Annotated in this window: 113 protein-coding genes and 1 tRNA gene (2 of these 114 cut by a window edge); 91 read left to right on the plus strand and 23 right to left on the minus strand. The window is 32.9% G+C overall.

The features are described 5' to 3' along the window. From QWY90_RS05050 to QWY90_RS05150, 21 genes are all read left to right on the plus strand, one after another. On the plus strand, positions 1-847 hold the 3' portion of the coding sequence (locus tag QWY90_RS05050) for a polysaccharide (de)acetylase (protein WP_290284781.1). Its footprint begins 251 nt before the window's first position; the window shows 847 of its 1,098 coding nt (coding positions 252-1,098); its start codon lies beyond the left edge, outside the window; its stop codon occupies positions 845-847. After that, positions 844-1,974 (plus strand): CapA family protein, encoded by a 1,131-nt coding sequence (locus QWY90_RS05055; RefSeq protein ID WP_290284782.1) that lies wholly within the window; start codon positions 844-846, stop codon positions 1,972-1,974. Before QWY90_RS05050 ends, QWY90_RS05055 begins: the two co-directional genes overlap by 4 nt. Position 1,975: 1 nt before the next feature. After that, on the plus strand, positions 1,976-3,868 hold the full coding sequence (gene asnB, locus QWY90_RS05060) for an asparagine synthase (glutamine-hydrolyzing) (RefSeq protein ID WP_290284783.1): 1,893 nt from the start codon (positions 1,976-1,978) through the stop codon (positions 3,866-3,868). 3 nt (positions 3,869-3,871) lie between these two features. Continuing rightward, entirely contained in the window at positions 3,872-4,882 is a 1,011-nt protein-coding gene (locus QWY90_RS05065; RefSeq protein WP_290284784.1) for an ATP-grasp domain-containing protein, read from the plus strand. 228 nt (positions 4,883-5,110) lie between these two features. Continuing rightward, positions 5,111-6,202 carry a glycosyltransferase gene (locus QWY90_RS05070; RefSeq protein WP_290284785.1) on the plus strand — a complete coding sequence of 364 codons (1,092 nt, stop codon included), beginning with the start codon at positions 5,111-5,113 and terminating at the stop codon, positions 6,200-6,202. A 62-nt stretch (positions 6,203-6,264) separates the two neighbouring features. Next, the gene (locus tag QWY90_RS05075; RefSeq protein ID WP_290284786.1) at positions 6,265-7,437 is read left to right on the plus strand and encodes a glycosyltransferase family 4 protein; all 1,173 of its coding nucleotides are present in this window, start codon (positions 6,265-6,267) and stop codon (positions 7,435-7,437) included. After that, positions 7,424-8,629, plus strand: coding sequence for a glycosyltransferase family protein (locus tag QWY90_RS05080; RefSeq protein WP_290284787.1), 1,206 nt, complete (start codon positions 7,424-7,426; stop codon positions 8,627-8,629). The genes QWY90_RS05075 and QWY90_RS05080 overlap by 14 nt, the downstream gene beginning before the upstream one ends. A gap of 67 nt (positions 8,630-8,696) precedes the next feature. Then, positions 8,697-9,290 (plus strand): sugar transferase, encoded by a 594-nt coding sequence (locus QWY90_RS05085; protein WP_290284788.1) that lies wholly within the window; start codon positions 8,697-8,699, stop codon positions 9,288-9,290. 3 nt (positions 9,291-9,293) lie between these two features. Then, on the plus strand, positions 9,294-10,241 hold the full coding sequence (locus tag QWY90_RS05090; protein ID WP_290284789.1) for a GNAT family N-acetyltransferase: 948 nt from the start codon (positions 9,294-9,296) through the stop codon (positions 10,239-10,241). A gap of 10 nt (positions 10,242-10,251) precedes the next feature. After that, positions 10,252-10,917: a PIG-L deacetylase family protein gene (locus tag QWY90_RS05095; RefSeq protein ID WP_290284790.1), complete on the plus strand. Its 666-nt coding sequence runs from the start codon at positions 10,252-10,254 to the stop codon at positions 10,915-10,917. 106 nt (positions 10,918-11,023) lie between these two features. Then, positions 11,024-11,629 (plus strand): sugar transferase, encoded by a 606-nt coding sequence (locus tag QWY90_RS05100; RefSeq protein WP_290284791.1) that lies wholly within the window; start codon positions 11,024-11,026, stop codon positions 11,627-11,629. 4 nt (positions 11,630-11,633) lie between these two features. Beyond that, a complete protein-coding gene (locus QWY90_RS05105; protein WP_290284792.1) occupies positions 11,634-12,272 on the plus strand; it encodes an acetyltransferase in 639 nt (212 codons plus the stop codon). Between the two features lie 7 nt (positions 12,273-12,279). Continuing rightward, the gene (locus tag QWY90_RS05110; RefSeq protein ID WP_290284793.1) at positions 12,280-13,353 is read left to right on the plus strand and encodes a ketoacyl-ACP synthase III; all 1,074 of its coding nucleotides are present in this window, start codon (positions 12,280-12,282) and stop codon (positions 13,351-13,353) included. A gap of 5 nt (positions 13,354-13,358) precedes the next feature. After that, positions 13,359-13,583 (plus strand): acyl carrier protein, encoded by a 225-nt coding sequence (locus QWY90_RS05115; protein ID WP_290284794.1) that lies wholly within the window; start codon positions 13,359-13,361, stop codon positions 13,581-13,583. Between the two features lie 12 nt (positions 13,584-13,595). Further along, positions 13,596-14,654, plus strand: a complete 1,059-nt coding sequence (locus QWY90_RS05120) for a 3-oxoacyl-ACP synthase III family protein (protein ID WP_290284795.1) — start codon at positions 13,596-13,598, stop codon at positions 14,652-14,654. Beyond that, positions 14,654-15,400, plus strand: a complete 747-nt coding sequence (locus QWY90_RS05125) for an SDR family NAD(P)-dependent oxidoreductase (protein ID WP_290284796.1) — start codon at positions 14,654-14,656, stop codon at positions 15,398-15,400. The genes QWY90_RS05120 and QWY90_RS05125 overlap by 1 nt, the downstream gene beginning before the upstream one ends. 136 nt (positions 15,401-15,536) lie before the next feature. Then, positions 15,537-16,151, plus strand: a complete 615-nt coding sequence (locus QWY90_RS05130) for a sugar transferase (protein ID WP_290284797.1) — start codon at positions 15,537-15,539, stop codon at positions 16,149-16,151. A gap of 15 nt (positions 16,152-16,166) precedes the next feature. Continuing rightward, complete coding sequence (locus QWY90_RS05135; RefSeq protein ID WP_290284798.1) at positions 16,167-17,303, plus strand: DegT/DnrJ/EryC1/StrS family aminotransferase; 1,137 nt, start codon at positions 16,167-16,169, stop codon at positions 17,301-17,303. Positions 17,304-17,370: 67 nt separating this feature from the next. Continuing rightward, a complete protein-coding gene (locus tag QWY90_RS05140) occupies positions 17,371-19,323 on the plus strand; it encodes a polysaccharide biosynthesis protein (RefSeq protein WP_290284799.1) in 1,953 nt (650 codons plus the stop codon). Between the two features lie 144 nt (positions 19,324-19,467). Further along, a complete protein-coding gene (locus tag QWY90_RS05145; protein ID WP_290284800.1) occupies positions 19,468-20,226 on the plus strand; it encodes a polysaccharide biosynthesis/export family protein in 759 nt (252 codons plus the stop codon). Positions 20,227-20,232: 6 nt separating this feature from the next. Further along, positions 20,233-22,641, plus strand: a complete 2,409-nt coding sequence (locus QWY90_RS05150; RefSeq protein WP_290284801.1) for an exopolysaccharide transport family protein — start codon at positions 20,233-20,235, stop codon at positions 22,639-22,641. Between the two features lie 2 nt (positions 22,642-22,643). Here the strand turns inward: QWY90_RS05150 and QWY90_RS05155 are convergent, their stop codons facing one another. Further along, positions 22,644-23,381 carry a tyrosine-protein phosphatase gene (locus tag QWY90_RS05155; protein WP_290284802.1) on the minus strand — a complete coding sequence of 246 codons (738 nt, stop codon included), beginning with the start codon at positions 23,379-23,381 and terminating at the stop codon, positions 22,644-22,646. 150 nt (positions 23,382-23,531) lie between these two features. Between QWY90_RS05155 and QWY90_RS05160 the strand changes: the two genes are divergently transcribed. From QWY90_RS05160 to QWY90_RS05330, 35 genes are all read left to right on the plus strand, one after another. Next, a complete protein-coding gene (locus QWY90_RS05160) occupies positions 23,532-24,386 on the plus strand; it encodes an ABC transporter permease (RefSeq protein WP_290284803.1) in 855 nt (284 codons plus the stop codon). A gap of 16 nt (positions 24,387-24,402) precedes the next feature. Then, positions 24,403-25,677 (plus strand): ABC transporter ATP-binding protein, encoded by a 1,275-nt coding sequence (locus QWY90_RS05165; protein WP_290284804.1) that lies wholly within the window; start codon positions 24,403-24,405, stop codon positions 25,675-25,677. Positions 25,678-25,715: 38 nt separating this feature from the next. After that, on the plus strand, positions 25,716-26,456 hold the full coding sequence (locus QWY90_RS05170) for a class I SAM-dependent methyltransferase (RefSeq protein WP_290284805.1): 741 nt from the start codon (positions 25,716-25,718) through the stop codon (positions 26,454-26,456). Between the two features lie 18 nt (positions 26,457-26,474). Continuing rightward, positions 26,475-27,704, plus strand: coding sequence for a glycosyltransferase family 4 protein (locus tag QWY90_RS05175; RefSeq protein WP_290284806.1), 1,230 nt, complete (start codon positions 26,475-26,477; stop codon positions 27,702-27,704). After that, positions 27,701-28,777 (plus strand): DegT/DnrJ/EryC1/StrS family aminotransferase, encoded by a 1,077-nt coding sequence (locus QWY90_RS05180; RefSeq protein WP_290284807.1) that lies wholly within the window; start codon positions 27,701-27,703, stop codon positions 28,775-28,777. Before QWY90_RS05175 ends, QWY90_RS05180 begins: the two co-directional genes overlap by 4 nt. Further along, positions 28,771-29,418 (plus strand): acetyltransferase, encoded by a 648-nt coding sequence (locus tag QWY90_RS05185; protein ID WP_290284808.1) that lies wholly within the window; start codon positions 28,771-28,773, stop codon positions 29,416-29,418. The genes QWY90_RS05180 and QWY90_RS05185 overlap by 7 nt, the downstream gene beginning before the upstream one ends. Before the next feature lies 1 nt (position 29,419). Continuing rightward, positions 29,420-30,340, plus strand: a complete 921-nt coding sequence (locus tag QWY90_RS05190) for a glycosyltransferase family 2 protein (RefSeq protein ID WP_290284809.1) — start codon at positions 29,420-29,422, stop codon at positions 30,338-30,340. Further along, entirely contained in the window at positions 30,337-31,179 is an 843-nt protein-coding gene (locus QWY90_RS05195) for a glycosyltransferase family 2 protein (RefSeq protein ID WP_290284810.1), read from the plus strand. Before QWY90_RS05190 ends, QWY90_RS05195 begins: the two co-directional genes overlap by 4 nt. Further along, complete coding sequence (locus QWY90_RS05200; RefSeq protein WP_290284811.1) at positions 31,176-32,102, plus strand: glycosyltransferase family 2 protein; 927 nt, start codon at positions 31,176-31,178, stop codon at positions 32,100-32,102. The genes QWY90_RS05195 and QWY90_RS05200 overlap by 4 nt, the downstream gene beginning before the upstream one ends. Positions 32,103-32,112: 10 nt before the next feature. Further along, on the plus strand, positions 32,113-33,066 hold the full coding sequence (locus QWY90_RS05205) for an NAD-dependent epimerase/dehydratase family protein (protein ID WP_290284812.1): 954 nt from the start codon (positions 32,113-32,115) through the stop codon (positions 33,064-33,066). An 11-nt stretch (positions 33,067-33,077) separates the two neighbouring features. Continuing rightward, positions 33,078-34,328 carry a glycosyltransferase family protein gene (locus tag QWY90_RS05210; RefSeq protein ID WP_290284813.1) on the plus strand — a complete coding sequence of 417 codons (1,251 nt, stop codon included), beginning with the start codon at positions 33,078-33,080 and terminating at the stop codon, positions 34,326-34,328. Further along, entirely contained in the window at positions 34,325-35,230 is a 906-nt protein-coding gene (locus QWY90_RS05215; protein ID WP_290284814.1) for a glycosyltransferase family 2 protein, read from the plus strand. The genes QWY90_RS05210 and QWY90_RS05215 overlap by 4 nt, the downstream gene beginning before the upstream one ends. Before the next feature lie 30 nt (positions 35,231-35,260). Next, a complete protein-coding gene (locus QWY90_RS05220) occupies positions 35,261-36,268 on the plus strand; it encodes an N-acetylneuraminate synthase family protein (protein WP_290284815.1) in 1,008 nt (335 codons plus the stop codon). After that, complete coding sequence (gene neuC, locus QWY90_RS05225) at positions 36,265-37,425, plus strand: UDP-N-acetylglucosamine 2-epimerase (protein ID WP_290284816.1); 1,161 nt, start codon at positions 36,265-36,267, stop codon at positions 37,423-37,425. Before QWY90_RS05220 ends, neuC begins: the two co-directional genes overlap by 4 nt. A gap of 30 nt (positions 37,426-37,455) precedes the next feature. After that, entirely contained in the window at positions 37,456-38,331 is an 876-nt protein-coding gene (locus QWY90_RS05230; protein WP_290284817.1) for an FkbM family methyltransferase, read from the plus strand. A gap of 56 nt (positions 38,332-38,387) precedes the next feature. Then, positions 38,388-39,194, plus strand: a complete 807-nt coding sequence (locus tag QWY90_RS05235) for a glycosyltransferase family 2 protein (protein ID WP_290284818.1) — start codon at positions 38,388-38,390, stop codon at positions 39,192-39,194. Between the two features lie 5 nt (positions 39,195-39,199). Next, on the plus strand, positions 39,200-39,898 hold the full coding sequence (locus tag QWY90_RS05240; RefSeq protein WP_336622152.1) for an acylneuraminate cytidylyltransferase family protein: 699 nt from the start codon (positions 39,200-39,202) through the stop codon (positions 39,896-39,898). Between the two features lie 7 nt (positions 39,899-39,905). Next, positions 39,906-40,556 (plus strand): hypothetical protein, encoded by a 651-nt coding sequence (locus QWY90_RS05245; protein ID WP_290284819.1) that lies wholly within the window; start codon positions 39,906-39,908, stop codon positions 40,554-40,556. Positions 40,557-40,575: 19 nt separating this feature from the next. Beyond that, positions 40,576-42,270, plus strand: coding sequence for an asparagine synthase (glutamine-hydrolyzing) (gene asnB / locus QWY90_RS05250; protein ID WP_290284820.1), 1,695 nt, complete (start codon positions 40,576-40,578; stop codon positions 42,268-42,270). A gap of 362 nt (positions 42,271-42,632) precedes the next feature. After that, entirely contained in the window at positions 42,633-43,556 is a 924-nt protein-coding gene (locus tag QWY90_RS05255) for a polysaccharide deacetylase family protein (RefSeq protein WP_290284821.1), read from the plus strand. Next, positions 43,556-44,389, plus strand: a complete 834-nt coding sequence (locus tag QWY90_RS05260) for a GNAT family N-acetyltransferase (protein ID WP_290284822.1) — start codon at positions 43,556-43,558, stop codon at positions 44,387-44,389. The genes QWY90_RS05255 and QWY90_RS05260 overlap by 1 nt, the downstream gene beginning before the upstream one ends. 4 nt (positions 44,390-44,393) lie before the next feature. Next, positions 44,394-45,791, plus strand: coding sequence for a glycosyltransferase family protein (locus QWY90_RS05265; protein ID WP_290284824.1), 1,398 nt, complete (start codon positions 44,394-44,396; stop codon positions 45,789-45,791). A gap of 2 nt (positions 45,792-45,793) precedes the next feature. Further along, entirely contained in the window at positions 45,794-46,357 is a 564-nt protein-coding gene (locus tag QWY90_RS05270; RefSeq protein WP_290284825.1) for a serine O-acetyltransferase, read from the plus strand. A 25-nt stretch (positions 46,358-46,382) separates the two neighbouring features. Further along, the gene (locus QWY90_RS05275; RefSeq protein WP_290284826.1) at positions 46,383-47,366 is read left to right on the plus strand and encodes a class I SAM-dependent methyltransferase; all 984 of its coding nucleotides are present in this window, start codon (positions 46,383-46,385) and stop codon (positions 47,364-47,366) included. A 4-nt stretch (positions 47,367-47,370) separates the two neighbouring features. Next, complete coding sequence (locus tag QWY90_RS05280; RefSeq protein WP_290284827.1) at positions 47,371-48,525, plus strand: glycosyltransferase family 4 protein; 1,155 nt, start codon at positions 47,371-47,373, stop codon at positions 48,523-48,525. Next, complete coding sequence (locus QWY90_RS05285; RefSeq protein ID WP_290284828.1) at positions 48,522-50,063, plus strand: glycosyltransferase family 2 protein; 1,542 nt, start codon at positions 48,522-48,524, stop codon at positions 50,061-50,063. Before QWY90_RS05280 ends, QWY90_RS05285 begins: the two co-directional genes overlap by 4 nt. Beyond that, positions 50,060-51,055, plus strand: a complete 996-nt coding sequence (locus QWY90_RS05290) for a glycosyltransferase family 2 protein (RefSeq protein ID WP_290284829.1) — start codon at positions 50,060-50,062, stop codon at positions 51,053-51,055. Before QWY90_RS05285 ends, QWY90_RS05290 begins: the two co-directional genes overlap by 4 nt. 14 nt (positions 51,056-51,069) lie before the next feature. Further along, positions 51,070-51,918, plus strand: a complete 849-nt coding sequence (locus QWY90_RS05295) for a class I SAM-dependent methyltransferase (protein ID WP_290284830.1) — start codon at positions 51,070-51,072, stop codon at positions 51,916-51,918. A gap of 4 nt (positions 51,919-51,922) precedes the next feature. Next, a complete protein-coding gene (locus QWY90_RS05300; RefSeq protein WP_290284831.1) occupies positions 51,923-53,020 on the plus strand; it encodes a glycosyltransferase family 4 protein in 1,098 nt (365 codons plus the stop codon). A 108-nt stretch (positions 53,021-53,128) separates the two neighbouring features. Next, positions 53,129-53,944, plus strand: a complete 816-nt coding sequence (locus QWY90_RS05305) for a class I SAM-dependent methyltransferase (protein ID WP_290284832.1) — start codon at positions 53,129-53,131, stop codon at positions 53,942-53,944. Between the two features lie 6 nt (positions 53,945-53,950). Next, a complete protein-coding gene (locus tag QWY90_RS05310; protein ID WP_290284833.1) occupies positions 53,951-55,069 on the plus strand; it encodes a glycosyltransferase family 4 protein in 1,119 nt (372 codons plus the stop codon). Beyond that, a complete protein-coding gene (locus QWY90_RS05315; protein ID WP_290284834.1) occupies positions 55,066-56,139 on the plus strand; it encodes a glycosyltransferase in 1,074 nt (357 codons plus the stop codon). The genes QWY90_RS05310 and QWY90_RS05315 overlap by 4 nt, the downstream gene beginning before the upstream one ends. A gap of 2 nt (positions 56,140-56,141) precedes the next feature. Continuing rightward, positions 56,142-57,482, plus strand: a complete 1,341-nt coding sequence (locus QWY90_RS05320) for an O-antigen ligase family protein (RefSeq protein WP_290284835.1) — start codon at positions 56,142-56,144, stop codon at positions 57,480-57,482. Positions 57,483-57,594: 112 nt separating this feature from the next. Beyond that, positions 57,595-58,464: a glycosyltransferase family 4 protein gene (locus tag QWY90_RS05325; RefSeq protein ID WP_290284836.1), complete on the plus strand. Its 870-nt coding sequence runs from the start codon at positions 57,595-57,597 to the stop codon at positions 58,462-58,464. A 48-nt stretch (positions 58,465-58,512) separates the two neighbouring features. Further along, positions 58,513-59,907, plus strand: a complete 1,395-nt coding sequence (locus QWY90_RS05330; RefSeq protein WP_290284837.1) for an exopolysaccharide biosynthesis polyprenyl glycosylphosphotransferase — start codon at positions 58,513-58,515, stop codon at positions 59,905-59,907. Here QWY90_RS05330 and QWY90_RS05335 read toward each other — a convergent pair. Together QWY90_RS05335 and QWY90_RS05340 are read right to left on the minus strand one after the other, a co-directional pair. Further along, complete coding sequence (locus tag QWY90_RS05335) at positions 59,887-61,005, minus strand: lipoprotein N-acyltransferase Lnb domain-containing protein (RefSeq protein ID WP_290284838.1); 1,119 nt, start codon at positions 61,003-61,005, stop codon at positions 59,887-59,889. The genes QWY90_RS05330 and QWY90_RS05335 overlap by 21 nt on opposite strands. 5 nt (positions 61,006-61,010) lie before the next feature. Then, positions 61,011-62,081: a putative type IX sorting system protein PorV2 gene (locus tag QWY90_RS05340; RefSeq protein WP_446685056.1), complete on the minus strand. Its 1,071-nt coding sequence runs from the start codon at positions 62,079-62,081 to the stop codon at positions 61,011-61,013. Positions 62,082-62,193: 112 nt separating this feature from the next. On the opposite strand from QWY90_RS05340, the gene QWY90_RS05345 reads away from it, so the two are divergent. Then, entirely contained in the window at positions 62,194-62,940 is a 747-nt protein-coding gene (locus QWY90_RS05345; protein WP_290284839.1) for a CDP-alcohol phosphatidyltransferase family protein, read from the plus strand. A 107-nt stretch (positions 62,941-63,047) separates the two neighbouring features. Here the strand turns inward: QWY90_RS05345 and lptB are convergent, their stop codons facing one another. The 4 genes from lptB to QWY90_RS05365 all read right to left on the minus strand — a co-directional run bounded on the left by lptB (position 63,048) and on the right by QWY90_RS05365 (position 65,944). Beyond that, complete coding sequence (gene lptB, locus QWY90_RS05350; RefSeq protein ID WP_290284840.1) at positions 63,048-63,791, minus strand: LPS export ABC transporter ATP-binding protein; 744 nt, start codon at positions 63,789-63,791, stop codon at positions 63,048-63,050. 74 nt (positions 63,792-63,865) lie between these two features. Continuing rightward, complete coding sequence (locus QWY90_RS05355) at positions 63,866-64,216, minus strand: carboxymuconolactone decarboxylase family protein (RefSeq protein WP_290284841.1); 351 nt, start codon at positions 64,214-64,216, stop codon at positions 63,866-63,868. Continuing rightward, positions 64,200-65,021: a twin-arginine translocase subunit TatC gene (tatC, locus tag QWY90_RS05360; protein ID WP_290284842.1), complete on the minus strand. Its 822-nt coding sequence runs from the start codon at positions 65,019-65,021 to the stop codon at positions 64,200-64,202. The genes QWY90_RS05355 and tatC overlap by 17 nt, the downstream gene beginning before the upstream one ends. Beyond that, positions 65,021-65,944: a KpsF/GutQ family sugar-phosphate isomerase gene (locus tag QWY90_RS05365; RefSeq protein ID WP_439108576.1), complete on the minus strand. Its 924-nt coding sequence runs from the start codon at positions 65,942-65,944 to the stop codon at positions 65,021-65,023. The genes tatC and QWY90_RS05365 overlap by 1 nt, the downstream gene beginning before the upstream one ends. Positions 65,945-66,072: 128 nt before the next feature. Here QWY90_RS05365 and recQ point away from each other — a divergent pair, with 128 nt between their 5' ends. Both recQ and QWY90_RS05375 read left to right on the plus strand, forming a co-directional pair. Next, a complete protein-coding gene (gene recQ, locus QWY90_RS05370; RefSeq protein WP_290284844.1) occupies positions 66,073-68,268 on the plus strand; it encodes a DNA helicase RecQ in 2,196 nt (731 codons plus the stop codon). A 130-nt stretch (positions 68,269-68,398) separates the two neighbouring features. Beyond that, entirely contained in the window at positions 68,399-69,142 is a 744-nt protein-coding gene (locus QWY90_RS05375; protein WP_290284845.1) for a hypothetical protein, read from the plus strand. Positions 69,143-69,268: 126 nt separating this feature from the next. On the opposite strand, the gene QWY90_RS05380 is transcribed toward QWY90_RS05375, so the two are convergent. Together QWY90_RS05380 and QWY90_RS05385 are read right to left on the minus strand one after the other, a co-directional pair. Further along, a complete protein-coding gene (locus QWY90_RS05380) occupies positions 69,269-69,502 on the minus strand; it encodes a hypothetical protein (protein WP_290284846.1) in 234 nt (77 codons plus the stop codon). After that, positions 69,502-71,559 carry a choice-of-anchor L domain-containing protein gene (locus QWY90_RS05385; protein ID WP_290284847.1) on the minus strand — a complete coding sequence of 686 codons (2,058 nt, stop codon included), beginning with the start codon at positions 71,557-71,559 and terminating at the stop codon, positions 69,502-69,504. Before QWY90_RS05385 ends, QWY90_RS05380 begins: the two co-directional genes overlap by 1 nt. Positions 71,560-71,700: 141 nt before the next feature. Here QWY90_RS05385 and QWY90_RS05390 point away from each other — a divergent pair, with 141 nt between their 5' ends. Together QWY90_RS05390 and QWY90_RS05395 are read left to right on the plus strand one after the other, a co-directional pair. Then, a complete protein-coding gene (locus QWY90_RS05390) occupies positions 71,701-73,260 on the plus strand; it encodes an NAD(P)/FAD-dependent oxidoreductase (RefSeq protein WP_290284848.1) in 1,560 nt (519 codons plus the stop codon). A 99-nt stretch (positions 73,261-73,359) separates the two neighbouring features. Next, the gene (locus tag QWY90_RS05395; RefSeq protein ID WP_290284849.1) at positions 73,360-74,940 is read left to right on the plus strand and encodes an NADP-dependent glyceraldehyde-3-phosphate dehydrogenase; all 1,581 of its coding nucleotides are present in this window, start codon (positions 73,360-73,362) and stop codon (positions 74,938-74,940) included. Between the two features lie 38 nt (positions 74,941-74,978). Here QWY90_RS05395 and QWY90_RS05400 read toward each other — a convergent pair whose 3' ends face one another. The 7 genes from QWY90_RS05400 to rsfS all read right to left on the minus strand — a co-directional run bounded on the left by QWY90_RS05400 (position 74,979) and on the right by rsfS (position 80,541). Further along, entirely contained in the window at positions 74,979-75,755 is a 777-nt protein-coding gene (locus QWY90_RS05400) for a superoxide dismutase (RefSeq protein ID WP_290284850.1), read from the minus strand. A 4-nt stretch (positions 75,756-75,759) separates the two neighbouring features. Next, positions 75,760-76,035 (minus strand): acyl-CoA-binding protein, encoded by a 276-nt coding sequence (locus QWY90_RS05405; RefSeq protein WP_290284851.1) that lies wholly within the window; start codon positions 76,033-76,035, stop codon positions 75,760-75,762. A 5-nt stretch (positions 76,036-76,040) separates the two neighbouring features. Then, on the minus strand, positions 76,041-76,694 hold the full coding sequence (locus tag QWY90_RS05410) for a phosphatidylserine decarboxylase family protein (RefSeq protein WP_290284852.1): 654 nt from the start codon (positions 76,692-76,694) through the stop codon (positions 76,041-76,043). Beyond that, positions 76,684-77,508: a phosphatidate cytidylyltransferase gene (locus QWY90_RS05415; RefSeq protein WP_290284853.1), complete on the minus strand. Its 825-nt coding sequence runs from the start codon at positions 77,506-77,508 to the stop codon at positions 76,684-76,686. The genes QWY90_RS05410 and QWY90_RS05415 overlap by 11 nt, the downstream gene beginning before the upstream one ends. 1 nt (position 77,509) lies before the next feature. Next, entirely contained in the window at positions 77,510-78,115 is a 606-nt protein-coding gene (locus QWY90_RS05420) for a lactate utilization protein B/C (protein WP_290284854.1), read from the minus strand. A gap of 115 nt (positions 78,116-78,230) precedes the next feature. Further along, positions 78,231-80,153 (minus strand): ATP-dependent zinc metalloprotease FtsH, encoded by a 1,923-nt coding sequence (gene ftsH / locus QWY90_RS05425; RefSeq protein WP_290284855.1) that lies wholly within the window; start codon positions 80,151-80,153, stop codon positions 78,231-78,233. A 16-nt stretch (positions 80,154-80,169) separates the two neighbouring features. After that, entirely contained in the window at positions 80,170-80,541 is a 372-nt protein-coding gene (rsfS, locus tag QWY90_RS05430; RefSeq protein ID WP_290284856.1) for a ribosome silencing factor, read from the minus strand. A gap of 92 nt (positions 80,542-80,633) precedes the next feature. Here rsfS and QWY90_RS05435 point away from each other — a divergent pair, with 92 nt between their 5' ends. From QWY90_RS05435 to QWY90_RS05460, 6 genes are all read left to right on the plus strand, one after another. Beyond that, a complete protein-coding gene (locus tag QWY90_RS05435; RefSeq protein ID WP_290284857.1) occupies positions 80,634-81,362 on the plus strand; it encodes a biotin--[acetyl-CoA-carboxylase] ligase in 729 nt (242 codons plus the stop codon). A gap of 136 nt (positions 81,363-81,498) precedes the next feature. After that, positions 81,499-82,692, plus strand: coding sequence for an ADP-forming succinate--CoA ligase subunit beta (sucC, locus tag QWY90_RS05440; protein WP_290284858.1), 1,194 nt, complete (start codon positions 81,499-81,501; stop codon positions 82,690-82,692). Between the two features lie 88 nt (positions 82,693-82,780). Then, positions 82,781-84,142 carry a phospholipid carrier-dependent glycosyltransferase gene (locus QWY90_RS05445; protein ID WP_290284859.1) on the plus strand — a complete coding sequence of 454 codons (1,362 nt, stop codon included), beginning with the start codon at positions 82,781-82,783 and terminating at the stop codon, positions 84,140-84,142. Further along, positions 84,142-85,098, plus strand: a complete 957-nt coding sequence (locus QWY90_RS05450) for a glycosyltransferase family 2 protein (protein WP_290284860.1) — start codon at positions 84,142-84,144, stop codon at positions 85,096-85,098. The genes QWY90_RS05445 and QWY90_RS05450 overlap by 1 nt, the downstream gene beginning before the upstream one ends. A 144-nt stretch (positions 85,099-85,242) precedes the next feature. Beyond that, positions 85,243-85,389 (plus strand): hypothetical protein, encoded by a 147-nt coding sequence (locus QWY90_RS05455; protein WP_290286935.1) that lies wholly within the window; start codon positions 85,243-85,245, stop codon positions 85,387-85,389. Positions 85,390-85,751: 362 nt separating this feature from the next. Next, the gene (locus tag QWY90_RS05460; protein WP_290284861.1) at positions 85,752-87,035 is read left to right on the plus strand and encodes a citrate synthase; all 1,284 of its coding nucleotides are present in this window, start codon (positions 85,752-85,754) and stop codon (positions 87,033-87,035) included. A gap of 54 nt (positions 87,036-87,089) precedes the next feature. Here QWY90_RS05460 and QWY90_RS05465 read toward each other — a convergent pair whose 3' ends face one another. Next, positions 87,090-88,202: a bifunctional methionine sulfoxide reductase B/A protein gene (locus QWY90_RS05465; protein WP_290283889.1), complete on the minus strand. Its 1,113-nt coding sequence runs from the start codon at positions 88,200-88,202 to the stop codon at positions 87,090-87,092. A 163-nt stretch (positions 88,203-88,365) separates the two neighbouring features. Between QWY90_RS05465 and idi the strand changes: the two genes are divergently transcribed. The 10 genes from idi to QWY90_RS05515 all read left to right on the plus strand — a co-directional run bounded on the left by idi (position 88,366) and on the right by QWY90_RS05515 (position 96,105). After that, entirely contained in the window at positions 88,366-88,893 is a 528-nt protein-coding gene (gene idi, locus QWY90_RS05470; protein ID WP_290283875.1) for an isopentenyl-diphosphate Delta-isomerase, read from the plus strand. Positions 88,894-88,895: 2 nt separating this feature from the next. After that, a complete protein-coding gene (locus tag QWY90_RS05475; RefSeq protein ID WP_290283877.1) occupies positions 88,896-89,306 on the plus strand; it encodes a 6-pyruvoyl trahydropterin synthase family protein in 411 nt (136 codons plus the stop codon). After that, complete coding sequence (locus QWY90_RS05480; protein WP_290283878.1) at positions 89,306-89,755, plus strand: peroxiredoxin; 450 nt, start codon at positions 89,306-89,308, stop codon at positions 89,753-89,755. The genes QWY90_RS05475 and QWY90_RS05480 overlap by 1 nt, the downstream gene beginning before the upstream one ends. Positions 89,756-89,776: 21 nt before the next feature. Beyond that, positions 89,777-90,739 carry a type I phosphomannose isomerase catalytic subunit gene (locus tag QWY90_RS05485; RefSeq protein ID WP_290283879.1) on the plus strand — a complete coding sequence of 321 codons (963 nt, stop codon included), beginning with the start codon at positions 89,777-89,779 and terminating at the stop codon, positions 90,737-90,739. Between the two features lie 54 nt (positions 90,740-90,793). Then, positions 90,794-91,060: a hypothetical protein gene (locus QWY90_RS05490; RefSeq protein ID WP_290283881.1), complete on the plus strand. Its 267-nt coding sequence runs from the start codon at positions 90,794-90,796 to the stop codon at positions 91,058-91,060. Between the two features lie 67 nt (positions 91,061-91,127). After that, a tRNA-Thr gene (locus QWY90_RS05495) sits at positions 91,128-91,204 on the plus strand. Positions 91,205-91,433: 229 nt separating this feature from the next. After that, entirely contained in the window at positions 91,434-91,913 is a 480-nt protein-coding gene (locus QWY90_RS05500; RefSeq protein ID WP_290283882.1) for a nucleoside deaminase, read from the plus strand. A 16-nt stretch (positions 91,914-91,929) separates the two neighbouring features. Further along, entirely contained in the window at positions 91,930-93,333 is a 1,404-nt protein-coding gene (locus tag QWY90_RS05505) for an FAD binding domain-containing protein (RefSeq protein ID WP_290283883.1), read from the plus strand. Further along, entirely contained in the window at positions 93,330-95,576 is a 2,247-nt protein-coding gene (locus QWY90_RS05510) for a xanthine dehydrogenase molybdopterin binding subunit (protein ID WP_290283884.1), read from the plus strand. The genes QWY90_RS05505 and QWY90_RS05510 overlap by 4 nt, the downstream gene beginning before the upstream one ends. A gap of 4 nt (positions 95,577-95,580) precedes the next feature. Further along, positions 95,581-96,105 (plus strand): GNAT family N-acetyltransferase, encoded by a 525-nt coding sequence (locus tag QWY90_RS05515; protein WP_290283885.1) that lies wholly within the window; start codon positions 95,581-95,583, stop codon positions 96,103-96,105. 259 nt (positions 96,106-96,364) lie between these two features. Here QWY90_RS05515 and QWY90_RS05520 read toward each other — a convergent pair whose 3' ends face one another. Genes QWY90_RS05520 through allB form a run of 5 tightly spaced genes read right to left on the minus strand, consistent with a single transcriptional unit; the run spans position 96,365 to position 102,354 of the window. Further along, positions 96,365-97,699: a DUF6986 family protein gene (locus QWY90_RS05520; RefSeq protein ID WP_290283886.1), complete on the minus strand. Its 1,335-nt coding sequence runs from the start codon at positions 97,697-97,699 to the stop codon at positions 96,365-96,367. Between the two features lie 57 nt (positions 97,700-97,756). Beyond that, entirely contained in the window at positions 97,757-98,599 is an 843-nt protein-coding gene (gene uraD / locus QWY90_RS05525) for a 2-oxo-4-hydroxy-4-carboxy-5-ureidoimidazoline decarboxylase (RefSeq protein ID WP_290284862.1), read from the minus strand. A gap of 7 nt (positions 98,600-98,606) precedes the next feature. Further along, on the minus strand, positions 98,607-100,025 hold the full coding sequence (locus QWY90_RS05530) for a urate hydroxylase PuuD (protein WP_290284864.1): 1,419 nt from the start codon (positions 100,023-100,025) through the stop codon (positions 98,607-98,609). Next, on the minus strand, positions 100,025-101,047 hold the full coding sequence (alc, locus tag QWY90_RS05535; RefSeq protein ID WP_290284865.1) for an allantoicase: 1,023 nt from the start codon (positions 101,045-101,047) through the stop codon (positions 100,025-100,027). Before alc ends, QWY90_RS05530 begins: the two co-directional genes overlap by 1 nt. Beyond that, positions 101,029-102,354, minus strand: coding sequence for an allantoinase AllB (gene allB / locus QWY90_RS05540; RefSeq protein ID WP_290284866.1), 1,326 nt, complete (start codon positions 102,352-102,354; stop codon positions 101,029-101,031). The genes alc and allB overlap by 19 nt, the downstream gene beginning before the upstream one ends. A 337-nt stretch (positions 102,355-102,691) precedes the next feature. On the opposite strand from allB, the gene QWY90_RS05545 reads away from it, so the two are divergent. The 14 genes from QWY90_RS05545 (at position 102,692) to QWY90_RS05610 (ending at position 114,928) form a co-directional block, all read left to right on the plus strand. Then, positions 102,692-103,600, plus strand: a complete 909-nt coding sequence (locus QWY90_RS05545; RefSeq protein WP_290284867.1) for an XdhC family protein — start codon at positions 102,692-102,694, stop codon at positions 103,598-103,600. Continuing rightward, positions 103,597-104,766: a molybdopterin molybdotransferase MoeA gene (locus QWY90_RS05550; RefSeq protein WP_290284868.1), complete on the plus strand. Its 1,170-nt coding sequence runs from the start codon at positions 103,597-103,599 to the stop codon at positions 104,764-104,766. Before QWY90_RS05545 ends, QWY90_RS05550 begins: the two co-directional genes overlap by 4 nt. 44 nt (positions 104,767-104,810) lie before the next feature. After that, a complete protein-coding gene (locus tag QWY90_RS05555; RefSeq protein ID WP_290284869.1) occupies positions 104,811-105,557 on the plus strand; it encodes a sulfite exporter TauE/SafE family protein in 747 nt (248 codons plus the stop codon). Positions 105,558-105,563: 6 nt separating this feature from the next. Then, positions 105,564-105,806, plus strand: coding sequence for a MoaD/ThiS family protein (locus QWY90_RS05560; RefSeq protein WP_290284870.1), 243 nt, complete (start codon positions 105,564-105,566; stop codon positions 105,804-105,806). A gap of 12 nt (positions 105,807-105,818) precedes the next feature. Next, on the plus strand, positions 105,819-106,847 hold the full coding sequence (locus QWY90_RS05565) for a HesA/MoeB/ThiF family protein (RefSeq protein WP_290284871.1): 1,029 nt from the start codon (positions 105,819-105,821) through the stop codon (positions 106,845-106,847). Then, positions 106,834-107,280, plus strand: coding sequence for a molybdenum cofactor biosynthesis protein MoaE (locus tag QWY90_RS05570; protein WP_290284872.1), 447 nt, complete (start codon positions 106,834-106,836; stop codon positions 107,278-107,280). The genes QWY90_RS05565 and QWY90_RS05570 overlap by 14 nt, the downstream gene beginning before the upstream one ends. Position 107,281: 1 nt before the next feature. Next, the gene (gene moaCB / locus QWY90_RS05575) at positions 107,282-108,196 is read left to right on the plus strand and encodes a bifunctional molybdenum cofactor biosynthesis protein MoaC/MoaB (RefSeq protein ID WP_290284873.1); all 915 of its coding nucleotides are present in this window, start codon (positions 107,282-107,284) and stop codon (positions 108,194-108,196) included. Next, complete coding sequence (moaA, locus tag QWY90_RS05580) at positions 108,183-109,190, plus strand: GTP 3',8-cyclase MoaA (RefSeq protein WP_290286936.1); 1,008 nt, start codon at positions 108,183-108,185, stop codon at positions 109,188-109,190. Before moaCB ends, moaA begins: the two co-directional genes overlap by 14 nt. A gap of 259 nt (positions 109,191-109,449) precedes the next feature. Continuing rightward, positions 109,450-110,157 (plus strand): aquaporin Z, encoded by a 708-nt coding sequence (gene aqpZ / locus QWY90_RS05585; protein WP_290284874.1) that lies wholly within the window; start codon positions 109,450-109,452, stop codon positions 110,155-110,157. A 75-nt stretch (positions 110,158-110,232) separates the two neighbouring features. Further along, complete coding sequence (locus tag QWY90_RS05590; protein ID WP_290284875.1) at positions 110,233-110,835, plus strand: alpha-ketoglutarate-dependent dioxygenase AlkB family protein; 603 nt, start codon at positions 110,233-110,235, stop codon at positions 110,833-110,835. 35 nt (positions 110,836-110,870) lie between these two features. Next, entirely contained in the window at positions 110,871-111,701 is an 831-nt protein-coding gene (locus QWY90_RS05595) for a sterol desaturase family protein (protein WP_290284876.1), read from the plus strand. A gap of 100 nt (positions 111,702-111,801) precedes the next feature. Next, a complete protein-coding gene (locus tag QWY90_RS05600) occupies positions 111,802-112,074 on the plus strand; it encodes a TIGR03643 family protein (RefSeq protein WP_290284877.1) in 273 nt (90 codons plus the stop codon). 144 nt (positions 112,075-112,218) lie between these two features. Beyond that, positions 112,219-114,129, plus strand: a complete 1,911-nt coding sequence (locus QWY90_RS05605; RefSeq protein WP_290284878.1) for a M61 family metallopeptidase — start codon at positions 112,219-112,221, stop codon at positions 114,127-114,129. Between the two features lie 82 nt (positions 114,130-114,211). Further along, complete coding sequence (locus QWY90_RS05610) at positions 114,212-114,928, plus strand: DUF4369 domain-containing protein (protein WP_290284879.1); 717 nt, start codon at positions 114,212-114,214, stop codon at positions 114,926-114,928. Positions 114,929-114,936: 8 nt separating this feature from the next. Here the strand turns inward: QWY90_RS05610 and QWY90_RS05615 are convergent, their stop codons facing one another. Further along, positions 114,937-115,343, minus strand: the 3' portion of a protein-coding gene (locus QWY90_RS05615; protein WP_290284880.1) for an SRPBCC family protein. Its footprint extends 97 nt past the window's final position; 407 of the gene's 504 nt are visible here — the last part of the coding sequence; its start codon lies beyond the right edge, outside the window; the stop codon is at positions 114,937-114,939.

Here is a 115,343-nt window from a genome sequence, read left to right on the forward strand (position 1 = left end):
CGGGAAACCTGCAGTTATTACCGCCAACAGTATCATGGCTAATCCCGATTTTGAAAAAATTAAAGCACATGATTTTCAACATTATTTTTGGGAACCCTTTACAGCCACATTTAAACGTTATCCAAAGCATCAGAACAATTTTCAATTATGGAAAGAAGGAATTTCCGCTAGTGTTTTTCATCCTCAGTTTCATGGCAGAGAACATCTCAGTGTTAAACGTTGGATGGCTGCTTTGCAGTCAAAAAATCAAGCAATACTAACGTCTTTTGAACAGCAAACCACTTATTCCGGAAAGAAGGATTACAGCTTTATGGAAGCCTTTGATTGGGATAGTCCAGAGGAAATTCAACAGCATCAGACGATAATTGCAGATGGGTTGCAGGTTTTTGAACAACATTTTGGTTATAAATCAAAAAGTTTTATTGCTCCCTGTTACAATTGGGATACCAAACTAGAACCATTTTTAGCCGAACAAGGGATTGAATGGATGCAAGGTATTCGCCCACAGTTGCAACCAACAGGCGTTTTTGATAATTATGAAACCGTCCGCCATTATTTTGGACAACAACAAAATGGACTGCGTTTTAACACACGAAATTGTTTTTTTGAGCCAAGTATGTTAGCTCAAAAGGATTGGGTAAATAGCTGTTTAGCTGAAATTCAATCTGCTTTTTTGTTTTCAAAACCTGCTGTAATTTGTTCTCATCGAATTAATTTTATTGGCTATATCAACCCAAAAAATAGAGAAAGAGGATTACGCGATTTAAATCAGTTATTGAAAGCCATAGTTAAAAAATGGCCAGATGTACGTTTCATAACCACAGATGAATTATCTAATTATATATGATAAAAATAGGATTTACAGGAGATTTTTGTCCATGGCGTCGTGTTGAAAAAGAATTTCAAACCGATAACTGGCAACCTTTATTTGAAGAAACCAAACCTTTTTTCGAATCAAATGATTTGAATGTTATCGATTTAGAATGTCCATTAACTACGAGCAGTAACGCAATTAGTAAAACAGGTCCACATATAAAATCACATCCACAAACCGCCTCAATACTAAACTATTTAAATTGTAAATTAGTAGCAACGGCTAACAATCATTTCAAAGATTATGGCTGGGAAGGAATGCAAGAGACTTATGAAGCACTAAATAAACACCATATTTCGTGGTTAGGAAGTGGAGCTAATTTTGAAGAAGCGTCTAAAACGTTTTATTGGAAAAAAGAGGATGTTACCATAGCGTTTATAAATGCAGCCGAAAACGAATGGACTACTACTTTTGGAGCAGAACCTGGATGTCATCCAATAGATTTAGCAAATGTTTTTAATCAAATACAAGAAGCCAAAAAAACAGCTGATTTTGTTGTGATTGTTGCACATGGCGGACATGAACACTACGAATTACCAAGTCCAAGAATAAAAAAATGGTATCGGTTTTTTGTTGATGCTGGAGCTAATGCGGTCATTGCACATCATACCCATATTATTTCGGGTTATGAAGTGTATAAGGAAGCTCCAATTTTCTACAGTCTAGGAAATTTTTGTTTTGATTGGGAAGGATTGCAAAATTTACCATGGAATAAAGGAATGTTAGTTCGTTTAGGATTTGAAAAAAACAAACCAATAACTTTTGAAACAGAATTTGTTTATCAAAATAGTGAGCAAGTTGGTCTTTCTTTATTGAATGAAACCGACAAAAAAGTCCTGCAAGAACATTTACAGAAATTGAATACTATAATCGCAGATGATACACTTTTGGAAAGTGAATTCAATAAGTATGTGGCAACTTGGAAGGCTCTTATGAATACGTGGATTCAACCTTACAAGGGAAAAATAATGGCAGGATTATACAAACGCGGATTTTTACCGTCTATTATTACTAAAAGAAAAAAATTGCTTTATACCAATCTAATTCGATGCGAAGCGCACAGAGATATACTTTTACAATCCATAAACCCAACTAAATAATATGTGCGGATTTACAGGATATTACTATTTTAATGAAAGAAAAGATACGAGTAATAAGATTATTCGCGAAATGCTTTCTATTCAAAAACATCGTGGCCCAGATGATTCTGGTGTAGTTGGAATTAATACAAATACTAAATCTTTTGAACATGCTAGTGCATCAAATGACGCATCGTTCAAAAATGAAAATAATATAGTATTTGGTTTTAATCGCTTAAGCATTCTAGACCTTTCTCCAATGGGACACCAACCAATGGTTAGTCCAAACGAGAAAGTAATTTTTATGTTGAACGGTGAAATTTATAATGCCTTTGATTTTAAACCCGAATTAGAACAAAAAGGATATAGCTTTAAAAGTACTTCTGATACAGAAATTGTGTTGCATTTGTACACAGAATATGGCATGGAGAAAATGATTTCGCTTTTAAACGGAATGTTTGCCCTAGCTATTTATGATTTAGAATTAGACACGTTATTCCTTGCCAGAGATCGTTTTGGAATAAAACCATTATACATTTTACATGAAGAAGGGAGACTTGCTTTTGGTTCGGAAATGAAGAGTTTTAAACCATTACCTAATTTTAAATTTGAATCCGATTTTTCCAAATTAGATGAATTTTTAGTATTCCGAAATGTAATTAATGATACCTTATTTAAAAATATCACGAATTGTATTCCCGGAACTTATTTAACTATAAAAGAAGGTGTAATTCAAAGGCATGTTTTTTATGAGTTAGATAAAGAAGGAAATGAAACAATTCAGCCAAAAAATGCAAAGGAAAGTCTAGAAAATGCTTTGCAAAAAAGTGTCGATTCGCAGATGGTTAGTGATGTAAAATTGGGTTGCCAACTTTCTGGTGGTGTCGATTCGTCATTGGTTAGTTATTATGCTGCCAAATCATTAAATGAAGGAAATCTAGAAACGATTTCTATCATTTTTAAAGACCAAAAATTTTCAGAAGAAAAATACATTGATATAGTTGCAGCGCAACTTTCACTTCAGGCACATAAGTATGAAATGAATGCCAACTATTATTTTGAAGTATTGGAAAAAGCCATTTGGCATTTTGAACATCCGCTAAATCATCCGAATACTATTGGGATTTATCTACTCAGTCAAGAAGCCAAAAAGCATGTTACTGTTTTATTGAGTGGAGAAGGAGCTGACGAATGTTTGGCTGGCTACAGCCGATTTAGCAGAGCACTTCAATTCCCTTATTTTAAAAGAGAATTTTTAGGAGGCTTGAAACGAAATATCAAGTTTGCACTTGATTATTTGGGTTATTTTTTCAATCCAAATAAAAGAATGGTGATGGAAACCGCTTTCGGAAGTTTGACAACGGCCCATTCTTTAAAATCCAATTTCAATTTAAAAAGTGCTATAAATGATAGAGTGCAACTTTTAAAGAAACTAAACGGAAATACCAATCTCCGTCAAAGAAAATACGAATTACTTACTTATTTGCCCGATTTATTAATGCGTCAGGATAAAATGTCGATGGCACATTCTATTGAAAATCGTGTCCCGTTTTTAGATAACAATATGGTCACGACATCATTAAATATTCCAAGTGAATTATTGATTGGAAAGCATAATGGTAAAGACGAAAACAAAGTGTTACTAAAAGATATTTGTGCTTCAAAATTCGGCGAATCATTTGCGTATCGAGACAAAATGGGATTTGGAATTCCGTTGCAACATTTTTTCTCTTCATCCGTTTTTCAAGAAAAATGGAAGACGCAAGTAGCACCTGGAATTAAAAAAAGAGGGCTTTTTGAATTGAAAGAATTAAATTCTTGGGTTAATAATATTTCAAATGCATCGCCCGAACAATTAGATGCCATTTGGTTAATGCTTGGTTTTGAACTTTGGGCACAACAGTATTTAGATTAGAAAATGATAGCTATACACAACAATAAAGGTACCCATTTATTCCATTTTCGATGGATTGACTATTGCGAAAAAAACAATATTCCATTCAAGTTGGTTAATTGCCATGACAATAATATTATACAGCAATTAGAAAATTGTTCGGTTTTAATGTGGCATTATCATCAAGCTAGTCCAACCGATATTATCATGGCAAAATCATTGCTTTTTTCACTTGAACAAAGTGGTATGAAAGTATTCCCTGATTTTAATACGGCATGGCATTTTGATGATAAAGTAGCGCAAAAATATTTGCTGGAAGCGTTGCAAATTGATTTGGTTCCGACTTGGGTTTTTTATGATAAAAAAACAGCTAATGATTGGATAGAAAAAACCTCTTTTCCTAAAGTTTTTAAGTTAAAGGGTGGAGCAGGCTCACAAAATGTGAAGTTAACCAAAACAAAAGAAGAGGCTAAATCTCTTGCCAACAAAGCATTTGGAAATGGATTTCCTGCATACGATGCATGGGGAAGTATTAAAGAAAGAATAAGACAATGGCGGTTAGGGAAAACTGATTTTTTTCATGTTGCCAAAGGTTTTGTCCGATTAGTCAAGCCACCTCGATATGCTAAAGTGATGGGTAAAGAAATAAACTATATCTATTTCCAAGAATTTCTCCCCAACAACGATTCGGATACAAGAATTATTGTTATCGACGGAAAAGCATTTGCACTAAAAAGGATGGTTAGAACCAATGATTTTAGAGCTTCAGGAAGTGGTGATTTTAGATATGAAAGAGAGGTGTTTGATCCAAGATGTGTTGTGCTTTCTTTTGAATATACAAAAAAAATAAAGGCGCAATGTGTAGCTTATGATTATGTTTTCGATAAAGAAAATAATCCAAAATTGGTTGAAATTAGTTATGGATTTGCTAATAAAGTTTATGATCCCTGCACCGGATATTGGGACGAACAAATGAATTGGCACGAAGGACCATTTAATCCATATGGATGGATGGTAGATTTAATGCTTCGATAAAAATGAAAAATAAAAACAGTTGTTTTGGTATTCATTCTCTTCAAGCAGTATAAATTATTTAGACTATTCAGAAGATACCGATTTTATGTTAAATCCAGAATTATATAAAGAAACCGCCATTTAAACAACGATAGAGCTCTCATTCTTACAGATAAGATTATCAAAAAAATTCTAGAAAATTTGTAGAGCATGTTGTATTAGTTACAATTCACACTATTAAAAAAGTAAATGATAGCTTCTAAAAAGAAAGTTTGCCTCGTTATTCCGTCACTCCATGCTGGTGGGATGGAGCGAGTTATGTCTGAACTTTTGAATGAATTTCATAAGGATACTTCTTTAGAATTACATTTAGTTTTGTATGGTATAAAGCCTGAAATTTTTTATAAAATCCCAAATAACATATCTATTTACAAGCCCTCTTTTGTATTTGACAATCGTTATCGTTTTTACTACACCATAAAAACGTTGCTTTTTTTACGGAAACAATTGAAAACTATTAATCCAAATACCATATTAAGTTTTGGTGAAATTTGGAACAATTTTGTCTTGATTGCTACACTAGGTTGTAAATTTCCGGTTTTTGTTTCTGATCGTTGTCAGCCTAATAAATCTTTAGGAAAGCTTCATGATTTTTTGCGTAAAAAATTATACCCAAGAGCAGCAGGAATAATTGCTCAAACAGAAAATGCTAAAGCCGTTTTTGGAAAGTTGTATTCTAACAATAATATTGAGGTTATCGGTAATCCCATAAGAGAGATAACTTCTACACAAGAAATTCAAAAGGAAAATATTGTTTTATCTGTGGGACGTTTAATTGCTTCCAAACATCACGATGTATTGATTCGTCTTTTTGTTGCTATGAAGCAATCTGATTGGAAGTTGGTTATTGTAGGCGACGATGCTATAAAACAACAAAATAAAATCAAATTGAAGCAGTTGATAGATTCTCTAGGTGCATCTGAATCAGTTATATTAGCTGGGAATCAAACAAATGTTGAACACTTTTATCTAAAGAGCAAGTTGTTTGCATTTACCTCAAGTTCAGAAGGATTTCCAAATGTTGTAGGTGAAGCACTTTCTTCAGGATTGCCCGTTGTGTGCTTTGATTCAGTTGCAGGTATTTCAGATATGATTGTTGATGGAGAAAACGGCTATTTAATTCCACTTTTTGACAATGATTTATTTCAAGAAAAATTATCTTATTTAATAAAAAATGAAGCTGTTAGGTTGCAAATGTCCAGCCAAACAAAAACTTATATAGAGCGGTTTTCTAAAAAAAGCATATCACAAAAGTTTAAGGAATTCATATTAAAAGAGTAATCAATATGAAGTCTCTTTTCTGATTTGTATTACTTTTTATATTTCTGCTCAACTACAAAACAATGACTAATTTATTTATATCCTTTATAAAAGTTTCTACTTTTTCAGGTCAAACTGCTTCAACAGAGTTGATCAAAAAAGTCTTGTCTGATGGTGACTATTCATTTCAACCAATTTATTTGTATCCTTTCAAAAGGACTCAAAAAAATGTTTTTTTATCTATTTTGGACTGGATTTTTAAAACAATTTCTGTGACTCCTTCAGTAGTTAAATTACTTTTTTCTAAAAAACCCATATTGTATATTAATTTAGGGCAAGGTTATTTTTCTTTTTTTAGAGTATTGTGGTGGTATTTACCTATTCGATTACTTCGTTGGAATTTACCAGTTATATTTTCGTTGCACGGTCATTCATTTGTAAAATGGGATATTCAATCACCTAAGACCATTCTTTTCAAAAGAATTCTGAATTCAGCTAAAATAATAACAGTACTTGGGGATTCTCAAGCAGCATGTTTAGTCAAATTTGGAGTTATAAGAGATAAAATTAAATTTATTCCCAACACAATAGACTCTGAATTTATTCCACTCGAACAAATCTTAAAGAAACAAAAGCTAACAAATACACCTTTGCAGGTTTTATTTTTAAGTTTGCTGGTAGAGTCAAAAGGTTATCCGGAATATTTAGAAGCGTTGTACCATATAGCAAAGACGCAACCCCAGCTTAAAATTAATGCCATACTTTGTGGTCCTATTACCAAAACTGCTTTTTGTACCCGATTTGCATTTGTTGAAGATGCAAAACACTGGATTGAGGACATGGTTGCTAAAATTAATGCAGTGCCAGATAGTCAAATAACAGTAAAATGGATTAATGGTGCGCGCGGAAAGGAAAAACAAGCTTTATATGATGTAGCACAAGTATTTGTGTTGCCAACAAGTTATCCAAATGAAGCCCAACCATTGGTTTTATTAGAAGCAATGGCTGCCGGATGTGCATTGATTACTACTGGTGTAGGAGAAATTCCCAGCACAGTTTCTCAAAACGAAGCTATAATTTTAAATCCAATCAATGCCTATACCATTGCAGATGCCATTGTGTCTTATGCTATTGATGAACAAAAAAGAATTGATAAAGTTGTTTCGGGCTGGAATTTAGTGAATGATAAATTTAGTTTGAAGCTGTATAAAAAAAATTGGAGTCAATTATTTCAATCTTGTTATGAAAGAGACTAATTATAAACTTTTGCTCGTTTCTGTTTTTGGAAGAATTAATTCAGCTAGTAACGACAGAATTAATAGCTTACACGATTATCTTACTCTTGACAGAAAAGTCGTTACTACTGATTTTTCTCACAGAGATAAAGAATATAGAGCAACTAGTTCTCATAGGAATGTAGACTTTTTACATGTTTTACCTTATAAAAAAAATTTCTCTATTGCCAGAATTCTGAGTCATTGGAGTTTTGCTTTAAGATTGTTTTTTTATCTTCTGAAATATGGAAAGCAATATAATTTTCTTTATTGTGCTATTCCAACACCTTCATCTTCATTTGTGTGTGGTGTTTACAAAACATTTTTTAATAAAAAAATAATATTTATTGTAGATGTCATTGATATATGGCCGGAAGGTTTGATCCCTTTAAATAAAAATTATGCAGTTTTATCTCCTGTGTTGTATTTATGGAAGTTGCTTTCTATTTATTCGTATAAAAAGGCTGATATAATTTTAGCTGCTACAGATAGTTATATGAAACAAGCTTCTCGCTTTAATAGTAAAGCAAGAACCATTTGTATTCCTCTGGGAATTGATCATGATAATATACGCTCCTTGACTGCTTTGTCGAAAATAGAAAATCAAAAAGCATCCAATGAACTATGGTTATGTTATGCAGGAAATTTGGGGGCGAGTTATGATTTTGATGCTGTGATTGAGGCTGTTTCAAGCGTTTTAGCTACTTCTGGTCATTATAAAATTAAATTTATAATCATAGGAGGTGGAGATAAAGAAGCAGAATTAAAACAAAAATTAGCGGTAACCTCCATTGATTATTTAATTACAGGTAATATTGAATATTCCGATTATTTGAAATTTTTGAGTTTTTGTGATATTGGTTTTAACGTTTATGTAGAAAATTCTGAGGTTATACAGAGTTATAAATTTAACGACTATGTGGTTTCGGGATTGTATATTTTAAATTCTTTAAAAGGTGAGACTGCTGACTTGATAACTAATTATGGAATAGGAAGAAATCTTATCTCCTCAAATAAAGAATTATACTTTTCTTTGCAAGAAACTATTGATAATTGGAAAGTCCTCAGTCAAACAATAGATATAAATTGTGAACGATTGATTAACGATGTTTTGGATAAAAAGAAAATTTACCCTAAGTTAGAACAACTTTTGTTGGATTTGGTTAAATTGTGAAATGAATATCGTTTGATGTAAATTGAAAAGGAGAAAAAAAAAGGAGTAGTGAGTTTGTTTTAAAGTTATGTATAGATACTTTTTTAAGCGTGTTATTGATTTATTTATTGCCATTTTTGCATTTATTCTTGTAACACCTATATTATTTTTAACCTTTATATTAATAAAAATTGATTCAGAAGGACCTATATTCTTTTTACAAGAACGTTTAGGTGTTGACAAAAAGATTTTTAAAGTTATAAAGTTAAGAACGATGACAAACAAAAAGCGTGATTCGCACGTTCAGGTGTATGAAAATAATCCGGAAGTTACCAAATTAGGTGTTTTTTTAAGGAGAACAAAAATTGACGAATTGCCACAAATTATAAATGTTTTAAAAGGCGATATGGCAATTGTAGGACCTCGACCTTGTCTGCCTACAATTGAACATTTATTTGATGATAATACTCCAAAAAGATTTGAAGTGAGACCAGGTGTTACGAGTTTAGCGGGTGTTAGTGGCAGTATTTATTTGAGTTGGCCAGAAAAATGGTATTATGACAAAATTTATGTTGAGCGCTTGACATTTTTATTAGATATCAAAATCATATTTATGACAGCATTAGTTGTAGTGGTTGGGGAAAAAAAATTTTTAAAAAGACCAGAATTGAAAAATAAATAGTTTATGGAAATTCGAGATTATAAAAAAGGGGATGAGATAGCCATTTTATCATTATTTGAAAAAGTGTTTAAGGTACCGATGAGTTTACCTTATTGGCAATGGCGTTTTGAAAATAATCCTGCAGGTCAGTATTTTATTAAATTGATGTGGGATGGTGATTCATTGGTTGGTCATTATGCTGTTTCACCTGTTTACCTGTTGATTAATAATCAAAAATGCTTGACTACTTTGTCTATGACTACCATGACACATCCTGATTATGCAGGGCGTGGTATTTTTAAGGATTTAGCAGTTGCCTTTTATGATCAGTTAGAAAACGAAAAAGGAGTAGTAGCTATTTGGGGTTATCCTAACAGCAATTCTCACTATGGATTTATCAAAAATTTGGGTTGGAAGGATTTATCGGTTGTACATTCTTTGTCAATGCCAACCACCAGTTTATCTCCTAAATCCTCACCTAATGTGACATTGGTTCATAAATTTACTGATAAGCATGTAAAACAACTATCAGAATTTAGTCAATCCTTTGCTATTACAATTGATAGAGATCTTACTTACTTGAATTGGAGGTATGTGCAAAATCCTTCAAAAGCATATCGAATATTTGAATATGCTAATGACAAAAATGAAGGTTTTGTTGTAGTTAAAATACATCCTTCAGCAATAGTTCCGGATACTTGGGAAATTTATATTTTGGAATTGGGAATTAATGATATTTCCATTTTCGCAGAATTGTTTGAACAAATAATTGCTTATTATGAAAAGCCAATTTCAAGAATAAATATTTGGATTTCTTTGTGGGATAAAAGACATATTCAGCTAGAAAAAATAGGATTTGCACCTTTTGGGAAGCAAACTTTTTTAGGAGCCCGTTTTGAAGAGAACACACATGCTCTTGTTGGAGATTTTAAAAACTGGTATTATTCTTACGGAGATTCCGACGTATATTAATTTTAAAAATATGAAAAAAATATTAGTTATTGCACCACATCCTGATGATGAGGTTTTAGGTTGTGGAGGAATTATAAAGAAATATGCTGCTGCTGGTAATTCAGTTTATGTTTTGATAGTTACGAGAGGAACTCCTAAATTGTATTCTGATGAAAAAATTAAAAATGTTAGAAATGAAGCGAAAAGAGCACATGAAATCCTAGAAGTAAAAGAGACGCTTTTCTTCGATTTTATTGCACCTGATTTAGACATTACCTCACGAGCAGAAATCTCAAGAGCCATTGCAAAAGTTATACAAGAACTTCAGATTGAAGAATTGTATTTACCACATAGAGGAGATATTCATCATGATCACGGAATTGTATTTCATGCAGGTTTAGTAGCGGCACGCCCAGTAAATAACTCTACAGTAAAAAGAATTTTCACTTATGAGACTCTTTCTGAAACGGAATGGGCAGCACCCTTTAGTGATGATGCTTTTATTCCAAACCACTTTGTTAACATAGAAGCTCAAATGAAATCAAAGTTAGATGCGATGATTTGTTTTGGGACTCAAGTAAAATCTTTTCCAAGCACTCGTTCTTTAGAAACAATTGAAGCATTAGCTAAGTATAGAGGTGCAACTGTTGGTTTTGCCAGAGCAGAAGCTTTTATGGTGATTCGAACTATTGAGTGATCACAGTTCAAGTGTATAGGAATAATCAAAGTTTTACTAAAATAGCTAATATATTACAAGAGAATTCTTTAAATTATAAATCTGAAAACATAAAATTATTTAATTAATGTACAATTTTTTTTTAAAACAAGTAATTGATTTTTCTATCGCTCTTCTGGCTTTAATATTTATTTCTCCAGTTTTTATTGTGATAATGGTGGGCCTTTATTTTGCAAATAGAGGTAAACCTTTTTTTTATCAAGATAGGCCGGGAAAAAACAATCGTATTTTTACAATAATTAAATTTAAAACGATGAATGATAAAAAGGATAAGAATGGAGAATTATTGCCCGATTTTGATAGGTTAACTAAGTTAGGTGCTTTTGTTAGGAAATCATCATTAGATGAAATCCCTCAATTGATTAATGTTCTTAAAGGGGATATGAGTTTAATTGGACCTCGCCCGTTATTGCCGGAATATTTGCCTTTTTATAACGATATTCAAAAAAGGCGTCATGATGTAAAACCAGGAATTTCGGGTTGGGCTCAAGTAAATGGACGAAATGCAATCAGTTGGGAGGATAAATTTAAATATGATGTTTGGTATGTTGACAATTGTTCTTTTTTATTGGATTTAAAAATTTTTTGGATAACCTTTGTGAAGGTTTTTAAAAGAGAGGGAGTGAATATATATATTAACGAGACTGATTTGCCATTTCAAGGGGAAAAATAAAAAAATGAAAAAAATAGCCATATATGGTGCAGGTGGATTTGGTAGAGAAGTTGCCTGTATGATTAATGCGATAAATGAACTAGAACCGAAATGGGATTTAGTTGGTTTTTTTGATGATAATCCTGCAACAAAAAAAAATAAATACGGAGAAATACTTGGTAATATTGATGTTTTAAATAATTGGGAAACCGAATTAAGTATTGTTTTTTCAATTGCTAATCCATTAATTTTAAAAGAATTAGTTTCAAAAATCACTAATCTATTAATTGACTTTCCAAATATTGCAGCACCAAATGTCAATTTTCTTGACAAGGAAACCCTAGAAATGGGAAAAGGAAATTTATTCTTTTTTGGAGCCCGTGTCAGTTGTGATGTTAAAATGGGTAATTTTAACATGTTAAATGGTTTTGTTTCATTAGGCCATGATGTGCAGATTGGCGATTACAATATTTTAGGACCAATGGTAAGGATTTCAGGAAGTACAGTGCTTAAGGATTCTAATTTTTTTGGTGTTCAATCCATTGCATTACAAGGAATAAAAATTGGAAGTAATATTAGAGTTGGAGCAAATAGTGTTTTAATTCGAAACACAAAAGACAATAATTTATATGTTGGAAATCCAGCTAAATTGGTAAAATTTTGATTCTATTATGGCTTTTCAAAAAATAAAAAATGTAAAAATAGCTGGGATATCGGCTTGTGTTCCTGAAAATATAGTAGATAATGCTTCATCAAAAATCATAGGAGACGCCAATGAAATTCAAAAATTTATTGACGCAACCGGAATTGCAAAACGACACACGGTTGGCAATAGTAAAATTTGCACCTCAGATTTATGTTTTCAAGCAGCAGAAAAACTTATTGAAGATTTGCAATGGTCAAAACAGGATATTGATTGTTTGATTTTTGTAACACAAACTCCAGATTACATTTTGCCAGCAACATCGTGCATTCTTCAGCATAGATTAGGTTTGACTACCGACTGTTTTGCTATTGATATTTCATTAGGATGTTCGGGCTGGGTATACGGATTAGCAACAATTTCTCAATTAGTGAGTTCAGGAAATTTTAAAAAAGGATTATTGCTTGTTGGAGATACTGTAACGGTTACAAAATCAGAACTTGACAAGAGTACGTTTCCGCTATTTGGTGATGCAGGTACAGCAACTGCACTAGAATTTAATGAAAATGCTCCTGAACTATTTTTTCAAACATCAACAGATGGAAGTGGCTATCAATCCATAATTATAGAAGATGGTGGTTTTAGAAATTTCTTTACCAAAGAATCTCTCGAGGTAAAAGAAAGGGAAGAAGGTGTGTTTAGAAATAATTTGCAAAGCTATCTTAATGGTGCTGATGTTTTTATTTTTGGAATTACTAAAGCTCCGAAAAGCATTAATTCGTTGATTGAAAAATTTAATATCGACAGAGAAGAAGTAGATTATTTAATTATGCATCAGGCCAATAAACTGATGAATGATAAAATAAGAAAAAAAGTAAATATTGATACCGAAAAAGTTCCTTATTCGTTTGATGAGTACGGAAACACTTCTTCAGCTTCAATACCTTTAACTATAGTTAGCCGATTAAATGAAAAAGTCTCAAATTCAAGTAATAAATTTATTGCCTGTGGATTTGGAGTTGGACTTTCATGGGGTTCTGTATATTTTGAAACGGATACTATAATATGCCCAAAAGTGATTACATATAACTCAAATAATTAAGTAAAATGGAACAGAAATTTTTAGATTTATTCAAAGAAACATTAGAAATAGAAGATAGAGAAATTGCTTTAACAGACTCGTTCAGAAATTTTGACGAATGGGATTCTTTAGCGCTTTTATCAGTTATAGCAATGATTGACGAAGAATATGATGTTATTATTGAAAGCAAAGAATTTCAAAAGCTAACTACAATTGGAGAAGTTTTTAACTACATTCAATCTAATTCATAAAATAATTTAAATTTGGCATTACTTAAATTCAACAATATTGGTATCACCGGAATGTCGGCATGTGTTCCTAAAAACCGAATTGATAATTACGATTACACAACCTATTTTGATAAAGAGGATGTAAAAAATATTGTTGATAAAATTGGTATTGAACAAAGAAGATTTGCAAGTGATGAGGTATGCGCTTCTGATCTTTGCTTTGCTGCCGCCGAAAAACTAATTTCAGATATGGATATCGATAAATCTGAAATTGATTTACTGATTTTTGTATCACAGACACCAGATTTTAGAATGCCTGCTACATCTGTTTTACTTCAAGACAGATTAGGATTGTCAAAACAAACTGCTGCTTTTGATTTAACTTTAGGTTGCTCTGCTTTTATTTATGCTTTATCAACTGTTTTTGCTTTTATGCAAGGCAAGAATTTTAGAAAAGCATTACTTCTTGATGGAGAAACTCGTTCCAGAATTTATTCACCAAAAGACAGAAAAACGGCGTTTCTATTTGGAGACGGCGGAGTAGCTGCCATTATTGAGAATAATGATAAGTTTAAAGAGAGTTATTTTTCCTTGAATTCGGATGGTTCAAAAGAAGAGTACATAAAAATAAAATCAGGAGGTTACAGAAACCCGAGTTCAATAGAATCTCTCACAGAAAAAGTTGTAGATGAGCATGGAAATATCAGAACAGATGAGCATGGATATATGTCTGGAGCAGATGTTTTTAATTTTGTTTTAGCTGAAATTCCATCCGATATAAAAAATATTTTAGCCTTTTCTGGAGTTGATAAAGAATCGTTAGATTTTATTGTTTTTCATCAGGCCAATAGTTATATGAACAATTATTTGGTTAAGAAATTGAAGATAGATAGCCAAAAAGCACCTACTTCACTTCAAAAATTTGGTAACACCTCGTCAGTTTCCATTCCTTTGACTATAGTTTCTGAATTACAAAATCAGCTTCAGGATAGAAAAAAAGTACTTCTGTCTGGTTTTGGAGTAGGAATGAGTTGGGCTTCAGCTATTTTAGACTTTGAAGATTGTCACATTTCAGACCTAATCGAAATATAATGAAATATAATCCTTTTTCTCTTAGTGGTAAATTTATTCTGGTTACCGGAGCTTCTTCTGGTATAGGTAAAGTTGTAGCATTAGAATGTTCTAAAATGGGTGCCAATGTAATCATCACCGGAAGAAATAAAGAACGACTAAACGAAACATTTCAATCTCTCGAAAAGAACGAAAATCACCTACTCATTGTTGCGGATTTGTCCAATAAAGAAAATTTAGATTCATTAGTTCTTCAGATTCCAAAATTAGATGGCATTGTTCATTGTGCGGCCATGTTGAAGAAAGTTCCATTTAAATTTCTTAATGAGAAATCCTGGGCCGAAACTATTGAAACCAATTTATATGCCCCGGCAATCCTTTCCCAATTGTTATTCAAAAACAATAAAATAAATTTAAACGCTTCTATAGTTTTTATATCTTCTATTGCTTCTAAAGTTGCTTCTTTTGGAAATATATCCTACATGGCTTCCAAAGGTGCAATAAATTCACTCTCAAGAGGAATGGCACTTGAACTTGCACCTAAAAAAATACGAGTAAATACGATAGAACCTGCACTTATTAAAACGAATTTAATTGGTTCTATTTTTTCTGATGAAGATTTGGAAAATTATTTAAAAAAGTTTCCATTAGGACGATTTGGTGAGCCAGAGGAAGTTGCTTATGCCGTTATTTATTTACTCTCGGATGCTACTTCTTGGATAACCGGAACAATTATAACTATTGATGGTGGCGTTACCCTTAGGTAATGATGATTTAAGATATAAATTTGTCAGCCTAAGGAAATTTGTATGAATAGAAAGCTAATAGAAAATTTACTTTTCACAGAAGATTTTTTTTATGAAGTCAAATTCTTAATTGCAATAGATTCGAAAAAAATTAACCATGTATAGAAATTATACTAAAAGAATTTTTGATATTTTTTTTTCAATATTTGGGATAATAGTTTTAAGTCCAATATTTTTAATAGTAACACTTTTATTGTTTTTTACAAATAGAGGCTTACCATTTTTTTTACAAAACCGTTCAGGAAAGCATGGTAAAATTTTTAAAATTATCAAATTTAAAACTATGAACAATAATAGAAATTCTGATGGTGAATTATTACCTGATGAACTTCGAGTTACAAAAATCGGAATGTTTATTCGAAGGATTTCACTAGATGAAATTCCTCAATTAATTAATGTTTTAAATGGCGATATGAGTATAGTTGGACCAAGACCTTTATTATCTGATTATTTCCATTTGTTTACTGATTTTCAAAATCGCAGGCATGAAGTTAAACCAGGAATAACAGGATGGGTTCAGGTTAATGGGCGAAATGCACTTTCTTGGAAAAAAAAATTTGAATATGACGTTTGGTATGTTGACCATGTTTCTCTGCTATTAGATTTAAAAATTATTTTTAAAACAGTTTTGAAAGTCTTTAAAAGTGACGATATTACTTCTGCTGATTCAGCTTCAATTGAACCTTTTCAAGGTTTTAATATTAAATATTGACAATAATAAATAAATATGAATAACTCAAAAATTTGGCTTTCTTCGCCTCACATGGGTGGAAATGAAAAAAACTTTGTAAAAGAAGCTTTCGATACTAATTGGGTTGCACCACTTGGACCAAATGTTACCGGTTTTGAACAAGATTTAGAAAATTATCTTGGACAAGAGCACTATGTTGCAGCTTTAAGTTCGGGAACAGCAGCTATCCATTTAGGATTAGTTTTGTTAGGTGTTACAGCTGGTGATGAAGTAATTTGTCAAAGTTTTACTTTTTCAGCATCTGCCAATCCTATTGTTTATCTTGGCGCATCTCCAATCTTTATTGACAGTGAGACAGAAACTTGGAACATGTGTCCAATAGCACTTGAAGAAGCAATTATTGATAGACTTAAAAAAGGGAAAAAACCAAAAGCAATAATTCCGGTTCATCTTTATGGAATGCCATTTAAAGTTGATGAGATTAGAAAAATTGCCGATAAGTATGAAATTCCAATTCTTGAAGATAGTGCAGAAGCATTGGGAAGTACATACAAAGGAAAAAAATGTGGCACATTTGGAGATATTGGAGTTTTATCATTCAATGGTAATAAAATTATTACTACTTCTGGTGGTGGTGCTTTGGTTACTCTTTCAAAAGGTGTAAAGGAAAAAACGGTTTATTTGGCAACCCAAGCCAGAGATAACGAACCACATTATCAACATTCTGAAATTGGATACAACTATAGGTTAAGTAATATTTGTGCCGGAATAGGAAGAGGCCAAATGGAAATTTTAGAACATCATGTTTCTTTGAGAAGGAGCATGCATCAGTTTTATTTGGATATTTTTAATACTATTGATTCTGTAACCGTATTTGATGAACCTAATTCTAATTATTTTTCTAATCATTGGTTAACATGTATTATTATAGATTCTAAAGTTTTGGGTAAAACTATCGAACAATTTCGGGTTGCTTTAGAAATGGAAAACATTGAGTCTAGGCCTTTATGGATGCCTATGCATTTACAACCCGTGTTTGAAAAGTATCCATATTATGGTTCAAATGTTGCCAATTTGCTTTTTCAAAATGGATTATGTTTGCCATCAGGTTCTAATTTAACGGAAAGTGATAAGCAAAGGATTACTGATGCAGTTCATCGGTTTTTTAAATAATTCTTTCTCATACAAAAAATAAAAGATAAATTTAACCTAAATTTGGTAGTTATTTAAAAAACCAATTATGATTCGATTTTTATTAAAAGAATTTAGAAAAACCATTTTCAATAGAAAGTTTACCAATATTGGGTATTTGCCCCGATGGATAATTTTTGCAATTGATGTTTTTATAGTATCTATTGCATGTCTTGTGACATATATTATTCTTTCAAGCATGAATGTTAAAACATATGATGCATTGAATGTTCTAATGCAGTATATTTTAGTAATATTTGTCAATGCTATGTCTTTTATCTTTTTCAGGACTTATTCAGGTATAATTAGACATTCTACTTTTATTGATGGCGTAAAATTATTAATTGCAACTACTTCTTCTTTTGTTGTTTTAATGATTATTAATTATTCTTGTCAAATAATTATTGATGTTAAATTATTTCTTTCAGCAGGTTTATTTATTACTTATGTAATATCTTTTTTGCAATTATTCTTATTTCGAATTCTAGTTAAGAATTTTTTTGAAGTCTATATTCATTTGGGTGAAACTAAGCAATTAACTCGCGCAGTAATTTATGGTGCTGATGCTAATGCCATTTCGGTTGCCAATGCCTTAAAAACTGAAAAACCTTCACGCTTTAAAGTAGTAGCTTTTGTTGATAAATATAAACAAGTTAAAACTTCAAAGAGTATATTAGATTTACCTATCATTAATCAAACTAGAAAAATTCATGTAATTCTAAGATCTGTTAAGGCTGAGTCATTAATTATTGCCGAAAAAGGTTTAACAAAAGAAGATATAGTTGCTATAGTTGAAGAATGTTTAGAATATAACATAAAAGTTTACACTGTTCCATTGATAACAGATTGGGAAGATCAAAAGCAAATATCTAATCAATTAAAGAATTTTGCCATTGAAGATTTACTAAACAGAAAACAAATTGTTTTAGATAACAATAAAATATCAGCACAGATAAAAGGAAAAACAGTAATGATAACTGGTGGTGCTGGTTCTATAGGAAGTGAAATTGTTAGGCAAGTAATTAATTTTAATCCTAAAAAAATATTGATTGTTGATCAAGCAGAATCTCCTTTGCATAGTTTGCATCTCGAAGTAGTTACAGAGTTGTCTAAAAATGTAAAAATTAAAACAATATTAGCAGATGTAAAAGATTATAATGCGCTTGAATCAGTTTTTGAAAAGTACAAACCTGATTTCGTTTATCATGCAGCAGCATATAAACACGTCCCGTTGATGGAAGAAAATCCATCACAAGCAATTTATACCAATGTAATTGGGACAAAAAATCTAGCCGATTTATCATCCAAATACCTTGTTGAAAAATTTGTATTAATATCTACAGACAAAGCTGTAAATCCTAGTAGTGTAATGGGTGCTAGTAAGCGTATTGCAGAAAAATATGTGCAATCATTAAATTATCATCTAGTAAATTCAAAGAAAAAAAATAACACTAAATTCATAACTACAAGATTTGGAAATGTTTTGGGTTCAAATGGTTCTATAGTTCCATTGTTTACTAAACAAATTCAAGAAGGAGGACCAATAACAATTACACATCCCAAAATAATTAGGTATTTCATGACCATACCAGAAGCTTGTCAACTTGTACTAGAAGCTGGTGCAATGGGGAATGGTGGTGAAATTTATATTTTTGATATGGGAGAACCTGTTAAAATTATCGATTTAGCAAAAAAAATGATTAGGTTGGCTGGCTATATTCCAGATAAAGATATTTACATTAAAATTATTGGATTAAGACCCGGAGAAAAGTTGTATGAAGAATTACTCAATGATACTTCAAAAACACTTCCAACGCACAATATAAAAATAATGATTGCGCAAGATACTATAGATGATTTTGAAGCAGTTAAAATAGCCATTACAGAATTAATTGCAACTGCTCAAAAAAAATCTAATCAAGACATTGTTGCAGTAATGAAAAAAATTGTTCCAGAATTTAAAAGTATGAATTCAGAATTTCAAGCTTTAGATGTCATGTAATTTATTATTATAAAAATTTACTGCAGGTTTTAATTTTTCTTAAATAATATAAAAAAGATAAAATCAAATTGTAGATTTGCTTTTTAAAATAAATAGCACAGGCAGCTGTCATTTTTACTACTAAATCAAAGATATTTATTACTTATGTTAAAAAAAACGCTTCTACTACTTGTTGGTATTTTTATTATGCAATCTTGTGCTTCTAAAAAAAACATTCTTTATTACCAAGACATCAAAGACAGTTCACAAAATGCAATAAATTATGTATCTAACGAAATACAGGTTAATGATATCCTATATATTACAGTTGACGCATTGATTCCTGAATCAGCAAAACCTTTTAATTTGAATTTAAATAGTCCTACTCTAAATACACAAACAATTAAAATTCAAGGTTATTTAGTTTCTCAGCAGGGAACAATTACTTTTCCAATTTTAGGAGAATTAAAAGTTGCAGGCAAAAGCACTCTTGAATTACAACAAATGCTCACCAAAATATTGAATGATAGAGGGTATATAAATGATGCAAATGTAAATGTTAGAGTAATAAATGGTAAAGTTACCGTTTTGGGCGAAGTCAATAATCCGGGAACTTATAGTTTTGATGAACAAAATATTTCACTAAATCAAGCTATTGGATATGCAGGCGATTTAACAATTAACGGTATAAGAAAAGATGTCTTATTGATTAGAGAAAACAACGGTACTAGATCCTATATAAAATTAGATCTAACTTCTTCTAGTTGGTTCACAAGTCCTTACTACTATGTTAAACAAAATGATGTTATCATTGTTAATCCAAATGGTGCAAAAGTTATGACTTCAGGGTATTTAAGCAATATTGGAAGTATACTCAGTATAATGAGTATTGGAGTAACACTCTTTTTATTATTAAAAAAATAATTTTTAATGGAAAATTCGCAACTCGAACAAGAAAAGCAAAATAGTTTTGATTTTTTAGAACATTTTTTCTTATATCTACGCTATTGGCATTATTTTTTACTTTCTGTAATTGTTTGTTTTTTTATCGTTAAATATTATTTAAATCATACGGTTTCTATATATGAAACTAAAGCAAAAGTAAAAATTATTGATGACTCAAAGAGTGGTTTTACTTTACCTAATAGTCCTATTGCGCTATTTTCAAGAAATAAAGTTAACCTTGACAATGAGATCGAAGTTTTAAAATCCTACAGACTGTTAGAACAAGTTTGTAAAAGTTTAAATCTTAATAATCAATATTATAATGTTGGGTACTTAAATAATATTGAGATATGGAAAAATAGGCCTTTTACTATTGATTGGTTAGAAGATGCTTCAAAAATGGAAAATAAATCAATTTCTTTTGAAATTGAAATAGCCAATAATGGATATAAGGTAATCACTTCCTCTTCATCAGCTTCAGCCAAAATCTATCCCTTTAATACAGTTCAGTATCTTGGAAATTTACCTTATAAATTATCCCTTAAAATTGGCACTGATTTAAGTATTATTGATGGTAGAAAATTTTTAATAGTTCACTCTTCCACAGCATCAGTCGTATCAAATCTTTCAAGTAGCTTAAATATTGCCAATAGTAATAAAAACTCTGATATTTTAATTATATCATTAGACGGAACTACTGTTGATAAATCTGAAGTTATTCTGAACGAAATAATTAACCAATTTGATGTTGATGGATTAAATGACAGAAGATTAGTTTCTCAAAGAACTATAGATTTTGTGAATCAACGATTTAAATCGTTAGAAAAACAGTTAGATTCTGTTGAAACCAATAAAGCAAACTACAAACGCAATAATGAATTAACCTTTATTACTGCTGATGCAACAACGGCTACAAGTGGTAAAATTGTTGCTACAAGTGACGTTTTTGACGTAGAAACACAAATTGCGTTAGCAAAAGTTTTAGAACAAACTATTAAAGCGGATAAAAAACTGAACTTATTACCAGCCAATATAGGATTAACCAATAATGGTATTAATCAATTGATTTCTGATTTTAATGCTGCTGTTCTAGAACGAGATAGACTGTCGGTTAGTAGTGGCGTAAATAATCCGGGTATTCAATTCTTAAATAGTAAGTTAGCCAGTCTAAAATTAAACACTTTAGAATCTATAAAAGCGTATCAACAAGAGTTAGAAGTATCACTCTCCAAAAATAATTATATTAAAAAATCTTCGGATAATAAATTTAGTTCCATTCCCTATAATGAAAAAGTATTAAGAGGGATTGAACGGCAACAAAATATTAAAGAGACTTTATATCTTTTACTCCTTCAAAAAAGAGAGGAAGCTGCTATAAATGTTGCTATTACTTCATCATCTATAAAGGTAATTGATTATGCTTTATCAAGTTCAAGTCCTATTTCTCCTAAAAAAGGAAATTTTTATTTAATAGCGCTACTAATAGGATTATTGATACCTTTTTTAATTTTATATTTAAGTTTTTTACTTGATGATAAATTACATACTAAAGAGGATATTTTAAAATTAACAAAAAATAAAGTTATTCTTGCTGAAATACCACATATTATAACAGATGATAGAATAACAAGCAGTAATGATAGATCAATATTAGGAGAGTCTTTCAGAATTTTACGAACTAATTTAACGTATATTTTTCCTTTGCAAAAAGAAAAATTAGCTCAGACAATAATGGTTACTTCCACCATTAAAGGAGAAGGGAAGACCTTTACAGCATTAAATTTATCTATTTCATTTTCAATAATGAATAAAAAGGTATTATTGATTGGTGCTGATATGCGAAACCCACAATTACACAATTATCTGACTTTTAAAAAGAATGAACTTGGGCTCCAAGATTATTTGCATGATATTACAGTAGATTGGCATAGTACAGTTAAAAAAAGTCCATTAAATAACGGATTAGACATTATCTTGTCAGGTACCATTCCACCAAATCCAGCCGAGTTATTATCTAATGGTAGATTAGACAAATTAGTCGCAGAAGCAAGAAATGAATACGACTATATTATTATAGATACAGCTCCAACACTTTTAGTAACAGATACATTAATAATATCTCAAATAGTTGACACTACATTATATGTTGTTAGAGCTGATTATACTCCTAAAAAGATATTAGAGTTTTCAGTGAATTTGAGTGAGAAAGGGAAATTAAAAAACTTGGCTTATGTTATTAATAATGTTGGTTCTAATTACAAAGGATACGGATACAGCTACGGCTACAATTATAAATATAACTACGCCTATGGGTATGGATATGGTTATGATAATGAAACAGGAACAAAGACATCCTTTTTTAAAAGATTACTGTCTAAATTTAAAAAGGGATAGTATCAAAAATTAAAAAAATAATTATTTTGAAAAATTGGAGATAAGTATTCATAGTCTTTCAAAATAATTTTTTTTTGCAAAGCTTCTAGGTGCCGATTATGATGTACATCAGAACCAACAAAATCTATTAAGCCTTCTTTTAATAATGAATTTGAAACTTTTGCAACATGACTGCCATAATAGCCTGTTGCGGAAAGTAGATTTAATTGAAATAAACAGCCAATATTTTTTAATCTTTTGTATTCCTGCATTGAATGATGGTAGAAACTATACCTTTCAGGATGTGCTAATATAGGTTGATAGCCGCAGTTTTGTAATTCATATAAAATATCGTGCAACTGAATAGGAGGGCTTAAATATGATACTTCTACTAACACATAATTTTCTTTTAATGTTAATAGTTTTTCATTTTTGATTAATTCTCTAAATTCTGCATCTATCATATATTCTGCAGCAGCTTTGAGATGACTATCAATATTTGGAACTTTTAATTCATTAACTGTAGTAGATAGCTTTTCATTTATTGAAGTTGTTGTGTTCTTCCATACGTCACTCATTATGTGAGGAGTGGTGATAAATTTACTGAATCCCATTTCTTTCAGTCCCATTATTAGATTTTCAGTATCATTTAAAGTAACTGCACCATCATCAATCCCAGGTAGCAAATGAGAATGAATATCTACATAATTACTCGGAATTAAATCACACAAGTAAGGCTTTTGTTTGAAAAAATGAATCAAAATGAAGTGTTTATTTGGTATAAAAATAATAAATAATAATCTATTATTTGACTTAATTAACTAATGCAAAATAAATAGGTACAATTCTTTTTTATAGGATACTCTAATTTATATATTTGCAGGTGTCAAAAAATAAATTTATAAGCTGTAATGGAAAATAATAATCAATCTCAGGAATGGGATTTAATTATAAAAGGGAATACCTCGCTTTTTGACGTTCGACTTAAGGATGTTTGGCATTACAGAGATTTATTATTTTTGTTTGTCAAAAGAGATTTCGTAACTGTTTATAAGCAAACAATTTTGGGACCATTATGGTTCTTTTTACAGCCATTATTGACAACCATAACTTTCACAGTTATTTTTGGATCTATAGCGCAGTTATCTACTGATGGTGCTCCAAAAATTATTTTTTATATGGCAGGTATCACATTGTGGAATTATTTTTCAAATTGTCTAACTTCTGTGGCTGGTGTTTTTACTACTAATGCTAGTATTTTTGGAAAAGTATACTTTCCAAGATTAATAATGCCTCTTACCATAGTGATATCTAATTTAATGAAGTTTGGAGTTCAATTTTTATTATTTCTTTGTTTTTTAACTTATTTTGTTATCAAAGGGCAAATCCATCCTAATTTATATATTCTTATAATGCCCTTAATTATCCTATTGATGGCGTTAATCTCAATGGGTATTGGATTAGTTTTATCTGCAATGACTGCAAAATATAAAGATTTAACTCAGTTGATTACTTTTGGCGTACAATTGTTTATGTATGTTACTCCAGTGATATATCCGAGCTCTTCGATACCTGTTGATTATAAATGGATAGTTAATTTAAACCCCTTAGTAAGTTTGTTTGATTATATGCGCTTTGCCTATTTAGGAATTGGCCAATTTTCAGTATGGTCATTAGTTTATCCCACACTTTTTTCTTTTGCAATTTTAGCACTTGGAATATTGGTATTTAATAAATCACAAAAAACGTTTATAGATACAGTTTAGAAACTGATAGTTGAGAATGAGTAGAGTAGTAATAAAAGCAGAAGATATTTCTAAACAATACAGATTAGGGCTGGTAGGAACAGGAACCGTTCGTGATGATTTGAAACGTTGGTGGTACAATGTTCGTGGTAAAGAAGATCCATTTTTAAAAATTGGTGATGCAAATGATCGTTCTACTAAATCTGAAAGTGATTATGTGTGGTCTTTAAAGCATATTAACTTTGAAGTAAATGAAGGAGATTCTGTGGGCATAATCGGTCGTAATGGTGCTGGTAAAAGTACTTTGTTAAAAATATTAAGTCAAGTAACCCAACCTACCACTGGGCGAATTTATACCAAAGGACGTATAGCCTCATTATTGGAAGTTGGTACAGGATTTCATCCAGAGATGACAGGAAGAGAAAATATATATCTTAATGGCGCCATTTTGGGAATGAGAAAGCATGAAATTACCCGAAAGTTTGATGAAATTGTTGCATTTTCTGGTGTCGAACGTTATATTGATACACCAGTAAAAAGATATTCTTCTGGAATGTATGTGCGCTTGGCTTTTGCTGTTGCTGCTCATCTGGAATCTGAAATTTTAATTGTAGATGAAGTTCTCGCAGTTGGTGATGCTGATTTTCAGAAAAAATGTTTGGGCAAGATGAATGATGTTAGCAAAGGAGAAGGCAGAACAGTTTTATTTGTTAGTCATAATATGGCTGCTGTGAAAAGTTTGTGTACAAAAGGAATCGTTTTGGAGAATGGAGGAGTTGTGTTTGATGGTGCTATAGAAGATAGTGTCAATAGATATATAGCAATAGATCAGTTAGATGATGTCAATCCTAAATTTTTTGATAATGCTTCTCCTAAATATGGAAATTCTCTTGTAAGATTAAATTCTGTCGAAATTGTATCAAGTTCAAAAGAAACTTACTACACTATAACAGAAGGGTTGTTAGTTAAAATGAGTTTCTGTACTTTTAAAGACATTGAAAACTTTAATTTGGCTATTAATTTTAAATCGCTTACCGACGATGTTGTTATATTTAGTCAAATAACACCAGTTAGATTCTCTCGTCAAGGCACTTATATTTCAGAATTAGTCATACCAGCAAATTTTTTAAATAGTAAAATGTATTGTATTGATTTACATTTTGTAAGTAATAACAAATCACTTTTAACAATTGCTAATATTGTTAATTTAGAGTTAGTTGATTTTAGAGATGGTATTAATTACTACGGTGAGTGGTCAGGATATGTTAGACCTAATCTAAAATTTGATTTTAGTAACAAAAATGTCAAATAGGAAATAAAAAAGAAATAATAATTCAACAAGAGAAAAAAATGCTACATAAGATTATAAATATTTTTAAAAACAAATCAAACGAAAAGATTTTAAGTGATAGTATCAAAGAGATACATTCTCAAATTCCACAGGATTTTGGTGGAGGATGTAGTCACCATAAAGCACTTTTGATGGGTTTGGTTATTAGTGAATTTAATTTAAAAAACAGTGCTGACATTGGAGTTTATAGAGGAAGATCTCTTTTTCCACAAGCAATAGCTCATAAATTACACACGAAGGGTTTAGTATATGGAATTGATCCCTATAGTAATGAAGCGGCAGTTCAGAATGATCGTCCCGATTTACAAGAGCAACTGGATGAGTTTATTACTGTAACCGATTTTCAAAAATTATATGATGATGTGTCAAATCTTATCAAAAAAAATGAGTACCAAAATAATTGTGTATTAGTTAGGAAAAAATCATCTCAAGCTGCCATTGATTTTAAAGCTAGTAATACTAAATTTGGATTAGTTCATATAGACGGAAATCATGACACTAAATTTGTAATGGAAGACGTTGCTAATTATTTTCCATTATTAGATGATAAAAGTTTTATAGTTTTGGATGATATTTCTTGGGACTCTGTTCAGCCAGCGTTTACTTTGTTAAATAAAGAAATGATATTTATAGACAAGCTTATTAATGAAACTAACGATTTTGCGCTTTTTGGAAAAGGAATTTCTAATGAAGAAATACTACTACTCAAAGAGATTTTTAAGAAAATCAAAAAAAAATAGAATCGTAAAATCAGCAAAATGTCCAATGTAATAAATAAGGTCAAATCATTTTTTAACACAATAAGAAGAAATAAGATTAATAATTTTTATTGTTACAAAGGATTTAAGAAAGTTGATTTATTAATTTACGACGATATATTTCCACACCCTGTCTCTGGTTTTCGTTATGAAGAGTTTACTGTTTTGTTATCAAACATTGTAAATTCTAAAATAATTATGACGAATAATGCTTATCCTATCGTCAAAACTCCAATTAAAGAACATAAGCAACATTTAAATGACTTTCTTCAATTTAATAAACAATTAAAAAATAAATTAAAATTTAAAAAAGGACTTGTTAATATTAATGCGAAGCTTTTTTATTGTGTTTTTATAAATAATATTTTTGCTAATTTAACATGGTTAGAAAAATATAAAATTCCATTTATATTCACATTATATCCAGGAGGAGGATTTGAGGTAGATGATGTCGCTAGTAATAAAAAATTAAAGAAAGTATTTGGGTCTAGCATGTTCAGAAAAGTTATCGTGACACAACAGTATACAAAAGATTATTTGCTTAGTAATAATTTTTGTAAACCAGAAGCAATAGAATTTATTTTTGGTGGTGTTGTACCTCAAATTTCTATACAAAAAGATATTACAGATAGAAAAAGTTATTTACTTAAAAAGGAAACATTTGATGTGTGTTTTTGTGCCGCAAAATACACTGCAAGAGGTGAAGATAAGGGATATGATGTTTTCATAGAATTTGCTCATAAAATGGCTGCGAATTTTGAATTTATTCGCTTTCACATAATTGGAGGTTTTTCGGAAAATGATATAGACGTAAGTCTGATTAAAGATAAAATCCAATTTTATGGATATCAAAAGTTTGCAGAATTGAGTACTATTTATAAAACAATGGATGTATTAATCTCCCCAAATAAACCTTTTTTTCTTGGTAAAGGAGCTTTTGATGGCTTTCCATTAGGAACCGTTATTGAAGCAGCTTTGAATGGTGTTGTTACAATAATTTCTGATGAACTTAAGCAAAATAGTATTTTTGTTCCAGATGAAGAATTAATTATAATTGATAACAAATCCAGTTCGATTGAGAAAGAAGTTATTGATTTGATTCATAATCCTAAAAAATTAAATTTAATCTCTGAAAATGGTCGAAAAAAGTTCATGAAAATATATTCAAATGAAATACAAATGAAACCTAGAATTGAATTATTGAGAAAAGAAATAGAAAAATATAAATGATAAACGTAACCAAAACTTTTTTACCGCCCATAGAAGATTACAATAATCAGGTGCAACGTGCTTGGGACAATCAATGGTTAACCAATCGTGGTGAATTGGTTTTGGAGTTAGAAGAAAAACTTAAAAAGTACTTATCAGTTTCTAATATTATCATTACTACGAATGGTACAATTCCATTGCAAATTGCTTTGAAGTTATTAGGAAATAATGGAGAAATAATCACAACGCCTTTTTCTTATGTTGCCACTACAGCAGCCATAGTTTGGGAAAATTGCACCCCTGTTTTTGTTGACATTCATCCAGACTATTTGACCATTGATGAAACTAAAATCGAAGCGGCTATAACCAATAAAACAACAGCTATTTTAGCCACCCATGTTTTTGGAAATCCCTGTAATGTAGAAGCAATTGAAGTTATCGCAAGAAAACATAACCTAAAAGTTATTTATGATGCTGCTCATTGTTTTGGAGTTGTTTTTAATGGTAAATCTATTTTTGATTATGGTGATGTAAGTACTTGTAGTTTTCACGCTACTAAGTTATTTCATACTGCCGAAGGTGGCGCGATGTTTACCAATGATGTTGATCTGCAGCACAAATTATTTTATAGTCATAATTTTGGACACAATGGTCCTTTGGACTTTCACGGAATGGGAATTAACGGGAAAATATCTGAATTACAGGCAGCCATGGGATTAGCAGTTTTTCCATACATGGAAACAATACTTAGTGATAGAAAAAAAATAGTAGATTATTACAATCAACACCTTAATTTTTCAAAACTGCAAGCTATAAAAATAAGAAATAGCACGAATTGGAATTACAGTTATTATCCAGTAATTTTTGAAAGTGAAGAACAACTTTTACTAGTTGAAAAAGAGTTGAATGATCATCAAATCTCACCGAGACGTTATTTTTGTCCGTCTTTGAATACAATTGATTACGTAAATGGGGAATCTATGCCCATTTCAGAAAGTATCGCTAAAAGAGTTTTATGTTTACCTTTATACGCAGGATTACCACTAGTTGATTTAAACAGAATTGTTGTACTTATTAATAAAAAATTATGTTAGTAATAGGAGCCAAAGGTTTTGCTAAAGAAGTTTTGGAAGTGCTACACCAATCAAACCAATTGGAAAACTTAGTTTTTTATGATGATGTAAATGTTGATATTCCAGAGGAACTATTTAGACAGTTTCCAGTCATGAAATCAGAAGATGTCGCAGCAAATTATTTTAAAACCGTTAGCTGTAAATTCTCTATTGGTATTGGAAATCCTGTTTTAAGAAAAAAACTGTATGATAGATTTGTCACTTTGGGAGGAGAATTCACATCAACTATTAGTCCTTTGGCAACAATTGGAAGTTTTGATGTAAAGATTGGAGATGGGTCAAATGTACTTTCAGGTGCTGTATTTTCTAATGGAAGTGAACTAGGAAAAGGTTGTATTGTATATTACAATTCTATAATTACCCATGATTGTATTGTTGGAGATTTTGTAGAAATTTCACCCGGAGTAATATTGTTAGGTAGAAGTACGATAGGTTCATATTCTCAAATTGGTGCTAACACAACCATTTTGCCAGATATCAAAGTAGGTAAAAATGTTATTATTGGTTCTGGCTCTGTCGTGACCAAAGACCTTCCTGATAATTGTGTAGCAGTTGGAGTTCCTGCAAAAATTATTAAAGCGTTAAGTCCCTTAGAATTTTAAAATGAAACAACAGCCAACGGTTAGTGTTTGCATGATTACGTATGGACACGAGAAATTTATAGCAGAAGCTATAAACAGTGTCTTGATGCAAGAGTGTGATTTTGACGTTGAGTTAATTATTGCTAACGACTGTTCCCCAGACCAAACAGACCAAGTCATTCAAAATAGTATTGCAAACCATCCTAAAGCTTCTTGGATTAGATACTTTAAGCACGATAAAAATTTAGGAATGATGTCTAATTTTATATTTGCGCTACAACAATGTAAAGGAGATTATATTGCGCTCTGTGAAGGAGATGATTATTGGACTGATTCGAGTAAATTACAAAAACAAGTTGATTTTTTGAAAGCTAATTTGGATTATGTTATTCATAGTGCTGCAGCTCAAATTTTAAATAAAAACAAATTCGCTAATGAATACATCGGCTTAGATACTTTATCCAAGAGCTTTACAGTAGAAAATTTTCACAAAAAAAATCATCTGGTTACTTGTACTGTAATGTTTAGAAACTGTGTCAAAAATTTTCCAAATGACTTTTATGATATTACTTTTGGAGATTGGTATTTGTATGTATTGTTATTAAAAGAGACAAATTTAAAGGCATACCGGTCTACAGAAATTTTTTCTATTTACAGAATGCATTCTAATGGGTTCATGAATAGTTTGTCATTAATAAATAAATATGAATTACATATCAAACAAATAGTTTACATAAAAAAAATTCTTCAATATAAAGGTTTTTCAAGTGACGTAGCAAAAGTCTTAAATTGGTACAGTTCTGAAAAGTTTAGAATTGAATTGGAAAATAAAAGCTATTTTTCATCCATTAAAACTTTTTTATACAATTTGTATTTAATTAAATTTAATATAGCATTTAGACCTTATTTGGGGACTATAAAGAAGTTAATTTTTGTAAAATGAACAGTACAGTTTCAGTAATAATTCCTTGTTATAACCAAGCACATTTTTTATCAGATGCTTTACATTCAATATTGGAACAAACCTATAATAATTGGGAGTGCATTATTGTGAATGACGGAAGTCCTGATAATACAGAAACAATTGCTCAAGATTGGTGCAAAAAAGATGACAGATTTAAGTATTTATATAAAGAAAACGGTGGTTTAAGTAGTGCGAGAAACTATGGAATTAATGTTGCTAAAGGAGAATATATAGTAACATTAGACGCTGATGATAAGTATGAAAAAACTTTTTTAAGTAAAGGCGTTGAAATATTAGACAATAATAAAAAAATAGGAGTAGTTAGTAGTTGGGGTTACCGTTTTGTGGGAACTGTGTATTCTGAACTATTCAAGCCTGATGGTAAAAACTTAAATGATTTCCTTTTTAAAAATGCAGCTATCGGTACATCACTTTTTAGAAAACAATGTTGGATTGAAGTGCAAGGATATGATGAAAATATGAAAAGAGGATACGAAGATTGGGAATTCTACATTCGCGTTGGGAAAAAGGGTTGGGAAATAAAAATAATCGAAGAACCCTTATTTTTTTATCGTCAGAATCCTGTTTCAATGAGAGCAGCAGCCGTTAGTAATTTTGATAAAGAAATCCGGCTTTACATTTTCAAAAAACATAAAGAACTATATCAAAACCATTTTGATGAGACGATAGAGTTCTTATTGAACAGTATAGCATTTAATAAAAAAAATGAGTTGAAACGAATAAATTCCATAGACTTTCGATTAGGGAATACTATCCTAAAACCATTCAGATTCTTAATGAAGATTATAAAAAAATGAAGCCGATTGTCTCAATTATAATGGCAACCTACAATAGAGCACACTTTATAGTAGAAACCTTAACTTCAATACAAAATCAAACTTTTCAGGATTGGGAATGTATTATTATTGATGATGGAGGAACAGATAACACAGAAGAGGTCATTAATGATTTTTTAGATAAGGATAAAAGGTTTCGATTCTTAAAAAGAACAGCAGATTATCAAAAAGGATTACCTGGCTGTAGAAATTACGGATTGGATTTAGCCACAGGAAAATACGTTATTTTCTATGACGATGACGATATTGTTCATCCACAAAATCTAGAATTGTGTACCAAAGAATTGGATAAAAACCCTATTTCATTTTGCAGATATGAAAGGGCAGCATTTTCGGGTGATTTTGATTATGCATTTGATTTATCAACTCAATATGAATCGTTCTATATTGATAAAAATGATATCGAAGCACTATTAAAAAATGAGCTTCCATTCAATTCCTGTGCTGTAATGTGGAAGAAAGATTGTTTCAACGAAAATAAATTTGTTGAACATTTAATGTATGCCGAAGAATGGGAACTTTATTCCAGAATATTATCAACGGGTGTAATCGGAATTTCAATCGAGAAAATACTTTTTTTCGGAAGAAAACATACTAATTCAAACACAGGTGAATTCTATTCGGATAATCCAGTGCGGAGAAAATCTTATGCAGACGCAATACTTTTAGTAGTCAAAAACCTCAAGGAAAAAAAGTTACTAAATTATTCTTTGAAGCGTTATTTCATTAGTATATCATTTAAACTTAAAGAATTTAATTTATACAAGAGGTTAATTGATACTTTTGAATTTACTACTTTTGAAAAACTAAAATGGCAGTGGTTTTATTTCGTGTTACCTTTAAGATTGAAATTTACCAAAATAAAAAATGCAGCGATTAAATAACTAGATTTTCATGACATTTGACAACTCAAAAATATTAATTACAGGCGGTTTTGGCGCATTAGGACTAAATCTAATTCAATACCTAAAAGAAAATTTTAATTGCTCTATTCACATTATAGACAACTTTAGTGCAGGACATATTAATTTCTCAAATGATTATGAGTTCACCTACATTGATATTGGCAATACCGAAAAAGTAAATTCTTTTTTTAGCAATTATAAACCAAATTATATATTTCATTTAGCTGCACATTTTGCTAATCAAAACTCTGTCGACCATCCTTTGTCTGATATAAATACCAATATCGTTGGATTGGTAAATTTGTTTGAAACCCAAAAGAATAACACAGAACTCAAAAAAATACTATTCGCAAGTTCAAGTTGTGTTTATGGAAATCACGAAATAATGTCTGAAGAAATAAATGTTTCTCCTTATGACACACCATACGCCATCAACAAGTACGTTGGTGAGTTGTATGCAAAATATTATTCAGAAATTCACAATATTCCAGTAGTTAGTGTTAGGATTTTTAACAGTTTTGGACCAGGAGAAATGTCGGGAAATTACAGAAATGTAGTACCCAATTTTATTCATAAAGCACTATTGAATCAACCAATTTATATTACCGGAACAGGAAACGAAACCCGAGATTTCACCTATGTTTTAGATACGGTACATTTAATAGTAAAACTAGCTACTTCCGAATTTTATCAAGCTGAAATATTCAACGGCGGCACTGGAAATAAATTGAAAATTATTACGTTAGCTCAAAAAATCATCGAGTTAACGAATTCAAAATCAGAAATAATATTTACCGAACCAAGAAATTGGGATCATGTAAAAGACAGATGTTCTAATATAGAAAAATCACAAAAACTACTCGATTACAATCCAAATTATGATTTTGAACTCGGATTAATCCATACTATTAATTGGATAAAAGCCAAACTACAAATTACCTAGTGAGCAATTCAATGAAAAAAAAAATTATTTTTATTGCAGAATCCATCAACGTTAATGATAGTAGCTGTACAAAATGTAATGTAGCGCTAATACAAAACATGGCTTCAATCGGACACGAAGTTATAGTTTACCATTATACAAGAAGACCGATTCATATTGATAACATTGATTGCAGACCAATAAAAGAAATTAAATGGAGCGTAAATTATATTTTAAGTAAAAGCCAAGCGGTCTTTCAAAGAACCTTTGAAATTTACGTCCATCATTTTTTTGAAAAAATATTTGGTTTCTCTTTTACGCTTTTCAACGATGTAAATTCTATCAAACGAACTATAAAAGAAGTCATAAAACTAAACCCTGATTTGATTGTTACCGTTAGTAAAGGAACAAGTTTTAGACCACACTACGCCATGCTTTCCTTCCCGGAAGTTCATCATAAATGGCTGGCAAATATTCACGATCCATATCCTTTTCATTTTAATCCAAGACCTTATAATTGGGTTGAATCTGGTTATGCCAAAAAAGAAAAATGGTTCGGACAAGTAGCAGAAAAAGCTAAATATGCTTCTTTTCCAAGTCAACTTTTAAAAGAATGGATGGGAAGCTATTTCCCAAATTTTTTAAAATCAGGAGTAGTAATTCCGCATCAAATCAGTGAACAAAAAAGAAGCGATGCCGTTTTGCCTGATTTTTTTAACGCTTCCAAATTCAATTTACTTCATGCGGGTGTATTAATGAGACCAAGATCTCCAAAGGGATTATTAGAAGCTTATTCACTGTTTCTAAAAAATACGCCATCAGCACAAAATGATTCCGCACTTTTATTATTAGGACCAGTCTATGAATCACATATTGGTTTAATGGAAGATTATGCTAAAGATTCAACTACTATTTTTGTACAACCTTATCACATTCCGTTTGATCTAATATACAAACTGCAAAAACAAGTTTCTGTTAATATTATTTTAGAAGCAAAATCGGAAATAAGTCCTTTTCTTCCGGGTAAGTTTCCTCATTGTATAGATGCTAATAAACCATTATTACTTTTGTCTCCCTATTACAGCGAAACAAAACGATTGTTGGGAAATGATTATGAATTTTGGGCTGAAATTGATGATGTAGAAGCTATTACAAGTCATATTCAAAAAATGTACACTAGTTGGAAAAACGATAAAGCTAATTTTCTTCTAAATCGAAAAGATTTAATAGACTATTGTTCGGAAAGTCATCTTATAAAAGTTATGGATGAATTGTTATCATGAGCCAAATTAAAGTATCATTCTTAATTTCAACCAAGAATCGTTGTGAAGATTTACTGCTAACCTTACATAAAATAAAGCATTTATTTGGTAGTAATGTTGACTGTGTTGTTTTTGATGATGGTTCGACGGATACTACATTTGAAAAAACCAAAACCATGTTTCCTGAAGTAGTTTTGCTTCGGAATGAGGTTTCCAAAGGTTACATTTATTGCAGAAATAAAATGCTTAATCAAACCAAAGCCGATTTCGCAATTTCACTTGATGATGACGCCCATTTTTTAACTGAAAACCCTTTAGAAATTATTCAAAATTATTTTTCAGAAAATAAACATTGCGGATTGATTGCTACTAGAATATTTTGGAATACATCCGAAAACAAAAATAGTAACACCAACGAAATTCCGGAAAAAGTAAAAGGGTTTGTAGGTTGTGGTCACATTTGGCGAATGAAGGCATGGCGAGAAATTCCAAATTATCCCGAGTGGTATGAATTTTATGGCGAAGAAAATTTTGCTTCTCTACAACTTTTGAAAGCGAAATGGGAAGTGCACTATGTTCCGCAAATTTTCGTACAACACCGCGTTAATTTAAAAAACAGAACGCAAACCAACAATGATTTTGCCTTTCGATACAGAAGGTCATTGCGAGCAGATTGGTACAATTATTTTCTTTTTTTTCCAATGAGTAAAATTCCAAGAAGAATAATGTATTCAATTGGAATGCAAAGTGTGAAAATCTTTAAAGGGAATTTAAAAGTAGTTTCTCCTTTGTTTAGGGCAATTTTTGACCTAATTATTGCTGCACCAAAATTGATATCCAACAGAAATGCTTTAAGCTCAGAAGAATATAGCGATTACCTCAAATTAAACGAAACAAAAATATATTGGAAACCAGAAAAATAGTTATTTTTACTTCCATTACAACCTATTTTAATGAACCATAAACCGTATTTAATTGCTGAAATTGCGCAAGCTCACGATGGAAGTTTGGGTATTCTCCATTCCTATATTGATGCTGTTGCTAAAACAGGCGTTCAGGCTATAAAATTTCAAATGCACATAGCGGAAGCTGAAAGCAGCATTCATGAGCCTTTTCGAGTAAAATTTTCCAAAGAAGATGCAACGCGTTACGATTATTGGAAACGAATGGAATTTTCATTGGAACAATGGAAAGATATCAAAAAACATTGTGATGAAGTAGGTTTGGATTTTATTTGTTCCCCTTTTAGTAATCTTGCTGTTGATTGGTTAGAAGAAGTTGGTGTTCATACCTATAAAATAGGTTCGGGTGAAGTAAATAATTTACTGTTGTTGGAAAAAATTACAAGAACTGCTAAACCAATTATCATTTCCTCAGGAATGAGCAGCTTTGCTGAATTAGATAAAACAGTAGCATTTTTGAAAAGTAAAAACGCCAAGTTTTCTATTTTGCAATGCACGACTGCTTATCCAACAATGCCAAAACAATATGGATTGAATGTTATCAATGAATTGAAAGAACGTTACAAGGTTCCGATAGGTTTTTCAGATCATTCGTCAAAGATTGCTACCGGAATTGCCGCTGTTGCAACTGGTGCTGAAATTTTAGAATTTCATGTGGTCTTCCATCGCGATATTTTTGGTCCGGATGCAGTTGCGTCTTTAACTATCGAAGAAATCAAACAGTTGGTCGAGGCAGTAACTGAGATTTATTTAGCAAAGCAGAATCCAATCAATAAAAACGATAACAATGCTTTCAAAGAACTAAAATCTATCTTTGAAAAATCATTAGCCATCAATAAAGATTTACCAATTGGGCACACTATTACTTTTGAAGATTTAGAAAGTAAAAAACCAAAAGGTTTTGGTATTCCAGCTCAAAATTTTGCAGCAGTTATTGGCAGAAAATTGAGTAACAACAAATCCAAATGGGATTTCTTGAATGAAGAAGATTTAGCATGAGTACAACCAGAAAAATAGCTGTTGTTATTACAGCCAGACCATCTTATAGCCGTGTAAAAACGGTTTTGACTGCCATTAAAAAGCATCCTGAATTAGAACTCCAACTAATAGTAGCAGCATCTGCTTTACTAGACAGGTATGGAAGTGCAGTTAATTACATTGAAAAAGATGGATTTGAAATTGCCGCCAAAGTTTTTAATGTTTTAGAAGGTGAAAATCTAACTGCAGCAGCAAAAACTACGGGTATCGGAATTCTTGAATTGTCCACAGTTTTTGATAATCTCCGACCGGATATTGTAGTCACTGTTGCCGATCGCTTTGAAACGATGGCGACTGCTATTTCAGCTTCTTATATGAACATCCCGTTGGCTCACATTCAAGGTGGAGAAGTAACGGGAAACATTGACGAAAAAGTGCGTCATGCCATCACAAAATTAGCGGATTATCATTTTGTAGCCTCAGAGAATGCCAGAGACAGAGTAATTCAGTTAGGAGAAAATCCAGCGATGGTTTTTAATACGGGTTGCCCTTCTATTGATATAGCTAAAGAAATATTAAATACGACTTCACTAACTTTCAATCCCTATGAAAAATATGGAGGTGTTGGTTCTCAACCTAATTTAGATAACGGTTATCTTGTGGTGATGCAGCATCCGGTAACAAATGAATACCAAGATTCTAGAAAACATATCGAAGCAACCTTGCGTGCCATACAAAATAGTAATAAGCCAACGCTGTGGTTTTGGCCCAATGTTGATGCTGGTGCTGATGGAACTTCATCTGGAATTCGTTCTTTCAGAGAACAATATAAAATGGAGAATGTGCATTTTTTTAAAAACATGGATGGAAACGATTTTTTAAGCTTGTTGCATAATTCGTTATGTTTAGTAGGAAATTCAAGTGTTGGTATTCGTGAGTGCAGCTATCTTGGTGTTCCAACAGTGAATATTGGTTCGAGACAAAACCGCCGTGACCGTGGTAAGAATGTTCTAGATGTTTCCTATGATGAAAACGATATTGCTGCTGCAATAAATACTATTTTAGAAAAAAATTCTCGCGAAACGTCCCAAGTTTATGGTGGCGGTGATGCGGGTGAAAGAATAGCTAAATTATTAAAAGAGTTGCCTTTACAGTTTCATAAAACAATTACTTATTAATAATATAACTTTATTAAAAGTTAAAAAAATATGATGATTAGAAAGTTGCAGTTTTACAGATTAAATCTAAAAAATACAATAAAAATATTTTATTTCCTTTTCTGTAGATTTTTTAAAAGAAATATCACTGATGAACAGAATCAATTATATAACTTTTATTTTCACCTAATTCGCTATAATGGTTATTTAAAGAAAGAAGATAAAGACTATTTCACTTCCTTTTATCCTACTTTAGACATTACGATTCGTGTTAGAAAAAGAACATCCAGCGATTTAAGAATTTTTGAACTTATTTTTTATTATCAAGAATATAAAGAAGTTGTAGCTACTTTTAAGAAGTATTTTAGCAATGATAATGCATTGAATATTATTGATGCAGGAAGTAATATAGGTTTGGCTTCGGTCTATTTTTCTAAGCATTTTCAAAATAGTAGTTTAATTGCCATTGAACCCGACACGGCTAATTTTAATAATTTAGTCTTTAATTTGGATAACAATGGCTTGCAAAACAGCTTTAAAATTAAAGGCGGACTTTGGAGTAGTAATACAAATCTAAAAATCATTGCTGATTTTAGAGACAAGCAAGATTGGTCTTTTAGAGTAGAAGAGACAGTTGAAGAAAGCGATGTTAAAGCTTATTCCGTCCAATATCTAATGAAACAATATAATTTTGATACAATAGATATATTTAAAATTGATATTGAAGGTTCTGAAAAAGAAATTTTTACTAATCCTAAATCAGATACTTCTTTTTTGTCAATTACCAAATGCATAGTAATTGAAATACATGATGAATTTGATTGTAGAGAAGATATTTATAAAGTATTGACTAATTATAATTTTGAATTTCATCAGCACGGTGAACTTACTGTTGGGATAAATAAAAATTTAAAGGAATTATTTTGAGCTTCTGTTGATAGGATTAAATAGTATTACAACATAATAACCAAAAAAATAGAAAATTGATTTCAATACTAATAAGAAATAAAAACGAAGGAGTTGCATTAGAAAGAGCTTTGCAAAGTATAAAAAAGCAAAACTTTACGGTTCCTTATGAAATTGTTTTAATTGATGACAATTCATCTGATAATTCCGTATCAATTGCTCAAAAGCATGGTTGTCAAGTTGTTCAATTAGACAAAAAATTCACTTATGGCTATGCAATCAATTTTGGTGTTAAACAGTGTCAATATGATATTATAGTTTTATTGAGTTCACACAATATCCTCTTATCAAACGATTTCCCCGAAAAATTAATTAGTTATTTTGAAGATAAAAATGTTGCTGCGGTTCGTTGTACACCTGTTGCAAATAGTAAACAAGTAGAACAATCCTTAAAAAGTAGTCTGTCTATAACTAAAGAAAATTATGACCATAAAAAAGATTGGCAAAATTTAATAATTGCCAATTGTTCTGCCATAAGAAAATCAGTTGCAATCGACTTATTGTTTAATGAAGCAATACGTTCTAATGAAGAAAAACTCTGGTCGTTAGATGTCATCGAAAAAGGGTTTACTATTATTTCTAATGTTCCTTGTTATTATTTGTACAACAAAAAAAACAATTACAAAGCTGAAGTTCGAGATGTAATTTCTAAATATCAAATAGATGGAATAAAACCAATAAGCTTGAGTTATTATTTTTTAAATTTAATTAAGTCTTTTCCATGGGCTTTTAAAATAGCTTTTACTAATTGGTTTACCAATATTAAGATGAGGACTAGCATATTAAAAGCAACTTTCAAATATAGTAAGGGTCAATATAAATAATTTAAATGATTTCAATTTTAGCAGTAATCCCGGCTCGTGGAGGCTCAAAAGGTGTTCCCAGAAAAAATATAAAATTACTTGGAAATATTCCTTTAATTGAATATACAATCCATTCTGCGAAAGAATCCAAACTGTTAACACAAATAGTAGTTTCAACCGAAGATGAAGAAATAGCCATTGCTGCTGAAATTTCAGGTTGTAAACCACCTTTTTTAAGACCAACAGCGTTGGCTCAAGACAAATCAACCTCGCTAGAAGTTGTTCAACATGCGATTGCTTTTTTTGAATCTCAAAATGTTTTCTTTGATGCCGTTTGTTTATTACAACCTACAAGCCCTTTTAGAGAAAGAGGGTTTATAGACAAAGCCATCCAAAAGTTTATCGAAAGCAAAGCTGATTCTTTAGTGAGTGTTTTACCTATTCCACAGGAGTACAATCCGCATTGGGCTTTTGAAGAAAACGAAAATGGATTGCTAAAAATTGCTACAGGTGAAGCACAAATAATTTCTAGAAGACAAGATTTGCCAAAAGCTTTTCATCGTGACGGTTCTCTATATATTACCAAAACAACAGTAATCAAAAATGATTCTCTTTATGGAAAATCTGTCGCTTATATAGAAAGCAATCCGGAATTTAATGTCAATATTGATACCATGAAAGATTGGGAAAAAGCAGAACACCTTTTAAAAAACTTTAAAAATTAGTATTACTATGTCTAATCAAAATGTTGCCGTAGCTACCTATAAATATTTCTCTGATTTAGAGGGTAATCAATGTATTGCTACTGAGTTTGCTTTAAAAATCATATTAAAATTGGTAAAAAATTATAAAGCTAAAAATATTTTAGAACTTGGAGTTGGAATTGGATGTATCTCTTTTTGTGTTATGAAGTTGTCAAGTGATAATAATTTAAACATAAATTATGTAGGAACAGAATCAAATGAGTTTTGTTTGAAAGTATTGCCTAATTATTTAAAAGAACATTATACTAAAATTCAACTTTTTGCTGAACTCAAAGACGTTAAATCAATTGAGAAGTTTGAAATCATTATAATTGATGGCAAAGACGAGAATATCAAAGAGGTTGAAAGTTTGATTGCTACTAACGGAATAATTATTATTGAAGGTGATAGAATTCCACAATTAAATATCATTAGAGAGACTTTTCCAAAATCAATTTATACGAGAGTAATTTCTAATAGCAGAAACCCTAATTATGGACCAATTCCATCAACTCATTATTCTGGAGGTGTCCAATTAATTTTTGTTGATCCGAATTTTAAGCAAAAATTAGATTACTGGTTTTATAAAACTAGAACGGCTCTTTATTATAAAATAAGAGCATTTAAAAAAGAGGCCTAATTTATTTATTGCAAAGAATATGTGTGGAATAATTGGAATTGTAGGTGATAAAGCTAATGCGACCACTATTTTGCAAATGTTGGATGTTCAAAAACATCGTGGCCCAGATTTCATGGATTATTATTGTGAGAAGGAAAAAATAGCTTTAGGTCACAACCGATTGAGTATTATTGATTTGTCCAGCAATGCCAACCAACCGTTTACTAGTGATTGTGGAAATTATGTTTTAGTGTTTAATGGTGAAATTTATAACTATATTGAGCTAAGAAACGAACTTCAAAATAAATATTCTTTTAGAACACAATCAGACACCGAAGTTTTATTGAACAGTTATAAAGAATGGGGAGAAAGTTGTTTGGATAGATTTAATGGTATGTTTTCCTTTGCTATTTGGAATATAAAAGAGCAAACACTTTTTGCCGCCAGAGATCGATTTGGTGTTAAACCATTTTATTATTATTTTGATCATTCCAATTTTTATTTTGCTTCCGAAATCAATACTATTTTTGCTGCTGGAGTTTTAAAGAATACTGATGATAAAGTTTGGCTCAATTTTTTTTCCGAAGGAAGTTATGGTTTGCCCAATGAAACTTTTTGGGAAAATATAAAGCAATTGCCAGGCGGCCATTTTTTGACTTTGAAGAATGAGGCACTCCAAATTAAAAAGTGGTATTTTTTTGAAGACCGGATTTTAAAATTGCAATCTCAGTTTCAAGTAAACGAAGAAGAATATATCACCAACTTACTTTTAAAAGCCATTAATTTACGTTTCAGAGCCGATGTTCCAGTCGGTTTTAATCTTAGTGGCGGTTTAGATTCTAGTACCCTTTTAGCGCTGATTGACCAGCAAGCTATTGATAAATCTTCAGTTGAAGCTTTTACGTTTATAACTAACGATGACAGATATGACGAATTGTTTTGGGTAAAAGCCATGTTGAAAGACAGACCTTATCCTCTTAACGTTTGTCCAATTTCTGCCGATGAAATTCCAGCACTTTCCTTAAAGATGTCAATACACCAATTGGAGCCTTATGGTGGAATACCAACAATTGCTTACTCTAAAATATTTCAAGCAGCAAGACAAAAAGGAGTGAAAGTATTACTAGATGGTCAAGGCTCAGATGAAGCATGGGCGGGTTACGACTATTACACAAATAATTCTCAAAACATTATTCAAGGAGTCACCAATTCACCTTTTAGAACTAAGGTTCTCGATACAGATTTTGCTAAAAATTATGTCAAAACAATTTATCCAAAACCTTTTGATGATGATTTATTAAACCTTCAATACCGTGATTTGTTTTATACAAAAATTCCACGTGCTTTAAGGTTTAACGACAGAGTTTCAATGTTGTATGGAACAGAATTGCGGGAACCATTTTTAGATTATGAATTGGTAGAATATGTATTTAGCCGACCAATTGATTTTAAAATTAAAGATGGTGTTCAAAAATGGATGCTACGCAAAATTGCTAAACGGTTTTTGCAAAAAGATTTAGTTCTGGCACCTAAAAGACCTTTACAAACACCACAGAGAGAGTGGCTTTCGGAAGATTTAAAAGATTGGGTTCGTGCAGAAGTAGAAATTTTATATGCTAATAATTGGTTCAATAAAAAAGAGATGGAAACCGAACTTGATTTATTTTTCAAAGGAGATACTCAAAGTAGTTTTCATATTTGGCAATGGATTAGTGCGGCTCAAATTTTAAAATAAACGTATTATGAGAATAGTTACCAGTACTAAATTTTTTAAAGTATGATTACTCATTCAAGCCATGTAACTAAAGGCAATTTAGGAAATCAGCTTTTTCAAATTGCGTCATTATTGATTTAGTAAAAAAGTATTCACTTCTTTTAAAATACATTGTTTAGATTAGTAAAGGTACTATCTATAGCTTATTAGTTACTATCAAACATCTATTCAGAGTTAATTTGAAAATATGTAAAAAAGTCAATCAGAAAAGAATAACATAAACCCATGAAAATTGACTTTGATTACTTTTATATTTGCTGAAAAATAAGCATATTTGGATGTTCTATTTAGAACAAAATGCATAACAAAAAAAATATTTTCCAATGCTAACAGTCAGCAACTACCATTATATTAGAGAAGATTTTAGCGCACCATTTCCAAGTATATTTGGAATAACCCCAAATCAATTTGAAAACCAATTAGTTGAGTTGAGTAAATTAGGTGAATTTATCAGTCAACAAAAACTCATTCAAGAAATTGATGCCATACTAAGTTCTGATTTAAATTATATTTTAATCACCTTTGATGATGGTTTAAAAGAACAATTTGAAATCGCTAAACCAATTTTAGATAAACTAAATATTCCAGCTATTTATTTTGTAAACTCCTTAAATTATATTGAAAAAAAGGTTTCACTTGTGCACAAAATACATTTACTGCGCTCACGAATTTCGTCTAAAGCTATATTGAATTGTATTCAAAATGAGTTTTCATCAGAGGTCATCCATTTGACAACAACAGAAAAAAACAAAGCGGAATTACATTATAATTATGATGATAAGGAAAGTGCTCATTTGAAGTATTTGTTAAATTTTAAATTGTCATCAGACCAAACCACTAAAGTCATAGATACCTTGTTTTTTTTAAATTTTGATACTAACGAAGTAGTTTCAAATTTATATATGAGTGCTGATCAACTGCAAGAATTATCAAGAATGAATATGTTGGGAAGTCACACCCACAGCCATTTTGCATTGGGATTATTAGCTTCCGATGAAATTGCAACTGAAATAGCAACAACCAAAGAATTTATTGATAATTTTGAGCATGATAATCAACATGCCATCAGTTATGCTTATGGAAGTGCTGAAGCATGCCAAAATCCTGTTCAAACTATTGCAAAACAGCATGGATATACAATTGGATTTACCATGGAAAGAGGAATTAATGATTTCACAGCTAATAAATTACTTTTAAAAAGATTTGATTGTAACGATTTACCTGGAGGAAAAAATTATACAAAATAATGACTACAAGAGAAGCATCAATAGAGGATTGGGATAAACTTTTAGTATTTTTTAAAAAAATTTATCGCGAAAATCACCCTTTATGTAACAAAGCGTTTTGGAATTGGCAATATGGGAATGAGCAATTTGGAAGATCATTTATATGTTTGAATGAAAGAGATATAGTTGTTGGTCATGTAGGTGCTAATTTTGGCGGAAATCTGGCTTGGATTATCAATGTATATTTAGATGAAGAGTGTAGGGGTAAAGGTATTTTGGGTAAATTATACGATTTAGCAAGAAATTATTATCCATTAGCAGCAACTGCAGCAAACAAAGCCGGATTGGGTTTGTATCAAAATATGAGATGGATTAGATACCACGATTTAGTGCGCTTTGTAAAAATTAACCCAAATATTTCTAATGGTACTCTGGAAAATGTTTGTGTTGCTAAGTCAATTAATGTTGCTAATTTATCATACAAAGGAACGCACTATTTTGAGCAACCTTCATTAGATGGCATAAAACTCCCAGATGGCTCGACAGCGATTAGTCAACCCAATGTTGCTGGACTAAGGGTAGTTGACATTGAGGATATTAATCAACTAGAAGAAAAAAGTTGGGAATTAGGATACAATTGGATGGATTACATCACTTCGTGGAATGATTTAAAAACACGACAGCTAGAAAGTAGAGGTTGGGTTATTGATCACCAAAGTGTTGTGCCTTGGCGACTGAATCCTATTGAAAAAGATTACTTTTGCGACATAACATTTCTTTCAGAAACCCATTTGGATAACAACTTTATTGTGCATCGTTCTTTTTCTGATCACGGTAGGATTGGAAGTTTATAAACTAATGATGAAAGAAAAAATATTTATACTATTGCCCGATGGTCTTGGATTGAGAAATTTTGGCTACACTGATTTTTATAAAAAAGCGGCCGATAAGAATTTTGAAATTATTTTCTGGAATATTACACCATTTCCTTTAGCCGATATGGGTTATCCAGAATTAAAAATTAGCAATGCTAAAATTCATCCACTCACCGATATATATAAAAAGGCAAAAGTTCAGGTTGAGTTTAATTTGAATATTAAAAGAACTAAAGATAAAATCTACAACAGGTATAGATTTCCTTTTTCATACAGCACCATTAAAAATGCTACGAAAAGTATACTTGTAAATTCGGTAACTTTCACCCATTCGACAAAATGGGGACTATTAAGAATCAGGAGGAAGATAAATGAAAATGAAAGAAAAACACATTATTATCATCAAAGTTTAGCTACTTTAGAAAAGGAAAAACCCGCAATGGTTTTTTGTACAAATCAAAGGCATATTACAACTGTTGCACCACTTCTTGCAGCAAAAGATTTGGGAATTCCAACAGCAACATTTATTTTTTCTTGGGATAATTTGCCCAAAGCAACTATGGTTGTTGAGACAGATTATTATTTTGTATGGAGTGATTATATGAAAGAAGAATTACTCTTTTATTATACTTACATAAAACCGGAACAAATAGTTGTTACCGGAAGTCCGCAGTTTGAAACGCATTTTGATAAAAATAACTTGCTAACCAAAGAAGCTTTTTTTATGCAAAATGATTTAGATTTAGCTAAAAAATATGTTTGCTTTTCAGGTAATGATGAAACTTCAAGTCCTGATGATCCAAAGTATTTGGAAGATATTGCAAAAGCAGTCAAGAAGTTAAATGAACAAGGAAACAATCTTGGGGTTATATTTAGAAGAAGTCCTGTTGATTTTTCAGGCAGATTTGATTTTATTAAGGAAAAATATAAGGAAGAAGTAACTTTTATAGAACCTCTTTGGAAGTCTTTATCAACAGCATGGGATTCCATTTTGCCTACAATTGAAGATAATGTATTATTTTCAAATTTGGCTGAGCATACTGAATTAGTCCTTACTATCGGTTCTTCAACAGTTTTTGATTTTATTGCACATAACAAGCCAACGGCCTATTTAAAGTATAATCAGCAAGAACAATTAAATGTAAAGTGGGATATATATAAATGTTATGGTTTTGTTCATTTTCGTTCCATGCCATCCCAAGAGGTCGTTTTTTGGATTAACAATCCCGAAGAAATGGCGACAGCTATTTTAAATGCTATGTCAAAAAACGAAAAAATCTTAAGGCAAGCAGGAAAATGGTTTGAAAAAATAAATCAAAATCCACCACAATTAGCTTCTGAGAGAATTTGGAATGCTATTGATAAAATAATTAAAAATTAATTATGGAAAAGAGTTTACTATTGTCAGACTTTAAAAGATATAATTTTTCTAAAATTAATTTTAGTACCCTTTTCAAGGTTTTTATTTTGCATTCTATACCAGGTTTGAAATTCATTACTATTTTTAGAGCAACACAACATTACAGAAGAAAAAATAGGCTATTGTTTTATTTTTTCTATTTATGGTTACGAAGATTAAAAGTAAAGTATGGTTTTGATATTTCGTATCGAACTCAAATTGGAAAAGGATTTTATATAGGTCATTTCGGAAATATAGTTATTCATGGTGATGCAGTTATTGGTGAAAACTGCAATATCTCACAAGGAATAACTATTGGTGTTAGTAATTATGGAGAAAAAAAAGGAGTGCCAACTATTGGGAATCATGTTTTTATTGGCCCAAATGCCGGTGTTTTTGGTAATATTACCATCGGAAATAATGTAGTTATTGGTGCCAATGCAGTTGTAACCGATAGTATTGCTGATGGCAAAACCATTTTAACTGCAAGTACTATAATTTTAGATAAAGATTTATCACCCTATTATATTCAAAATCCATCGCAATAATTTTAAAACAAATAAAGCCAATTCAATGTCATACGATTCTTTGCTTCCATTGCACAAAAAAATACAATCGCCACTTTCTGTTCAAAAATTTCAAGAAAGAGTGAATATTGTATTTCATGATTTCGAAGCCGCACATTATGACAAGATGCACTCAGATATGTGGGGAAGTCTTCAAGAACAAATCAACTTATTAGTTGACGATTTGTTTGCTTATGAAGATATAAAAAGTCATAAACTTAGCTTATTAGATATTGGATGCGGAACCGGATTGAGTACACAAATTTTATTAAATTCAAAACTAGGTGAGCATATTGAGGAAATTACACTCTTGGATACATCATCGAACATGTTAAAATTTGCAGAAGAAAAAGCAAAGACATGGCAAAAAAAATATAAAACAGTAAACGCTTATCTTTCTGAATTAGATGAAAAATTTGATGTGATTATTATTTCCTCAGTACTTCATCACATTCCGGATTTAGACGTTTTTTTACAACAAGTTAATGGAGCTTTAAATCACAAAGGACTACTAATACACATTCAAGATCCTAATGGCGACTTCCTGAATGATGCTGAATATAATGCTAGAAAAAAGCAATACGAGAAAGAGCTTGATTTGATTCCAAAAAAGAAAAAAATAAAAGATTATTTGCCTAAAAAAATTATAAAGTCAATTAAAAGATTACTGAATCGAAAAGATTATATCGATTCAATAAATGATAAGCTATTGGCCGAAAGCATAATCAAAAAACGAATGACTGCTGATGAGATTTGGAGTGTAACAGATATACATGTTGAGACAAAAAATGACACTTTAAATAAAGGAATTTCTTTGGATTATCTTAAAAAGCAATTGCCTAATTTTGAATTAATAAAAATGCGCTCCTATTGTTTTTTTGGTGTATTAAAAAGTGATTTAATTGACAGTTATAAAGAAAAAGAATCTAAATTTATAGCTGAAAATCAAGTGAATGGCAGAAATATTTCTTGCATTTGGATAAAAAAATAACTCAATGAATATTGCTTTTCTAACCGCTGAATTTCCACATTCAAAAACTGGTTTTGCCGCCGGAATTGGGACAAGTATAATGAATTTGATTAAAGGATTACAACAAGAAGGACACCAAATTTCCGTATTGATTTATGGGCAAAATAAGGACGAAAAGTTTATTGACAATGGGGTTTTTTTTTATAAAATAAAAAATATAAAACTAAAAGGACTATCAAGATTCTTAACCCAAAAGAAAATAGAAAAGTTACTAAATACGTTAGTTAAACAAAACAAAATTGACATTGTAGAAGCTCCAGATTGGACGGGAATCACCTCCAATATTAGACCAAAATGTCCAATGGTTATAAAGCTTCACGGATCTGACACTTATTTTTGTCATTTAGACAATCGACCAGTTAAGTTTTGGAATAAATTTCATGAAAAAAAAGCATTACAAAATGCTGATGCTTTGCTGTCCGTTAGTCAATATACAGCAAATTTAACCAAAGAATTATTCTCATTGCAACGTGATTTTACAGTTATTCCTAATGGCATTGATATTACTAACTTTACTGCAGAAAGTACTTCTAAAGTTCAAGAGAATACTATTTTATATTTTGGAACCTTAATAAGGAAAAAAGGACTTTTAGAATTGCCTTTGATTTTTAATGAAGTATATAAGATTAACAATCAGGCAAAATTAATTTTGATTGGACGTGATGCTTCCGATATTATTTCCGGAAATACATCAACTTGGACAATGATGCAATCTTTATTTGACCAAAATGCACTGAAAAATGTAAACTATATTGGAAGTGTTCCTTATGATGAAATTAAAGAACATATTAGTTCGGTAGCTGTTTGCGTTTTTCCAACTTTTGCCGAAGCATTACCCGTTTCCTGGATAGAAGCTTTGGCGATGCAAAAAGCTATTGTGGCTTCAGATATTGGTTGGGCAACTGAAGTGATTAATGATGAGGTTAACGGATTTTTGGTTAATCCGACAAATCATAAGGCTTATGCAGAAAGAATTTTAGAATTGCTCGAAAATATGGAGTTAAGAAACCAGTTTGGTATCGAAGCCAGAAAAACGGTGATAGAAAAATTTAGTATTGAAGTAGTGTCAAAGCAAAGTGCCGACTTTTATCAAAAAATAAGCAAGAACAATAGTAAATGATTATTTTTTATCACAACAAGTATACAATAACCGAAATAGTTTCAACCGAAACTGGTAATTTTTCGAATCAAATTAATCGAAATATTGTGACTGCCTTATTTGATTTTGCTACAAAATTTAAAGATGAAATACTGGTTTGGTGTCACGAAAGTGAGAAAGATAATTTAAATGTGACAGAGATTCAGCATTTATTCCACCATAAAAAATTTCTTTTCTCTTATAATTCTTCAAACTATTTTGATAACCAATTAGGTTACATCGAAGATTCGCTATACATCAAGATTAACAAAGAAGTTAACTACGCTACTTGGCAAATGAGTAGCCGTGTTGGTGCCATTCACGCAATGGTTTTAAACGCTTGTAAAGATGATTTAAAGGCGGAAAATAATTTTGATTATTTCCTAAATTCCTTTGCCAAAAGAGCAATGGCTAATGGACTTTTCTGTTATTCTCAACCCAAATTGCTTATCCATAAAAGTGCTTTGAATGAAGTGCCACAATCCAATCTTTATGAGCTGTTTAAGTTCACTAAACAGCATTACAAAGCGCGATGGATTTTCCTTTTGTTTTTTAATTTGATGCTTTTTGAAAAGAAGTTTCCAGTATTGCCATTTCTAAATTCTTTGTTTTATAAGAGAAGGAAAATTAATCTGGAAGTGCTGAATCAAATTCCGTTAGAATCGAATAAAAAGCTTGTTGAACATGGAACCTTAGATGTTTTAATTCCAACTATTGGACGAAAAGAGTATCTATTGAATGTTCTCAATAATTTGGCTGCACAAACTTATTTGCCACAAAATGTAATTATAATTGAACAAAATCCAGAAGATAATAGCCAATCTAATTTAGATTTTATTCAAAATCAAAAATGGCCATTTGTTGTAAAACATCATTTTACACATCAAGCTGGAGCTTGTAATGCCAGAAATATTGGTTTGTCATTGATTGAAAGTGAATTTACTTTTATGGCAGATGATGATATTGTGTTCGAAAATAATTTACTCGAAGAAGCGATAAAAACTTTTAAACAAACGGGCAACGAAGTTTTTTTAGTGGCATGTCATTTAAAATCTCAGACCATTGTTCCTCAATTGCCTTTACAATTTCCTGTTTTTGGTGCCGGACATGCTTTTGTTAAATCATCTTGTATCAAAAAATTAAAATTTACTATGGGATTTGAATTTGGCTTTGGTGAAGATGCCGATTTTGGAATGCAATTACGAAATAAAGGTTTTGATGTTTTATATATTTCTACCCAAACTATTTTGCATTTGAAAGCACCAATGGGAGGTTTCAGAACCAAGCCCATTTTGAAATGGCAAAACGATGCTATTACACCTAAACCATCGCCAACAGTAATGTTATACAGATTATTATATGACACAAAAGAGCAAACCCGAAATTATAAATCGACACTTTTTATAAAGAATTTGAATAGTAATTTTTTCTTAAATCCATTTAAGTATGTAAAAACATTCAAGCAAAAATGGAATAGAAGTGTCTATTGGGCGAATGTTTTAAACAAACAACAATCATGAATTTTACATTAATAGTTTGTACTTATATGCGTCCGGTTGCGTTGATGACCTTATTACAATCAGTGAAGGAACAAACGCTTTATCCCAACGAAATTCTGATTATTGACGGCTCCACAAATAGTGATACTGCTCTTATATTAGAAACTAATCAATTTCAAAATCTCAAGTATTTTAGGGCTCCACCTGAACATCGTGGTTTAACCAAGCAAAGAAATTATGGGATTGCCAGAGTTAATCATTCAACTGATGTTATTTGTTTTCTGGATGATGATATAGTTTTAATCCCTAATTATTTTGAAAATTTACTAAAAACCTATCAATCGCATCCTGATGCATTGGGAGTTGGCGGTTTTATTATTGATGACACTATATCTTGTGAATATGTGGGTGAGAATTATAAACCAACGATTAAGGAATTTTATTTTGATGGATGGAAGCGCAAAGAGGGAAGTCGATTTGTAATGCGAAAGAGATTTGGTTTAGACAGCGATTGTCCACCGGGATTTTCCAGTTTATACTCACACGGTCGCAGTGTTGGTTTTTTGCCTCCAAGCGATAAGGTTTATGAAGTCGAACAATTAATGGGTGGAGTTTCCTCTTTCAAAAAAAATGTTTTTGAAACCTTACAATTTTCTACTTATTTTGAAGGATATGGCTTGTATGAAGATGCTGATTTTTCGATTAGAGTAGCCAAAAAAGGGAAATTATATCTAAATACAACGGCAAAGTTATATCATTATCATGATGCTTCAGGAAGACCTAATAAGTATCAATATGGTAAAATGGTGGTGCGAAATGGATGGTATGTTTGGCGAACCAAAAACCCAAAACCGTTATTAAATGCAAAGATCAAATGGCATTCGATAACCATACTTTTGACAATGGTTAGATTTAGCAATACCTTTACAAAAAATAAAAGAAAAGAGGCTTTTACCGAAGCTTTTGGAAGAACAATAGGCTGGCTTAGTTTATTATTTAATAAACCAAAATAAAGAAAAAGTAAAAAATGGCACACTATAACACATGCAAAGTTTGTGAAAGTAACATTAAAATAGTTAACGAAAAGTATAATTTAGGACAGTGTGATAACTGTAAATTAATTTTTTGCTTGACCATTTTTTCTCAGGATGAATTTATAAAAGTTTATGACGAGTTATATAATAAGGCAGATACGCATTATAAATACCATTCGGTTGTAGAATACAATAGGCTACTGGAAAACAAAAAAATCAAAGTTGGTTTTCACCGGGCCAAACTTTTAAAAAAGTATGTTTTAAATAACCAATGTAAGTCGGTTTTAGAAATAGGAAGTGGTGTTGGTTTGATAGGCTCTTACATTCGGAAACATGATGACCGTATTAATTATTTGGGAATTGAAATCGATAAAGAGTCCTTTGATAAATCACAGACTTTAGGGCTAAATACCATAAATGATGATTTCAAAGCAATGGAAAAAATCAAAGAATCTTTTGATGTAATAATGCTTTGGGAAGTTTTGGAACACCTTCAGGATTTAAAGGTGTTTATTGATTTGGCAAATAAAAGACTAAATAAAAACGGTAAAATAATTCTTTCCGTACCAAACTATGATAAAATTTATAATTATCCGAATAGAAAGAAAGATGTCATTTTTCAAGACTTACCGCCAATTCATTTAAACTTCTTTACAAAAGAAAATATCGTTACTGTTTTTGAATTCAATCACTTTAAAGACTGTATTGCAACAGTTAAGAAATTCCCATATATTAATTTGAAAAGAATAGGTTTTTATACAGAATTTATAAAAGCGTTGTTTAATAAATATAATGGTTCTACTCTTTACTTTATTGGTAGCAAAAAAGATGATTTAAAATAAATCTATGAAAACTATACTTATTGCACATAATTATAGTGAGACTTCATTCTCTGCGATGAGTTTTCATTTTGCCCATCATTTGGCCAATTTGGGACACAAAGTTGTTTTTATATCTCATAAACCATACTTCTCTGAAAAACAAATTATAAAAACAGAAAAAGGTGAAATCAATTTGTTTTCGTGGTCATCTGAAGACAGACCAACTTCTTTTTCTGATTTTATTTGGTTCTACAAAATCTATAAGCAATATAAGCCCGATTTAGTAATTGGGCACTTTGTGGGAAGTAATATCAGCATTCTTGTTTCCAAAATACTTTCTTTTGGCAGGGTAAAAACTTTTGAATATTATCACACGTTGTCAGACCAAATTCTAACAGATTTAAAGAAAGTCTCTCTAAAGCAGAAACTATTTTTTTTCAGAAAAAGAATATTCTATAAACTATTTTGTGACCAGCTTGTTTGTCCGTCTCAATTAGCTAAAGAAGATTTAGAGTTGTTTTTCGGTGTTACTAATAGTTTTGTTTTGCTAAATCCAATGACAGATAGGTTTACTGAAAAGAAAACCCTCTCAAAAGATTCAATTACAATTTCATTCTTAGGCAGATTTGATCCATCAAAAGGAATAATTGATTTAATTGAGGCTTTTTTAAAATATAAAGACAAAAATCCAAGTTCAAAGATTATTTTAAACATCGCCGGCGCAGGAAGACAAGCTGCTGAAATAGAAAAATTAGCTAAAAAAAGTGAAGCAATACAGTTTATAGGTTTTTTAGAATACGATAAAATAGATTCTTATTTAAACAATGCTAACTTTACAATTATACCTTCAAAATTCGATAATTTACCAACTGTTGGTTTAGAATCTTTAATGAACCAAACTCCTTTGCTCATTTCCAACAATACAGGCTTGACACATTATTTAGTTGATGGAAAAGATTGCTTTAAATTTGACCCAACTGTTGAATCTATGATGGATTTGTTTAAAAAAGTTGAAGACAATTTTGATTGTTACACACAAATGAGTACTGAAGCAAGGGCATCATTTATAGATAAATTTAGTATCCAACGTTATAATGAAAACTTCAGTAACAAAATTTTATAAAATATGCTACTGTATTATTGTTGGCATTTATAACATTTAGCAATATATTTGCTACCACTTTAGAAAAAAAATTTCTATCAAATTCTTTTCTATTACCTTAAAAAAACTATGAAGACACAAGAAGAAATTATTGAAATCAATAAAAGACAAAAAGATTTTTATAATTATAAAAGCGGTAAGAAAAATTTGCCAACACAAATGTGGTATTATTTCAGAGAAAAAACGTTAAAAAAAATCCGCAAAGATATTGGTATTCTTAACGAATCTTATGAAATTCATAAAACGTGGTTTGGTGATTTATCGAATAAAAAAGTGTTGGATTTAGGTTGTTTTGCTGGAAATCACTGGAGTATGTATTTAGCTGAACATAGTAAGAAGTATATTGCTTTAGATTTGAGTGATGTGGCAATTGCAAGTCTGGCGGAAAGATTAAAATCTTTACCCAATGCAGAAGCTCTGGCTGCCGATTTTCTTTCTGAAGAATTTGCTGAAAAAGATTTTGATATTATTTATGCTTATGGTGTCTTGCATCATTTTCAAAATCCAGATGTGTTAATAGCCAAACTCGATGAAAAATTGGCGCCAAATGGCGTAATTATAAGTTATGATCCTTTAGAAACTAGTTTGCCTATAAAAATCATGAGAGTTATGTATCGTCCATTTCAATCGGATAAAGATTGGGAATGGCCATTTACAAAAAAGACCTATTTTAAATTTGCCAAAACTTTTACTATTGTTGAGCGTCATGGATTATTAGGTCAAGCAAAATGGTATTTTATAATGAATTTTATTCCATTTATGTCTGAAGAAAAAAAGCAAAGCATTGGAAAAAAATGGCATAAAAAAGATTGGAATAAATCTGCAACGTCTGATAGTCATATGTTTAAATGTATGCATTTGACCATGTTAATGCAAAAAAAGTAAATTGAAATGAAATTTGCCATAATAACTCATGTCATTCATGGTAAAGTTTCAGACAAGTATTTTGGTTATGAGCCTTATGTTCGCGAAATGAACTTATGGATAAAAAATGCTTCTGAAGTCTTAATTGTTGCACCTTTGCATTCAAATTTCAAAAGTCCTATTCAAGAGTTTTATCAGCATGATAAAATAGTATTTACTGTTGTTCCTAGTTTTGATGTTTCGAGTTTAAAAAATGCACTATACTCTCTGATGGTTATACCTTCTGTAGTTTTGAAAATATATCAAACTATGAAAAGTGCCGACCATATTCATTTGCGTTGTCCCGGAAATATTGGTTTGTTAGGTTGCTTGGTTCAAATTCTTTTTCCATCAAAATCCAAAACAGCAAAGTACGCTGGAAATTGGGATTCAAAAGCAAAACAACCGTTTAGTTATCGTCTTCAAAAATGGATTTTAAGCAATACGTTTTTAACCAAAAACATGCAGGTTCTGGTTTATGGCGAATGGGAAAATAGCACTAAAAATATCAAACCTTTTTTCACTGCAAGCTATTTTGAAAAAGATAAAATTGAAGTGAAACCTAGAGAATTGGAAGGTAAAATTTCATTTCTGTTTGTAGGAACACTTTCAAATGGCAAGCAACCTTTGTATGCCATTCAATTAGTGGAGCAGCTACATAAGAATGGTAATAATGTTCAATTAATACTGTTTGGTGAAGGAAGAGAAAGGACTATACTTGAGGATTACATATCAAGGAATAAGTTAGAAAACTATATTTTTATTTTAGGGAATCAAAGCCAAGAGACTATTAAAAAGGCTTACTGTGAAAATCATTTTGTAATTTTACCATCATTGAGCGAAGGTTGGCCAAAAGTTGTTGCTGAAGGAATGTTTTGGGGTTGTTTGCCTGTAGCTTCCAATGTTTCATGTGTTCCTAATATGCTTGGAAATGGAGATAGAGGTTTGCTTCTTGATTTTAAATTAAATAATGATGTGAAAAGCATCGAATCAATTCTAAAAGATAATAATTTGTATCGGAACAAAGTTAATAATGGAATTAAATGGTCAAGACAGTTTACTATGGATGTTTTTGAATCTGAAATTAAACTGCTTTTAAAATCATGAGAATAGTTCAAATTATTGATTCATTAGAAATTGGCGGTGCTGAAAAAATGGCTATCAATTATGCCAACGCACTTTATGGAAATATTGAATTTTCGGGTTTAGTTGCTACAAGAGCCGAAGGAAATCTGAAAAATCAGTTAAAAAAATCAGTTTCTTATCTTTTTCTGCAGAAAAAATCTACTTTAGATTTTGGTGCTGTGCTTAGATTAAAAAGATATTGTAAAGAAAACAAAGTTGACTATCTTCAACCTCATAGCAGTTCCTATTTCATAGCATTATTGGTTAAGTTTTTTTATCCAAAAATTAAAATAATATGGCATGACCACAATGGATTGAGTGAGTTTATCAGTTCAGAAAAATCTTTAGCCTTGAAAATTGCCTCTTTTTTTTTCAAAGGAATTATTGTGGTAAATTACAAGCTTAAAGATTGGGCAGAAAAAGAGTTGAATTGTAAAAAAGTAATTTATTTGCCAAATTTCACAACCATCGATAGTTTAGAAAGTGTAGAAACTATCTTGAAAGGTGAACGTGGAAAAAGAATTTTATGTTTGGCTAATTTAAGAGATCAAAAAAATCATTTTCTTCTATTAGATGTTGCTGAAAAACTGAAGAAAACTAATCCTGATTGGACATTTCATTTGGTAGGAAAGGATTTTGAAGATGAATATTCAAAACAGATAAAAAAGTTAATTTTAAATAAAAGTTTAGAAAACAATGTTTTTATTTATGGATCTAAAAATGATGTAAAAAACATTATAAATCAATCGAATATTGCTATTTTAACTTCAAAATCAGAAGGTTTGCCAGTCGCTTTAATCGAATATGGATTATTGAAAATGCCAGTTGTGTCAACAAAAGTTGGAGAAATTCCGTTAGTTATTAAAGATAGCGTCAATGGATTTATTGTTAATGTAAATGATGTTGATTTATTTTGTCAAAAGTTGTTACTTTTAATACAAGATGAAAATTTACGGGTTCAGATGGGGAATTCTTTATATGAAACTATTATTCGAAACCATTCGGAAAAAGGTATTGTTGCTAATTATTTAAATTGGGTTTTAAGCCTCTAGATATGAACGAAAGAAAATATATTATTTTAATTCTTTTTCATGTTATCATTGGTGTTTTGGTATACTTTATTAGGCCACTGTCTATGATGTATGCTGTCTGTATTCCTGCATTAGGTCTTTACTATGTTATGAAAACACAAAACCGTAACAATGAAGTATTACTTGTTGCTGCTTATATTGTTGGAAGCGAGGTTTTTTTGAGGATGACAGATGCGAATTTACTCTATGAATCATCAAAGTACGGGGTAATGATATTCTTGGCTTTAGGAATGTATTATAGTGGGTTTTCAAAGGATTCAGTGCCTTTTTGGATATACTTATTGTTACTATTACCAGGCGTTTTTGTGGCCACTGAAACATTAAATATTCGGACCGACATAAGAAAGGCTATTGCTTTTAATATATCCGGACCAGTTTGTCTTGGGATTGCTGCTATTTATTGTTTTAATCGAAAAATCTTATTGTCTCAACTTAATAATGTGTTATTATCATTAGGATTACCCATATTTTCCACCACAGTCTATTTAATTTTATACACTCCAAATTTGAAGGAAATACTAACAGGTACAGGTTCAAACAACGAAACCTCAGGAGGATTTGGACCAAATCAAGTTGCTACTTTGTTAGGTATTGGGATGTTTGTTTTTTTTTCCAGATTACTTTTAGAGTCAAAATCAAAATTGATGTTTGCTGTGAATTTAATTATACTATTTAATATTACATACAGAGGCTTGGTTACTTTTTCTAGAGGTGGTATGGTAACAGGTTTTATTATGATAATAATATTATTATTTTATTTATTTCTGAAAACAAAAGGTCACGGACGGTATAACCTTTTTCGTTTATTTATTTTTTTATCGGTTGCTTTTTTTATGACTTGGCTATATACTTCAAATCAAACGGGAGGATTAATCAATAAGCGATACGCTAATCAAGATGCTGCAGGAAGAGAAAAAGAAAGTCAATTAACTGGAAGAGAAAAAATATGGGATGGCGAAATTGATGATTTTCTTGAAAATCCAATATTTGGAGTAGGAGTTGCCAAAGCTTTAGAAATTCGAACAGTAGAAACAGGCGGACTTACTATTGCTTCTCACAGTGAAATTTCAAGAACACTCGCAGAACATGGAGCTATGGGTATTATTGCTTTATTGATAGTATTTTTTACACCTATTTTTTTATTTTTGGACAACAAACAAAATATATATGCTTTTTGCTTTATTTTATTTTGGTTACTAACAATTAATCATGCTGCAATGCGAATTGCTGCACCAGCTTTTGTATATTCGTTATCGTTATTAAAAGTTTTTACAGCTGAAGAACCTTCTTTACATAGGGAATAAATTATCCGATCATGGTTATACATCTACTTCTATTGAAACATTAGGAACGTTTTTAGAAGCTGAGGGTTTTCATGTATATTATGCTTCGTCAAAAAAAAATAAAATTTGGCGCATGATTGAGATGATTAGTATGACACTCAAATATGCTAAAAAAGTTGATTATGTATTAATTGACACCTATAGTACTAATAATTTTTGGTATGCCTTTATCATTTCTCAACTGTGTAGGATTCTTAATTTAAAATATATTCCCAAACTTCATGGAGGTAATTTACCTAGTAGGATTATAAGAAGTAAATTTTTTTCAAGCTTGATTTTTAAAAATGCATACATAAATATAGCACCATCTTATTATTTATTAGAAGCTTTTAAAAAAAGTGGGTATACCAATTTAAAATACATTCCCAATACTATTGAAATACAATTATATCCTTATTCACCAAAAGAATTTAAAACACCAAAAATTCTTTGGGTAAGGTCATTTGCAAAAATTTACAATCCTTTAATGGCTGTTAAAGTATTTATGAAAATAAAGGGTGTTTTTCCAGATGCCAAAATTTGTATGGTTGGCCCTAAAAAAGATGATAGTCACGCGAAAACATTAAAATACGTTAAAAAAAATAATATTGAAGTTGTTTTTACAGGTAAATTATCAAAGGAAGAATGGATTGATCTATCAAAAGAATATAATATTTTTATAAATACAACCCATTTTGACAATACACCTATCAGTGTTATCGAAGCTATGGCTTTAGGTTTACCCGTTGTATCAACTAATGTTGGTGGAATACCTTATTTATTAGAACATAATGTTAATGCACTTTTAGTAAACGACGATGATATTGATGAAATGACCAATCAAATTAATCGACTTTTCACGGAACCAAATTTGGCAAATAATTTATCTGAAAAAGGGAAAGAATCTGTTGAAAGTTTTGATTGGGAAATAGTCAAAAAGCAATGGATAGAATTACTTGTTTAAAAGGTAATTTTAGTAACTTGCGACTTCAAAATTGTTTTTATAAAAAAAATGAACAAGTACAAGGATATACATTTTGAAGTTTCAGAAAGGAAAGTTCTTTTACGAATTTTTGATGTGATTTTTGTGCTACTTTCTTTGTATTTGGTTGGTGTAGTTTTCAAATTCAATTATTTTAATATTTCTGCAACCAATTTTTATTGGACAATAGTTTTAGGCGTTTATTTGAATTTTATAGGTTCTGTTTTTGAAATGTATAATTTGCAAGTTGCCAGCAATCAGTTTCAAATTATAAAAAGCATAATTCTTACTTCATCAATAACAGTTTTGGTGTATTTGTTAACGCCAGTTTATACTCCGATTCTTCCAACCAACCGTCTTCAAATTCTCATTTTTTACATTGCTATTTTTATAGCATTGTTTACATGGAGAATGATTTATGTACGGTTTTTTGCTTCTAATAGGTTTTCAAAAAAAGTCATTCTTATTTGTGATAAGGAACAACTTAAAGAATTGGTTTTTGCTCTTGAAAGTGCTGATCCTCATTATAGAGTTTTAGGTTTTGTAAATTCTGATAGTGCTGATAAAAAAGCTAGTGATAATCTAAAAATAAAGAATATTGAAATTAGCAATCTTGAAGAATTTGTTAAAAAAAATTCAATATCAGAAATAGTAATTGCGTCTCAAAAAACAGATGGAATAACCGTTAATCTCTATAATCAATTGATTCATTTATTAGAAAATGGTTATATCATAAGGGAATATACTCAAGTTTATGAGAGTATTACCCAAAGAATTCCTGTGCAATATGTATCACGAGATTTCTACCGTTATTTTCCATTTAGCAGAAGCAATCAAAATCATTTTTACTTGATTATGGTGCGTATTTTTGAGATACTAATTTCACTAATTGGATTGTGCATTGGGTTACTTATTTTGCCGTTAATTTTGATTGGAAATGTTTTTGGAAACAGGGGTAAATTATTCTATACTCAGGAACGAGTTGGTAAAAATGGCGAAATTTTTAACATTGTAAAATACCGAACAATGGTAAAAAATGCAGAAAAAGGAGGCGCCGTTTTTGCCACAACAAATGACAGCAGAGTCACACCATTTGGAAAAATAATGAGAAAGTCACGAATGGACGAAATACCTCAATTTATCAATATTCTTAAAGGCGATATGGCAGTAATTGGACCAAGACCTGAGCGCCCGGTTTTTGTTAACGAAATTGCCGAAGTGATGCCGTTTTATGAAACACGTCATGTCATAAAACCTGGATTGACGGGTTGGGCACAAGTTAATTATTCTTATGGCGAAACTATAGATGATAGTTTAATTAAACTTCAATATGATTTGTATTATATCAAGCACAGAAGTATTTTTCTTGACGTCAATATCATATTTAAAACACTAAGTACCGTTTTACTTTATCGCGGACAATAGTTTGAGTGGATTTCTACTATTCAATTTCAATAAAATATACAGATTGGCAATCATAAAGGGAAGCATAATCATTACATGTGGTTTTGTTAACATCATTATACTGTAAATTAATAGCAAAACTAATAATGTAACATTCAGCTTTTTCAAAAAGTTAACTTTAACAAACGGAATTAAAAGAAATAACGGATTAAAGAGCAACGTATTGTAATTCCAAAGTAATTCCTGATGTTGAGAATATAAACCAATCAGGCATAGAAAAAGACCCAAAATCCCACTAACAAAAAGATAGCCTTTAAATAAAAATCGGTTGTTAATGAATATCAAAATCAAAAGAATTACACAGATTAAGTAAATGCTGTTGAAAAACGAAAATTGAGGATTAACCGAAACGCCTTTTACGACAATTTCTTTTTTTGAAACCAATGGTTTTCCATTAATGGTTGCTTTATCTAAACTATGTAGTAATTCTATTGGAAGAAATAATTTGACTGCATCTCGGTCGGTTTTGGCACCAAAAACAATATTAATTCCTAATTTGTACCAAAAATAATTCTCAAAATAAGGATACAAAAGTGTTCTGTAACTAATCGATTTATCATCTACTTTTTGAATTTTTTCAGTGCCAAACAACCCATTTATTTTATTGACCACCATTGAGGTACAGTTTCTGTCGATAAATTTATAAGTATAACTTTTTTCGTCTGAGAGTAACGATTTATTTAGTGCGTCAAACAGTTCTTGTTTCTTTGTTAAAGGTAAGTTTAATGTTTGCTCAATAACTTGTCTTCTGTCTAATTTGTATTCAAAAACAAAATCATCATAAGAAGTGACGTTCATAAAATATTGTAAATCGCCTTTTACAAATTTGAAATAGAAATTTTCGGTTCTAAAATCAAAATAACCATAATTATATACAACGTCAAGCGCATTATTTGGGTCTGTAATTCTAAGTGCGGTGTGCCCAAAAGTAGAATATAATTCCTCACCTCGGTCACAGGTAAAAATGCTAACTGTGGCTTCTGGAGAAAGTGGTGGACTTTGCGAAAATGCAATTAAACCATATAAAAGAAAAGAAAAAGAAAGAATTTTTTTGAACATAAGTTTTATCTAAAAATACTCAAATCTACTTTAACAGAAAAAATATTAGAGTATAATGCCGCACTTTGATCACCCAAATCAGTTAAAGCATAATCAATTTGAATTCCTTTATATTTAAACCCCAAACCAATATTAGGCTGAAAATTAATTTTATTTGAACCATCAATTTGTTCTACATTTTGAAAATTTCCGACACCGGCGCGGAGAAAAACCAAATCGGTATAGCCAAATTCAAGTCCGAGTGCCGGGTCAATACTAAAGGCACTGTTAGAAATAATATCGTTGGTTTCGGCAAATTGCATATTTAAATTTACAGCTGCAAGCAGTGAATAATCAGAGTGAAATTCAAATTTCTTAGATATACCAAGTTGCGCTTTTGGAAAAGTAATTTCGGTACTTTCAGGTGGATCTTGATTTTGTCCGGCTACAGCATCTTTTATTTCGTTGTATTTATCTTCATCGATTGCCCAAATGTTGTAAGTTGTCGTAATATCACGAAGCATTACTCCATATTGCCAATCGTTACTTTCGTATTGCAATCCAAAATCAAATCCAAATCCCCAGGAACTTGCAAATTCTCCAATAACTCGGCGGATAATTTTGGCATTTACGCCATATTGTAAGCCTTCAATTAATGTTGGACGCCTCGCATACGAAAATGTCAATCCGTAATCAGCAGTTGAGAAAAGACTGATTCGGTTGTAGTCAATATTTCCTTCGCTGTCAATAAGTTGTGTTGTGTTTAAGATGTCATCTACTCCGAAACGAATTAAAGAAATTCCCCAAGCGCTTCGGTCGTCTATCTTTTTGGCGTAAGCCGCATAATCATATTGGGCAATGTTGGCAAAATAGCTTGCGTGCATCAGTGCAACTTCACTATCTTCAATTTTTAATATACCTGCTGGATTCCAATAACCTGAGTTCACATCGCCAGTAGCAGCAGTTACTGCATTTGACATTCCCAAAGCATCAGCATCAACCCCAATATTCATAAATTCATTAGAATATTTTCTAACTGATTGAGCATGAGTGATTATGCTAAATAAAAGCAGTAGAATAGCAATTGTTTTTTTCAAGGCAATTTTTCTTTTTACAAATATCAAATAAAAATCTCTAATATAAAACGTAGAAAGGGTTAACTTATTGTATTAGATTTGTAATTCTTTTTTAAAAGCAAATTGAATTTATATGAAAATTAAAGCACTGATTCCCAATTTATTTACGATGTTAAATTTATTTAGTGGCTGTGTGGCTTTGGTAATGGTTGCAGATTATAAATTTGATTGGGCATTTTACTTTGTATGCCTTGGAATTTTTTTCGACTTTTTCGATGGTTTTTTTGCCCGAAAGTTTGGAGTCGCAGGACCATTAGGCGTTCAGTTAGATTCGTTGGCCGATATGGTTACCAGTGGTTTAGTTCCCGGATTTGTGATGTATCGATTGATGGCTTTTAGTAAAGAGTTTATGTCAGTAACTGTTGGTGTCGGTGCATTTGATTATTATAAACTATATTTTTTAGGATTTATAATAACGCTTGGAGCCTGTTATCGATTGGCTAAATTTAATATTGATGAAAGACAATCCGATTCTTTTATTGGTTTGCCAACACCGGCTAATGCTCTTTTTATTACCAGTCTTCCTTTAGTGATAACTGCTTATGAGCATAACCAGCAATTAGTTGAACTTTTTATCAATAAGACTTTTTTAGTAGCAATAACTTTAATTAGCGCTTATGTAATGAACGCCGAAATTCCATTATTTTCCTTGAAGATTAAGAATTTCAGTTTTGCTAAATACAAATTACAGATTTTCTTTTTGGTGCTATCCATTTTGTTATTGTTTTTCCTTCAGATACTAGCAGTTCCGTTGATAATTATAATTTATGTTTTACTCTCGGTATTCAATAATATAGTCAACAAAAAGGCTTCCGTTTAGAAAGCTAAACCCCAATTTTTTTTCAATTTTTCTAAAAAAAATACCGCAAATTCGCAAATTCCTTTTTGAATAATTTGCGAATTTGCGGTAAATTTACTTTTAACGGTTTATTTAAAATCCAATTTTTTTTTACGCAACTCAAAGTTTTGACCGAGATATACTTTTCTAACCATTTCGTCGGCAGCTAATTCTTCCGGAATTCCGGCCTTTAAAATTCCACCTTCAAACATTAAGTATGTTTTATCCGTAATAGCCAACGTTTCCTGAACATTGTGGTCTGTAATTAAAATTCCGATATTTTTGTTCTTCAATTGTGCAACGATACGTTGAATATCTTCAACCGCCACTGGGTCAACACCGGCAAATGGCTCATCGAGAAGTATAAATTTTGGATCAGTAGCCAAAGCTCTAGCGATTTCGGTTCTTCGTCTTTCACCACCCGAAAGCAAATCACCACGATTGGTTCGGATGTGTTCCAATCCGAATTCAGCAATTAAGCTTTCCATTTTTGCAATTTGCTCTTCTTTGGTATGCTTGGTTAATTGCAAGACGCTTAATATGTTATCTTCTATACTCAATTTTCTAAATACAGAAGCTTCTTGTGCTAGATATCCAATTCCGTTTTGGGCACGTTTGTACATTGGATATTCTGTGATATCTAAATCATCGAGAAATATTTTTCCCGAATTTGGTTTAACCAATCCAACAATCATGTAAAAAGAAGTTGTTTTCCCGGCACCATTCGGACCTAAAAGCCCTACGATTTCACCTTGATTTACTTCCACAGAAATACCTTTGACAACACTTCTGCCTTTATAGGTTTTGACTAAATTTTCAGCTCTTAATTTCATTTTTAGACTTCTTAGATCATTAGATTTTTAGACAAATTAACGAATAAACAACTATCCAATTTACCTTTTAACAATTATTTGGATGTTTCTTCTAGCGCTTCCCAAAATTCATAAGCTCTTCTCAAATGCGGAATTACTATAGTTCCACCAACTAAAGTGGCAATTCCCATAGTTTCCATCATTTCTTCTTTGGTAATGCCTTCTTTATAACTTGTTTCCAAATGGTATTTGATGCAATCATCACAACGCAAAACGGTTGAAGCTACAAGTCCGAGAAGTTCTTTTGTCTTTACATCAAGCGCACCTTCAGCATACGCATTGGTATCTAAATTGAAAATACGTTTTACAATTTTATTATTGTCAGCCAATAATTTTTCGTTCATTTTAGAACGGTATTCATTAAATTCTTCAACTAGTTTGCTCATCTTTCTTTTTCTTTTTTTCTACCACCGCCGAAATCCAAATACATCCTTCATAAATTATCAGCATCGGTACGGCAACGGTTATTTGACTTACTACATCGGGCGGTGTAACGATTGCAGCAATAATTAATATAATTACAATAGCATATTTTCTGTATTTCCTTAAGAAACTCGGACCAACTAATCCTAATTTAGTTAGGAAGTAAATGATAATTGGTAATTCAAAATATAATCCACTAGCTATAACAGCAGTTTTGACCATACTTACGTAAGAATCTATATTAAATTGATTTTTTACAACACTACTTATTGAGAATGTTGCCAGAAAATTTACAGACATAGGAACAATCACAAAATAGCCGAAAAGTACCCCTAAGAAGAACAAGATAGAAGCTACGAAAATGAAAAGTTTGGCGCTCTTTCTTTCCTTTTCATACAAAGCAGGACTAATAAATTTCCAAAATTCCCAGAGAATATAGGGGAATGCCAAAATAAACCCAGCAGTTATACAAACCCAAACAAAAATATTTACCTGACCTTCCATCTCAGTATTTTGAATAATGAAATTGAGTTCGGTAATGCATATACTATCAGCAAAACCAAGGTAATGTGAAGCTTCGCAAAAAAAGCGATAGGTAATAAAACTTGGATCGGTTGGTCCGAAAATTAAATCACTAAATATATAATCAGCAAAAAAATACGATACAATAGCCATAATAACTACGGCAGCCGAACTTCTTACCAATAACCATCTTAATTCTTCCAGATGATCTAAGAATGACATTTCATTGAGTGCTTTTTTTGCCATTATACGATGCCTTCTTTTAAAATGTCATGTAAATGAATTACCCCTTTATAGTCACCGTTGTCAACAACAACTAGTTGCGTAATCGAAAAGTCTTCTAGTATATTCAGTGCATCACTAACCATATCGGTTGATTTTATGGTTTTTGGATTTTTAGTCATTATGTCTTGAGCGGTTAAACCTGAAATGTTTTCTGTTTTATTCAACATTCTTCTGATATCTCCGTCCGTTATAATTCCGATAACCTTTTCATTTTCAATAACGGCGGTAACTCCAAGACGTTTTTCTGATATTTCGTGAATTGCACTTTTAACGCTTGAATCAGGAGCAACTACAGGTCTGTGTGTAGCGTCAAGCATATCACCAACACGGAGTAATAACTTTTTGCCCAAAGCTCCACCGGGATGGTATTTAGCAAAGTCTTCTGCAGTAAAATTTTTCATTTCCATCAAACAAACTGCAATAGCATCACCCATAACTAATTGAGCTGTTGTGCTATTGGTCGGAGCCAAATTAATCGGACAAGCTTCTGTTTCTACATAAGTGTTCAAAACAAAATCGGCTTCTTTTCCTAAAAAAGAGGTTGTATTTCCGGTGATGGCAATCAGTTTATTTCCGAATCGCTTTAGTAACGGAACCAAAACTTTAATCTCCGGACTGTTGCCACTTTTTGAAATGCAAATTACAACATCACCAGGTTGCACCATACCTAAGTCGCCATGAATAGCTTCTGATGCATGAAGAAAAAGGGAAGGGGTTCCAGTAGAATTTAAAGTTGCAACAATCTTTTGGGCTATGATAGCACTTTTACCAATTCCGGTTACCACTAAACGACCATTTGAATTGAATATGATTTCAACTGTTTTTACAAAGTTGTCATCTAAAAATGCAACAAGTTTTGCAATAGATTCACTTTCGGACAAAATTGTTTTTTTTGCCGAAGCCAAAACGGTATCTTTATTTATCAAAATTGTAACAATATAAAATTTGTATGTATGAAAGAAAGTCTTATCTTTATGTTTGCAAATTTATGTAAAAATACCATTAACAGAGAATGAATTTAAACGAAATTGACATTCACAAAGAATTAAAAAAATATTTTGGTTTCAACCAATTTAAGGGATTACAAGAACAAGTTATAAAAAGTATTATTACTCAAAATAATACTTTTGTTATTATGCCTACTGGTGGCGGAAAGTCATTATGTTATCAGTTGCCTGCATTAATTCAAGAAGGAACTGCTATTGTTGTTTCACCGCTTATCGCTTTAATGAAAAATCAAGTAGATGCTATCCGAAGCTTATCTTCAGAAAATGGAATTGCACATGTATTGAATTCTTCTCTAACCAAAACAGAAATAAATCAAGTTAAAAAAGATATTACTTCAGGAATTACTAAATTATTATATGTAGCACCCGAGTCATTAACTAAAGAGGAATATGTTGAATTCCTTCAAAATGTAAAAATTTCTTTTGTTGCCATAGACGAAGCGCATTGTATTTCAGAATGGGGACACGATTTCAGACCTGAATATCGAAATTTAAAAGCCATAATCAAATTAATTGGTGATGTTCCTGTTATTGGTTTGACAGCAACGGCTACGCCAAAAGTGCAGGAAGATATTCTTAAAAATTTGGATATGTCCGATGCCACTACTTTTAAGGCATCTTTCAATCGCCCCAATTTATTTTATGAAGTACGCACCAAAACAAAAAATATAGAATCGGATATCATTCGTTTTATAAAACAGCATAAAGGTAAATCAGGAATTATCTATTGTTTAAGCCGTAAAAAGGTGGAAGAAATAGCCGGAGTATTGCAAGTAAACGGAATTTCAGCCGTACCATATCATGCAGGTTTAGATGCGAAAACAAGAGCTAAACATCAAGACATGTTTCTTATGGAAGATGTTGATGTGGTCGTTGCAACCATAGCTTTCGGAATGGGAATTGACAAACCCGATGTTCGTTTCGTAATTCACCATGATATTCCAAAATCATTAGAAAGTTATTATCAAGAGACCGGTCGTGGTGGACGAGATGGTGGAGAAGGTCATTGTTTGGCTTATTATTCTTATAAAGATGTAGAAAAACTTGAAAAATTCATGTCGGGCAAACCGGTTGCCGAACAAGAAATTGGTTTTGCTTTGCTACAGGAAGTCGTTGCTTATGCTGAAACTTCGATGTCTCGTCGTAAGTTCTTGTTGCATTATTTTGGAGAAGAGTTTGACAGTGAAACAGGGGATGGTGCTGATATGGATGACAATGTCCGCAACCCGAAAACAAAAGTTGAAGCCCAAGACCAAGTAAAACTACTTTTAGAAGTCGTAAGAGATACCAAATATTTATACAAATCAAAAGAAATTTGCTTTACGCTTATCGGAAGAGTAAATGCTATGATTAAGGCACATAGAACTGATTCACAATCGTTTTTTGGAGCAGGAAAAGATTTTGAAGAGCGTTATTGGATGGCATTAATTCGTCAGGTTTTAGTGGATGGACTTTTAACTAAAGATATTGAAACCTACGGAATTTTAAAAGTTTCAGACAAAGGTCATGAGTTCATTAAAAATCCAACATCCTTCATGATGTCGGAGGATCACGAATATAATGAAGCAGAAGACGACGCTATAGTTACGGCATCAAAAGCTGGTGGAACAGCCGATGAAGCTCTGATGTCTATGTTGCGTGAGTTGCGTAAAAAAGTAGCCAAGAAATTAGGCGTTCCTCCATTTGTAGTTTTTCAAGATCCTTCATTAGAAGATATGGCGTTGAAATACCCAATAACTAGTGACGAATTGAGTAATGTTCATGGTGTCGGTGAAGGTAAAGCCAAAAAATACGGAAACGAATTTATTGAACTTATTGCGCGCTATGTCGATGATAATGATATTATTAGACCAGATGATTTGGTAGTAAAATCTACTGGAGCTAATTCGGCCAATAAACTGTACATTATTCAAAATATTGATAGAAAACTATCTCTTGAAGATATTGCCAAAGCCAAAGGAATGAAAATGGATGATTTGCTTAAAGAAATGGAGCAAATTGTCTATTCAGGAACAAAATTAAATATTAAATATTGGGTTGATGAAATGCTAGATGACGAGCAACAAGAAGAAATTCACGATTATTTTATGGATTCTGAAACCGATAATATTGAAAAAGCTTTGAAAGAATTTGACGGCGATTATGACATTGAAGAATTACGTCTAATGCGTATTAAGTTTATAAGCGAAGTAGCGAATTAGAATCTCACAAGTAAAGCACTCATACAATTTTAAAACATTTTTCCTAATAATTAATTGTTTTTAAATGATTATCAGTAACTTAGATTTAGAATTAATAGTTAATTCTGTCTAATCAATAAAACCAATAATCATGAAAAACATGTTACAATTACAAATGAAGAATCTATTTCTTCTTTTGATGCTTATTCCTTTATTAAGTGTAAGCCAAACTAAAAATGTGATTTCCACCACTAGAGAATTTCCAAAAGTTGAAAAACAACTCGAATTTGAAAAAGCTTTAGCCACTCATGCGCAAAAATACCACACAGGTGATGTCAAATGGCGTGTATTTGATATTGTAACCGGACCAGATGCTGGAGGTTATCAAATTACCGAAGGGCCAAAAACTTGGGAGTCAGAAGACGTTCGTGGAGATATTAATGTTGAGCATAATAATGACTGGCATAAAAGCGTTTCCATTTATTTGACTAATAGACATTCAAGTGCGTATTCAGTTTATATCGATTCGTTGAGTACTGTTGCTCTTGGTGATTATTCGGACAAAGTGCAAATTACTCATATTTATCCAAAACTAGGTTGTTCCTATAGAGTAGCAACTATGTTAAAAACATTGAAAGCTGCATGGGCTGTAGAAGGTTCGACTGTAGCGGTATACGAATCAAATGGATCAGGATCAGCACAATTTGCAATTGCAAGACGTTACAAACAAGGATTAAAAGAAAAAGAAGTGGGTTTTAGAAAATCATTTGTTGATACTTACGAAAAAATACATGGTAAAGGTTCATGGGGAATTTTCAACGATAATGTCAAAGAATATGTCAGTGACCAATGGAGCGAATTACTTTTTTATAGAGCTGATTTAAGTTCGAAATAAACAATCCAAAAAAATGGTAGTTACGTTACTTGTAACTACAAAAACAGTAACCCTTTCAGAGTTTCAAACACTGAAAGGGTTATTATTTTAGAGAAAATCAGAAATGTGCAAGTTTACTTTTTGAGCTTAATAAACTTCTGCACGATGTGGTTTTAATGCATCTCTAACAGAAATCATATTCTCGTCTGTCACAACCATAAAAGCAATGGCATGTAGCTCGTTTTTGATTTCAAAACCAGTAATGTTTATGGGAAATTTTTCAATAGCGATGTATTCTTTTAAATGAATTTCGTGATGTTCTGCTTTTTTGGCTGAAGCTTCTCCTCGAAAATCCCAAATTAATTTTATTTGTCTAGACATTAATTTTTCACAATTTTAAATGTTTCCGTTCTATTGTTGTCACCCAAAGTTTTGATTAAATACACAGAAGATTGTAAGGCACTCATATCTATAGAAATCTCAGTTGAACTGTATGTTTTGGACATTATTTTTTCCCCAAATAAGTTATAAACTTCAACAGATTGTATATTGTAATTATTTGAAATAGTCAAATAATCAATAACTGGAACCGGATAATAGGAAAGTTTAGAATGTGTAAAATCTTCATTCGACAAACTTGAATCATAGGCTGAAATTGTAAAAGAACCTTGTGATTCATTTTTACCAAATGCTCTCAAAACAATAGATTGACCGGGTGGTAATCCTGTTAGATTTAATTTAGAATACAAGTTGCTTACTGTAAGCTTTGATGAATCGGGATTATTGTTATTGTTACATCCAATAGAAACATTGGAGCTACAGGAACTAAAAGCTTCTAATACGGTATCATTCAATCCACCATTTCCTTGTGTTTCAATAGTAACATTACCGGAATTAGGCACTACTAATGTGTACCAAATATCTCTGGCAGTATAGTTTCCATCACAAAAACAAGGCAAATTGAAATCATTATTGGTTGCTGCAAGATTAGTTACAGTTTCGGGATTATCATTAAAATTAGTTCCAACAATCAGCTCAACGGCATCACTACATTTGTCATTTGGCGGCGTAGCCGGTGCATTTAAAATAAACGATTTGGTTTCAATACATCCTTCTATAACGCTTTCGATGGCAACATAAACAATTTCTCCATCCTGTCCGGTATAATTAATAGGGTTTTGTATGCTATTGAATAGGTTTTGAGCATCTTGTAAATTATTGTGATACGTAATAGTATAATCAGCAGGATTTAATGTATCTAGGATAATAGGCATATTGGTCGTTAAGTCAAAAATATTTGCGGTATTATACAGATTAATTGGTTCATTGATTGGAAACGGATCAAAATATTGAATACTCATTGAACTGGAAGAAATTTGACAGCCATTTGCACTGTTCAAAACTAATTGATAAACTCCAGATTGTGTAACGGTCAAAGTTGAACTACTGATAGCAGGAAGCGGTACTCCATCTTTTGTCCATGAATAAGTAACATTAGGAATAGTTGTTGCACCAGCCTGAATGGTTATTTCTTCATTTGGACAGGTCTGTATAATATTGGTCAAGCCTTCATATACTCCAGCTCCTTGCAACTGACCAATCCCGATTTCAAAAGTTCCTCCGGCAAGAAAAACCGCTGAATCGTATAAGTGATCGTTCCTATCAGAAATTACTAATTTAATATGGTAAGTGTGTAAAGGGTTTACCACAGATTGAGCAGTCATCACAACAGTTTCTCCATTAAAATTAGTAGCTGAAGTGTTTGCATTGGTACCTCCGTTGTAATTTCCGAAATAATTCTGGTTTTGAGAAGAACAAGAAGGATTGTTATTACTATTACGGATAGTAACTACAGAAATTGGAATAGTTGTGTTAGGTACAAGTGCAATATTGGTTGTCGGAGTTCCTGCTGTGAGATCGGTTAAGAAAAACGCGAAAGCATCAGAAAAAGCACATTGAAAATCTCCATATTCTTCCGAAGCAAAAAGAAAATCGAAAGAAAATTGGTTTACATAAGGTTGAAAATCAAATTCTAAAACAGTAGCATCGTTATAAGTAGTAAGCCACGTATCGATCCCTAGACTCTGTATGTAGTTGAGTAAATCAGCATCGCCTGGCCATACTCCATCGCTCAACGCACTAGTGTTTGGTCCATTTGAATTGGTTGCTGCCCCTGTACTCAAAATAACTCCTGAGTTTATGGGGAAATTAGGATTGGTGTTGGAAAAAAAACCAATACCATTGGAAGAACCAAAATTTGTTCCGGTGCTCGAGGTTATATTAGAGACTTCTCCTGAAAGACAACTACTGCTACTATTGCCAAATAAAATATTCTGAACCAATTGAGGAACGGTATACTGAGTTGTATTTACCGTTATGGATTGAGAAAAAACTGCTAATTGAAAAAACAAAAATAGTAGGAGCAATTTTTTTTTCATTTTGGTCGATTTGAAGTTATAAAAATAGGAAAAGTTAATGAGTCTTTTTAAAAACAAACATAAAATTTGAACAATCAAATTTATAAATGAATGAAATAAGCTTATTTTTGCCTTATCTGATTTCAAATACAATTCAATCAAATGCCCAAGGAAATCCAACTACAAGTCTCACCTGAAGTAGCATCTAACGAAAGTTTGCTTTATGAGCATGTAGCTCAATTAGTTCGCGTTTCAACTAAATTGGTTCATAAAGTTGTTATTCTAAAACGTTCTATTGATGCGCGTCAAAAGGCGATAAAGGTCAATCTTAAAGTTGCAGTCTATCTTATAGATGAAAAATACACAGAACAAAAAATTGAACTTCCCGACTACGAAAACGTTTCCAACAAACAGGAAGTAATCATTGTTGGCGCTGGTCCAGCCGGATTATTTGCAGCCTTGCAGTTAATTGAATTAGGTTTAAAACCAATAGTTATAGAACGCGGGAAAGAGGTTCGTGGTCGTCGTCGCGATTTAAAAGCCATCAATGTTGACCATATCGTCAACGAAGATTCGAATTATTGTTTTGGTGAAGGTGGAGCAGGAACCTATTCTGACGGGAAATTATATACGCGTTCCAAAAAACGTGGCGATGTTGACAGAATTCTGCAATTATTGGTTGGTTTTGGTGCAACACCAGACATTTTAGTTGAAGCGCATCCGCATATCGGAACCAATAAATTACCACAAATCATTCAGGACATTCGAGAGAAAATTATTGAGTGTGGCGGACAAGTATTGTTTGAAACCCGCGTTACGGATTTCGTTATTAAAAACAATGAAATGCAAGGCGTTGTTACTCAAAATGGTGACACGATTTCTGCCAATAAATTAATTTTAGCCACAGGACATTCGGCTCGCGATATTTTTGAGTTACTAGATAGAAAAAAGATTTTAATAGAAGCCAAACCTTTTGCAATCGGAGTTCGAGCGGAACATCCACAGGAATTAATTGATAGAATTCAATACAGTTGCGATTATCGTGGCGAACATTTACCACCAGCACCTTATTCAATAGTGAAGCAAGTGAATGGTCGCGGAATGTACTCTTTTTGCATGTGTCCGGGTGGCGTAATTGCGCCTTGTGCTACAAGTCCGGGTGAAGTGGTAACTAATGGTTGGTCGCCATCCAAACGTGATCAGGCAACAGCTAATTCAGGAATTGTTATCGAATTAAAATTAGAAGATTTCAAACCATTTGCCAAATTCGGAGCTTTAGCCGGAATGGAATTTCAGAAAAGTATCGAACAAAAAGCTTGGCATTTGGCAGGAGAAACCCAAAAAGTTCCGGCACAGCGAATGATTGATTTTACTCAAAATAAAATATCCACATCGATTCCAAAAACATCTTATGTTCCTGGAACAACTTCAATAGAAATGGGACAAGTTTTTCCCGAATTCTTAACTCAAATACTACGAGAAGGCTTTAAAGAATTCGGAAAAGCTATGCGCGGTTATATGACTAACGAAGCGATTCTTCATGCACCCGAAAGCAGAACTTCCTCGCCAGTGCGAATTCCGCGTGACAACGAAACATTGGAACATCCTCAAATTAAAGGATTATATCCTTGTGGTGAAGGTGCCGGATTTGCTGGTGGTATCATCTCTGCTGCTATTGATGGTGAGAAATGTGCGTTGAAGATTGCTGCCGTTTTAAAATAAACCACTTGTTTTTAACTATTACGTTTTAGTTAATTTCTTTCTGTAAAAGTCTGTTGAAGGTTATGGAAGAAATAGTATTTTTATAAAAAATCAATTTTTATGAATACTATTCCAACCGAATTTCAAATTACGAATTTATTACACCAAGATACTTATTTAGTTGACGGTCAGTTAAAAAAATGGACAGGTGAAACTTCTGAAGTTTATTCTACCATTTCTTCAACCGAAAACTATGCGCCAACATTGCTTGGTTCAATTCCAACTATGGGTGAAGTTGCTGCTGCTGAAGTAGTAAAATCGGCTGTTGCTGCTTATGATAAAGGACAAGGTATTTGGCCAACTATGAAAGTCATAGACCGAATTAAATGCATGGAAAATTTTGTCACTCAAATGAAAGCTACTCGAAGTGAAGTAGTGAAATATTTGATGTGGGAAATCGGAAAATCGTTAGGCGATTCTGAGAAAGAATTTGACCGAACTGTAGAGTATATTTACGATACAATTGAAGATTATAAGCAATTAGACAGAAACAATGCGCGTTTTACCAAAAGTCAAGGCGTGAATGCCATGGTACGTCGTGGTCCGCTTGGAGTCGTATTGTGTCTTGGACCTTATAATTATCCATTGAATGAGACTTTTTCTTTGTTAATTCCAGCCATTATCATGGGAAACACGGTTATTTTCAAACCAGCAAAACATGGAGTTTTATTGATATCACCGTTGCTCGAAGCCTTTAGAAGTAGTTTCCCAAAAGGGGTTATCAATATTGTTTATGGTAGAGGTAGAGATGTAGCTTCTCCAATAATGAAATCAGGTAAAGTAGATATTTTAGCCTTGATTGGAAATAGTAAATCGGCCATTGCATTACAAGACCAGCATCCTAATAAAAATAGATTGCGTCTGATTTTAGGATTGGAAGCAAAAAATCCAGCAATTATTTTGCCTGACGCCGATTTAGATTTGACTATTCAAGAATGTATTATGGGAACTTTATCTTTTAATGGTCAACGTTGTACGGCACTTAAAATCCTTTATGTTCACGAATCAATTGCGGCTGAATTCAACCAAAGATTTACTGAAAAAGTAGATGCACTTCCTTTTGGAAATCCATGGGAAAAAGGGGTTTCATTGACACCATTGCCTGAAAAAGATAAACCTGATTACATTCAGGAATTAATAGATGACGCTTCAGCTAAAGGTGCTAAAGTCATTAATGCTAAAGGTGGAGAACGTTCGGATAATTATATTTTTCCAGCTGTTTTATTTCCGATAAATAAAGAAATGCGGGTGTATCATGAAGAGCAATTTGGGCCAGTTATTCCAATTATAACTTTTAAAGACATTCAAGAACCATTGAACGATATGGCTGAATCTAATTATGGACAGCAAGTGAGTTTATTCGGAAAAGATATTAAAACCATTGCACCTCTTATTGACACTTTGGTAAATTTAGTTTGTCGTGTGAATTTAAACAGCTCTTGCCAGCGTGGTCCAGATGTTTATCCATTTACAGGAAGAAAAGATTCGGCTGTAGGAACGTTGAGTATTCATGATGCCTTACGTTCGTTTTCTATTCGAACCTTTGTGGCTTCTAAAGACAATGCCTATAACAACGCTATTTTACAGGAATTGCTCAATAGTAAAGAATCGAATTTTATTAATACCGATTATATTTTATAAAGAAAAAGTCCCGAATAATAGGGACTTTTTTTATGTATTTATTTTTTGGCAGTTGCTTCTTCATAGCGTTCGGAAACTTTTTTCCAATTGATAATTTTGAAGAAGTTGTCGATGTACCTTTTTCGTTTATATTGATAATCTAAATAGTAAGCATGCTCCCAAACATCCAAGTTTAAAAGAGGTGTACCGGAAACGATTTGCTTAGGCATCAAGGGATTGTCCTGATTTGGTGTACTGGTTACTTGTAACTTACCAGTTTTATCAACAACTAACCAAGCCCAGCCGGAACCAAATTGCTTATCGGCTGCATCAGAAAATTGTGTTTTAAATACTTCAAATGAACCAAAATCTCTAGTAATAAGTGATGCTAATGTATCTTTAGGTTGCCCTCCAGATTTTGGAGACATTCCTTCCCAAAACAAGCCGTGATTATAATAGCCACCAGCATTATTTTTTAAATCGGCATTGGTACCATCACATTTTTTCAAGATATCTTCAATACTTAAGTCTATTAATGTTGGATCCTCAGCAACTAATTTATTAAGATTGTTAGTGTAGGTCAAGTAATGTTTGGAATAATGCATTTCCATAGTAAGTATATCAATACTTGGTGAAAGCGCATTGTATTCATAAGGCAATTTTACTAATGAAAATTGTCCATCAATAGCACTTACGTCGTCAGGTTGCCCAATAGTGATTTTTTCTTCGGCTGATGGTAATGGAACTTCAACCACTTCTGTAAGCTTTTTTCTTTTGCAGGAAGGTAAAAGCAGTGAAAGTGAAAAGCATAAAACAATTGAAAAAATCTTCTTCATAAACCTACTTTTTACTATTTGCAATTTCGTGTATTGCTTCTGTGTATAATTCTTTTGCCTCGTCGATGGATAAATGGCTTATTTGCATCCAAGCATTAGTTTTAAAGGCATTTCTCAAATCAAAATCGTTGGCTTGATTGTAATTGATAGTTCCAAAAGTGGCTTGCTTATAATAGGCATACAATCGCAATTGCACATCTTGTGGAAGTTCAGATTGTGACATTTTTGAAGCGATTTCTACTGCTTCTTGAAATCGAATATCTAATTCTTTTTCATCCATTTACATTATTCTTTTGACGTAATCACGGTTTGGTTTCCAACAGCATTTTGCTGAAGTTTCACTTCTATTTTGGTTCCTAATGGGAAAAACATATCGACTCTTGAACCAAATTTAATAAAACCGGCATCATCACCTTGACGAACTTGCATTCCTTCTTCGGCATAGTTTACAATTCTACGTGCCAAAGCACCAGCAATTTGACGGTATAAAATTTCGCCAAAAACTCTGTTTTCAATAACAACGGTTGTTCTTTCATTTTCGGTACTCGCTTTTGGATGCCAAGCTACTAGATATTTTCCCGGATGGTATTTACTATATTTTACTTTTCCACTAATGGCATAACGAGTGACATGCACATTTATAGGCGACATAAAAATAGAAACCTGTAGCCGTTTGTCTTTAAAATATTCATCTTCAAATACTTCTTCGATAACAACTACTTTTCCGTCAACAGGAGCAAGAACAACTTTGTCGTTTGCTTCAATTCTTCTGTTTGGATTTCTGAAAAATTGTAAAATCAGTATTAGAAAAGCTAATGCTGTAATTTGAATGGTTTTTTCTAACCATAATATAGAAATTAACTTTGGTGCAAACAGCGTAATGATTACAGTTACTGTTGTTGCTATTAAAATAATTTTTCCGCCTTCTTTATGAAACATAATACAAGATTTGATAAAACAAGTAAACAAATGGTGCTACAAATATAATACTATCTAAGCGATCTAGAATACCACCATGACCGGGCATTATTTTTCCGCTGTCTTTTATACCTGCGATTCTTTTAAATTTTGATTCGATTAAGTCACCTAAAGTACTGAATATGCTAATGATTATGGCGCTTATTGTCCAAATAATCATTGAAGTATAAAGGTAATTTGGTTTGGGTTGAAAATAAAATTTCGAAATTAAAATTCCGGCAATTACTGAAAATACTATGCCACCAATAAATCCTTCGATGGTTTTTTTTGGAGATATTCTTTCGATCAGTTTGTGTTTTCCAATTGATTTTCCAACGATATACGCAAAAGTATCATTCGTCCAAATCAGAATAAAAATGCTTATTATTATTTTTGGTCTGTAGATGTTATAGGAAAACGGAATCTTTGTGATTATGATGAATGGAAGAATTACGTAACCAATGGTGTAAACGTATTTTGAAAGCGTGTCAAATTTTTCTTTTTTTGAATTGAAAAGAAGCAGTAAGCATTTTATCGAAACAAACAGTGTGGCTACTAAAAGCAAGACATCGTTCGTTTGATTAGTTTTAAATTGGGTTGCTAAACAATAGGCTGAAGTACCAAAGAGAATTGGTGCTATTTTGTTTAAATGAACTAATTGGCAAAATTCATAAACGGCAATTACCATAAAAATACCGAATAGTAAATAAAAACTATTGACTGAATACGAAGTAGCAATTATAAGCAGTGCAACATAAACTAAACCAGAAAATGACCTCTTTAGCGATTCGTTCATTTTATAAATCTTCTAGAAGCAAAAGATACAAGTTTTTTGCAGTGCTTCCATATTGAAGAAAGTCTTCATCTTTAGCTTTCTCAAAATATTTTATAGTGGTAATATTTGTTGGATAATCTTTATCGTATTTTTTCTTTATCACACGAAGACCATCGCTTTTTGCTTCTAAAATTTGACTTGTGGTAGCTAATATAATGATGTTGCTTGGCAAATCATTTGGTTTATTTTGCTTGATTTGATTGGAGGAAAAAAGCACAGAACCTTCATCGGCAATCAAGTTTTCGCAACTGGCAAATAAAAATTTTGGATTCGATGGTTTATCGTAATGAAGTTTGTTTTCGTCCAACATGCTAAAAAGTTTGGGCTCATAACACAAGGCTTCACATTCAAACCAATCATTTTCTTCTAAAATATTCAGAAATTGATCTTTTACTTCGTTTAAGTTTTCACAATATAAAAACTTGCCTCCGTTTTTTTTGAAGTTATAAGTGAACTTTTCATCTACAGGAAGTAATGAAAAGCTTGAAGGAGTATTGTTAAATTCGCTTTGACTTTCTTCGTCAGAGGCATCACTACCGGAGCCAAAAATTTTTCTGAAAAGACTCATGCTTGTTTTGGTATAATCTAGATTGAAAATTGAAATCCTCCAAAGATAAAAAAATCTTAATTCAAAAGTAAGTTTTGAATTAAGATTTTAAAAAAATGTTAAAAACGGAATTGGTTTAAACTATATCGGTTTCTTCTGCCGGTATATTAAAAGGTCTTTTTCCGAAAATTGTTTCTAAATCGTCTTTGAAAATAACTTCTTTTTCAATTAAGATGGCAGCAAGCTGCTCTAGTTTTTCTTTATTTTCTTCTAAGATTTTTATAGCTCTTTGATATTCATTTTCAATCAGCGCTGAAATTTCTTTATCAATTGTCATAGCGGTATCTTCAGAATAAGGTTTTGAAAAACTATATTCACTTTGCCCAGTAGAATCGTAGTAAGTGATGTTACCTAACTTTTCGTTCAGACCATAAATGGTAACCATTGCGCGAGCTTGTTTGGTTACTTTTTCCAAATCACTCAAAGCACCTGTTGAAATTTTATTAAAGACAACTTTCTCTGCAGCTCTTCCGCCCATAGTAGCGCACATTTCATCAAGCATTTGCTCTGGACGAACAATTAATCTTTCTTCTGGTAAATACCATGCAGCACCTAAACTTTGTCCTCTTGGAACAATAGTAACTTTTATTAAAGGAGCAGCATGTTCCAGCATCCAACTTACGGTTGCGTGTCCTGCTTCATGAACGGCAATAGCATGTTTCTCTTCTGTGGTTACAATTTTATTTTTCTTTTCTAATCCACCAACAATTCGGTCAACGGCATCTAAAAAGTCTTGCTTGTCAACCGCAGTTTTATTATTTCTTGCTGCAATCAATGCCGCTTCATTACACACATTAGCGATATCTGCACCCGAAAAACCTGGTGTTTGTTTGGCAAGAAATTCAGTATCTAAACCTTCTACTTTTTTTAGCGGAGCTAAATGCACTTCAAAAATTTCTTTTCTTTCTCTGATGTCTGGTAGATCAACATAAATTTGTCTGTCAAAACGCCCTGCTCGCATCAAAGCTTTGTCTAAAACATCGGCTCTGTTTGTTGCAGCTATTACTATTACGTGTGTGTTTGTGCCAAAACCATCCATTTCGGTTAGTAATTGGTTTAATGTATTTTCGCGTTCATCATTGCCACCAGACATGTTGTTTTTTCCTCTGGCTCTTCCAACAGCGTCAATTTCATCAATGAAAATTATAGATGGGGCTTTATCTTTGGCTTGTTTGAATAAATCTCTAACACGAGAAGCTCCAACCCCCACAAACATTTCAACAAAATCGGAACCCGATAAAGAGAAGAAAGGAACTTTAGCTTCACCAGCAACGGCTTTAGCTAATAATGTTTTTCCTGTTCCCGGAGGACCAACTAGGAGCGCACCTTTTGGAATTTTACCCCCCAAAACAGTATACTTTTCTGGAGTTTTAAGAAATTCTACAATTTCCTGTATTTCTTCTTTAGCACCTTCTAATCCGGCAACGTCTTTAAATGTTGTTTTAACTTCTGTTTTTTCATCAAAAAGTTTGGCCCTTGATTTTCCGATGTTGAAGATTTGTCCACCGCCACCGCCACCAGCTCCACCAGACATTCTTCGCATGATTAATACCCAAAGACCAATGATTATTATGAAAGGTAATAATGTAATTAAAAGTTCAGACCAATTGCTTTTAGCTTTAAAATCGTAATCTTTTATCTTTCCTTCTTGAGCTGCTTTTTCAATATTATTTTGAAAGCTTTGATCGTTTCCGATATCGAAAGAGTAGTGTGGACCTTTGTTTGCATTGCCCAACATATCTTTGGCAACTTTAGCATTTGACTTGTCTTTTAATGCTTCTTTGGTCAAGTAAGCTTCACCTTCCGTTTTATTGTAGATGATTACTTTTTCAATTTGCCCTTTGTTTAAATAGTCATTAAATTTAGAGTAGGATATTTTAGTAGTTTCCTGAAAACCAGAACTGCCAAAGTAATTAAGTGCAATAAATCCAATAATTACTATTACGTAAATTAACCACGGACTTATTTTGAAATTATTAGATTTTTTTTCGTTAGCCATTTTTTATGAACTATTTTTAATATTTATTTTGAATGGTAGTTATTTTAGCATCGCCCCAAAGGCCTTCTATGTTGTAGAATTCACGAATTTGTTTTTGGAAAACATGAACAACAATATTGACATAATCCATTAATACCCATTCGGCATTATCTGTTCCTTCAACATGCCATGGTTTATCTTTCAATTCTTTAGAGACTAATTTTTGGATTGAGTTAACTATTGCGTTAACTTGTGTATTTGAACTACCATTACAGATTATAAAGTAATCACAAACTGCTGTATCTATGGCTCTTAAATCTAGGATGTCAATGTCATTTCCCTTTACTTCTTCTATACCTTTTATGATGTTCGCCAAAAGAACATCTGTGTTAACCGTTTTCTTCGTCATTTATATTTATGTATGTTTTGCAAATGTATTACTTTTTGTGTTTATTTTTGCTCAACAAAAGTTTAAAATTCGTTAATATTCACCATTAAGTCATGCCGTTAATCAAACTCGATGCCATAGATTCTACGAATAACTTTTTGAAGCAATTGTTTAAAGACTCTATAGTTGAAGATTATACAATTGTCATTGCAAATGAGCAGACAAATGGCAAAGGACAAATGGGCGCAAGTTGGGTATCTGAAAAAGGTAAAAACTTAACTATGAGTATTTTGATTAAAAATATCCAACTTGAAAATCAAAACATATACGACTTTAATATTGCGGTTGCACTTGCTGTAATAAAAGTTTTAAAAAATATTCAAATACACAATGTTGTCATAAAATGGCCCAACGACATTATGGCAGATTCTAAAAAAGTGGCAGGAATACTTATTGAAAATATTTTAAAAGCAGACGGGAGTTTTACAGCAATTGTTGGTATTGGACTAAATTTAAACCAAACTAATTTTGAAGATCTTCCTTTAGCGAGTTCCTTGAAGAACATTACAGGTAAAACTTATGAACAAGAAGCAATAGCTCTGCTTTTGAAAGATTCTTTGAAAGTAACTGCAGTAACTTTAAATGAATGTTCCGATTTGCTTTGGCAAGAATATCATGAAAATTTATTTAAAAAGGATTATCCGTGTCCCTTTGAAGACAAAATGGGAAATCGTTTTATGGGTATTATTAAAAAAGTTACTCGTGATGGTAAACTTGAACTTATATTGGAAGATGACAGTGCAATACATTTTGAAGTTAAAGAAATAAAAATGCTTCATTAACACACTGTAAAAAATCTTTTTTTCAAATAATGAAAATAAGCCGAAATACATTAGCATTGATAATTTGATTTTAATTATTTTTGTGCAACAAATTGCTGAATGACTTTTGGCATTTCACCTAAACAAACTCATAACAATGAACATACACGAATATCAAGGAAAAGAAATTTTAGCAAGTTATGGCGTTCGCATTCAACGAGGCATTGTTGCTAATAGTCCGGTTGAAGCTGTGGCTGCTGCAAAACAATTAACATCAGAAACTGGAACCAGTTGGTATGTTATTAAAGCTCAAATTCATGCTGGAGGGAGAGGAAAAGGTGGTGGAGTGAAACTAGCAAAAAATTTGCAACAAGTAGAAGAACTATCAGAACAAATTATCGGGATGATGTTGAAAACGCCTCAAACTCCGGCAGAAGGGAAAAGAGTCCACAAGGTTTTGATAGCTGAGGATGTTTATTATCCAGGTGAAAGTGAAACAAAAGAGTTTTACATGTCTGTACTTTTAAATAGAGCAAAAGCCAGAAATATGATTATGTATTCTACCGAAGGCGGAATGGATATTGAAGAAGTTGCCGAACACACACCGCATTTAATTTTCACGGAAGAAATCGACCCTTCTGTTGGATTGCAGGGTTTTCAGGCACGTAGAATTGCATTTAATCTTGGACTTTCCGGAAATGCTTTCAAAGAAATGGTAAAGTTTGTTGATTCTTTATACAATGCTTATGTTGGTTCTGATGCTTCGATGTTTGAAATTAATCCGGTTTTAAAAACTTCGGATAATAAAATTATGGCTGTTGATGCAAAAGTTAATATCGATGATAATGCGTTGTACCGTCAACCAAAATATGCTGATATGCGTGATATTCGAGAAGAAAATCCGATTGAAGTAGAAGCTAAAGAAGCCGGATTAAATTATGTTGATTTAGATGGAACAGTGGGTTGTATGGTTAATGGTGCCGGGCTTGCAATGGCAACTATGGATTTAATTAAATACGCAGGTTATGAACCAGCTAACTTTTTGGATGTAGGTGGAACAGCTGATGCAAAACGTGTGGAATTAGCTTTTAGAATAATCTTAAAAGATCCAAATGTAAAAGCAATTTTGATTAATATTTTTGGTGGAATCGTTCGTTGTGACCGAGTAGCACAAGGTGTTGTTGATGCATATAAAAACATGGGTGATGCTATAAAAGTGCCAATCATTGTGCGTCTTCAAGGAACCAATGCTGAAATAGCCAAAGAATTAATCGATAATTCCGGAATGCCAATTTTATCTGCAGTTCAATTTCAAGAAGCAGCTGACCAAGTGAAGGTAGCTTTATCATAAATACATAAATAGATATTGAATTAAAATCCTGAGTGAAAGCTTGGGATTTTTTATTATTTTTCGACACAATTTCATCAATATAAAATAAATGAAAACAATTAATTTTTCAATGAAAAGAGTAAACATCATCATCATTTTAATTTCAACGTTAATGATGTTGGTTGTTCTTAATTTACCATTCAAAGCAAAACCTTTTGGAGACGACACGTTTCATGTAGAAGCTAAAAATATGGCACGTTACATAAAAGGTGATGTTAGTTATGATAAAGTCACCGTGACTAAAGCGCCTGGACCAATTATTTTTTATTCAATTCCGTATCTTATTGCACCGTCAACGGCTACGGATAATCAGCTTTGGGTTTATGCAACCTTATTTACTTTTTTTATTGTTACGATTAGTTTGCTGCTTATTTTTAAAATCGGAACTTCTTTGTTTTCTAAAGAAGTCGGGCTTTTAGCAGTAGTACTCTTTTTTATTTTTCCAATTCATTGTTATTATTCGCTTGGAATTTTAGCTGAAGTTCCAGCTTTTTTTTCTTTAACGGTTGCTCTTTACGGCTGGACTATCGCTTTCCAGAATCCGAATAAAAAAGCAGGTTGGATTTTATTGATTTTTGGCCTGTGGTTTCTGATTTTGAATAGACCAAATACGTTGCTGATTCTTGGTTTAGGATTTTTGATAATAGGGTATTCCTTTTTCAAGAGAAAAGAATTTTTTAAGACCTATGGAAAAAAATTAGTATTAACTTTTTTTGCTGTAGGTTTTTTGGGTATGGGAACTTTGCAATTAGCTAAAGTTATCACTGGAACTAAATCGGGGGAAAATCAAGAGGGATTATTCTATTATGTAGCTCATATTGGACGGTTTCAGTTTAGAGAAGAACCTACCGATTTTCGTTTCTGGGATAATGATAATAGAGCCGATAGCAAAGATTATCAAAATTGGGGAATAAGCGGTACTGAGCTTGGAGTAATTATAGATAAAACACACAAACCTTCTAATCAAGTTTATAAAGAATTTTTGATTAATGATGCGATTGAACATCCATTTTGGTTTACACGACAATTTTTTGTAAAATGCTTTTACGGTCATGTTTATTTTATTAATAGTGTTCAGCCAAAAGATTTTCACCTCGGACCAGTTAGAGGAATTGCCGCTTATTGGTTCGTCATGCTGATTATAAATTGCGTTAATTTATTACTCATTTTTGGTGCTTTTGTCTTTTTATTCAAAGAAAAAAATCTCATAAACTATTGGCCATTTTGGGCAGTTATCGTCAGTTTGTTAATTTTTCATGGACTCACTTACATGGAACCTCGTTATATGTTTCCTTCAAGAGTAGCATTATATATAATGAGCGCCGCAGGTTTATACAGCATAAAATGGATTCAAAATAAAGTCAACTTTATTGCTAAATTTGTTTTTCCAATTAATACGCCAACTAACTAATGGAAACCAATCAAAAACCAATCATTGGAATTGTTTCTCCTTGTTATAATGAAGAATTAGTATTGAACGAAACGTCATTACAATTAAATATAATCATAACAGATTTGGTTGCTCAAAATGTCATTTCTGAAAAGAGTTTTGCCGTTTTCGTTGATGATGGAAGTAAGGATAAAACTTGGCAGGTTATTCAGGATAAAGCATCGCAATTAGCACACATAAAAGGGTTGAAATTAGCAGGAAATGTTGGACATCAAAAGGCATTGTTGGCAGGATTACTTACATTCAAAGAGGAAGCAGATGCTCTAATTTCTATTGATGCCGATTTGCAAGATGATGTTCGTGTTATCAAAGAAATGATATTGAAATTCAAGTCGGGAACTGATGTGGTTTATGGCGTTCGAAAAGAAAGAAAAACAGATACTTTTTTCAAAAGAAATACAGCTTTACTTTTTTATAAGTTAATGAAACTAATGAAAGTGAATGTCATTCATAATCATGCGGATTATAGATTATGCAGTCAAAGAGTTTTAAAATCTTTGGCCGAATTTAATGAAGTCAATTTATTTCTCAGAGGAATCATCCCAAGCATCGGTTTTAGTAATGATCTGGTTTATTATGATAGGTTGGAGCGCTTTGCTGGCGAGTCAAAATATCCCTTCAGAAAAATGGCAGCTTTTGCATGGAATGGTGTTACTTCTTTTAGTAATTATCCTTTAAAATTAGTTACCATAATAGGATTTGCAGTCTTTTTTGCTTGTTTGATAATGACAGGATATGCCTTATTTGCAATATACACCGGAGATGCCATTCCCGGTTGGCTTTCTACTGTTTTGCCTATGTATTTTTTAGGAGGAGTCCAGTTGTTTTGTTTCGGAATTATAGGCGAATATATTGGAAAAATTTATTCAGAAGTGAAGCAAAGGCCGCGTTATTTTATTGATAAAAGAGTAGATTAAAAGGTAAGGAAAAAGATTTAGAAAAAAAATCATGATGTTGAAACTTAACATTGGTGGTTCAAATCACGTAGGAAATATTTACTCGAATTATTAAATGATGCACTAAAAGATAGTAAAATTTTAGACATTGGATATTCATCAGGTATTTTTTTAAAAGACCTTGGAAATTTAGGTTTTAGATCTGAAAATCTTTTCGGAATTGATATTAGCGAAAAGGCAATTGAGAACTGCAAAGCAAATGGACTTAAAAATTGCTTAGTTGTGGATGCTCAGAATATTACACTTACCTAAACCTTTGATATTATCATTGCATCCGATTGTTTAGAACATCTTACACCTTTAGAAAACTGACAGCTGTTTTTCAAAAAAACAAAAAAGGTGAAAGCGATATTACTATTGGAAATTCCTTATTTAATACCACTTTACTTAACTTGATTGTCTTTGAAAATAAACTTATAAAAGTCATGAATTTTCCTTTTGTAGTTAGTTCGTTTTGTATTGCTAAAAGAGTTTCATAATAAACATACGTTTCAAATAAAATATTTATCAAATAATTAACGAAAACGCGACTGTATTTCTTTTTTATTTCATTTCGAATTCCCTAAATTTGTTAAATTATTAATTTATTCAGATTTAATTCCCTTATATATACCATGTCCAAAACTGCAATATTAGAATTTGATGGCAATAAATATGAGTTTCCAGTAATTGTTGGAAGCGAAAACGAAGCAGCCATTGATATTGATAAACTACGTGCTTTAACTGGCGCAATAACTCTAGATCCTGGTTACAAAAACTCAGGTTCTTGTAAAAGTGAAATCACCTTCCTTGACGGAGAAGAAGGAATTCTTCGTTATCGTGGCTATGCGATAGAAGATTTAGCCGAAAAAGCAGACTTTCTCGAAGTTTCCTATTTGGTCATTTTCGGAGAATTACCAACTAAAATTCAGTTGACTCAGTTTGAAACGGATATAAGAAAATACACTTTGGTAAACGAAGAAATGAAAAACATCATCGATGGTTTTCCCAAAACAGCACATCCAATGGGTGTTTTGTCTTCGCTTACAAGTGCACTAACTGCTTTTAATCCAAAAGTGGTTAATGTAGAAAACGAAAAAGAAATGTATGAAGCTGTTTGTAAAACCATGGGTAAATTCTTGGTGATTGCAACTTGGACCTACAGAAAAATGATGGGATATCCTTTAAACTATTATGATAATACACAAGGATATGTTGAGAATTTTATGCAGTTAATGTTTAAATTACCTACTGAACCCTATTCTTCAAATCCAGTAATTGTTGATGCATTAGATAAATTATTTATTCTTCATGCTGACCACGAACAAAATTGTTCTACATCAACAGTTAGGATTGTTGGTTCTTCTCATGCAGGATTATTTGCTTCAATATCTGCAGGAGTTTCGGCACTTTGGGGACCATTACACGGCGGAGCCAATCAAGCTGTTTTAGAAATGTTAGAAGATATTCAAAAAGATGGGGGAGACGCTGATAAATATATGGCTAAAGCCAAAGATAAAGACGATCCATTTCGTTTGATGGGATTTGGACACCGAGTATACAAAAATTTTGACCCAAGAGCCAGAATCATTAAGAAAGCGGCCGATGAGGTTTTAAGAACATTAGGTGTTGATGATCCAATTTTAAATATTGCTAAGCAATTGGAAGAAGCAGCTTTGGTTGATGAGTATTTTGTTTCCAGAAAATTATATCCAAATGTTGATTTCTACTCCGGAATTATTTACCGTGCTTTAGGAATTCCAACCGATATGTTTACTGTAATGTTTGCTATCGGAAGACTACCGGGCTGGATAGCACAGTGGAAAGAAATGCGTATCAACAAAGAACCAATCGGAAGACCAAGACAAGTATATACAGGTCATCCTTTGAGAGATTTCAAACCGATGGATAAAAGATAATTACTTAAAAACAATAAAAAACTCCTTGTGTAAACAAGGAGTTTTTTATTAGTACTATTTCTTTTTCAATCTATCTTTAAAGACTTTCTCGAATTTTTCAATTTTAGGTTGAATTACCATTTGACAATAAGGCTGGTCTTTGTTATTTTCATAATAATTCTGATGATAATCTTTGGCTTTGTAAAAAGCTTTAAGCGGTTCTAAAGTGGTTACAATTTTACTACTGCCATAAACTTTAGCACCATTCAATTCAGCAATAATACTCTCAGCTGCTTTCTTTTGTTCATCATTTGCATAAAATATCACAGAACGATATTGTGTTCCCACATCTGCTCCTTGACGGTTCAAAGTGGTTGGGTCATGAACAGTAAAGAACACTTGAAAAATTTCATCCAGATTCATTTTGGTTTTGTCATAAGTAATTTGAACTACTTCAGCAGCGCCAGTTCTTCCGGTACATACTTCTTCATAACTCGGATTGGCAACTGTTCCTCCTGCAAAACCCGAAACCACTTTGTCAACACCTTGTAATTGTTCATAAACAGCTTCAACACACCAATAACATCCGCCACCAAGTACAATGGTTTCCGTGTTTCCTTTGTTTTCGTTAGGTATTACTCCATCAGGAACAAAATCTAAAGAAATCGCATTCATACAATAGCGTTTTCCAGTTGGCTCTGGACCATCATCAAATAAATGTCCTAAATGACTGTTGCATCGACCGCAAAGCGCTTCTGTGCGTTGCATTCCAAAAGAATTATCATTTTTAAAAACAATACTTTCTTTGTTATCTTGTTCGAAGAAACTTGGCCAGCCACAACTACTGGTAAATTTTTGATTTGATTTGAATAGTTTTAATCCACACGTAGCACAATAATAAGTCCCTTTAGTTTCAGAATTCCACATCGTTCCTGTAAAAGCTCTTTCAGTATCCGCTTCACGGGCAACAGCATATAAATCGGGTGATAATACTTTTTTCCATTCGTCATCAGTCACTTTTAATTTTTTAGTATCGGTATTAGAATAATAAGGATTTTCAGGTTTTGAAATTACATTTTCCATAGCAGTGGTTTTTGTTGTTTTAGTTTCAGTTTTGTTGTTTTGTCCGCATGCTGTTATCATAAACATCGGAAACAAAAGTAAATAGTTTAAAATGGATTTTTTCATAGTATGTGTTTTTTAATCTGATACAAATTTACTTTACATATACGAGGTGAGATGTCGTATAGTTTACAAATTACTTGGTTTTAAGGAAAGTTTAACGGTTGTTCAAAAGCTATAATTATGAAGCCTTGTTTTTTTTCGTATTTTTGAAAGATTAATTTACTTTATGATAGAAGAACAAGTAATCTTGGTAAATGAACAAGATGAACCAATTGGTTTAATGAATAAACTCGAAGCACATCAGAAAGCAGTTTTGCACCGTGCTTTTTCGGTTTTTGTGTTGAATAGTAACAACGAAATAATGTTGCAGCAACGAGCACATCATAAATATCATTCCCCTTTGTTATGGACGAATACTTGTTGCAGCCATCAACGAAAAGATGAAACCAATATTCAAGCAGGAACCCGAAGATTACATGAAGAAATGGGTTTCAAAACGGAACTCAAAGAACTCTTTCATTTTATTTATAAAGCGCCATTTGATAATGGTTTAACCGAACACGAACTCGATCATGTGATGATTGGTTATTATAATGACGAACCTATCATTAATCATGAAGAAGTAGAAAGATGGAAGTGGATGTGTATTGAAGAAGTGCGACAAGACATGATACAAAATCCTGATTTATACACGGTTTGGTTCAAAATCATTTTCGATAAATTTTATCATTACCTGGAAGACCACAAGCTATAATTATGAAAGTAACCGTATCAAGAAAAGCCCACTTCAATTCAGCTCATCGATTGTATCGCAAAGACTGGTCGATGGAGCAAAACGATGCCATTTTTGGCAAATGCAATAATCCCAATTATCACGGTCATAATTATGAACTCATCGTTTCGGTAACTGGAGAAATTGATCAAGAAACAGGATTTGTAATTGATGTAAAAATTCTATCCGATTTGATTAAAGAACATATAGAAAACGCTTTTGATCATAAAAACTTAAATCTAGATGTTCCGGAATTTGCCAATCTAAATCCAACAGCCGAAAATATAGCGGTTATCATTTGGCAAAAACTCAGAAAACATATTGATAATAATAAAGATTTAGAAATCGTTTTATACGAAACGCCTCGAAATTTTGTAACCTATAACGGAAAGTAATGGCGCTAAAAATTGGGGACAAAATCCCTTCATTTACTTCGATTGACAGTAAAGGAGATTCATTTGAGATAAAAGATTACTTGGGAAAACCATTAGTAATTTATTTTTATCCAAAAGATGATACGCCCGGTTGCACTATTCAAGCCTGCACTTTTCGGGATAAGTACGAAGATTTCAAATCTTTAGGAGCTGAAGTTATTGGTATTAGCAGTGATAGTTTGTCATCGCATCAAAAGTTTGCTTCTCGATATAAACTCCCTTTTATTTTACTTTCTGATTTTGACAAAAAAATCAGAACACAGTTTGGCGTTCCCAATGATTTCTTGGGATTAATTCCAGGAAGAGCAACCTATGTTATTGATAAAAATGGACTTGTTCAGTTAATTTTTGATAGTACTTCGGCTAAAATTCATATCGAAAAAGCCCTCGAAATTCTGAAAAGAATGTAAGTTTGTCTAAAATCATTTCAAATGAAATTATACCCATTACAATTTGAACCTATCTTAAAGGAAAGAATTTGGGGCGGAACCAAATTGAAGACTTATCTCAACAAACCCATAACTTCTGATATTACGGGTGAAAGCTGGGAAATAGCAACAGTTGAGAATGATATTAGCATCATAGCTAATGGTACTTTAAAAGGAAAATCATTAAACGAATTGATTAACGAATTCCCTGTATCGGTTCTTGGTACTAAAGTTTATGCCCAATTTGGAAAACAATTTCCATTGCTTTTTAAGTATTTAGATGCTCGCGAAGATTTATCAATTCAAGTACATCCAAACGATGAATTGGCAAAAAAGCGCCACAACTCTTTTGGTAAAACCGAAATGTGGTATGTAATACAGGCTGATTCTGATGCGAGATTAATAGTTGGTTTTAAAGAAAAATCGTCACCTGAAGAATTCATTGAAAACCTAAATAATAAAACTTTACTTTCTATTTTAGACACTAAAAAAGTAAAGCAAGGCGATGTTTTTATACTCAATACCGGAACAATTCATGCCATTGGTGCCGGAATTATAATAGCCGAAATCCAACAAACTTCTGATATTACGTATCGTGTTTATGATTTTGACAGAAAAGAGGCCAACGGGAATACTCGTGAATTGCATGTCAACTTGGCTTTGGAAGCTTTGAATTATGAAAAGATTGAAGCACAACGATTCTATTCTAAAACCGAAAACACGTCCAACGAAATAATCAATTGCAACTATTTTACAACGAATTTTATTCCGCTTGACGGAGCTACAGAAATACATAAAAATGAAAAGTCATTCACAGTTTATATGTGTGTAGAAGGAAGCTTTCAGCTAACAATAGATGGTAAAAACTATACTTATCAAAAAGGCAATACGGTTTTAATTCCGGCTGCTTTGACTGATTTTCAACTTTCTGGAAAGGCTTCAATCTTAGAAATTTATATTTCGTAGTTTGTTTTCTAAAGATTTAGTGTAATTTTGCACCGAATTTTAAAAATAAAGAAAATGCCAAGTGTTAAAAATTTAAAGAAAGATATTAACTTCGTATTAGGTGATATTATTGAAGCGGTTTACATTTATGAAATGACAACTACCGGAAAACCATCTGATAAAACAAACGCTATCATTGATGAAGCTATCACGTCTTTTGACGGTTTGATTGAAAAAGTTAATGCTAAGAAAGTTGAAAATAAGAAAGCGCATTTCAAGCAAATTAATGCAGATTTAGAACAAACTGCAAATCAATTGGTTGAAAAAATCAACGCACTTTAATAGAAAAAAGTTCGAAAATATTTTGGTGGATTAAATTACACTTTTATATTTGCAGAACTATTACGCTGCCAGCGTAGCTCAGTTGGCTAGAGCAGCTGATTTGTAATCAGCAGGTCGTGGGTTCGAGTCCCTCCGCCGGCTCCAAAAGAAACCGTTTCGTTTATTCGAAGCGGTTTTTGGTTTTATATTGATATGGGACGAGAAGTTTATCCCGATGGCTATCGGGAAGTCCCTCCGCCGGCTCCAAAAAAGGAAAACGAAAGTTTTCCTTTTTTTTATGGAATGAACTTGCAAAATCATTTCAATTCGTATCTTTATTGGCTTCAAAATTTTGAAAGCGCTCAAAAACTATATTAAAAATTATCATAACTATATGTGTTCAACAAAGCAAAGTGAATTTATGCAGGAAGCCATTCAGCTTTCTATCGAAAATGTGAAATCAGGAAAAGGCGGACCGTTTGGTGCAGTAATTGTAAAAGACGGAAAAATTATTGCCCGTGGAGCTAATGGTGTGACATCAACCAATGATCCAACAGCACATGCCGAAGTAGTGGCAATCAGAAATGCCTGCTCCGTCTTGGGAACTTTCCAATTAGACGGTTGCGAAATCTATACGAGTTGTGAACCATGTCCAATGTGTTTGGGAGCCATTTATTGGGCAAGACCAGACAGAATGTATTTCGCCAATACCAAAAAAGACGCTGCTGATATTAACTTCGACGACCAATTCATCTACGAAGAAATAGAGTTGCCATATCAAAACCGTAAATTAGAAACCATCCAAATGATGAATGAAGAAGCGCTGGAAGCTTTCAAACTATGGTCAGAAAACATAAACAAAATAGAATATTGATTGCTAAAAAAGCTCTATGATTCAATTTATATTAAACAACCAACTCATCAAAACCGACAAGCCAGCAAGTACCACTCTGCTGGATTTTGTTCGTTATGACGAAAACTTACGCGGCACAAAAATAGGTTGCCGAGAAGGCGATTGCGGCGCTTGTACTGTTTTGATTGGCTCGATGAAAGAAGGAAAACTTGAGTACATGAGCGCCACTTCCTGCTTAACGCCATTGCCAAACGTTCACGGAAAGCATGTTGTAACCGTCGAAGGATTGAACTTGCCCGACAAACTAAACCAAGCACAACAAGCTATGGTGGATTGCTCAGGAACCCAATGTGGATTCTGCACGCCGGGTTTTGTAAACTCAATGTGTGGCTATGCTTTGACGTGCGCCGAACCAACATTAGAAAGCGCTATCAGTGCCATTGATGGAAATATTTGTCGTTGCACGGGGTATAAAACCATTGAACGTGCATCGGGTCAATTGGCCAGTAAATTAATTTCAAAAGACCAAAATAATCCAATCTCTTGGTTGGTAGCCAACGAATTTGTACCGGATTATTTTTTAACTATTGAAGAAAGAATAATGGCAATTCAAGCCAAAGAATATAAGTCGAACGGACAAATACCTATAGGTGGTGGAACCGATTTGTATGTTCAAAAGCATGACGAATTGCACGATTTCGATTTGGATTATTTATTTGATAAAGATCATCTTAACGGAATTTCTTTCTACGGAAACACTTGCGTTTTAAAATCATCAGCAACAGTAACGGATTTAATTGAGAATAAAACCTTATTGGATGCCATTCCAAATTGGTACCAATATTTAAAATTATTGTCATCAACACCAATCAGAAACATTGCAACCATAGCAGGAAACATTGCCAACGGTTCGCCAATTGGTGACTTTACCATTATTCTTTTGGCGATGAAAGCGGAACTGACGTTGACCAATAAAGTTAATGAAAGCCGAAAAGTAATGCTGAAAGATTTTTATTTGGGTTACAAAACCTTAGATAAAAAAGCAGACGAAATTATCAGCGAAATCGCTTTTAAAATGCCAACAAACGGAACGCTATTTAACTTCGAGAAAGTCTGTAAAAGACAATATCTAGACATTGCCAGTGTGAACTCAGCTATTACGGTTTCAAGTTTTGAAAATACTATTACCGAAGCTCATGCATCCATGGGTGGAGTAGGACCCATTCCGAAATATCTCGCGAAGACCAGCGAGTTTTTGGCAAACAAAGCAATCACAGTTTCAGTTATCAAAGAAGCGGAACAAATCCTGCAAACTGAATTATCACCAATAAGCGATGCGCGAGGATCCGAAGCCTATAAAAGATTATTGGGACGCCAATTATTCTTCAGCCATTTCATCACCCTTTTTCCTGAAACCATTAAAATGGACGACCTGATATGATTAACATAGACGCACACAATCACGTAAAAGGAAAATCCATTTACCTTGATGATATTCAGGAACTGAACGGAACTTTATACGCATTGCCTTTCGATTCGACTGTAGCTCATGCCAAAATTAAGAGTATTGATTTTGCTGCCGCTTTGAATCATAAAGGAATTGTTTCAATCTTAACCGCCAAAGATGTTACAGGTTCAAACCAAATAGGAGGTATCATTCCAGATGAACCTTTATTTGCTGAAGATGAAGTGCACTTTCGTGGACAAGTAATCGCATTGATTGTTGGTACTTCTGAGCATCATTGCCGTCAAGCGGCGAAACTGATTAAAGTCGAATACGAAGAACTTCCAGTAATTGTTGATCCAAGAGAAGCTCAGGCACAAGGGAAATTAATTGTACCACCAAGACAGTTTAAATTAGGTGATACCGAATCGGCTTGGGCAAAATGCGACCATATATTTGAAGGTAGAAGCGACGTTAACGGACAAGAACATTTATACATAGAAACACAAGGGGCTTATGCCAGACCAAAAGAAGACGAAAGCATAATCATATCCTCATCTACACAAGGACCAACTGCCGTTCAGCGAATGGTAGCACAGGTTTTGGGAATTCCAATGCATAAAATTGAGATTGACACCGTTCGTCTTGGTGGTGGTTTTGGAGGAAAAGAAGACCAAGCAACTCCTTGGGCTGTAATGGTAGCTTTAGCTTGCCAGATTTTGCACAAACCCGTAAAAATGGCGATGCATCGAATGGATGATATGCGAATGACAGGAAAAAGACATCCATATTCAGCTGATTTCAAAATTGGTTTGGATAAGAATTATAAAATAATCGCCTACGAAGTAACGCATTACCAAAATGCCGGAGCTGCAGCCGATTTGTCACCAGCAGTTATGGAGCGAACCTTATTTCATTCGACCAATGCGTATTTTGTTCCGAATGTGATTGCTAAAGCCTACAGTTGTAAAACCAATTTACCGCCAAACACCGCCTTCCGAGGATTTGGTGGACCGCAAGGAAAATTTGTTATAGAAGCCGCCATTGTAAAAGCTGCTGAAAGTTTGGGAATTTCTCCATCCGTAATCCAGAAAACAAACTTGGTTGTTGACGGAGACGAATTATCGTACGGACAAATTCTGCAACAAGTTGAAGCAACTAATACATGGGAAACCTGTATGAAAAGCTACGACTACGAAGCACAAAAGAATAGAGTAGAAGCCTTCAATAAAACCAATACGCGTTTCAAAAAAGGGTTGGCGATTCAACCGATTTGTTTCGGAATTTCGTTTACCAATACCATGATGAATCACGCCCGTGCTTTGGTGCACATTTACCATGACGGAAGTGTTGTCGTAAGTACCGGCGGCGTCGAAATGGGACAAGGTTTGAATACCAAAATGCTTCAGATTGTGACCGAGACTTTTAGCATTAATGCGAATAAAGTCCGAATAGAATCTACGAATACATTGCGTGTTGCGAACACTTCTCCAACAGCAGCAAGTGCCGGAGCCGACCTTAACGGAAAGGCTTTGCAGATGGCCTGCAACAATTTATTGGAACGATTAAAAGCGGTCGCTCAAAAAGAATACACCGACCAAATCATTGAAGTCAAAGACGAAATGGTTTATGCTAATGAAATCAAAACGGATATTACTTGGAATGCATTAATTACAAGAGCTTTTACACAAAGAGTTGCGCTCTCTGAAAATGCTCATTATGCAACCCCAACAATCCATTACGATAAAACTAAAGAGAAAGGACATCCGTTTGCGTACCATGTTTACGGAACTTCCATTCACGAAGTTACCGTGGATTGTCTAAAAGGAACTTACGATTTTGATAGCGTAAACATCGTTCATGATTTCGGGAAAAGTATGAACCCAACCATTGACAATGGTCAAATAGAAGGCGGGTTGGTACAAGGAATCGGTTGGATGACTTTAGAAGAGATTGTCTTTAACGACCAAGGAAGATTACTATCTAATGCACTTTCAACTTATAAAGTTCCAGATATTTATTCGGTGCCAAAGCAAATCAACATCCAACATCTGGAAACCGAAGGCCACGAACTAGCCATCAAAAAATCAAAAGCAGTAGGCGAGCCGCCATTGATGTATGGCATCGGAGCTTATTTCGCCATCAGAAATGCAGTAAAAGCTTTCAATCCTAATGTTGATTTAATCATAAATGCACCTTATACTCCGGAAAAAGTTTTAATGGATTTATATAAAAAATAAAGAGATGGCTAATATTGAAATAAGCAAAGTAACGCTAAGCGATATAGACCAGTTGCAAAAAATTGGCAGACAAACTTTTCAGGAAACATTTTCAGAAGCTAACTCTGAAGAGAATATGCAGAATTATCTGCAGGAAGGATTTTCTATAGAAAAACTAACTACTGAACTTAACGATGAAAACTCCGAATTTTATTTTGCTACACTTGATAAAGTAATAATAGGTTACTTAAAGCTCAACTTTGGAGAATCACAAACGGAATTAAAGGACAGCAAAGCTCTTGAAATAGAACGAATCTATGTGTTGAAAGAGTTTTTCGGAAAAAGCGTTGGCCAATTATTATATGACAAAGCAATACAAATAGCAAGACATAAAGAGGCCGAGTATGTTTGGTTAGGAGTTTGGGAAGAAAATCCAAGGGCAATAAGCTTCTATAAGAAAAATGGTTTCATAGAGTTCGATAAACACATTTTCAAATTAGGAGATGACGAACAAACAGACATAATGATGAAACTCAAATTGAGTAATTGAATGTGATGAAATAAAACGCAACCACTATTAATAAGGTTTTCTAAACCAATAAAAAAAAACATCAGCAACTTCCTTTCTAAACCTCCGCATCTTTAAAGTAAAACCTCCGCATCTTTGATTCGAAAGATGCGGAGGTTTTTTAGCCCTTGTATTTACTGGGCTTCACAAAGGAGAATTGCATAAAAAAACCGCACCATTAATAATGCGGTTTCTTTATAATAGTTAGTTAACTGCTAACTAATATCTGAACACTGAACACTTATTTCCCAGCTCTATTCTCTAAAATCTTTTTAAACGAACGCCCTCTAATTTCATCTAAAGTCAAGCCAGTTGCTAAAACTTCTTCTTCGGTAATCGCGCCGCTGTTTAAAGCTCTAAGGAAATAGTTTAATAATCCTTGTCCCGTTGCAGCATCATCAAATACATCGCCAATCAAAGTAGCACGCGCCGCTTTTTCTACAAACGTTTTCAAACGATCCACGGCATCATCATAACTTTCCAAAAAGAAAGCATACACCGCTGCATAACGCATTGGGAACTGCGCTGGGTTTAAATCCCAACCTTGGTAATAGCCATTCCACAACGAATGACGAATATGGTCATATCCTTTTTTCCAAGCTCTGTGAACCACTTCCATATTTTCTTTTTCTTGCTCTGGAGTTAAGTTACCACGGTGCGGACCAATAGGCATCGTATTCGTAGCGCCATCGCTCAACCAGATGCCGGTGTGAGCCAAAGCCACTTTGGTTACGTGATGCGCAAAATCACAAACAGGATGATCCATTTCTTGGTATTTTGCCGTGATGCTGCAACTTGCTGTATAATCATAAGTTCCGAAATGCATTGCGATGCAACGACCTTGAGCCGCTTTTATAAATCGGTATAATGGGTTTGTTCCGTCAATATCCATAATGGCTTGTGTGGTTTCTACCATCATTTCCATTTTTAGGGTTCCTTTTGCCAAACCTAATTCTTCTTCCAGAATCGTAAAGAAATTAGCCAAGGTTTCCGGTTGTTCCGGAATAGTAACTTTTGGCAACATTACTACAAAATTGTCCGGTAATTTGCCGTGAGTTGCTTTCACTAAAGTCGTTACAAAAATATCCAAAGTACGCAAACCTCTTTCTTTCATTTCTTCAGTAAATGGTTTAATACGGATGCCTATAAAAGGAGAAAGTGTTTTGTCCTGCATGCCTTTGGCAACTTCTAAAGCGGTAGTAATAGCTGTTGCATCTTCTTCCTCGTTGCTTCGATTGCCGTAACCATCTTCAAAATCGATACGAAAATCTTCAATCGCTTCCGATTGTAGTTTGGCCACGACCTTATCATAAATACGCTTGCTGAAATCAGTTCCGCCAGTCAAGCCAAAAGCTTTTCCAAAAACTTCATGATTGGGTGCATAGGTTTCTAATATCTCCAAAGCTCTTTGACCTAATAGGATAGGAGCATCCGATTTAAATAAGTTCGCTCCACCATACAGAGTATGCACAGGCTGACGATCACTTCGGTCACCCGGATATATTTCGTTGAAAGTCGAATTGGCTTTGCTTAAACTGTTGAACAATTGTTCTTTTTTATTACTAGGAATGGTCATAATAATTATGAATTATATTTTGTCTATTATCTCTTATCTATTCGTCTCTTATCTTTTTCAGCTTCCCCTATAGGTACTGTATCCAAAAGGATTAACCAACAAAGGAACGTGATAATGCGTTTCATCAAAAGTGTTGAAAATGATTTCTACTTTTGGGTAAAAGGTCTTGGTATTTGCATAATAGTTTCCGGTATCGAAAACCATTTTATAAGTATCAGGTTTTAGGTTTCGCTCTTGGGGAAGTAAGTCCGGAATTCTGCCGTCACCATTGGTAATGCCTTGCGCGATGGTTTGCCAGATGTTATTTCTGAAAGCTTGTAATCGGATGGAAATGTCCTTTCCTGGGATTCCAGTTGAGGTATCTAATACATGTGTTGTGATTTGGCTTACTTTCAGAAAACTAAAATCACCATCGGGTAGCATCTTTTTGAAACGGATGATAGAAATTTTCTGTTGTTCGCCCATCGCAATATGTAATTCTTCTTCAGCAGTATTTTGTAAACGGTCGTTCAATAACGCTAACATTTCTGTTGCAGATTTTCCGGTAGCGCAAACGATGAATATGAATCCGTTTTTGTTTTCATAATCGTTATTGGCTTTCGCCAAATGCTGTATCGTTTCCTGAGTCGCAACTGCAACTCCGGCTTGTTCTTTACCGGCAAATTTTTCAGTTAGACTTTTAACATCGCCAATTTTTGGGTGATGGGTGAACGATTCCCGCCAATCAGCTTCAGTACAGTTGTCGTACCAAATCTTACTGGACAAATCCACCAATTGCTTTTCGGAAGCAAAAGGGAAGTGGCTCATCATTGCTAACGTCCATTTTTCCGAACCGCAGCAGGCGAACAATTCTTTTTTCGCGGTTTCTTCGGGTAAGGTATTAAAGGCTACTAAATTCATATCGTCATTATTTTAGGCTTGCACCTTGTTCAATCCAACATCTTATTGTATTGCGTTCTTCTTCAGTAATGTTGGTTTTATTGTTTTGAGGCATCGTTTTGGTAATGACCACTCGCTGCATAATCAAATCTCTTTTATTGTAAATATCCTGCGGCGTATCATATTTGACGCCATTCGGAGCTACTTTGTATACATCATCTGTTGGATTAGCAGAGTGACATTGTACGCAACGTTTCTGAACAATTGCTTGTACTTCTACAATACTTACTTCTTTTTTACATTCATACGGATTAGTACTTGGTGCCGAAATAAAGCAAGCGGCAAGTAGAATTATGACTGAAACCGGCAAAATCCAAACGTTGAGTTGGTTCTTTTCTTTTAAATTCAGATAGTGTTTTACTCCGGCTGCACCGAGAGAAATTATCGCCAAAATCAACCACGGATATTCATAACCAAATGTCGACGGAAAGTGATTACTAACCATCACGAACAAAACGGGTAATGTAAAATAGTTATTGTGTAACGAACGCGCTAATGCTTTTTTACCCAAACTCGGGTCAAGCGGAATTCCTAATTTGGCACAACGCACCATTTCCTTTTGTCCCGGAATAATCACGAAGAAAACATTAGCAACCATAATACCGCCAATCATCGCTCCGAAGTGAATGTAAGCAGCTCTTGCACTAAAGACGTGGCAATAGAAAAAAGCAAATCCAATTAAAAAAGCAAATCCAATCAAAGCAAAAGCTGTTTGGTTTTTGATCAAAGCCGATTTACACATGCGGTCGTAAATAATCCAAGCCACTACAAACGAACTTACACCAATCAAGATTCCTTGTACAGCCGAAATATCTAAAACATTCTTGTCTATTAAAAACGCGGAAGCATTAAAATAATACACCACAAACAATAAGCAAAACCCAGAAAGCCAAGTAAAATAAGCTTCATATTTAAACCAATGCAAGTGTTTTGGAATCGTCTTTGGCGCTACTTTGTATTTCTCTAAATAATAAAATCCGCCTCCGTGAACCGCCCAAAGGTTTCCTGCTAATTCATCGCGTACATCTTCGGTTCGGTTCAAAGCGTTTTCAAGAAACACGAAATAGAAAGAAGCGCCAATCCAGGCAATTCCAAAGGTAATGTGCATCAAACGAATGACGATATTGAGCCATTCCATCATGTGACTTTCTAAAGGCGTTCCTTCAACTAGAATATACGTATTCACTAAAATCCCAACAATCATTAGTAACATTCCGGCGTAGCAATAATTCAGGCTGGTGTTTCTGATGTCTTCGTCGCCTTCGGGGTTCTTTTGTGATTTTCCTTTGAGGAAGCTCGGCATTTTATAGGAGATATAGCCCAACGTAATCAATACGCTGAAATAAATAACATATAAAACGATTAATATAAAAGTACTAACTACCACTATTTACTGATTTTACCAAACAATCTCAAACGACTGATACCTCCGTCAGGGAAGATATTTAACCTAACATGGGTGATTGCGTTATGAGTATTAATTTCTTTTACATATTCATGCTCGTTATCGGCACTTAATTTTTGTTGCGGTAATAGTGTCTGCCAATTACCATTATTGATAACAGCTGTATCATTATCGCTTACGCAAAATTCAATCGAACAACTATCAGGATAATTGCCTTTGAAATGACAAGTGTCAACAATGATTTTATCAACTGTTCCTTTGTGAGCTAATTTCAAAATCACCCAGTCGCGGTTGTTTGGTGTTCTGTTACGTTTGGTTTCCCAGCCGTCACCCATATTGGCGCCACGGTTAGGCATAATCAAATTACTCATGGCACTAAAGAACATATCATTGCAGGCAATGGCTTGTCCACCATTAATTGCCGCTGCTAAATCTATAGTTTCAGAAGTGGAAACGACATCCCAGTTTTTGAAAACTTCTCCGTAAACTCTAAAACGCGCAACGCCACCATCTGGATATATGTGTAAACGTAAGTGGGTATAGATTTCATTGCTTTGACATTCATAGAAGTTCTGTGAGCCTGCATCCAAATGAGACTTTGGAAGGATTTCTTTCCATGCTAAATGCTCCCAATCGGTTATTTCATCGGCATTCGTCAAATTAATAGCCTCAATCGAAGCATGAGGTGGGTGATTGCCCAAAAAGAAATTAGTATCTATATCAAAACCAGTAATCTTTCCAGAAGTTGCCAATTGAATGATAGCCCAATCGTGTCCCGGAGTTCTTTTTCGGCGACTTTCCCAGCCGTCCATCCATTTGCCTCTGTCAGTATATTTATCGGTAATAAAAATGCCTCTTGTTGGCAGAATTAAATTTTCTTTTTCGGCAAAGAAATCATCGGTTGCATATAAAACCTTTCCGCCTAATCGTTCTGCGGCTAAGTCGGTTAGTGCTGTAAATGATGGTGCTTCTTTTATAATCTCGGTTACTTTTGCAAAAGCCATTGTCCTTTATTTTTGTTTTGTATTGATTGGTTTTGAAAAACAGTAGTGCCATTTACTATTGTTTCGAGCACTTTTCCGTTTAAGTTTTGCGCAATATATGGACTTATTTTATATCTGAAAAATACGCCCTCGGGTTTTACTAAATCGATTTCGTCAGGATTCCAGATAACTATATCAGCATCATTGCCAATTTTAAATTCTCCTTTGTGGTCAGATTTAATAAAAGCTGCTGGTTTTGAAGTCACTAGCGGAATAAATTGCTCCAATGACATTGTGTTTTTTAAGGCCGTCCATGAAGCGGTCAACAAGAATTGAATTCCGGCAATGCCACCCCAGGCTTTTTTCAGATTGCCACTTTCCATTTCCTTAATGTTTGGCGGAGCAGGTGAGTGGTCAGTGGTTATAAAATCTAAAACACCAGAAACAAATGCTTGTTTTAATTGCTCGTTGTTGGCTTTTTCACGTATGGGTGGCGCACATTTGTAGATGCAGTTGGCATCCGGAATGTCTTCAGCATTAAAGAAAATATATTGGGTACAGGTTTCAGCCGTAATCGATAACCCTTCTTTTTTAGCCGCTTCAATTTTGGATAACGCTTCCGCGGATGCGACATGTACGATATGAACCGGGCAATTGTGTTTGCGACACATTCTAATCATTAAATCTATCGCATCGTTTTCCCATTGCTTCGGACGACTAGCCAAATAATGTTGGTAACTGGTCGGATGGTTATCAAAATCACAATCAATTTCAGTATCATATAATTCGCAATGCGCTAATAAGGGGATATTGTGTTGGGCAATAATCGGCATCGCCTCGTCTAAATCTTTCTCCGTTACATTTGGAAATTCATCTATACCCGAATGGGTAAGAAAACATTTTACACCTACAACTCCGGCTTCAATTAAGTCTTCTAAATGACCTGCATTACCCGGTATCAAACCCGCATAAAAACCTACATTCGTATTCATTTTACCTTTAGAAGCATCTAATTTTTCATTAAAAGCAGGCAATGTTGTCGTTACCGGACTTGCATTCAAAGGCATGTCAATAATAGTTGTAGTTCCTCCGGCAGCTGCTGCTTGAGTTGCTGTTTCAAAACCTTCCCATTCGGTTCTGCCTGGTTCGTTGATATGAACGTGAACATCAATTACACCGGGCATTATGACAGCATCTCCATAATCTTGTGCCTCATTTGATTTTTCAAAAGCAATAGCAGTAATGCTTTCATTGGCAAAACTTAAAGTAGCCGGTTGCAATTGGTTGTCAACCCAAACTCTCGAACTGTATATTTTTCTTTCGTGCACTGTATTTTATTTTTGGATTTACCAGTAAGGCAAACATACAAACTTAAGGATAAATAATTAATTGACCATCTCTATTCGGTTTATGGTCGAAATAAGTAAAGTATAACTCAATAGTAAATCTATAGTGAGTCCATGATTTATATAAAAAAGGATGGACACATCATGGACTCACTCCGAACAAACCCTTATAGAATACTACATCAAAAAGTTGTTAACCCAATACAGATTGTTGTCTGTTTTTTGTTGGTCTGTAAGTGTCTTTTTTTGATTTTCAGTAAAGGCAAACCTATACTTCAGGATAAAAAGTTATTTTTGACAAATTGAACTACCAAAGTTAATGACTCAAGATTTCTATAAAAAACTCTGTGAAACCCTCCAATCCCAAAAGAGATTGGTACTTATGGTTGTGATTGCCAATGAAGGAAGCAGCCCAGGTCGGAAAGGTTTTAAGATGGCTGTGACCAAAGAGGGAATGTTGGGCACTATCGGCGGTGGTATTATGGAGCATAAACTGGTAGAATTGGCGCAATCCCTTTTGGACAAACCCAAATTTGAGCCTTTTATAAAACATCAAATCCATGATAAATCAGCACCCAAAGACCAATCGGGTATGATATGTTCAGGGCAGCAAACGATAGCTTTTTACGATATTTATCCAGCTTTTCTACCCTTGGCAAATCAAATAGCAACAGAAGAAAATTTTCAAATCGTATATAACAATTTGGGGATAAATGTGCCTGCTGAAAATCCCGAATGGTTGTTTACTGAAACCAGTTCGTTACCAAATAAAGTGTATATCATTGGTGGTGGACATGTAGGTTTGGCTCTGAGCGAAGTGCTTTCGCGCATGGATTTTGAGATTCATATTCTCGATCATCGGGAAAACCTGAATACGATGATGCAGAACAACTTTGTGCATTCCAAGCAAACCGTCGAGTTTGACCAAGTCGACGATTATATTCCGGAAGGCAATGATGTTTATGTAGTTATCATGTCTTTTGGTTACCGAACTGATGATATTATCATTCGTAGATTAATCAACAAAAGTTTCAAGTATATCGGACTGTTGGGCAGTAAAGAAAAGATTGCCACCTTATTCCAAAGCATGATTGCCGATGGTTTTGATAAAGATAAGATTGCCAGTGTTTATGCCCCAATTGGCATCGACATTAAAAGTGAAACTACTCAGGAAATCGCTATCAGCATTGCCGCTCAGTTAATCAGAGTTAAAAATCAGAACCGATGATTGCTACCGAAGAAGCCTTTGCTATTTTAGATAAACTTACTTACACCAAACAAGTAGTCGAACTTCCGCTATTGGAAGCACGTAATCATGTACTCGCAACAACTATTTTATCGCCAATCAATATGCCGCCATTCCGACAAGCGACTATGGATGGTTTTGCCATTGCTTTGTGCGATTCGTTGCAGTATGACATTGTGGGTGAAGTCAAAGCAGGCGATTTTTTTGATAAAGAACTAAAACCCGGTCAGGCTGTAAAAATATTTACCGGTGCTGCTGTTCCTCTTTCGGCACAAGCTGTGATTCAAATTGAGAAAGTAAAAGTTACTCATTCGATCTTGAAATTAGAAGAAAAAATAAAACCAGAAACCAATGTTCGGCAATTAGGAGCACAGATTATTAAAGAGGCTACAGCTTTGGAAGAAGGTGCATTCTTAAATCCAGCAGCAATAGGATTTTTAACCGGATTAGGAATTACTAAAGTAAAAGTGTTTCAAAAGCCTTCGGTTGGAATCATAGTAACGGGAAATGAGCTTGTTTCTGCGGGAGAAACGCTTCCAAATGGAAAAGTATACGAAAGCAACGCAATAATGCTGCAAACGGCTTTATATAATGCTTATTTTGATATTGTTTCGCTTTACAAAGTAGAAGACGATTTTGAAAACACGAAAAGCACACTCGAAAAAGCAATTCAAGAGAATGATGTGGTATTGGTTTCGGGTGGCATTTCTGTTGGTGATTATGACTTTGTAGGCAAAGCACTAGAAAGTCTAAACGTTGAAACCTTGTTTTATAAAGTCAATCAAAAGCCCGGAAAGCCCTTATTGGTTGGGAAACAAAATGATAAAATGATCTTTGCCTTACCCGGAAATCCGGCAGCGAGTCTGACGTGTTTTTATGTGTATGTGCTGCCAACGTTGCATAGATTTTACGGAATAAAAAGCACTTATGGCTCCCAAATAAAGAAGCAATTGGCTCATGATTTTATTGTTGACAACCCGCGTTCTCAGTTTTTGAAAGCATCAATTGCTGCTGATGTGGTTACTATTTTGTCACATCAGGATTCAGGAATGCTTAATTCCTTTGCACTTGCAAATGCTTTGGTTTATTTACCCAATGGAAGTTATCAGGTGTTAAAAGGCGATAAAGTTTCGGTTTATCTTATTTAAAAAAAAGAATTGTTGTTATATTTACGGTTCGTTAATTTTAAAATATGGTGGCAGGCGAACTCATACAATCTCCGTTTTTACTCCTTTTATTGCTCATTGTTGCCTTTCTCTATGCTAGTGTCGGACATGGAGGTGCCAGCGGTTATTTGGCTTTAATGAGTTTGTTTGCGTTTCCCGTTGCCTTTATGAAACCAACAGCTTTGGTACTGAATATAGTCGTTTCAGCGATTTCGTTTTTCTTTTATTACCGGGAGAAAAAGTTTGATTGGAAACTGTTTTATCCGTTTACGATAACGTCGATTCCGTTTTCGTTTTTAGGTGGAATCATTACTATTGAAACACATCTTTACAAAATAATTTTAGCCACAGTTTTACTATTTGCAGTTGCCAGATTGGTTGGCTTATTCGGAAAACAAAAAGGCGAATTCAAGCCGATAAACCTTCCGTTAGCCTTATTTATTGGCGCTGTAATCGGGTTTTTATCAGGGTTGATTGGTATAGGAGGTGGTATTATTTTGAGTCCGGTGCTGTTGCTTTTGGGATGGGCTGATATCAAAAAAAGCGCAGCGGTTTCGGCCTTATTTATTTTGGTGAATTCGGTTTCCGGACTTTTCGGATTTATTTCGAAAGGAGGAACCTTGCCGATATCTTCCGTTTCTTTGATAACGGTAGTAGTGATTGGTGGCATTCTGGGAGGCTATTTCGGGAGCAAAAAAATGAATACAGTAGTATTGCAAAATGTTTTGGCTTTGGTGTTACTGATAGCCGTTTTTAAATTATACACAACCTAGTTAAAGATGGAAATTACCCTAAAATATTTCGGAATTATAGCCGATATCACGCAGAAAACGGAGGAGTCACTTTTTATTGATGACACATCAAATACTTTAAAAAGGTTGCAATCAAAAATAGAAATAATATATCCTAAAATACTGGTTATTAATTATTCAATTGCTGTGAATAAAAAATTCTTACAAAATGATATTTTGTTAAAAAATCAAGATATAGTGGCGTTTTTACCGCCCTTTGCCGGAGGTTAAAAATTAGACAAAATGAAGCGATACGAAAGACAGATTGCGCTACCTGAAATTGGAATTTCGGGTCAACAAAAACTAGCCCAAGCCAAGGTTTTGATCATTGGTCTTGGAGGCTTGGGCTGTCCTGTTTTGCAAAATTTGGCAGCAGCCGGAGTTGGTGCTATTGGCATCGTTGATGGTGATGCTGTGGAAGAAACAAATCTGCATCGGCAATATTTATACAACAGCAAGGATTGTGGAAGGAAAAAGGTTACAGTAGCTTCAGAAGTAGTTGCTAAACAGAATCCGGAAGCTGAGATTATTCAGTATCCAAACTATTTTTCGAAACAAAACGGATTGGACATCGTTACTGATTATCAAATCATTGTGGATTGTACCGACAACATTCCAACCCGCTATTTGATTAATGATGTGGCTATCACTAAAGGAATTCCAATGGTGTATGCTTCCATTCACAAATACGAAGGACAGCTTTCGGTTTTTAATTATAAAAACGGACCAACATACCGTTGTTTGTTTCCGGAAAGTAATCAATTAGAAGCCATTCCAAATTGCAATGATTCGGGAGTTTTGGGAGTGCTGCCCAATGTATTGGGAGCGATGCAGGCGAACGAAGTTTTGAAGATTATCTTAGAAATGGGTCAGGTTTTGAGTGGCGCATTGTTATTGTATTCTAGTTTAGATAATAGTTTTCAAAGTATTGAAATTCAAAAAATTGAAAATAACAATAATACTTTTAATTTTGTAAATAAGAGCATTACTACAACAGATTTTTTTGCTTGTAAAGATTCACTGGTAATCGATATTAGAGAAGCTTATGAAGAGCCAAAATTAGAAGTTGAAAATATTAAAAACATACCTTTGGCACAGTTGGATGATTTTCTGAAAGACATTTATTTAGACCAGAAAATTATTTTGCTTTGCCAACACGGAAACAGAAGTCAACTAGCGGTTGATTATATAACAAAAAAGGGATTTACCAATGTTTTTCACCTGCAAAACGGAATAGAATCTTTAGAAAGAATAACCAATGACAACAGATAAGCCAAAAAAAACAACATTCATTCAAGGTGCTATTTCATCAGAATTCATTGGAAATTCTGTCGCAAAGCACCAAAGTAAAACAACAATTGGTGCACACAATATTTTTCTCGGGCAAGTTCGTGCAGACGAAATTGATGGAAAAACTGTTGTTGCTATTGAGTATTCGGCTTATCAAGAAATGGCTGAACAAAGTTTTTACGAGATTAGAGAAGCAGCTTTCGTCAAATATGAATTATCTTGCTTACATATTTATCACAGCTTAGGAATCGTAAAAACAGGCGAGATTTGTCTGTTTGTCTTTGTTTCTGCCCCAAGGCGGAAAGTAACTTATGAAGCTTTAGAATTTTTAGTAGAAGAAATAAAAGAAAAGGTTCCGGTATTTGGCAAGGAAATTTTTGAAGACGAAACCTACACCTGGAAAAAAAACACATAAAATGGTTGATATTACACATAAAGTAACAACACTCCGAACCGCCTCAGCACAAGCCATTGTAAAGGTTGGTTCGTCTGAAACTATTCAGGCTGTTTTGGACAAAAAAGTGCCAAAAGGCGATGTGTTAGAAGTTTCAAGAACAGCCGGTTTGTTTGCGGTAAAAAATACTTCTAGCGCAATTCCGGATTGTCATCCAATACCAATTGAGTATACTGGAATTCATTTTGAATGTTTGAAAGAAAGCATCAAAATTGAGGTTACAGTAAAAACAATTTACAAAACCGGTGTTGAGGTTGAAGCCATGCATGGTGCGTCAATCGTAGCTTTGACCATGTATGATATGTTGAAACCCATTGATAAGAACGTTGAAATTTCAACAGTTAAATTACTTCATAAAAAAGGAGGAAAATCAGATTATGGAACCAAACAAAATTTAACTTTAAATGTTGCCATTTTAGTGTGTTCTGACAGTGTTTCTTCCGGAAAAAAAGAAGACCGTGCAGGGAAAGTCATTGCTGAAAAGTTAGAAAAATTAGGATTGACGATAGCAAACTATGTCGTTATTCCTGATGAAATTGAAACTATTCAAAACACTATTCTCAAGTTATGTGATGCCAAAACAGATTTGATTGTTCTAACCGGCGGTACAGGTTTGTCTAAAAGAGATATAACTCCGGAAGCCATTATCCCCTTAATCGACAGAAGGATTCCCGGAATCGAAGAAGCTATTCGCTCGTACGGACAAGAACGCACTCCGTTTGCCATGCTGTCTAGAAGTATAGTAGGATTTAAAGGCGAAACTTTACTCATGGCTTTGCCGGGCTCAACGAATGGTGCTGCCGAATCGATAGATGCTGTTTTTCCATCTGTAATGCATTTGTTTCAATTGCTGAATGGTTTTGATCATGGAAAATAGCAGTCTTTTGCAGGATACATTTGGTCGCAAGCATGATTATTTGCGGATTTCAATTACCGAACATTGTAATTTGAGATGTACGTATTGTATGCCTGAAGACGGCATTTCGCTTACGCCAAAGGCCCATTTAATGACCGCCGATGAAATAGTTTCCATTGCGCAAACCTTTGTCAATTTGGGTGTAACTAAAATCAGATTGACTGGTGGAGAGCCTTTGGTTCGGAAAGATGCTAAGGATGTTATTCTAAAATTAGGGAAATTAGGTGTGAACTTATCTATTACAACTAATGGAATTTTAGTTGCCGACTTTATAGATACTTTTAAAGAAGCCGGAATTAAAACGGTAAACATCAGCATTGATAGTTTGGTAAAAGACAAGTTTAACCAAATTACCAGACGTGATTATTTTGATGTTGTTCAGAAAAATATCGATTTGTTGTTGAAAGAAAAATTTAATGTCAAGCTTAATGTAGTTTTGATTAAAACCTTTAATGACAATGAAATACTTGATTTTATTTTGGTGACAAAAAATAAAAACATTCAGATTCGTTTTATTGAGTTCATGCCGTTCTCCGGCAACCAATGGGACAAGTCGAAATTGGTTTCCTATGCCGAAATTATGGAAACTATTCAGTATAAATATTCTATTTCAGAAATAGAACGTTTGCAAGATTCGCCAAATGACACGGCTAAAAACTTCAAAATTAATTCCTATAAAGGCAGCTTTGCCATCATCAGTTCGGTTACGAATCCGTTTTGCAGTACTTGCAACCGCATTCGATTAACGGCTGACGGAAAACTAAAAAACTGCTTGTTCTCAAATTCGGAAACTGCATTACTAGAGGTGCTGCGTTCCGGTGAATCAATAATTCCATTAATAGAACAAAATCTGATTGCAAAAAAAGCAGTGCGTGCCGGAATGGAAGATGATTTGAAATTCCAAAACCCGGAACTGTTTTCTCAAAACAGAAGCATGATAGCTATTGGTGGGTAATGCTTACTAGTTTCACAGAGATACACAGAGTAATTCAGAGATTCACGGAGAGTTTCTTTTTATTTAGTACTTGCCTTTTATTACAATCAAATTTGCTCTGTGAAGCTCCTTTTTCTCTGTGTATCTCTGTGTAACTTAACTCTAAAAAGTTCAGAACCTTGTTAATAAGTTTGCTTCAACTGATTTTTTACCAAGTAATTTCCTTACTAATTTTAATATACTAACCAATCATGATATTTCATGATGTAAAACTAAACGTATGAAAAAACTATTTGCAGAATTTTTTGGTACTTACTGGCTTGTCTTTGGCGGTTGTGGAAGTGCACTATTTGCAGCAGGAATTCCCAATTTAGGAATCGGATTTGCTGGTGTTGCTTTAGCATTTGGATTAACTGTTTTGACAATGGCTTATGCTGTCGGTCACATTTCGGGTGGACATTTTAATCCGGCCGTTTCGTTCGGACTTTGGGCTGGAGGACGATTTTCAGCTAAAGAATTGTTACCTTATATTGTTTCACAATGTGCCGGAGCGATTGCTGCAGCAGGAACACTTTTCTTTATTTGGTCAGGAAAAACGGGTAACGTTATTGATAATACTAAAGCTGGTGCTTTTGCCTCCAATGGTTTTGGTTCCTTTTCTCCTGATGGTTATTCAATGGTTTCTTGCTTTGCTGCTGAATTCGTTTTAACAGCCTTCTTTTTACTTATAATTTTGGGTGCAACAGATAAATTCGCCAACGGAAAATTTGCCGGAGTTGCTATTGGTTTGGGGTTAACATTAATTCACTTAATCAGTATTCCAATCACAAATACATCTGTAAATCCGGCTCGATCCTTATCACAAGCTATTTTTACTGGTGGCGAACCATTAAACCAAGTATGGTTGTTTTGGGCTGCACCAATTGCCGGAGCATTAGTTGGTGGTTTTATATATAAAATGTTATTGCAAAAAGCAGAAACGGAGTAAATAAAAATTACCTAACCAATACTTTTAAGAGAAAAAGAGCGAAATCAATCCTCTTTTTCTCTTTATTTTTGTACTATGAATACACTTTTTTCCAAAGATCCTTTACATTTTTCCTTACCGGATGCAGATATTGCCTATTATCCGAATTTCTTCGACAACCAACGTTCTAATGAGCTTTTCGAGAAATTAAAAAATGAAATTCCATGGCAACAAGACAACATCACGGTTTATGGAAAGACACATCTGCAACCCAGATTGACGGCACTTTTTGGTAACGAAGGAAAGCCATACAGTTATTCCAATATTGTTATGCAACCCAATGCTTGGAATCCGTTATTGGTATTTATTAAAAATGAAATTGAGGAAATCTGTACAGAAAACTTCACCACTGTTTTATTGAATTATTATCGAGATGGCAAAGACAGTAATGGCTGGCATGCGGATAACGAGAAAGAACTCGGACGTAATCCGGTTATTGCATCAGTGAGTTTTGGTGCCGAAAGAAGTTTTCATCTGCAGCATAATACGATTAAGGAACAAAAGCTAAAAATCAATTTGGAACACGGAAGTTTGTTGCTTATGAAAGGTACCACACAGCATTTCTGGAAACATCAGATTCCGAAAACGACCAAGGAAATTGGCCCTAGAATTAATCTCACTTTTCGGATTATCAAATAAGTACTTTTATTATATTTGAACTAAATACGATACCTATGAACGAAATAATCAATTATTTTTCAACTATTCCGTCTTCGCACAGAGCTTTGATTTTGGCTGGAGGCATTGCTTTCTTTTGGTTGGTAGAAACGGCTGTTCCGCTGTTTAAATTCAGATATAACAAATGGCAACATGCCGGAATTAATATCTTTTTCACGGTTACTACGATGATTGTCAACTTTTGTTTGGCCCTTATTTTATTGAAAGCGGCTAATTGGGCAACCGAAAATCATTTTGGACTTTTAAATTGGTTACCCGAGATGAATATTTGGGTTTATACGATTATAGGGTTATTGCTTTTGGATTTAATAGGTGCTTATTTGATTCATTTGATTGAGCATAAAGTCAAATTTTTGTGGCGTTTTCATCTGATACATCACACCGATACTTGGATTGATACAACTTCGGCAAACCGACATCATCCTGGTGAGAGTGTGTTGCGATTTATCTTCACAACATTGGGTGTTTTGATTGTGGGTTGCCCAATGTGGGTGGTTTTCTTGTACCAAACCTTGTCCGTTGTAGCAACGCAGTTCAATCATGCCAATATTATTTTGCCAAAAAAACTGGATACGATTTTAAGCTACTTTATTGTTTCGCCCGATATGCATAAAGTGCATCACCATTACGTTTTGCCTTATACGGATAGCAATTACGGTAATATTTTTTCCGTTTGGGATAGGTTATTCGGTACGTTTAAAACACTCGATAGAGAAAAACTGGTGTACGGAATTGATACGCACATGAAACCGGAAGAAAATAACAAACTTTCAAATTTATTGGCGATTCCGTTTCAGAAAAGACGTTCTCCAAGTTCAGATGATTAAAAAAAAACAGGAGGATGTTTGCAAACTAATTATTTTTTTTACTAATATTGAATTACGAATTAAACGTTAATATTCTTATTATTTAAATGCTTTTACAGAAATGAAAAAAAGTAGACTAGTTGAACTTGGCAATGAAGAATTAGAGAGAGTTGTCAGCATGGCTCAAGAGGAAAGAAAACCTTTTGAAGTAATTAAAGAGGAATTTGGACTCACTGAAAATGAAGTAACCGAATTGATGCGAAAACGATTGCCAAAAGACAAATTTGAACTTTGGAAAAAGAAAGCAGCTGGAAGTAAGCCAAAACCAAAACCAATCATTGACGACTTTGATGATTTAGACAGCAAATACTACATCAAAAATAAATTTGACTAAAAATTATAACTCTTGTTCTGCAAGAGTTTTTTTTAATCTAAAAAAAACAAAGGCATAATTTAGTTAATCATATCAAAAAAAACAAAAACCTTTGTAACTAATATTTACTTTTGCGGACTTACTTTTTAAAATAAATTTTCAGTAATGAACAAACTAATTTTAAGTGTCATTTTTGCTTTAGCCATTTCCGGTTATACTGCAAACGCACAAAAAAAGATTTCTCCAAAATTGCCTGTCAAAGAACAGACAAAAACAAATGTAAATTTAAATCAGGTAAATGCTGTCATTGATTTAAATAGCGTAAAAGACGATAAGGTTAGTGTAACCATTACTCCTCCAAAGTTTACTACAAGCGAAATAGTGTTCCATATTCCAAAAACAGTTCCCGGAACTTATTCTACTGATAATTATGGAAAGTTAATAGATGATTTTAAAGCATTTGATAAAAGCGGAAAGCAACTAGCGACTTCAAAAACCGATGATAATTCATGGAAAATTTCTAATGCCCAATCATTATCAAAAGTAACTTACAATGTTAATGATACCTTTGATTCTGAGTCAGGGAAAGGGTTTGGGAAAGACGATATTTTTTCACCGGCAGGTACAAATATTTTGGAAGGAAAAAATTTCGTGGTAAACAATCATGGTTTTGTGGGTTATTTTGAAGATAAAAAGCAATTGACTGAAATTCCATACAAGCTAACAATTCTTCATCCGGCGACACTTCATGGTGCTACCTCGTTACTAGACACCAATAAAAGTGATACTACAGATACGTTTATGGCCAGTCGCTATTTTGATTTGACTGATAACCCAATCATGTATTCTAAAGCGGATTATGAAACCTTCAATGTAGACGGAATGGAGATTGTTTTTAGTGTGTATTCACCAAACGGGAAGCATTCAGCAAAGGAATTATTGCCTGATTTAGAAAAAACAATGCGTGCTCAAAAAGCTTTTTTAGGTACTATCAATACCAATAAACGATACACCGTTTTATTATATTTATCAGAACTTGGAAAAAAAGATGCAATGGGCTTTGGAGCTCTAGAACATCACACTTCAACCACCGTAGTTTTTCCGGAAGTAATGGATAAAGAAGCATTAGGAGAGCAATTAAGAGATGTCGTTTCACACGAGTTTTTTCATACGGTAACTCCTTTGAGTATTCATTCTAAAGAAATTCAATATTTTGATTATAGTAACCCAAAAATGTCCAAACATTTATGGATGTATGAAGGTGTAACCGAATATTTTGCTAATTTATTTCAGGTCAATCAAGGTTTAATTACGGCAGATGAATTTTACGAGAGAATGACAGGTAAAATAAACAATGCATCGACTTTAAACGATACGATGTCGTTTACTGAAATGAGTGCTAATGTTTTGGTAGCGCCTTATAAAGACCAATATTTAAATGTATATGAAAAGGGTGCTTTAATCGGAATGTGTATTGATATTATCATTCGGGAAAAAAGCAATGGTGAAAGAGGAATTTTAGACTTAATGAAAAAATTATCAAAGGAATATGGTGTCGACAAACCTTTTGATGATGCAGAACTTTTTGATAAAATCACAAAATTAACCTATCCTGAAGTTGGTGCGTTTTTAAATACTTATGTTGCGGGTACAACTCCAATTCCTTATGATGTCTATTTTGCTAAGATGGGTGTTGTCAATTCAAAGGTTCCAGTTCCAGTCAATCCGTTTTTGAAAGATCAATCAACGCCATACATAACCGTTAACCCAAACACAAAAGAAATTATTGTAATTCCGAGTACAAAACTGAATAACTTTATGACAGGTTTGAGTTTAAAAGGTGGCGATATAATTGTTTCAATTAATGATAAACCATACAATTTGGATACTATTTATGATTTGATTATTGAAAGTCAAAACTGGAAAGAAGATGATACTATAAGCGTAAAAATAAAAAGAGATGGTGTAGAAAAAGCCATTACCGGAAAAGTAAAATTAGATTATGATGAAACAGATGGATATCAATTTTCGGACACATCAAAAGAGAAATTAAACGCTGCTTGGTTGAAAGGATAATTAAAAATAAACACACTTTAAAATCCTCAATTTGTATATCAGATTGAGGATTTTTTTAGTATTATTGCCAAAAAATTAAACTATGCGTAAATCAATTATTGCCCTATTTTCAATCTTAATTTTAGTGTCTTGTACAGAAAAAAAATCAGCCAAAAACTTTGTTTTAACTGGAAATATTAAAGGATTAAAAAGCGGGACATTATACATTCAAAGAATAAAAGACACCGTTTTAGTTGCTATAGATACTATAAAAATTAATGGTGATTCTCATTTTACCAGTGAGTTTGATTTGCAATCTCCAGAAATGCTGTATTTGTTTTTAGATCGTGGCGTAACCAATTCGCTTGATAATAACATTCCGTTTTTTGCCGAGAAAGGGATTATGAATATCGAAACATCGTTAGACTTTTTTACAGCTGATGTTAAAATTACCGGTTCCAAAAATCAGGAACTTTATGATGAATACAAAAAAGTAGTTTCAAAATATGTTGATCAGGATTTAACTTTAATTGAAAAAAAAATCACAGCCTATCAGGCAAAGAAAATGGATGAAGTCAGTAAAATGGATGAAGAGCAAAAAGGAATCCTAAAACGAAAATACCTCTATACAACCAACTTTGCAGTTAACCATGCTGATTATGAAGTGGCACCTTATGTGGCATTAGCAGAGATTTACGACATCAATTTAAAGTATATGGATACCATCCAAAAATCGATGACACCAAAAGTTTCCAAATCATTGTACGGTAAAAGATTAAATGAATTTATTGCAGCCAGAAAAAAGGAAGAGAATAAATAATCTATCTTTTATTTTCCTTGCGATAAATTTGTTAATAATTCTTCCAAGCTTTTCAATGTCATAGTGAATCCCTCTTTGAAACCCATTTCAATCATTTTTTCTAAACGCTCAAGCGATTCATTGTAAATTGTAATACTAACTTTTGTCTTTCCGTTTTGTTCGCTGAAATTTAAATCCCATTCAGAGCCTGGTAATTCAGGGTTTTCAGCTGCGTCTGCAAAAGCATTCAATAGTTTGAAATTAGTCTTTGGGCTAATCGCAGTATATTTCTGAACTGACCAACGTTCTAGTCCTTCCGGGCTTACCATAGCATAAAATCGTCTTCCTCCGACTTCAAAATTCATAAATTTTGTTACAGATTTCCAAGGTTTTGGTGCCCACCATTGGTCAAGAATTTCTTGTTTGGTGTATGCAT

Source organism: Flavobacterium paronense, from assembly GCF_030409795.1.
Taxonomy (GTDB): domain Bacteria; phylum Bacteroidota; class Bacteroidia; order Flavobacteriales; family Flavobacteriaceae; genus Flavobacterium; species Flavobacterium paronense.

Coding starts and splice junctions, on each gene's coding strand:
- QWY90_RS05275 (WP_290284826.1), top strand. CDS start 46,383: ATGTCATACGATTCTTTGCTTCCATTGCACAAAAAAATACAATCGCCA.
- QWY90_RS05095 (WP_290284790.1), top strand. CDS start 10,252: ATGAAAAAAATATTAGTTATTGCACCACATCCTGATGATGAGGTTTTA.
- QWY90_RS05475 (WP_290283877.1), top strand. CDS start 88,896: ATGAAAGTAACCGTATCAAGAAAAGCCCACTTCAATTCAGCTCATCGA.
- QWY90_RS05205 (WP_290284812.1), top strand. CDS start 32,113: ATGACATTTGACAACTCAAAAATATTAATTACAGGCGGTTTTGGCGCA.
- QWY90_RS05255 (WP_290284821.1), top strand. CDS start 42,633: ATGCTAACAGTCAGCAACTACCATTATATTAGAGAAGATTTTAGCGCA.
- QWY90_RS05380 (WP_290284846.1), bottom strand. CDS start 69,502: ATGTCTAGACAAATAAAATTAATTTGGGATTTTCGAGGAGAAGCTTCA.
- QWY90_RS05600 (WP_290284877.1), top strand. CDS start 111,802: ATGAAAAAAAGTAGACTAGTTGAACTTGGCAATGAAGAATTAGAGAGA.
- QWY90_RS05375 (WP_290284845.1), top strand. CDS start 68,399: ATGAAAAACATGTTACAATTACAAATGAAGAATCTATTTCTTCTTTTG.
- QWY90_RS05390 (WP_290284848.1), top strand. CDS start 71,701: ATGCCCAAGGAAATCCAACTACAAGTCTCACCTGAAGTAGCATCTAAC.
- QWY90_RS05135 (WP_290284798.1), top strand. CDS start 16,167: ATGAATAACTCAAAAATTTGGCTTTCTTCGCCTCACATGGGTGGAAAT.
- QWY90_RS05465 (WP_290283889.1), bottom strand. CDS start 88,202: ATGAAAAAATCCATTTTAAACTATTTACTTTTGTTTCCGATGTTTATG.
- QWY90_RS05230 (WP_290284817.1), top strand. CDS start 37,456: ATGATGATTAGAAAGTTGCAGTTTTACAGATTAAATCTAAAAAATACA.
- QWY90_RS05435 (WP_290284857.1), top strand. CDS start 80,634: ATGCCGTTAATCAAACTCGATGCCATAGATTCTACGAATAACTTTTTG.
- sucC (WP_290284858.1), top strand. CDS start 81,499: ATGAACATACACGAATATCAAGGAAAAGAAATTTTAGCAAGTTATGGC.
- QWY90_RS05520 (WP_290283886.1), bottom strand. CDS start 97,699: ATGACCATTCCTAGTAATAAAAAAGAACAATTGTTCAACAGTTTAAGC.
- QWY90_RS05605 (WP_290284878.1), top strand. CDS start 112,219: ATGAACAAACTAATTTTAAGTGTCATTTTTGCTTTAGCCATTTCCGGT.
- QWY90_RS05610 (WP_290284879.1), top strand. CDS start 114,212: ATGCGTAAATCAATTATTGCCCTATTTTCAATCTTAATTTTAGTGTCT.
- QWY90_RS05270 (WP_290284825.1), top strand. CDS start 45,794: ATGGAAAAGAGTTTACTATTGTCAGACTTTAAAAGATATAATTTTTCT.
- QWY90_RS05560 (WP_290284870.1), top strand. CDS start 105,564: ATGGAAATTACCCTAAAATATTTCGGAATTATAGCCGATATCACGCAG.
- QWY90_RS05445 (WP_290284859.1), top strand. CDS start 82,781: ATGAAAACAATTAATTTTTCAATGAAAAGAGTAAACATCATCATCATT.
- lptB (WP_290284840.1), bottom strand. CDS start 63,791: ATGAAATTAAGAGCTGAAAATTTAGTCAAAACCTATAAAGGCAGAAGT.
- tatC (WP_290284842.1), bottom strand. CDS start 65,021: ATGGCAAAAAAAGCACTCAATGAAATGTCATTCTTAGATCATCTGGAA.
- QWY90_RS05450 (WP_290284860.1), top strand. CDS start 84,142: ATGGAAACCAATCAAAAACCAATCATTGGAATTGTTTCTCCTTGTTAT.
- QWY90_RS05185 (WP_290284808.1), top strand. CDS start 28,771: ATGTTAGTAATAGGAGCCAAAGGTTTTGCTAAAGAAGTTTTGGAAGTG.
- ftsH (WP_290284855.1), bottom strand. CDS start 80,153: ATGGCTAACGAAAAAAAATCTAATAATTTCAAAATAAGTCCGTGGTTA.
- aqpZ (WP_290284874.1), top strand. CDS start 109,450: ATGAAAAAACTATTTGCAGAATTTTTTGGTACTTACTGGCTTGTCTTT.
- QWY90_RS05195 (WP_290284810.1), top strand. CDS start 30,337: ATGAACAGTACAGTTTCAGTAATAATTCCTTGTTATAACCAAGCACAT.
- QWY90_RS05125 (WP_290284796.1), top strand. CDS start 14,654: ATGAAATATAATCCTTTTTCTCTTAGTGGTAAATTTATTCTGGTTACC.
- QWY90_RS05140 (WP_290284799.1), top strand. CDS start 17,371: ATGATTCGATTTTTATTAAAAGAATTTAGAAAAACCATTTTCAATAGA.
- QWY90_RS05175 (WP_290284806.1), top strand. CDS start 26,475: ATGTCCAATGTAATAAATAAGGTCAAATCATTTTTTAACACAATAAGA.
- asnB (WP_290284783.1), top strand. CDS start 1,976: ATGTGCGGATTTACAGGATATTACTATTTTAATGAAAGAAAAGATACG.
- QWY90_RS05510 (WP_290283884.1), top strand. CDS start 93,330: ATGATTAACATAGACGCACACAATCACGTAAAAGGAAAATCCATTTAC.
- QWY90_RS05220 (WP_290284815.1), top strand. CDS start 35,261: ATGAACCATAAACCGTATTTAATTGCTGAAATTGCGCAAGCTCACGAT.
- QWY90_RS05240 (WP_336622152.1), top strand. CDS start 39,200: ATGATTTCAATTTTAGCAGTAATCCCGGCTCGTGGAGGCTCAAAAGGT.
- QWY90_RS05165 (WP_290284804.1), top strand. CDS start 24,403: ATGAGTAGAGTAGTAATAAAAGCAGAAGATATTTCTAAACAATACAGA.
- QWY90_RS05200 (WP_290284811.1), top strand. CDS start 31,176: ATGAAGCCGATTGTCTCAATTATAATGGCAACCTACAATAGAGCACAC.
- QWY90_RS05110 (WP_290284793.1), top strand. CDS start 12,280: ATGGCTTTTCAAAAAATAAAAAATGTAAAAATAGCTGGGATATCGGCT.
- QWY90_RS05415 (WP_290284853.1), bottom strand. CDS start 77,508: ATGAACGAATCGCTAAAGAGGTCATTTTCTGGTTTAGTTTATGTTGCA.
- QWY90_RS05320 (WP_290284835.1), top strand. CDS start 56,142: ATGAACGAAAGAAAATATATTATTTTAATTCTTTTTCATGTTATCATT.
- QWY90_RS05075 (WP_290284786.1), top strand. CDS start 6,265: ATGACTAATTTATTTATATCCTTTATAAAAGTTTCTACTTTTTCAGGT.
- QWY90_RS05070 (WP_290284785.1), top strand. CDS start 5,111: ATGATAGCTTCTAAAAAGAAAGTTTGCCTCGTTATTCCGTCACTCCAT.
- QWY90_RS05285 (WP_290284828.1), top strand. CDS start 48,522: ATGATTATTTTTTATCACAACAAGTATACAATAACCGAAATAGTTTCA.
- QWY90_RS05515 (WP_290283885.1), top strand. CDS start 95,581: ATGGCTAATATTGAAATAAGCAAAGTAACGCTAAGCGATATAGACCAG.
- QWY90_RS05295 (WP_290284830.1), top strand. CDS start 51,070: ATGGCACACTATAACACATGCAAAGTTTGTGAAAGTAACATTAAAATA.
- QWY90_RS05065 (WP_290284784.1), top strand. CDS start 3,872: ATGATAGCTATACACAACAATAAAGGTACCCATTTATTCCATTTTCGA.
- QWY90_RS05055 (WP_290284782.1), top strand. CDS start 844: ATGATAAAAATAGGATTTACAGGAGATTTTTGTCCATGGCGTCGTGTT.
- QWY90_RS05145 (WP_290284800.1), top strand. CDS start 19,468: ATGTTAAAAAAAACGCTTCTACTACTTGTTGGTATTTTTATTATGCAA.
- QWY90_RS05170 (WP_290284805.1), top strand. CDS start 25,716: ATGCTACATAAGATTATAAATATTTTTAAAAACAAATCAAACGAAAAG.
- QWY90_RS05160 (WP_290284803.1), top strand. CDS start 23,532: ATGGAAAATAATAATCAATCTCAGGAATGGGATTTAATTATAAAAGGG.
- QWY90_RS05305 (WP_290284832.1), top strand. CDS start 53,129: ATGAAGACACAAGAAGAAATTATTGAAATCAATAAAAGACAAAAAGAT.
- neuC (WP_290284816.1), top strand. CDS start 36,265: ATGAGTACAACCAGAAAAATAGCTGTTGTTATTACAGCCAGACCATCT.
- QWY90_RS05385 (WP_290284847.1), bottom strand. CDS start 71,559: ATGAAAAAAAAATTGCTCCTACTATTTTTGTTTTTTCAATTAGCAGTT.
- QWY90_RS05100 (WP_290284791.1), top strand. CDS start 11,024: ATGTACAATTTTTTTTTAAAACAAGTAATTGATTTTTCTATCGCTCTT.
- QWY90_RS05115 (WP_290284794.1), top strand. CDS start 13,359: ATGGAACAGAAATTTTTAGATTTATTCAAAGAAACATTAGAAATAGAA.
- QWY90_RS05555 (WP_290284869.1), top strand. CDS start 104,811: ATGGTGGCAGGCGAACTCATACAATCTCCGTTTTTACTCCTTTTATTG.
- QWY90_RS05215 (WP_290284814.1), top strand. CDS start 34,325: ATGAGCCAAATTAAAGTATCATTCTTAATTTCAACCAAGAATCGTTGT.
- QWY90_RS05410 (WP_290284852.1), bottom strand. CDS start 76,694: ATGTTTCATAAAGAAGGCGGAAAAATTATTTTAATAGCAACAACAGTA.
- QWY90_RS05210 (WP_290284813.1), top strand. CDS start 33,078: ATGAAAAAAAAAATTATTTTTATTGCAGAATCCATCAACGTTAATGAT.
- QWY90_RS05590 (WP_290284875.1), top strand. CDS start 110,233: ATGAATACACTTTTTTCCAAAGATCCTTTACATTTTTCCTTACCGGAT.
- QWY90_RS05090 (WP_290284789.1), top strand. CDS start 9,294: ATGGAAATTCGAGATTATAAAAAAGGGGATGAGATAGCCATTTTATCA.
- QWY90_RS05265 (WP_290284824.1), top strand. CDS start 44,394: ATGATGAAAGAAAAAATATTTATACTATTGCCCGATGGTCTTGGATTG.
- QWY90_RS05500 (WP_290283882.1), top strand. CDS start 91,434: ATGTGTTCAACAAAGCAAAGTGAATTTATGCAGGAAGCCATTCAGCTT.
- QWY90_RS05485 (WP_290283879.1), top strand. CDS start 89,777: ATGAAATTATACCCATTACAATTTGAACCTATCTTAAAGGAAAGAATT.
- recQ (WP_290284844.1), top strand. CDS start 66,073: ATGAATTTAAACGAAATTGACATTCACAAAGAATTAAAAAAATATTTT.
- QWY90_RS05420 (WP_290284854.1), bottom strand. CDS start 78,115: ATGAGTCTTTTCAGAAAAATTTTTGGCTCCGGTAGTGATGCCTCTGAC.
- asnB (WP_290284820.1), top strand. CDS start 40,576: ATGTGTGGAATAATTGGAATTGTAGGTGATAAAGCTAATGCGACCACT.
- QWY90_RS05260 (WP_290284822.1), top strand. CDS start 43,556: ATGACTACAAGAGAAGCATCAATAGAGGATTGGGATAAACTTTTAGTA.
- QWY90_RS05150 (WP_290284801.1), top strand. CDS start 20,233: ATGGAAAATTCGCAACTCGAACAAGAAAAGCAAAATAGTTTTGATTTT.
- QWY90_RS05315 (WP_290284834.1), top strand. CDS start 55,066: ATGAGAATAGTTCAAATTATTGATTCATTAGAAATTGGCGGTGCTGAA.
- QWY90_RS05335 (WP_290284838.1), bottom strand. CDS start 61,005: ATGTTCAAAAAAATTCTTTCTTTTTCTTTTCTTTTATATGGTTTAATT.
- uraD (WP_290284862.1), bottom strand. CDS start 98,599: ATGAATTTAGTAGCCTTTAATACCTTACCCGAAGAAACCGCGAAAAAA.
- QWY90_RS05130 (WP_290284797.1), top strand. CDS start 15,537: ATGTATAGAAATTATACTAAAAGAATTTTTGATATTTTTTTTTCAATA.
- QWY90_RS05405 (WP_290284851.1), bottom strand. CDS start 76,035: ATGGATGAAAAAGAATTAGATATTCGATTTCAAGAAGCAGTAGAAATC.
- QWY90_RS05395 (WP_290284849.1), top strand. CDS start 73,360: ATGAATACTATTCCAACCGAATTTCAAATTACGAATTTATTACACCAA.
- QWY90_RS05345 (WP_290284839.1), top strand. CDS start 62,194: ATGAAAATTAAAGCACTGATTCCCAATTTATTTACGATGTTAAATTTA.
- QWY90_RS05330 (WP_290284837.1), top strand. CDS start 58,513: ATGAACAAGTACAAGGATATACATTTTGAAGTTTCAGAAAGGAAAGTT.
- QWY90_RS05460 (WP_290284861.1), top strand. CDS start 85,752: ATGTCCAAAACTGCAATATTAGAATTTGATGGCAATAAATATGAGTTT.
- QWY90_RS05290 (WP_290284829.1), top strand. CDS start 50,060: ATGAATTTTACATTAATAGTTTGTACTTATATGCGTCCGGTTGCGTTG.
- QWY90_RS05355 (WP_290284841.1), bottom strand. CDS start 64,216: ATGAGCAAACTAGTTGAAGAATTTAATGAATACCGTTCTAAAATGAAC.
- QWY90_RS05300 (WP_290284831.1), top strand. CDS start 51,923: ATGAAAACTATACTTATTGCACATAATTATAGTGAGACTTCATTCTCT.
- QWY90_RS05545 (WP_290284867.1), top strand. CDS start 102,692: ATGACTCAAGATTTCTATAAAAAACTCTGTGAAACCCTCCAATCCCAA.
- QWY90_RS05085 (WP_290284788.1), top strand. CDS start 8,697: ATGTATAGATACTTTTTTAAGCGTGTTATTGATTTATTTATTGCCATT.
- alc (WP_290284865.1), bottom strand. CDS start 101,047: ATGGCTTTTGCAAAAGTAACCGAGATTATAAAAGAAGCACCATCATTT.
- QWY90_RS05490 (WP_290283881.1), top strand. CDS start 90,794: ATGCCAAGTGTTAAAAATTTAAAGAAAGATATTAACTTCGTATTAGGT.
- QWY90_RS05245 (WP_290284819.1), top strand. CDS start 39,906: ATGTCTAATCAAAATGTTGCCGTAGCTACCTATAAATATTTCTCTGAT.
- rsfS (WP_290284856.1), bottom strand. CDS start 80,541: ATGACGAAGAAAACGGTTAACACAGATGTTCTTTTGGCGAACATCATA.
- moaCB (WP_290284873.1), top strand. CDS start 107,282: ATGGTTGATATTACACATAAAGTAACAACACTCCGAACCGCCTCAGCA.
- QWY90_RS05595 (WP_290284876.1), top strand. CDS start 110,871: ATGAACGAAATAATCAATTATTTTTCAACTATTCCGTCTTCGCACAGA.
- QWY90_RS05550 (WP_290284868.1), top strand. CDS start 103,597: ATGATTGCTACCGAAGAAGCCTTTGCTATTTTAGATAAACTTACTTAC.
- QWY90_RS05310 (WP_290284833.1), top strand. CDS start 53,951: ATGAAATTTGCCATAATAACTCATGTCATTCATGGTAAAGTTTCAGAC.
- QWY90_RS05280 (WP_290284827.1), top strand. CDS start 47,371: ATGAATATTGCTTTTCTAACCGCTGAATTTCCACATTCAAAAACTGGT.
- QWY90_RS05080 (WP_290284787.1), top strand. CDS start 7,424: ATGAAAGAGACTAATTATAAACTTTTGCTCGTTTCTGTTTTTGGAAGA.
- QWY90_RS05565 (WP_290284871.1), top strand. CDS start 105,819: ATGAAGCGATACGAAAGACAGATTGCGCTACCTGAAATTGGAATTTCG.
- QWY90_RS05325 (WP_290284836.1), top strand. CDS start 57,595: ATGATTGAGATGATTAGTATGACACTCAAATATGCTAAAAAAGTTGAT.
- idi (WP_290283875.1), top strand. CDS start 88,366: ATGATAGAAGAACAAGTAATCTTGGTAAATGAACAAGATGAACCAATT.
- QWY90_RS05190 (WP_290284809.1), top strand. CDS start 29,420: ATGAAACAACAGCCAACGGTTAGTGTTTGCATGATTACGTATGGACAC.
- QWY90_RS05180 (WP_290284807.1), top strand. CDS start 27,701: ATGATAAACGTAACCAAAACTTTTTTACCGCCCATAGAAGATTACAAT.
- QWY90_RS05105 (WP_290284792.1), top strand. CDS start 11,634: ATGAAAAAAATAGCCATATATGGTGCAGGTGGATTTGGTAGAGAAGTT.
- QWY90_RS05400 (WP_290284850.1), bottom strand. CDS start 75,755: ATGAAGAAGATTTTTTCAATTGTTTTATGCTTTTCACTTTCACTGCTT.
- QWY90_RS05480 (WP_290283878.1), top strand. CDS start 89,306: ATGGCGCTAAAAATTGGGGACAAAATCCCTTCATTTACTTCGATTGAC.
- QWY90_RS05570 (WP_290284872.1), top strand. CDS start 106,834: ATGACAACAGATAAGCCAAAAAAAACAACATTCATTCAAGGTGCTATT.
- QWY90_RS05505 (WP_290283883.1), top strand. CDS start 91,930: ATGATTCAATTTATATTAAACAACCAACTCATCAAAACCGACAAGCCA.